This is a genomic window from Bradyrhizobium sp. S3.2.6, assembly GCF_040546885.1.
GTDB lineage: Bacteria > Pseudomonadota > Alphaproteobacteria > Rhizobiales > Xanthobacteraceae > Bradyrhizobium > Bradyrhizobium cytisi.
Window position 1 is genome coordinate 1 of the sequence record NZ_JBEPOS010000029.1, and the last position, 83,087, is coordinate 83,087.

Annotated in this window: 71 protein-coding genes and 3 pseudogenes; 22 read left to right on the top strand and 52 right to left on the bottom strand. The window is 60.6% G+C overall.

Going from position 1 to position 83,087, the window contains the following annotated elements:
* Positions 1–78 precede the first annotated feature (78 nt).
* From ABID58_RS32970 to ABID58_RS32990, 5 genes are all read right to left on the bottom strand, one after another.
* A complete protein-coding gene (locus ABID58_RS32970) occupies positions 79–1,461 on the bottom strand; it encodes a sensor histidine kinase (protein ID WP_354037052.1) in 1,383 nt (460 codons plus the stop codon).
* A 1-nt stretch (position 1,462) separates the two neighbouring features.
* Positions 1,463–2,137: a response regulator transcription factor gene (locus ABID58_RS32975; RefSeq protein WP_148753957.1), complete on the bottom strand. Its 675-nt coding sequence runs from the start codon at positions 2,135–2,137 to the stop codon at positions 1,463–1,465.
* Positions 2,138–2,445: 308 nt separating this feature from the next.
* On the bottom strand, positions 2,446–3,534 hold the full coding sequence (locus ABID58_RS32980) for a TRAP transporter substrate-binding protein (protein ID WP_354037053.1): 1,089 nt from the start codon (positions 3,532–3,534) through the stop codon (positions 2,446–2,448).
* A 617-nt stretch (positions 3,535–4,151) separates the two neighbouring features.
* On the bottom strand, positions 4,152–5,243 hold the full coding sequence (locus tag ABID58_RS32985) for a TRAP transporter substrate-binding protein (RefSeq protein WP_148753946.1): 1,092 nt from the start codon (positions 5,241–5,243) through the stop codon (positions 4,152–4,154).
* A 194-nt stretch (positions 5,244–5,437) separates the two neighbouring features.
* Positions 5,438–6,580, bottom strand: a complete 1,143-nt coding sequence (locus ABID58_RS32990; protein ID WP_354037054.1) for an Mrp/NBP35 family ATP-binding protein — start codon at positions 6,578–6,580, stop codon at positions 5,438–5,440.
* 280 nt (positions 6,581–6,860) lie between these two features.
* Between ABID58_RS32990 and ABID58_RS32995 the strand changes: the two are divergent.
* The 6 genes and pseudogenes from ABID58_RS32995 to ABID58_RS33020 all read left to right on the top strand — a co-directional run.
* Positions 6,861–7,757 (top strand): annotated as a pseudogene (locus ABID58_RS32995) (NAD(P)-dependent oxidoreductase); the annotation flags it as partial.
* 12 nt (positions 7,758–7,769) lie between these two features.
* Positions 7,770–9,047, top strand: coding sequence for a sodium:proton antiporter NhaD (nhaD, locus tag ABID58_RS33000; protein WP_148753949.1), 1,278 nt, complete (start codon positions 7,770–7,772; stop codon positions 9,045–9,047).
* A gap of 138 nt (positions 9,048–9,185) precedes the next feature.
* On the top strand, positions 9,186–10,781 hold the full coding sequence (locus ABID58_RS33005; RefSeq protein WP_148753950.1) for a sensor histidine kinase: 1,596 nt from the start codon (positions 9,186–9,188) through the stop codon (positions 10,779–10,781).
* Between the two features lie 44 nt (positions 10,782–10,825).
* The gene (locus tag ABID58_RS33010) at positions 10,826–11,029 is read left to right on the top strand and encodes a DUF1289 domain-containing protein (RefSeq protein WP_148753951.1); all 204 of its coding nucleotides are present in this window, start codon (positions 10,826–10,828) and stop codon (positions 11,027–11,029) included.
* Positions 11,030–11,057: 28 nt separating this feature from the next.
* Positions 11,058–11,612 (top strand): TIGR02281 family clan AA aspartic protease, encoded by a 555-nt coding sequence (locus tag ABID58_RS33015; RefSeq protein ID WP_148753952.1) that lies wholly within the window; start codon positions 11,058–11,060, stop codon positions 11,610–11,612.
* A 188-nt stretch (positions 11,613–11,800) separates the two neighbouring features.
* The gene (locus ABID58_RS33020; protein WP_187435169.1) at positions 11,801–12,463 is read left to right on the top strand and encodes an outer membrane protein; all 663 of its coding nucleotides are present in this window, start codon (positions 11,801–11,803) and stop codon (positions 12,461–12,463) included.
* Between the two features lie 70 nt (positions 12,464–12,533).
* Here ABID58_RS33020 and dusA read toward each other — a convergent pair whose 3' ends face one another.
* Positions 12,534–13,526: a tRNA dihydrouridine(20/20a) synthase DusA gene (gene dusA / locus ABID58_RS33025; protein ID WP_354037055.1), complete on the bottom strand. Its 993-nt coding sequence runs from the start codon at positions 13,524–13,526 to the stop codon at positions 12,534–12,536.
* A 134-nt stretch (positions 13,527–13,660) separates the two neighbouring features.
* On the opposite strand from dusA, the gene ABID58_RS33030 reads away from it, so the two are divergent.
* Positions 13,661–14,755, top strand: coding sequence for a site-specific integrase (locus ABID58_RS33030; protein WP_354037056.1), 1,095 nt, complete (start codon positions 13,661–13,663; stop codon positions 14,753–14,755).
* A 291-nt stretch (positions 14,756–15,046) separates the two neighbouring features.
* Here ABID58_RS33030 and ABID58_RS33035 read toward each other — a convergent pair whose 3' ends face one another.
* From ABID58_RS33035 to ABID58_RS33045, 3 genes are read right to left on the bottom strand one after another with little or no spacing between them, the layout of a single operon-like run.
* Positions 15,047–17,965, bottom strand: a complete 2,919-nt coding sequence (locus ABID58_RS33035) for a CHAT domain-containing tetratricopeptide repeat protein (protein WP_354037057.1) — start codon at positions 17,963–17,965, stop codon at positions 15,047–15,049.
* 33 nt (positions 17,966–17,998) lie between these two features.
* Positions 17,999–21,700: a hypothetical protein gene (locus tag ABID58_RS33040; protein ID WP_354037059.1), complete on the bottom strand. Its 3,702-nt coding sequence runs from the start codon at positions 21,698–21,700 to the stop codon at positions 17,999–18,001.
* Positions 21,697–23,739, bottom strand: coding sequence for a tetratricopeptide repeat protein (locus tag ABID58_RS33045; protein ID WP_354037060.1), 2,043 nt, complete (start codon positions 23,737–23,739; stop codon positions 21,697–21,699). Before ABID58_RS33045 ends, ABID58_RS33040 begins: the two co-directional genes overlap by 4 nt.
* A gap of 271 nt (positions 23,740–24,010) precedes the next feature.
* Between ABID58_RS33045 and ABID58_RS33050 the strand changes: the two genes are divergently transcribed.
* Entirely contained in the window at positions 24,011–27,487 is a 3,477-nt protein-coding gene (locus ABID58_RS33050; RefSeq protein ID WP_354037061.1) for a DUF7379 domain-containing protein, read from the top strand.
* A gap of 527 nt (positions 27,488–28,014) precedes the next feature.
* Here ABID58_RS33050 and ABID58_RS33055 read toward each other — a convergent pair.
* Positions 28,015–29,049 carry an aldo/keto reductase gene (locus ABID58_RS33055; RefSeq protein ID WP_354037062.1) on the bottom strand — a complete coding sequence of 345 codons (1,035 nt, stop codon included), beginning with the start codon at positions 29,047–29,049 and terminating at the stop codon, positions 28,015–28,017.
* A 910-nt stretch (positions 29,050–29,959) separates the two neighbouring features.
* Here ABID58_RS33055 and ABID58_RS33060 point away from each other — a divergent pair.
* The 6 genes from ABID58_RS33060 (at position 29,960) to ABID58_RS33085 (ending at position 36,690) form a co-directional block, all read left to right on the top strand.
* The gene (locus ABID58_RS33060; RefSeq protein WP_007608730.1) at positions 29,960–30,961 is read left to right on the top strand and encodes an autoinducer 2 ABC transporter substrate-binding protein; all 1,002 of its coding nucleotides are present in this window, start codon (positions 29,960–29,962) and stop codon (positions 30,959–30,961) included.
* A 111-nt stretch (positions 30,962–31,072) separates the two neighbouring features.
* Positions 31,073–32,557 carry a sugar ABC transporter ATP-binding protein gene (locus tag ABID58_RS33065; RefSeq protein ID WP_354037063.1) on the top strand — a complete coding sequence of 495 codons (1,485 nt, stop codon included), beginning with the start codon at positions 31,073–31,075 and terminating at the stop codon, positions 32,555–32,557.
* Positions 32,550–33,554: an ABC transporter permease gene (locus ABID58_RS33070; protein WP_354037064.1), complete on the top strand. Its 1,005-nt coding sequence runs from the start codon at positions 32,550–32,552 to the stop codon at positions 33,552–33,554. The genes ABID58_RS33065 and ABID58_RS33070 overlap by 8 nt, the downstream gene beginning before the upstream one ends.
* The gene (locus ABID58_RS33075; protein ID WP_354037065.1) at positions 33,551–34,558 is read left to right on the top strand and encodes an ABC transporter permease; all 1,008 of its coding nucleotides are present in this window, start codon (positions 33,551–33,553) and stop codon (positions 34,556–34,558) included. Before ABID58_RS33070 ends, ABID58_RS33075 begins: the two co-directional genes overlap by 4 nt.
* Positions 34,559–34,564: 6 nt before the next feature.
* Positions 34,565–35,980, top strand: coding sequence for a carbohydrate kinase (locus ABID58_RS33080; RefSeq protein ID WP_354037066.1), 1,416 nt, complete (start codon positions 34,565–34,567; stop codon positions 35,978–35,980).
* Complete coding sequence (locus tag ABID58_RS33085; protein WP_354037067.1) at positions 35,977–36,690, top strand: class II aldolase/adducin family protein; 714 nt, start codon at positions 35,977–35,979, stop codon at positions 36,688–36,690. Before ABID58_RS33080 ends, ABID58_RS33085 begins: the two co-directional genes overlap by 4 nt.
* Positions 36,691–37,493: 803 nt before the next feature.
* Here ABID58_RS33085 and ABID58_RS33090 read toward each other — a convergent pair.
* From ABID58_RS33090 to ABID58_RS33145, 12 genes are all read right to left on the bottom strand, one after another.
* Entirely contained in the window at positions 37,494–37,640 is a 147-nt protein-coding gene (locus tag ABID58_RS33090) for a cupin domain-containing protein (RefSeq protein WP_354037069.1), read from the bottom strand.
* 51 nt (positions 37,641–37,691) lie between these two features.
* A complete protein-coding gene (locus tag ABID58_RS33095; RefSeq protein ID WP_354037071.1) occupies positions 37,692–38,693 on the bottom strand; it encodes a proline racemase family protein in 1,002 nt (333 codons plus the stop codon).
* Positions 38,694–38,961: 268 nt separating this feature from the next.
* Entirely contained in the window at positions 38,962–40,344 is a 1,383-nt protein-coding gene (locus ABID58_RS33100; protein ID WP_354037073.1) for an aminotransferase, read from the bottom strand.
* A 275-nt stretch (positions 40,345–40,619) separates the two neighbouring features.
* A complete protein-coding gene (locus ABID58_RS33105; protein WP_354037075.1) occupies positions 40,620–41,429 on the bottom strand; it encodes an MBL fold metallo-hydrolase in 810 nt (269 codons plus the stop codon).
* A gap of 230 nt (positions 41,430–41,659) precedes the next feature.
* The gene (locus tag ABID58_RS33110) at positions 41,660–42,121 is read right to left on the bottom strand and encodes a RidA family protein (protein WP_354037076.1); all 462 of its coding nucleotides are present in this window, start codon (positions 42,119–42,121) and stop codon (positions 41,660–41,662) included.
* A gap of 112 nt (positions 42,122–42,233) precedes the next feature.
* Entirely contained in the window at positions 42,234–43,124 is an 891-nt protein-coding gene (locus ABID58_RS33115) for a transporter substrate-binding domain-containing protein (protein ID WP_354037078.1), read from the bottom strand.
* Positions 43,108–43,800: a glutamate/aspartate ABC transporter permease GltK gene (gene gltK, locus ABID58_RS33120; protein WP_354037080.1), complete on the bottom strand. Its 693-nt coding sequence runs from the start codon at positions 43,798–43,800 to the stop codon at positions 43,108–43,110. Before gltK ends, ABID58_RS33115 begins: the two co-directional genes overlap by 17 nt.
* Positions 43,800–44,546 (bottom strand): amino acid ABC transporter permease, encoded by a 747-nt coding sequence (locus ABID58_RS33125; protein WP_354037081.1) that lies wholly within the window; start codon positions 44,544–44,546, stop codon positions 43,800–43,802. Before ABID58_RS33125 ends, gltK begins: the two co-directional genes overlap by 1 nt.
* Positions 44,547–44,584: 38 nt before the next feature.
* Positions 44,585–45,319: an amino acid ABC transporter ATP-binding protein gene (locus ABID58_RS33130; RefSeq protein ID WP_354037083.1), complete on the bottom strand. Its 735-nt coding sequence runs from the start codon at positions 45,317–45,319 to the stop codon at positions 44,585–44,587.
* Positions 45,320–45,395: 76 nt separating this feature from the next.
* Positions 45,396–46,100 carry a ribonuclease activity regulator RraA gene (locus ABID58_RS33135; protein ID WP_354037085.1) on the bottom strand — a complete coding sequence of 235 codons (705 nt, stop codon included), beginning with the start codon at positions 46,098–46,100 and terminating at the stop codon, positions 45,396–45,398.
* Between the two features lie 477 nt (positions 46,101–46,577).
* Entirely contained in the window at positions 46,578–47,996 is a 1,419-nt protein-coding gene (locus ABID58_RS33140) for a M20 family metallopeptidase (protein WP_354037086.1), read from the bottom strand.
* A complete protein-coding gene (locus tag ABID58_RS33145) occupies positions 47,993–49,285 on the bottom strand; it encodes an MFS transporter (RefSeq protein WP_354037087.1) in 1,293 nt (430 codons plus the stop codon). Before ABID58_RS33145 ends, ABID58_RS33140 begins: the two co-directional genes overlap by 4 nt.
* A gap of 192 nt (positions 49,286–49,477) precedes the next feature.
* On the opposite strand from ABID58_RS33145, the gene ABID58_RS33150 reads away from it, so the two are divergent.
* Positions 49,478–50,413, top strand: a complete 936-nt coding sequence (locus ABID58_RS33150) for a LysR family transcriptional regulator (protein WP_354037088.1) — start codon at positions 49,478–49,480, stop codon at positions 50,411–50,413.
* 69 nt (positions 50,414–50,482) lie between these two features.
* Here ABID58_RS33150 and ABID58_RS33155 read toward each other — a convergent pair whose 3' ends face one another.
* The 21 genes and pseudogenes from ABID58_RS33155 to ABID58_RS33255 form a co-directional block, all read right to left on the bottom strand.
* Entirely contained in the window at positions 50,483–51,460 is a 978-nt protein-coding gene (locus ABID58_RS33155) for a dihydrodipicolinate synthase family protein (protein ID WP_354037089.1), read from the bottom strand.
* A 38-nt stretch (positions 51,461–51,498) separates the two neighbouring features.
* Positions 51,499–52,314: a PhzF family phenazine biosynthesis protein gene (locus ABID58_RS33160; protein ID WP_354037091.1), complete on the bottom strand. Its 816-nt coding sequence runs from the start codon at positions 52,312–52,314 to the stop codon at positions 51,499–51,501.
* Positions 52,315–52,361: 47 nt separating this feature from the next.
* A complete protein-coding gene (locus ABID58_RS33165; RefSeq protein ID WP_354037093.1) occupies positions 52,362–53,681 on the bottom strand; it encodes an MmgE/PrpD family protein in 1,320 nt (439 codons plus the stop codon).
* A 140-nt stretch (positions 53,682–53,821) separates the two neighbouring features.
* Positions 53,822–54,550: an amino acid ABC transporter ATP-binding protein gene (locus ABID58_RS33170; RefSeq protein ID WP_354037095.1), complete on the bottom strand. Its 729-nt coding sequence runs from the start codon at positions 54,548–54,550 to the stop codon at positions 53,822–53,824.
* Positions 54,547–55,284 carry an amino acid ABC transporter permease gene (locus ABID58_RS33175; RefSeq protein ID WP_354037097.1) on the bottom strand — a complete coding sequence of 246 codons (738 nt, stop codon included), beginning with the start codon at positions 55,282–55,284 and terminating at the stop codon, positions 54,547–54,549. The genes ABID58_RS33170 and ABID58_RS33175 overlap by 4 nt, the downstream gene beginning before the upstream one ends.
* Positions 55,285–55,294: 10 nt before the next feature.
* Positions 55,295–55,984, bottom strand: coding sequence for an amino acid ABC transporter permease (locus tag ABID58_RS33180; RefSeq protein WP_354037099.1), 690 nt, complete (start codon positions 55,982–55,984; stop codon positions 55,295–55,297).
* Between the two features lie 38 nt (positions 55,985–56,022).
* A complete protein-coding gene (locus tag ABID58_RS33185; RefSeq protein WP_354037101.1) occupies positions 56,023–56,832 on the bottom strand; it encodes a transporter substrate-binding domain-containing protein in 810 nt (269 codons plus the stop codon).
* Between the two features lie 231 nt (positions 56,833–57,063).
* Complete coding sequence (locus ABID58_RS33190; RefSeq protein ID WP_354037103.1) at positions 57,064–57,849, bottom strand: SDR family oxidoreductase; 786 nt, start codon at positions 57,847–57,849, stop codon at positions 57,064–57,066.
* 244 nt (positions 57,850–58,093) lie between these two features.
* The gene (locus tag ABID58_RS33195; protein ID WP_354037105.1) at positions 58,094–59,296 is read right to left on the bottom strand and encodes a pyridoxal phosphate-dependent aminotransferase; all 1,203 of its coding nucleotides are present in this window, start codon (positions 59,294–59,296) and stop codon (positions 58,094–58,096) included.
* Positions 59,297–59,459: 163 nt separating this feature from the next.
* Positions 59,460–60,380, bottom strand: coding sequence for a LysR family transcriptional regulator (locus ABID58_RS33200; RefSeq protein ID WP_354037107.1), 921 nt, complete (start codon positions 60,378–60,380; stop codon positions 59,460–59,462).
* A 120-nt stretch (positions 60,381–60,500) separates the two neighbouring features.
* Positions 60,501–60,992: a RidA family protein gene (locus ABID58_RS33205; RefSeq protein WP_354037108.1), complete on the bottom strand. Its 492-nt coding sequence runs from the start codon at positions 60,990–60,992 to the stop codon at positions 60,501–60,503.
* Positions 60,989–61,774 (bottom strand): transporter substrate-binding domain-containing protein, encoded by a 786-nt coding sequence (locus ABID58_RS33210; RefSeq protein WP_354037110.1) that lies wholly within the window; start codon positions 61,772–61,774, stop codon positions 60,989–60,991. The genes ABID58_RS33205 and ABID58_RS33210 overlap by 4 nt, the downstream gene beginning before the upstream one ends.
* A gap of 152 nt (positions 61,775–61,926) precedes the next feature.
* Positions 61,927–63,390, bottom strand: a complete 1,464-nt coding sequence (locus ABID58_RS33215; protein WP_354037111.1) for an aldehyde dehydrogenase family protein — start codon at positions 63,388–63,390, stop codon at positions 61,927–61,929.
* A gap of 30 nt (positions 63,391–63,420) precedes the next feature.
* Positions 63,421–64,140 (bottom strand): ABC transporter ATP-binding protein, encoded by a 720-nt coding sequence (locus ABID58_RS33220; protein WP_354037112.1) that lies wholly within the window; start codon positions 64,138–64,140, stop codon positions 63,421–63,423.
* Positions 64,137–64,892, bottom strand: a complete 756-nt coding sequence (locus tag ABID58_RS33225) for an ABC transporter ATP-binding protein (protein ID WP_354037114.1) — start codon at positions 64,890–64,892, stop codon at positions 64,137–64,139. The genes ABID58_RS33220 and ABID58_RS33225 overlap by 4 nt, the downstream gene beginning before the upstream one ends.
* The gene (locus ABID58_RS33230; RefSeq protein WP_354037116.1) at positions 64,889–65,827 is read right to left on the bottom strand and encodes a branched-chain amino acid ABC transporter permease; all 939 of its coding nucleotides are present in this window, start codon (positions 65,825–65,827) and stop codon (positions 64,889–64,891) included. Before ABID58_RS33230 ends, ABID58_RS33225 begins: the two co-directional genes overlap by 4 nt.
* A complete protein-coding gene (locus ABID58_RS33235) occupies positions 65,824–66,690 on the bottom strand; it encodes a branched-chain amino acid ABC transporter permease (RefSeq protein WP_354037118.1) in 867 nt (288 codons plus the stop codon). Before ABID58_RS33235 ends, ABID58_RS33230 begins: the two co-directional genes overlap by 4 nt.
* Positions 66,691–66,708: 18 nt before the next feature.
* On the bottom strand, positions 66,709–67,878 hold the full coding sequence (locus ABID58_RS33240) for an amino acid ABC transporter substrate-binding protein (protein WP_354037119.1): 1,170 nt from the start codon (positions 67,876–67,878) through the stop codon (positions 66,709–66,711).
* Positions 67,879–68,025: 147 nt separating this feature from the next.
* Entirely contained in the window at positions 68,026–68,928 is a 903-nt protein-coding gene (locus tag ABID58_RS33245; protein ID WP_354037120.1) for a LysR family transcriptional regulator, read from the bottom strand.
* A gap of 4 nt (positions 68,929–68,932) precedes the next feature.
* A pseudogene (locus tag ABID58_RS33250) lies at positions 68,933–69,772 on the bottom strand (fumarylacetoacetate hydrolase family protein).
* Positions 69,773–69,787: 15 nt separating this feature from the next.
* Positions 69,788–70,171: a RidA family protein gene (locus ABID58_RS33255; RefSeq protein WP_354037122.1), complete on the bottom strand. Its 384-nt coding sequence runs from the start codon at positions 70,169–70,171 to the stop codon at positions 69,788–69,790.
* A 114-nt stretch (positions 70,172–70,285) separates the two neighbouring features.
* Between ABID58_RS33255 and ABID58_RS33260 the strand changes: the two genes are divergently transcribed.
* The gene (locus tag ABID58_RS33260) at positions 70,286–71,116 is read left to right on the top strand and encodes a helix-turn-helix transcriptional regulator (RefSeq protein WP_354037123.1); all 831 of its coding nucleotides are present in this window, start codon (positions 70,286–70,288) and stop codon (positions 71,114–71,116) included.
* Between the two features lie 49 nt (positions 71,117–71,165).
* Positions 71,166–72,404 carry a pyridoxal phosphate-dependent aminotransferase gene (locus tag ABID58_RS33265; RefSeq protein WP_354037125.1) on the top strand — a complete coding sequence of 413 codons (1,239 nt, stop codon included), beginning with the start codon at positions 71,166–71,168 and terminating at the stop codon, positions 72,402–72,404.
* Between the two features lie 83 nt (positions 72,405–72,487).
* On the opposite strand, the gene ABID58_RS33270 is transcribed toward ABID58_RS33265, so the two are convergent.
* The 9 genes from ABID58_RS33270 to ABID58_RS33310 form a co-directional block, all read right to left on the bottom strand.
* Positions 72,488–73,360 carry a PhzF family phenazine biosynthesis protein gene (locus ABID58_RS33270; RefSeq protein WP_354037126.1) on the bottom strand — a complete coding sequence of 291 codons (873 nt, stop codon included), beginning with the start codon at positions 73,358–73,360 and terminating at the stop codon, positions 72,488–72,490.
* 273 nt (positions 73,361–73,633) lie between these two features.
* Positions 73,634–74,029: a RidA family protein gene (locus tag ABID58_RS33275; protein ID WP_354037127.1), complete on the bottom strand. Its 396-nt coding sequence runs from the start codon at positions 74,027–74,029 to the stop codon at positions 73,634–73,636.
* Positions 74,030–74,055: 26 nt separating this feature from the next.
* Positions 74,056–74,727 (bottom strand): amino acid ABC transporter permease, encoded by a 672-nt coding sequence (locus ABID58_RS33280; RefSeq protein WP_354037129.1) that lies wholly within the window; start codon positions 74,725–74,727, stop codon positions 74,056–74,058.
* 26 nt (positions 74,728–74,753) lie between these two features.
* Positions 74,754–75,557 (bottom strand): ABC transporter substrate-binding protein, encoded by an 804-nt coding sequence (locus ABID58_RS33285; protein ID WP_354037131.1) that lies wholly within the window; start codon positions 75,555–75,557, stop codon positions 74,754–74,756.
* A gap of 23 nt (positions 75,558–75,580) precedes the next feature.
* Complete coding sequence (locus tag ABID58_RS33290; protein ID WP_502916448.1) at positions 75,581–76,345, bottom strand: amino acid ABC transporter ATP-binding protein; 765 nt, start codon at positions 76,343–76,345, stop codon at positions 75,581–75,583.
* 138 nt (positions 76,346–76,483) lie between these two features.
* Positions 76,484–77,218, bottom strand: coding sequence for a maleate cis-trans isomerase family protein (locus ABID58_RS33295; RefSeq protein WP_354037132.1), 735 nt, complete (start codon positions 77,216–77,218; stop codon positions 76,484–76,486).
* A 59-nt stretch (positions 77,219–77,277) separates the two neighbouring features.
* Positions 77,278–78,591, bottom strand: coding sequence for an MFS transporter (locus ABID58_RS33300; protein ID WP_354037134.1), 1,314 nt, complete (start codon positions 78,589–78,591; stop codon positions 77,278–77,280).
* 48 nt (positions 78,592–78,639) lie between these two features.
* On the bottom strand, positions 78,640–79,377 hold the full coding sequence (locus tag ABID58_RS33305) for a maleate cis-trans isomerase family protein (RefSeq protein WP_354037136.1): 738 nt from the start codon (positions 79,375–79,377) through the stop codon (positions 78,640–78,642).
* Positions 79,378–79,381: 4 nt separating this feature from the next.
* Positions 79,382–80,050: an isochorismatase family protein gene (locus ABID58_RS33310; RefSeq protein ID WP_354037137.1), complete on the bottom strand. Its 669-nt coding sequence runs from the start codon at positions 80,048–80,050 to the stop codon at positions 79,382–79,384.
* Positions 80,051–80,165: 115 nt separating this feature from the next.
* Between ABID58_RS33310 and ABID58_RS33315 the strand changes: the two genes are divergently transcribed.
* The 5 genes and pseudogenes from ABID58_RS33315 to ABID58_RS33335 all read left to right on the top strand — a co-directional run bounded on the left by ABID58_RS33315 (position 80,166) and on the right by ABID58_RS33335 (position 82,928).
* The gene (locus tag ABID58_RS33315; RefSeq protein WP_354037139.1) at positions 80,166–81,092 is read left to right on the top strand and encodes a LysR family transcriptional regulator; all 927 of its coding nucleotides are present in this window, start codon (positions 80,166–80,168) and stop codon (positions 81,090–81,092) included.
* A gap of 188 nt (positions 81,093–81,280) precedes the next feature.
* Positions 81,281–81,493, top strand: a pseudogene (locus ABID58_RS33320) (SDR family NAD(P)-dependent oxidoreductase); the annotation flags it as partial.
* Positions 81,494–81,625: 132 nt separating this feature from the next.
* Positions 81,626–81,877, top strand: coding sequence for a hypothetical protein (locus ABID58_RS33325; protein WP_354037141.1), 252 nt, complete (start codon positions 81,626–81,628; stop codon positions 81,875–81,877).
* Positions 81,878–82,075: 198 nt separating this feature from the next.
* Entirely contained in the window at positions 82,076–82,258 is a 183-nt protein-coding gene (locus tag ABID58_RS33330) for a hypothetical protein (protein WP_354037142.1), read from the top strand.
* A gap of 382 nt (positions 82,259–82,640) precedes the next feature.
* The gene (locus ABID58_RS33335) at positions 82,641–82,928 is read left to right on the top strand and encodes a hypothetical protein (protein ID WP_354037143.1); all 288 of its coding nucleotides are present in this window, start codon (positions 82,641–82,643) and stop codon (positions 82,926–82,928) included.
* The last annotated feature ends 159 nt before the right edge of the window (positions 82,929–83,087 follow it).

An 83,087-nucleotide genomic window follows, 5' to 3' on the forward strand; every position in this document is an offset into this window, starting at 1 on the left:
CTCCCGCCAAGGCATCGGCTGATCCTCCCAGCCGACAGAGAACTGTCACCCATCCATCCGGTCTACTGTGTTACCTCTCTATCCGGTCTGGACAGACGAGCCACCCTCTCCCACAAGGGGAGAGGGAAAGGATCCCTCCTCCGCCAGCCTGAACCGCAGCGTGAACTCGGCGCCGCCGCCGGGGAGATTGTCCACCGCAACCGTTGCGGCGTGATCGTCGGCGACGCCGCGCACGATCGAAAGGCCGAGGCCCGCGCCGTCGCTGCGCTGGCGATCCCTGCGCCAGAAGCGCTGGAAGATCAGCTCGCGTTCGGCTTCCGTGATGCCCGGACCGCAATCGCGCACGCGCACCGAACCATCGTCGCCGACCTCGACGTCGACCGAGGTCTCCTTCGCGGTGAACTTGATGGCGTTTTCGGCGAGGTTGAAGACCGCGCGCTGGAGCATCTCGGAATTGCCGTGGATCATCACCGGCGCGTCGGCGCCCCGGAGCGCGATGTCCTTGTGCTGCGCGATCGCGAGCGGCGCGATTGCGCCGACCACCTCCGCACAGACAGCGCGCAAATCCGCGGTCTCGCCGGGATCGAGCACCAGCGTGTCGAGCTCGGCGATCTCCAGGAGCTGGGCGACGATCCGGCTCATGCCTTCGATGTCGTCATGCAGCGCCTGCCTCGCCGCACTGTTGCCGAGCGTCTCGATCCGCGTGCGCAGGATCGCAAGCGGCGTGCGCAGTTGATGCGCGGCGTCGGCCGTGAACTGGCGTTGCACGCGAAAGCCGTCCTCGAGACGATCCAGCGCCCGGTTGACGGCGGTGACGAGCGGCATGATCTCGCGCGGAATCTGCTCCGTCGGCAGGCGGATGTCGGTACGCGACGGGCCGATATTGCTGGCCTCCTCCGAGGCCATCCACAACGGCGCGATCGCGCGGCGGAAGATGATGATATCGATGGCGAGCAGGATCAGGAGAATGGGGATGGTGATCCAGCCGACCCGGCGGAAGAAGTTGGACACGATGTCGTCGGTGATGACGTCGCGATGCGACAGGTCTTCCGCGACCTGAATGCGAACAATGGTGTCGCCGATCGTCTGGGTCACGTCGGCGCCGGAGATCGACCCTGATTCCACGTCACCGGTCTTCTTGTGCGACGAGAACAGGACGCGGCCGTCGGCATCGCGGATGTCGTACTGGTAGCGGCCATAGGCTTCCGAATAGAGGCCGCGCAGGCTGTCGGGCAGATTGAATGTCACCCTGCCGTCGGGCTGGACCGCGATACGCTCGGCCAGCGTCTCGGCCTGGGCGCGCATCGCCGCGCGATGCAGCTGGTCGATCTCGGAGTTCAAGAGCCAGAACAGGACCAGCGGCAGGAAGATCGCGACCACCGCGACCGCGATGATGTGCAAGAACACGATGCGCGAGATCAGCGATTTGAACGACGGCCTGGCGAACAACCCGGCGGCCACGCTATTTCTCCTCGGCCATCATGTAGCCGACGCCGCGGATGGTGTGGATCACGACCTTGGCGCCATGCTCGGCAAGTTGCTTGCGCAGCCGGGAAACGTACACCTCGACCGCATTCGAGGCGACCTCGCCATCGAGCCCGAAGATGTGATCCTCGACGTTCTTCTTCGGCACCACCCGCCCCTGCCGGCGCAGCAGGATCTCCAGCACCGAGGTCTCGCGCGACGAGATGATGCGCGGCTTGTCGTCGATGAAGATCTGGCGGCTCTCGGTATCGTAGACGAGATTGGCAAGATGCAGCGAGCGGCCGAGCAGCTGGCCCGGACGACGCAGGATCGCCTCCAGCCGCGCCACCAGCTCCTCCATCGCGAACGGTTTTGCCAGGTAATCGTCGGCGCCGCTGCGCAGGCCGTTGACGCGATCCTGCACGCCGCCGCGCGCGGTCAGCACCAGCACCGGCAGCGGTTCCATCTGCCGTCGCAGTTCGCGCAACACCGACAGGCCGTCGCCGTCGGGCAGGCCGAGATCGAGGATCATCGCGGCATAGCTGACATTGTGCACCGCCTCGCGCGCCTCCGCGGTGCTGCCCACGATATCGCTCTCATAGCCGGCCGCCGAAAGCCCGCTGGCCACGAGCTTCGACAGCTCGACATTATCTTCGACGATCAGAAGACGCATCATATTCCCGGCGGATGTTCCGGTGTCGCCGCACGGCTCGCGCCGCACCCTCGCTCTCATCCACCATTCCGGGCGTCTCGGCCAGCGAAAAACAACCCGGCCGGCCGCTCGTCCATCTGTCAGGTTCATGTAAGCCCGAGCCGCGCGTATCGGCTGCGGAAGTCGCCCCATGCTTGATCGAACGTTGCCGCGTCCGAACGGACGGCGCCGGGCGTCAATTTCGGATTATTCGATTATCGTTTTCTGCAAGGCAAAGCCCCGGAGCTTTCGCTCCAGGGCCGTGCTCGTCAGCTGGGAACGCGCTTCGCTCAGCTCTGCGAATTGCGCGCCATGAAGTTGTCGTAGCCGACTTCGGCGACCTGGAACCACTGATAGCCGTTGTTCGAGAAGGCCGTCAACGACTCGTACACCTTCTTGAAGTCCGCGTTGGTGGACGAGACCTCGGCATGCAGCTCCTTGGCCGCCTTGAAGGAGGCCTGCATGATCTCCGGCGAGAACGGATGCAGCTTGGCGCCCGCGGCGAGCAAACGGCGCAACGCTTGCGGATTGGATTGATCGTACTTCGCCATCATCCAGTTGTTGGCAAAGTGCCCCGCCTGCTCGAGAATGCTCTGGTAGTATTTCGGCAGCGCATTCCACTTATCCTGATTAACGAAGGCGAGCAGGATCGGTCCGCCTTCCCACCAGCCGGGGAAGTAATAATGCGGCGCCACTTTGACGAAGCCGAGCTTCTCGTCGTCATACGGGCCGACCCATTCGGCAGCGTCGATGGTGCCCTTCTCCAGCGCCGGATAGATGTCGCCGCCAGCGATCTGCTGCGGCACCGCGCCGAGCTTCTGCAGGACCCGGCCGGCAAATCCGCCGATGCGGAATTTCAGGCCGTTGAAGTCCTGAGGCGTCTTCACCTCCTTGCGGAACCAGCCGCCCATCTGGCAGCCGGTATTGCCGGCGAGCAGCGAGACGACGTTGTACTTCTTGTAGAACTCGTTGAGGATTTCCTTGCCGCCGCCGAGCATGTACCAGGCCTGGTTGATGCGCATGTTTGGCCCGAACGGCACCGACGAACCGAAAGTGAAGGTCGGATCCTTGCCGAAATAGTAATAGGACGCCGTATGGCCGATCTCGCAGGTGCCGTTCTGCACGGCGTCGAGCACCTGGAGGCCGGGCACGATTTCGCCACCGGCGAAGGTCTGGATCTGGAATTTGTTGTCGGTGGCTTCGGCCACCATCTTGGCCATCATCTCGGCGCCGCCGTAGAGCGTGTCGAGCGATTTCGGCCAGCTCGTCGGCATGCGCCATTTGATTTCCGGCATCGACTGCGCGATCGCGGGCGCCGCGAGCGTGGCGGCGCCGGCCGCACCAAGTCCTGTGACCTTGATGAAGTCTCGTCTCTTCATGGTTTCCTGCCCTGATGGATGGTGATTGTGGGCCTTCTTGCCGAGGCTTGGCGGCCAGCATGGCGCAACGCTCTCGCAATTTCCATTGTGATCGCACTGCGGTAAAAGAAAAAGGGCCGGCCTTCTCCTGGGTCAGGCGGACACGGTCGCGATCATTTCGGATTAAGCGATGATCGCCTTTTGCCACTGTTTTGCCCGACGTGTCAAATGGCTTCGAAGCTCGGGCTGAGCCCAACTCCATCCACGCGTCATTGCGAGCGCAGCGAAGCAATCCAGAATCTTTCCGCGGGGGGACGCTGGATTGCTTCGCTGCGCTCGCAATGACGGCGTGGGAACAGACGCGCCAAACACCGATGTCGTTCCCGGGATTCGTCGTCAGGCAAATCGCAGCACTAACTTCGACTACGCGCCGATTACCCTTCCCTCCGATTTATCCCGCCCCGCCAAACCGTTGGCCGCCGCCACCGGGCAACATGCCATCACCCCGCCTCTACTGTGCATGGGGTTGTTTTGCGGATTTTTGTTCGGCATGCGCTGTCGCCACCGCGCCCGCGGCAATGAAAAGCCCGGCCTCGCGAACGAGGCCGGGCGATTCAGTCTGACAGCTTGAGCTTGGATCAGCCGCGGGTGCGCGAGCGGATCATGAAGCTGTCGTAGGTGTATTCGGCGACCTGCCACCACAGGTACTCGTCCGAGCGGTAGGCCTGCATGGCGTCGATCGACTTCTTGAAGTCGGGGTTCTTGGCCGAGATCTCGGCCCACAATTCGTTGGTGGCCTTGAGGCAGGCTTCGAGCACCTCGTTGGTGAAGGGACGAAGCTGGGTGCCGCCGGCGACCAGACGCTTCAGCGCGCCCGGGTTCACCATGTCGTAGCGCGCGGCCATCCAGGTGTTGGTGTTGACGGTCGCGTTGGTGAGGATCGCCTGATAGGCCTTCGGCAGCTCGTTCCACTTGTCGATATTGGCGAAGGCGTGAACGGTCGGACCGCCCTCCCAGAAGCCCGGATAGTAGTAGTACTTCGCGACCTTGGCGAAGCCGAGCTTCTCGTCATCGTAGGGGCCGACCCATTCGGCGGCGTCGATGGTGCCCTTCTCGAGCGACGGATAGATGTCGCCGCCGGCAAGCTGCTGCGGCACCACGCCGACCTTCTGGAGCACCTGACCGGCGATGCCGCCGATGCGGAATTTCAGGCCCGAGAGATCGGCAACCGTCTTGATCTCCTTGCGGAACCAGCCGCCCATCTGGGTGCCGGTGTTGCCGCAGGGGAAGCCGACCACGTTCGACTTCTTGAAGAACTCGTTGGCGAGCTCGTTGCCGCCGCCCTGGTACAGCCAGGAATTCTGCTGGCGCGCGTTGAGGCCGAAGGGCACCGACGCGAAGATCGCGAAGGTCGGATCCTTGCCGACGTAGTAGTACGACACGGTGTGGCACATCTCGACGGTGCCCTTCTGCGTCGCATCCAGCGCCTGAAGGCCGGGAACGATTTCACCGGCCTGGAAGACCTGGATCTGGAACTTGTTGTCGGTCATTTCGGCGACGTACTTCGCCATCTGCTCGGCACCGCCGTAGATGGTGTCGAGCGACTTCGGGAAGCTCGAAGTCAGGCGCCACTTGATCTCGGGCGAGGACTGCGCAATCGCCGGCGAGGCCACCGCGGCGGTTGCCGCCGCGCCTGCTGCCGACACTTTCAGAAAATCACGACGCTTCATCTTCAGGTCTCTCCTTGTTGGGGCGTTTCCCCTAACTTCCTCTTTGCTGCCGCTCATTCCGGCGACGCGATGTAGGCCGCGTCGAACCAGTGGGGCTTGACTGCCGTGGGCCTTTAACACGGAAGCCCCTGCCGCGGAACGCGACAATGGCATGACGGGGGGCGACGAAAGTCGCATGTCCCCGGACAATCGGCTCAGGCGGCTGCGATGACGCCCTTGAGCTGGTCCCGGACCTGTCCCGCGATGGCGCGATAGATCGCCGCATGGGGGCCGTCCGGCTCGCTGTCCACGACCGGATTGCCGGCGTCCGAGCTGGCGCGAATCGCCATGTGCAGCGGGATTTCGCCCAGGAACGGGACTGCGAGCTTCTCGGCCTCGTGGCGCGCCCCGCCATGGCCGAAGATATCGGATTTCGTGCCGCAATGCGGACACTGGAAGTAGCTCATGTTCTCGACGATGCCGAGCACGGGCACGTTGACCTTCTTGAACATGGCAAGCCCGCGCCGTGCATCGATCAGGGACAGGTCCTGCGGGGTCGAGACGATCACGGCGCCCTTCAGCGGCACGTTCTGCGCCAGCGTGAGCTGGGCATCGCCGGTGCCCGGCGGCATGTCGACGACGAGCACGTCGAGCGTGCCCCACGCGACGTCGCGCAGCATCTGCGTCACCGCCGACATCACCATCGGGCCGCGCCAGATCATCGCGGTCTCTTCCTCGACCAGGAAGCCGATCGACATGATGGCGAGGCCGAAGCGCCGGAGCGGAATCATCTTGCGCTCGGCGTCGAGCTCCGGCTTCTCGTGCAGGCCGGTCAGGCGCGGCATCGACGGGCCGTAGATGTCGGCATCGAGCAGCCCGACCTTGAGGCCGAGGTCGCGCAGACCCAATGCCAGGTTGAGCGCGGTGGTCGACTTGCCGACGCCGCCCTTGCCCGAGGCCACCGCGATCACGGCGGCCACGCCCGGAATTTCGGACTGCCGCGCCATCGGCGATTGGGCACCGCCCTGCGGCGGCGGCTTGTGGGCATGGACCGGCTGCACGCCGGGCGCGCCGCGGCTCGGGGTTGGCGGCGGTGGCGGTGCGGCGCCGGGCTTGCGCTCGGCAGTCAGCGCCACCATCGCGGTGGTGACGCCTGGAATGCTGCGTACGGCGGCCTCGGCTTCGGCACGGACGGATTCCCAGGCCCGCGCCTCCGCGGCATCGACATTGATCGAGAAGAACACCTTGCCGTCGGACGCGCTGATCGCGCTCAGCACATTGGCATTGGTGAGCGCGACCCCGCGGGGCGACTTGATCCTGGCGAGGCTATCGAGAACCTGTTGCTGCGTGACGCTCAATGCGCATCTCCTAAAGTTCAGGATGCCCCATTAGAGCGGAAACGGCCAAAAGGCTACTGCTTGCCGATATCGTCAGCCATCTCGGCGGGCCCGGGCACCTGGCACGAGCCGAATTTCATGCCCTTTGAAGCCAGCCGCTGCCTAAGGTCCGCCATCCTAGCACAGGAGGCCGCCAAACGAAGCCGTTGCCCTCCGGCCGCAAGGGTTTATGGTGCGCCCGGTCCGCCCAAGAGCGGAACCTCAGGACCCCGGCTGGCGTCCCTCGCCCGGCTGCAACCGTAAAACTCAAGCTACGGACACACACATGGCTAAAGTCGCTTTCCTCGGTCTCGGCGTGATGGGCTTCCCCATGGCCGGACACCTCGTGAAAAAAGGGGGCCATGAGGTCACCGTCTACAACCGCACCGCGGCCAAGGCGAAGGAATGGGCGGACAAGTTCGGCGGCAACACCGCGGCGACCCCGAAGGCCGCGGCCGAGGGCCAGGATTTCGTGATGTGCTGCGTCGGCAACGACAACGATTTGCGCGCGGTCGCGATCGGCGCAGACGGCGCCTTTGCCGGCATGAAGAAGGGCGCGACCTTCGTCGATCACACCACCGCTTCCGCCGAAGTCGCGCGCGAGCTCGATGCGGCTGCGACCAAGGCCGGCTTCAAGTTCATCGACGCTCCCGTCTCCGGCGGCCAGGCCGGTGCCGAGAACGGCGTGTTGACGGTGATGTGCGGCGGCACCGAGGGCGCCTATGCCGGTGCCGAGCCGATCATCACCGGCGCCTACGCCCGGATGTGCAAACTGCTCGGGCCCGCAGGCTCCGGCCAGCTGACCAAGATGGTCAACCAGATCTGCATCGCCGGCCTCGTGCAGGGCCTCTCCGAGGGTATCCATTTCGCCAAGAAGAGTGGCCTCGACGTCGCCGCAGTGATCGAGACCATCTCCAAGGGCGCCGCGCAATCGTGGCAGATGGAGAACCGCTACAAGACCATGAACGACGACAAGTACGATTTCGGCTTCGCGGTCGAATGGATGCGCAAGGACCTCTCGATCTCGCTGGCCGAAGCCCGCCGCAACGGCGCCAATCTGCCTGTCACCGCGCTGGTCGACCAGTTCTATGCTGAGGTCGAGAAGATGGGCGGCAAGCGCTGGGATACGTCGAGCCTGCTCGCGCGCCTCAATCGCTGACCTGACACTGCCTTGCTGACAGCCATCGCCGCCATCTTCATCCTGACCTATGTGGCGATCGCGTTCGAGCATCCCCTAGGGATCAGCAAGACTGCAACCGCGCTTCTCGGCGCGGGACTGCTGTGGACGATCTACGCGGTCAGGATCGGCGATCACGCGCTGGTCAGCCATCAGCTCGACGAATCGGTCGCCTCCACAGCGCAGATCGTGTTCTTCCTGATCGGCGCGATGACCATCGTCGAGGTGATCGACGCCCATGACGGCTTCGAGGTCATCACCTCCCGCATCAACACCACGAGCCAGGTCACACTCATGTGGCTGGTTGGCTTCGTGGCGTTCTTCCTGAGCGCGATCCTGGACAACCTGACCACGACCATCGTCATGGTTTCGCTGGTCCAGCGTCTCATCGCCAGACGCGAGGACCGCCTGCTGTTCGCCTCCCTCATCGTCATCGCGGCCAATGCCGGCGGCGCATGGACCGTGATCGGCGACGTCACCACGACCATGCTCTGGATCGGCGGACAGATCACGCCGTTGAACATCATGCGCGTAGTGTTCCTGCCCTCCCTGGTCAATCTGCTGGTGCCGCTGGCCTTCATCAGCCTGTCGCTCAGGGGCAAGACCGTCGCGGCACCGTCGAGGGACACCGGATTGCTCGCCGTCGACCGGTTCGAGCGCAATCTGATGTTCTATCTCGGGCTCGGCGTGCTGATCGCGGTGCCGGCCTTCAAGACGGTCACGCACCTGCCGCCCTTCATGGGCGTGCTGCTCGGCCTCGGCATCGTCTGGCTGGTCGGCGAGGTCGTTCATCGCGACAAGGACGAGCACGTGCGCGGTCCCCTCTCGCTCGCGCATGCGCTGACCCGGATTGACATGGGCTCGATCGTGTTCTTCCTCGGCATTCTGCTGGCGGTCGCCTGCCTCGAGCATGCCGGCCTCCTGACGATGCTGGCCCGATGGCTGGAGGCGACCATCGGCCGCCAGGACGTCATCGTCGTCGTGCTCGGCCTGCTCAGTGCGATCATCGACAACGTGCCGCTGGTCGCAGCGACCATGGGAATGTACGACCTCGGCCACTACCCGCCGGACACCTTCCTCTGGGAGTTCATCGCCTATTGCGCCGGCACCGGCGGCTCGATCCTGATCATCGGCTCTGCCGCGGGCGTTGCAGCCATGGGGCTCGAGCGGATCGAGTTCCTCTGGTACGCCCGCCGCATCGCCGTGCCCGCGCTTGCGGGCTATCTGGCCGGCGCCGTGGTCTACGTCGCGCAGCATGCCTGGCTGCATTGAGGGGCGACTGCCGGATCCAAATTAACGCCGGGTTAACGTAATTCTTTAGCTCCTTAAGTCACCTCTTAAGGATTTCTTGCCAGAGATAGACAATGCAGAAGGCCCGCGTCCGACGTGGGCAGGAATCGTTGTTGCTTGATGAGTAACCCCGCTGAAAAGCCTGAAGTTGTGCAGCTTCCGGCCGAGCCAATCAGCGCTCCGTCGGCGAGCAGCCGAAGGGCTGCGTCGCAGCGGGTGCGCGAGGCGCGCGATAAGTTAACGTCGACCAGCGGAACCCGGCCGGCCTTCGACGCCGAGCTGTTGCGCCAATATGCCCAGACGCGACTGTCCGCCTCCTATGTCGTGCTGCTGCTGGTGGTCGCCACCGGCGTGCTGTTCGGACTGTGGATGCAGCCGATCCCGGCCGCGGCCTGGACCGCCGGCATGATCTGCCTTCACGGGGCGATGATCCGCAGCTGCCGCCGCTTCCTGGCCGAGCCTGCCTCACCTGCGGCGACGCGTACTTGGCGGACACGCTTTGTCGTGCTCGATCTGCTCTACGGCCTGTGCTGGATGGCGATCCTGATTCATCCCGTGCTCGACATGGTCACGGAATCGCTGATGATGTTCCTGATGCTGCTGGTGATCGCAGTGTCGAGCATGTTGGCGGCCAATCTGCCGATCGCAGCCCTTGCCGCCACCGCGCCGGTTGCTGTCGCAATGGCGTTGAGCTTTGCGATGAGCGGTTCGCTCGACAACTATATCCTGGCCGGGCTCGCGCTCGCGGCCGAAGGCTATTTCGTGCTGCTGGCACATCGCCTGCACTCCTCGACCTTCGCTACGCTCGAGGCGCGCGCCGAGAAGGACGCGCTGATCGGCGAGCTTGAACAGGCCAAGGCGATCTCCGACGAGGCGCGCCACCGTGCCGAATCCGCCAACGTCGCCAAATCGCGCTTCCTCGCACAGATGAGCCATGAGCTGCGCACGCCGCTCAATGCCATTCTCGGCTTCTCCGAGGTGATGAAAAGCGAGATCTTTGGCGCGCATGCGGTTCCGGTCTACAAGGAATACTCCGCCGACATCCATAATTCCGGCGTGCACCTGCTCAACCTCATCAACGAGATCCTCGATCTGTCGCGGATCGAGGCCGGCCGCTACGAATTGAACGAGGAAGCGGTGTCGCTGGTCGGAATCGTCGCCGACTGCCATCATCTGATGAAGCTGCGCGCATCCAGCCGCGGCATCACCATCCACGAGGTGTTCGAGCACGCCATGCCGCGGCTTTGGGCCGACGAGCGCGCGATCCGCCAGGTCGTGCTCAACCTGCTCTCCAATTCGATCAAGTTCACCCCGCAAGGCGGCGAGATCTGGCTCAAGGCCGGCTGGACCGCTTCGGGCGGGCAATATCTGTCGGTGAAGGACTCCGGTCCCGGCATCCCCGAGGACGAGATCCCGGTCGTGCTCGCCTCGTTCGGCCAGGGCTCCAACTCGATCAAATCGGCCGAACAAGGCGCGGGCCTCGGTCTGCCCATCGCCAAGAACCTGATCGATCTGCATGGCGGCACGTTCACGCTGAAGTCGAAGCTGCGCATCGGCACCGAGGTGATCGTCACCTTCCCGCCGGAGCGCGTGATGAGCGCGCTCGCGCCGCTGTCGGAGGATGCGCCGCCGCTCCAGCCGGAGAGTGCCATGGTGCCCGACGAGAAGCGCCGGCCGCGCCACAAGCCGATCATGAGCGCGGGCACGGGCTCGTAAACACATGCTTGCAGACATGCCCGCCAATCCTTCACTATGCCCGGATGAGCAAAGAAACGCCGTGTGTCGCCGTCTGCATGATCGATCCCAGGACCAAGCTGTGCTTCGGCTGCGGCCGGACATTGCCGGAGATCGCGCGCTGGCACGCCATGGAGAGCGCGGAACGGCTCTCAGTGATGGCGCTGTTGCCAGCGCGCCTGGCCGATGCCGGCCTGCAGCCGATCGCGGCATCGTCGAAACGCACCTGACCGGTGAGCGTGCCATCGGAGGCGCGCGATGATCCGCTTCCTGCTCGTTCTCATCACGCTCGCCGCCACGGCCGGCGCCGTGGTCGCCTATGGCGATCCCGACCAGATCGCGCGCGCGAGCCACAAGGTCTCGCACATTTTTCGCGCGCAAACGCCAACGCCTGCCCCCGCCGTGCAAATCCCACGCGGCCAGGGCGGCGAGTTCGCGCTGCGCGCCAAGATCAACGGCGTGGCCGCACCCATGGTGATCGATACCGGCGCCACCTCCGTGGTGCTGACCTGGGAAACCGCGAAAGCGATCGGGCTGCCACTCGATATGCTCGAATATGACGTCGATCTCGAGACCGCCGGCGGCCGCACCAAGGCGGCGCGGCTCACGATCGACCGTCTCTCCGTCGGCCATCTCGTCGAGAAATCGGTGCCGGCCCTCGTCGTCCAGCGCGGGCAGATGAAGACTAATCTGCTCGGCATGAGCTTCCTCGACCGCCTGGAGAGCTGGGGCGTGCGGTCCGATACGCTAATGCTCACCGGCTACCCGGAGCTCCAGAGCAGCCACCGCCGCTCGCGGACGGCGGTCGATTAAGGGCGGCGCTCGCCGTCCGCGCACGATCACTTCGACAGACCCGTCAGCCATCCACCGAACGACCACGGCTGTGGCATTTACGCCATTTACAAACCGTCTAGTCGGTTTATAAGGGAACTGTTCCCGGATCGGGGTTGGACGTGCGCCGCTCTGCGTGACGGAGGCGGCCGAGTGGGAGATTGAAAATGATGACTACCAGAGCCGCCTTACGCCGCGCGATGCGCACCCTGCCCTTTGCCGCGGCATTCGCCGCAGGCAGCGCCAGCGCAGCCGATCTGTCGCCGCGTTACGCCGCGCCGGCCTACACGGCACCGCAGCCTGTCTATTCCTGGACCGGCCTCTATGCCGGTCTCAACGCCGGCTACGCCGAGAGCGGCGACAACGCCTTCAGCAATCTCGTCGGGGTGAGCGGCGGCAAGGTCAAGGGCGCGCTCGGTGGTGTGCAGATCGGCTACAACTACCAGCTCTCGCCGATGTTCGTGGTTGGCATCGAGAACGACTTCGAAGGCGGAGACATCAAGAACCACGACGCGATCAACAGCGCCGCGATCAGCCTGCCCTGGTACATGACCGGCCGCGCCCGCGCCGGCATCGCGACGATGGATTCACGGCTGCTGTTCATCGGGACCGCAGGTCTTGCCGCCGGCGAATTGAAGGACGGCCCGATCAACAAGATGAAGATGGGCTGGACCGCGGGCGGCGGCGTGGAATGGGCGTTCCTGCCGAAATGGTCGGCCAAGGCCGAGTATCTCTACACCGAGTTCAAGCACGACGACCTGCCGGATTGGAACGCTGCGAAATTCCACAGCTTCCGCGTCGGCGTGAACTACCATTTCGACCTGTTCCGCTGAGCATAATCGAGAGAGAGAGAGAGAGAGAGAGAGAGAGAGACGGATTCTGCGATCCGGCTCTTTCTCGTGGCTAGGCGGCCTCCGCCGGCGCGCGTGCACCAACACGCGCGATCGCATCACGCAAGACGTCGACGCCGGCGCCCGGCTTCACACCGTGCTCGGCGAGATGGCGGCGGAAGGCGCGCGCGCCGGGCACAGCGTGGAACGCACCGACGAAGTGGCGTGTGATGGCATGCAGTCGCGTGCCGCGCGCGAGCTGCGCCTCGATGTAGGGCATCATCGCCTCGAACGCGTCCTGTATGGTCGCATGTGGTGCCGCCTCGCCGAACAGCTCGGGATCGACCGAGAGCAGCCGCCACGGCTCCTGATAGGCGGCACGGCCGAGCATCACGCCGTCGACATGCGCAAGATGCGCTTTCGCCTCCTCGATACTCGGAACGCCGCCGTTGATGATGACGGGCACATCCGGCATCGCGCGCTTGAGCCGATAGACGCGGTCATAGTCGAGCGGCGGGATGTCGCGGTTCTCCTTCGGCGACAAACCGTTCAGCCAGGCCTTCCGGGCGTGCACGATCAGCGCGTCGCAGCCCGCAGCGACCACCGCGTGCGCCAACGTATCGAGCGCGACTTCCGGATCCTGGTCGTCGATGCCAATGCGGCATTTCACCGTGACGGGAATTGAGACTGCGCGCTTCATCGCCTCGACACATCGCGCGACGAGCTCCGGCTCCGCCATCAGACAGGCGCCGAAGCGTCCGTCCTTCACGCGATCGGACGGGCAGCCCACATTGAGATTGATCTCGTCGTAGCCAAAACCCTCGCCGATCCGCGCGGCTTCAGCGAGGTCGCGCGGATCCGAGCCGCCAAGCTGTAGCGCCACCGGATGCTCGGTCGCGTCGAAGCCGAGCAGCCGCTCCCGGTCGCCATGAATGATGGCGCCGGTGGTCAGCATCTCCGTATAGAGCAACCCCCGCCGTGTCAGGTGTCGGTGGAACACCCGGCAGTGCCGGTCTGTCCAATCCATCATCGGCGCCACAGAAAAGCGATAGTGTTGCGATTTCAATGATTTACCTTATGCTTCAACAGGATGAAACATGAACGTGTGCGCTCCAAACTAGCCGAAATTGCACACGTTTGTACCCGCTTTGACCTCTCAGTGCACACGTAGCGCACAGGATTTGGGGAGTGCACACGACCGTGGCCAGTTACACTCAGTTGCCATCCGGAAACTGGCGCGTCCAGGTCCGTCGCAAGAACCGCTACGTGGCAGAGACCTTCCGCCGGCGCAAGGATGGGGAGGAATGGGCGCTCGACATGGAGTGCACCATCGATCGTAGTGGATCACCCAAGCCACGCGCTGCAGTGAAAGCCAAAACGTTCGGCGACATTATCGATCTACACGTCGAAGACATGCTTGAGGTTGGTCGCCCTCCCCGTAGGTCTAAGGCCGCGGTCTTAGAGGCGTTGAAAGAGGATCTCGGATCCACGAAGCTTCCCCGGCTCAACCGAGAACGATTGATTGAATATGGCAGAAAGCGAGCAAAGGAAGGTGCGGGACCAGCGACTCTAGCAATCGATATGTCGTTCATCAGGACCGTCGCAACGCACGCGGCTGCCGTTCATGGCATTGAGGTCTCCGCAGAAGAGGTTCGCCTGGCGCGCGTGGCGCTGAAGTATTTGGGTCTTGTTGGAAAGTCCGATGAGCGAGACCGGCGACCAACTCAGGACGAGCTTGACGAGCTCATTGAATACTTCGAATCCAATTATCGGCAGGTCATCCCTATGGGCCGCATCGTCCGATACGCCGTCGCGACGACGATGAGACAAGAGGAGATTTGCCGGCCGGACTGGCCCGATGTCGACATGAAGAAGCGGATCCTCTTAATCCGAGACCGCAAAGATCCGAGGGAAAAGGAAGGCAACGACCAGCAAGTGCCGCTTCTTAACCTGACCGGTTACGACGCCTGGGAGCTGTTGCTACAGCAACGGATCATTACCAGAGGTCAGGGTCGGGTATTCCCATATAACCACAAGTCAGTAAGTACAGCTTTCACGCGCGCCTGCGACGAGCTGAAGATCGAGGATCTGCATTTTCACGATCTGCGGCACGAAGGCACAAGCCGTCTGTTCGAAGCCGGACTGACGATCGAAAAAGTCGCCCTGGTCACTGGTCACAAGGATTGGCGCACTCTCCGGCGCTACACGAAGCTGAAACCCGAAGAACTCCACACGCTACAAACCGTCGCGCAGCCATCTCTGGAAGAGTTCATGAGGACTTTAGCCGCTTCTTAGTCGACCAACACAATAGTCCGTTGCGGACGTTCGTCTATCGAAAGACAAGGAAGATCAAGCCCGACCTGACTGATAAGGTTTCGTATGAAAGTTTATCAGTACGCCGACCTACTGCACGAGTAATCGCGGAAACTCGCTGCGCTGGCTCACCGGTCGGAGCATCGGACTCATCGTCCGGTTCCGATCCGAAGCATGCTCAAGCACCGCGATGCTCGACAATGAGCCACTACGAGCTTACACGTCAAAGCCAGCGACCGTTCTTGGCGCGAGGAGGTCGAGCGCGCGCATGCTCTATCGTACGGCCTTTTGAAACTGCCGGCGTTCACATCTCAGGCGAGTCGTGTCGCCGTAAAGTACGAAACCGGCCCAGAATTCCGGAGAACTCGTGTCGATCAAAGCACTGCCTGCACGCCGGCTTCCAAGCTGATTTGTAATGCATGCAAGCTGCACTTCGCGCAAGGCCACGTCTCGGGGCATTCGCTCCAGTTCCGCATAGAACCTCTTTGTGAACGCTGCAGCAACATCATCGTCGGCCGCCCAGAGCGAGCCCAGCACGCCGCCAGCGCCGCTCCGCCAGAGCGTCTCTGGCAGACTGATGATCCACCGTCCAGGAACGATGAAATTGTCGGCGGACCAGCAGGATGACAGCGTGATGTGCTGACATTGCGAGAGAAGAATTCCGGCCAAGGCGCGCAACGTGAGTCTTTCGATTTGTCCATTCGCCGGTATGAGCTCAAGACCCGATTGGTCCGGCTTCTGCGGTTCAAACGTTCCGTGGCAGGCAATATGGACAACCGCCGCGTCACGAAGTCCGGCGATGACCGCGGAACAGGTCGCATCATCGTCGATGAGGGTCTGTACGGTGAGACCTCGTTCGGTCAGCCACGTCGCCACTGAGCGCGACTCGACAAGAACCTGCGGCAGTTCGACGAGCCGGCCACTGCCCCTTGAAACGCCGACGACCAGCGCAGGCATCCCGTCAACACGGCGGCTTCTCCGAGACGGCCTCGTCGTGAATGAAATTGACAACGCAAATCTCTCGACCAAATAGCCGCCGCGGTGTCGTAGCGCTGCAAACGGCACTCCATGCAGCACGTCATCCGGCATAATGGACAGGCTGCGCACCCGCTTTGGCAGGGCAGCGATGAACCGGTCGACTTGAAGCGCCTCACCGAGCCTCTCGATCAACTTGTCACCGGTTGGTCCATCCGTTTCGACAGACAGATCCTCCTCGACACCGATATCCCGACGCGACCCCGTCTGCGGATTGCGCATCAGTTCGTGCCAGCTCCGGACCCGTTCTCTCAGCTCAAGCCGGGTGACAGGGCTGACGGCAAAACCGATCGTCAGAAAGCCGGACCATACGACGAACACGCGATCCGGCAGCACCAGAAACGACACGTGAGCACGATCACGCTGCGTTCCCACCAGCCGACGCAAGAAGGAAACCGACCGCTTCCTCGGCGGCGCCTGCCGGGAGGACGCATCGTCGATGTCGAAGTGGCGGACCACGAGATCTGCCTTGTAAGCGTCGATGTGCTCCATGAGCCCGTGCAGACGACGCATGGTCCGGATCTGACCGAGCCAACGCCGAAAATACGAGGACCGTCCCAGGCGGCGCTGCTCGCGCAGCAGGGCATCAACCTGGGAACCGATATATTCCTCCTCAACCGTCGCCTTGTTCAGCAGAAAAACGGTTCTGTCATCACCCTCCAACGTTCCTGCAATGCCTGAAAGCAACTCTTCGGCGATTTCCACCAGTTGAGCTGCCTCGTCATCGAGTCCGAGCTGGCTCAGACAGCGGGCACGCAAATGCAAGACCTGCCAAAGCTCCGGCCGCAACGACATTTCCGTCAAGCGCCGCTCGGCCCGCTCAAAGTACGAGGCTGCGACGCGCAGGTCGCCGCAAGCGAGAGCGAGCAGCCCCTCGAGCACGACTAACCGAGCCGCGATCAACCTCGATTCGGTATCCGCAAACGTATCCCGGATTGCTTCGAGCCGGCAGCGGGCATCGTCAGAATCGGCCGCAAGAGCCCAGTGGAATTCGAGCGCCCGGTCCTCGAAGAAGGCGAGGAAGTTCTCGTTCTGGAGGACAGATGGCGGCGGTCTCGATATCGAAGGAGGCTGCGCTTCGTCGCCGCCCGGGCGACGACCGCGGATCATCTCCCTGACGGATAACGCAACTGCCACCGCTGTCGCAGGCGACCGACGCCGCGCGAGTGCCAGGCTGCCAATTGCCGCGGCACGAAGTGCCAGGCCGGGATCGCAAAGCTCTTCCGCATTGCGCCGCGCCTCGTCGGCGAGTGCCAGCGCGTCCCCGACGCGATTGAGCAGAACGAGAACGTGGCCCAAATTCAGCATTGCGCTGGCACGCGCACGCAGAAAGCCCCGACTGCCGCAGAATTCAATCACTGCCTCAAAACTGCGAACCGCCGGACCAAGGCGTCCCCGGAGCATGTCCAGCTTTCCGGAGAGCTCGAGCCGGCGTGTGTAGGCCGCCGGCGCCAGGTCATCCGGTGTCTGCTCGGCGTCACTGGACAGAGCGGCCCCGGCGGCATCGACATCGCCAAATTCCAGAAGCGCGGCCGCATGCGCCAGTTTGATCGCGCCGGCGGACCGACGCGCCAGGTCGGGAGCCGTTCGCTCCCGCGCGTGCGTCAGGCCGCGCCTCAAAACCTCGAGCGCCTCGATATACTTGCCGTTTGAAGCTAGGAGTTGGCCCATCACCAGATAAGCGCGCGTCAACAGGACGACGCGATCCTCCGCCGGGTACTGTTGCCAGCCAATGGTTCGCTCCCAGCGCTCCAGCCCGCCCGCCGAGAGATCCATGTCTTCGAGTTTTCCGAGCCGTGGCTCAAGCTCACGGAGGAGATCGTACGATTGGTGAATCCTCCCCCGCGCAAATGCCAGCTCGATCCGCTTCAACTGTGCGTAATCCGAGGCAAGCGTGTTGCCTGCCCGACGGCACAATACGACCATCGCATCCAGCAAATCTGCGGCCGAGGCGAACAGGCCAAACAGCGTTGCGAGTTCCGCTAGCCGCTCGAGGACAATCAGGTCGGCAACGCCAAATTCAACCGCGCCGCCGTCGGTCGCCAGCCGGCCCCTCAGGAGACCAGCGTACGATTCCAGCGCGGCGCGATAGCGCCCCCCGGCAAGCTCGTCCTCCGCGGCCTCGATCCCGGTGAACTGATCATGGGAAAGGGTCATGACTTCACCCACCGCGCCCGATTTGGGATCGGCCTAGTTGGCGGCCACGAGATAGACGTCTTGTTGTCTCTGATCCGAGTTGTTGTCGTTTGCACAGTTCCCCACTACGGGATTGCAAGCCTGATAGCCCGCTGGCGAGAAATGCGTCGCATGAGCCTGGGTTGCCTTGAAGGGTATCGCGTGGTCGGGAGACCAGATTATCGCCGGCCTGTATTGCGCAATGTCCTGCTGCAAGCGAGCGACTTTTCCGAGCTTGCCCGTGACGACTTGTCGAAGCGACTGATCGACCGAGTTGGTCCAATCAAGCCCATTGAGGCTCACACTGTCCTGACGATAGACGACGACCTTGCCAGGGCGTAGATCGCCGAGCTCGGCGAGCGCCAGGGGCCGGTCCGTCGGCATGGTCGCAAGCTGAAAGTGGAGGTCAAGGCGCTTTTCGACGACAGCCAGCTGAATCACACCGCCCCGCTTGCTCGCGGACGATCGAGCCAGCCCGTCCGTCCAGTCGACATATTCCGCAAATCGGTAGAGATCGGATTGCGCCTGCGGCGAGCCATCGGCAAATCGGGCATTCACTTCCTCAAAGAATCTCTGACGATCGTTCAGCGGGCGCGCGATCCTCGTCTGAACGCTATCGACGGCGGCCTCGATGTTGCCACGCTCGATTTGCACGAGCCCACGGCGCATCGTCAGCTCCGGTTGATCTCCGTACACCCTGATGAGGCGATCCAGGTCGCGGAGGGCCGCGTTTGGCCCCTGCTCCTCGAGGAGCTTTTGATTGACCTGGAGATCCCTCTTGATTTGAGCGTCAATGGCACGGCGGGCCGTCGCAGGATCGGCGGCCATCTCGGCTGCTGCCTTGCGAAAATCGCCGCTGCGCAGATTTGCCGCAAGCTCGGCCTCAACCCGATTCACATCCGACAAACGGACAACGGGGTTGTTCTCATTGGCCGCCGCTTTTCGAATGGCAGCGATGTCATCTGGTCCAAGCCGCCTGGCTATGCGAATTGCTTCGCCTGCACTCCCTTCCTTTGCGCTCAAATGCACGGCGTCCGATGGCGGCTTGATCCATGCGGAAATGCGTGTTCCGCCGCCAGCGTCGATGTCGATCATCCGGACATCGGTCGGGCTGGCGTCCGTCGCAACGCGCAACAAGGGCTTTCCATCGTTTGCGGCTTCGAGAACGAGATGGCCCCGAAGAGCATCGAAGAGCTGAGCTTCGTTGACGACAGATGCCTGCATGTTGCGAAGAGACTTATCCTCTGCCGCCGCCGCCCGCAATTGCCAGCCTTCTGCGATATCGACATTGAGCTGCTGCTCCGGCGCGAACTTCACCCACCGCGGTGAATCACTCAGCTTGACCGCATATGTTGCCTCGCCTGGAAACTTGACGACCATCTCGACCGTGGCGTCCCTCAGCAACAGCAGATCTGGCTCGCTCGACGCGCTCAAAGTGCGCGCTATCGCATGCGCCCGGTCGATCTCTCGCGCACGCCAGCCGACGGTGAACCCGTTCTTCGATGTCCCGATTTCGAGGTCGCCGATCGGGACGCCTACGTTGCGCGTCTCGACGCGAACGGCGTCGCCACGCAGAGCAACCACACGCTCCACATCGCCTCCGGCCAGCTGCGCGGTAGCCCCCCGGAATTTTGCACCGGGCTTGGCCCGCGCGACAGCCGAAGCGGTGTTCGAGTCGATATTCGTAAGCTTGAAGTTCGAGCCATCGAGCGTGGTCAGCGAATCCTTTCCCTTGGTTGCCGCATAGTCCAGATTTGAGCGGAGCACCGACTTCTCGATACCTGACGCCAGAGGAGCACGATGTACGACTTCCTTATTCGCAAGACTGACACCTCCGCGAGTGACTGGTCCGCTGAGTAGAGGTAGAGCTTCAGTCGTTGTGCCCTTATAGCCGGCCGGCAAGAAGCGAATGCGATCCCATAGTCGAAACTTCAATTCCGGGTGACGCGAAATCCAGTTTGGAAAAATGTTCGAACGATCGACGGCAACATTGGCCAGAAATCCAAGCTTATCTCCCTCATTCACCTCGTTCAGCCAGCCGATCACGATGCTCCACTTCATGAGCTGATTTAGGCGTTCATATTCCGGTTCGTAGCGTGCGACCTCCTGGTAATGGTCGTTCCACCAATCTATCGGCGCGGCGAGAAAGGCGGAGGCCTCGCCTTCGACGCCAGGCCTGAGCGCGTTCGAGCCAGCCGAATAGATGCGCGTCGCATTCCGCGCCAACAAGACCGCACTCTTTTGATCGCCAATCTGGAAGCCGAGATTGGAATGCCCGAACCAGAGGCGGGCATGTCCAAATTTCATTCTTTCGGCGGCATAGATTGTCGAGCTGGACACCGAAGGATGATCCACGAAGTCGGGGATCTTTTCTCGCCTAGGTGAGCTATCCGCATAGTCGATTGCCCAAAGCTTCGCCAGCAGATCCGTATAGAACAGGATCATCCCGGCCTCGGTACCTTGTAGCGCCCCGTCGTACCGAGCAGCTTGGTACGAGTTATCCCTCTCCATGCGGTCAAGCCGCTCGGCAACATCCTGCCCATCTTCGCGGAAGCGGAGCCTACGAAGCGGAACGATGTCCCCTTTTGAGAGCGCTACCGAGGCGGCCTGAGCGGCTTCTTCAAACTGTGCGCCCAGCGTCGCGAACCAGGGCATGGTTTCGTCGAAAGTCCGCTTCAAACCGGGAAAATCGATTTCAGGATCGAGCGAGAATCCGCTGCCTTTAACAATTTTCAGATCGTGGCGCTCTTGGATCAATTGCTCTTCGACTTGACGCCGATCTCCTTCCATTTGACTTTCGAGGAGCCGCAGCTCGTAATCACTATGAGCCTGCTTGTATCTCCAACGCGCCTTGAATTCGCTTTCAGCTTTTTTCTCACGCAAATCCCAATCAGCAAGTGCTTTTTGGATCGTCTGCTCTGCCTGCCAAATCGTCGCGACCTGCTCCACCTCGATCGATCTATACGGACGGCTGAGAATCTGACGTCCGCCAAGCAGCAAGCCGTCCGAGGTTCTACGTGCGTAGGTGAGATCGGGACCCTTCTTCATAAACCCTTCAAGGTCCGAGAGCTTGGCAACCTGCTGCTCAAGGTACCCGAACTCAGCTGAAAACAGCGTCGCATAATCGATATCGTTCCGTCTCGTCAGCGCAGCACGCGCATGCTGGCCGTCGAGTTCATATTCAACCACAACAAGCCGTTCAAACTTATCGCCGAGATTCTTCCGTTGCTCGTCGGCGATGGATGCCAGAAAATCCTTGCGCTCGGATGGACTTCTCGCCGCCGGTATCAGTGCCAGCACCCGGCCATCGCCGATGAAACGGGAACGCGTCTCGCCGAATTCAAAGCTTCCGACGGGCCGCATATAGCCCTGACGAGAGGTGGGAAGGTCGTAGAAGGTCCTGCTATACTCCTCGGCGGATGGCTTCAGTGCAGCGGCCGCCGAAAAAAGCAGCCAATCTAGATATTGGTCGTCGCGCTGCCGCGCGGTGAAATCGGCGAAGCTGACTTCGTCCGTAGCAAAATCCACAGATCGGCTTTGGTCTGGCGGAAGCTCCAGCCGCTGAGTGGGTTCGCGCTGCAGCGAAGCGCTTGGGGGCGCCGCCTCTGCGACGTTTGAACCCGCCAGACGAGAGTTCCGGCCGGCACACAGGTAGATCAGTTGCGCCGCGCAAATCGCGAATACCACGATGGAAAGAAAACCGAAGAGCCGTTTCATGGATTTTTTCCCCCGTTTGGCATCGCGCTCGCCAATTTCCGATAGCTTTGGATGCGCGCCAGCGCGGTCTCGCTAAGCGGCTCAGGCAGGTTGGAAAACCAGATGCTGAAGGCGCGTGCATAAGCGTCCAGCACTACTTCCCGGCGCGGGTCGGCGATTTGCAGCGGCGGCGCATCGAGGAAGCGCTCAGCCGCATCGATCGCGGCCGCATCGTCATTCCCCTGAACCGCCTGCCGCAACTGCTCGAATGCGGCGTCCCGGATGCGTCGATTTGGCAATTCCAGTGCGTCGCGCCGGAGAGCCTGCACTTGCGCGATGCGGAGGTCGTTCTGCTGAAGGGTCCAGGCGTCGAGAAAGCGTTGCGCCTCCGCGGCTATGATCTTTTCCCGATCAGGGCCGGCTGCGGTCGTGATTGCCGAATACGCCTGCGACTTGGCACGCGATCCCTGCCGGTCGGCGAGGGAGACGCCAAGCACGGCAATTGCTGCGACAGCAGCAGCCGCTGCCAACAGCCGGTAGCCAGGATCCTGCGTCCCAAACAACCAGAACCACAACGGCTCCGGCTTCTGCCGTACCCGCTTGTCAGGACCGGGAATCGAGAAGGCGGCCGCTGCTTCTGGAACAGGGTGGGCTGGCGCAGCTCCTCGCTCCGTCTCCGGTTGACTGGCGTTCTCACGCCGCCGCCGCATGATGAACGCGGCAATGGCTTCTGCTGAAATCGCGAGATCGGCAATGACTGGCTCAGAGCTCGCTTTGTCGCGAAATGCGGCGGCAATATCCGCGATGTCCGTTCGCTCCGATCCATAAAGCTCGCCAACAACCACAAACAGCTTCAGCAGCTCCTCGTCGGCAGGTTGCGGTTTGGTTTGAAGGCCGATGTCTTGCCATAGCGTTCGGGCATTGGCCCGCTGGCGTGCAGCTGCGATCTGCTCCGGGTGCTCCGACTTTATGTACTCATCCAGCGGCGCAAACCCCCGCCTCGCCTCGGCCTGGAGGCGCACTCCTTCCGCGTTCAAGGTCATGTTGCCGGCCGCACGCAGTTGGCTTTCAACCGCCTTCATTTGGGCCTGCAGGTTGTTCATGTTTTCGACCAGCTGCGACATCGTCTCAACCGCGACATCCAGCGTGGGAGCGAATACGTGCGCCTTGCGCGAGGCGACCAAAGCATCAGCCAGCCGTCCGCCGTTGGCGAGACGGATACTCTGCAATTGGTAGAGTTGTGCGAGCAGGCTGTAAATCATCGTCCAATCGGGATTCGCCGACCGCGTCCGCTCGAGAACCTCGATCTTTCGATCAAGCCATTTTGCATCGGAGATCTCGTCTCCTTTGCTGGGCGCTCGATCGAGGGCGTGACGGAAGTGAAGCAACGCCAGACGTTCCTGCGAGGCAACATCGTCCGGGCTCAAGGCGAGATATTGCCCGGCACGCGCGATCGCCTCGTCCCATCTCTTAGCCGTTTGGAGCACCTCCATTTCCGCTTCAATTGCTGGCCCGAGCAGGAGAGCGGCTTCGGCAGGTTGCACCTTCTGCACTTCCAGGAGTGTACGAAGGAAGGCCAGATGAACGAAGGCACGATCGTCGGGATCCAAGCGCACTTTCGCGAGCTGTCCGTTGGCGAACGCGATATGCGTGTCGATGAATAACTCGTTGACGATCAGGTCCCGCATGATCTCCGGGCTGGTCACTGATTTCTGCTCGAGCGCGGCGCACGCCGCCTCCCAGATATCGAGACGCGTGGAGGCGGCCCGCAGCTGACTGTTGCATTCGCGCCAGAAGAAGTCGGCGCGCTCGAACTCGCCAGCCAGCTCCGCTTCAAACGCGAGGCGATGAAGCAAGAGCAGCCGCGCAAGCTGCTGAATAGGAGATAGGCCACGGCCTGCGTGTCTCTGCTGCCAGGTCAGTTGCGGATAGGCCAAAGCGAGCAGCGCGCGTCCAGGACGAACCGGGGTCTCGCCTGATCCGTTCGGACTGTACAGATTTGGCTCGATAGCGGGAAGAAACCGCTGTCCATCCGATTTTCTAACAAGGAGATGCGGCATCACGTCCCCCAAGCTAGCTCAGCTCCCGCTAAGATAGTAGAATCAACGACATACACTACGAAACGGATATTTGGTGCGACGGTCGGCCGATGCGCGGACCCTGCCGACATTGATTCCATGGTTACTACGGGCCAAATATGAACTGCTTCACAATCGCCGAAATATCTGCTGGTCTACGATGTTTTTTGGATGATTGATTGGCGGGGCCGTGAGGCGCCGCTAAGAGATTTTTCGTGGCTCCATTCGACCCGGCTTTCGAGGTCTCAACGTCATGACACGAACCCTTTATGCGGCACTGGTCGGCATCGATGCCTATCAACCGCCCGTTCCACCCCTACGGGGCTGCGCAAACGATATTGATGCGATCGCCCTCCTGCTCGAGGCGTTCAGCAAGACCAGCGGCTTCACCCCTGAATTGAAGGTGTTGAAGGATGCCGACGCGACGCGCGCAAACGTCATTGACGCGTTCCGCGCACACCTTGTTCGGGCGGGCGCCGACGACATCGCTCTGTTCTACTACAGCGGTCATGGCTCGCAGGAGCGCGCGCCGCCCGAGTTCTGGCACATCGAGCCGGACCATCTTAACGAAACGCTGGTGTGCTACGACAGCCGCGATGAGAACAGCTGGGACCTCGCCGACAAGGAGCTCGCGGTTCTCATCGCCGAAGTTGCGGCGCGCAAACCGCATCTGGTCTGTGTTCTGGACTGTTGCCATTCCGGAAGCGGAACCCGCGCATCGCTGGAGGAAGGCGTTGCGATCCGCCGCGCCCCTACTGACCAAAGACCGAGACCGCTGGAGAGCTTCCTCGACGGCGCGTTGACAGTGAGCCCTCGCCAGGAAAAGGCCTCGTCCGACACCAATTGGCTCGTGATGCCGGCCGGCCGGCACGTGCTGCTCGCAGCGTGCCGCTCGAGCGAAACCGCCAAGGAAGTCAATGAGAACGGTCGACCACATGGCGCTTTCACCGCGGCACTGATCGCAACATTGCAGCAGAGTCGCGGTGCGATCAGCTACCGCGACTTGTTGAAGCGGGCCGAAGCGCAGGTCCGGCTGCGCGTAGCCCAGCAAGTGCCGCAGATCGAGGCCAGCGTCCATGCTGACCTGCTGCAGCCGTTCCTCGGCGGCGCTGTCGAACTGGCCCATGGGACATTCACTTTGAGCTTCGATCGTGGACTTGGCTGGATCATCGATGGTGGCGCCATCCATGGCATTGCCGGACCGCAAGGAACGGAAACCACCAGTTTTGCGGTCTTTCCGCTCGCAGCCCAACCAGCCGACTGGCAATCGCTCGATGCGGCGGTCGGGCTGGCCGAAGTTCGGGAGGTCCGGCCGGAGCTGAGCTGCGTCCGCGTCAAGCTTACCGCTGGCGATCTCGACAGCAATCTCACCTATCGCGCAATCGTGGCGGCAACACCTCTGCCGCCGAAGCAGGCCTACTTCGTCGGAGAGGCGACCGCACTGCAGTCACTCCGGCAGGTATTCGGCAACGCCACCGCGCCAAGCAACGCCTCGCTCGTGGTCCGCGAAACAGCTACGGAAGAGACCGCCGATTTCCGCATCATGGCCTCCCCAACCGGTTATCGCATCAGCCGGGCCTCGGCCGAGCGTCCGTTGATCGCCGAAATCGAAGGCACCGGCGAGCCGGCCGCACGGCTCGTGCTGTCACGCCTGGAACATGTTGCGCGATGGCAGGCGGTCGCAGCGTTACGCAATGACTGCACTCGCCTCGGCAATTCCCCTGTGGAGCTCACGATGTACCTGCCTATCGCTGCCGGTCGTGGTACGATGTGGGAGGAGGTCGATGCGCGCAGTGAGACCCGACTCTCCTATACCCGCGGGGCCGACGGGAAATGGACAAAACCACGGTTCCGCCTGGCGCTGACCAACAGCAGCGATGTCGATCTCTATTGTGCGCTGCTATGGCTTGGCGAGAGCTATTCAATAGCCTCGCTGTTTCCTGCAGGCGCGCTGTTGCTTCCGAAGCAGAGCGAGATTGTGGCAAACGACGGCAAGGCGTTCTACGCCGCAGTTCCCGACGAAATGTGGAACGCTGGCCGCACCGAACTCACCGATCACATCAAGCTCATCGTCAGCCGCGAGCAGTTCGACCCCACGCTTTTCAACCAGGGCCCGATCGATACTCACGCCCGTACTCGCGACGCCAAGGGTCTTGTTCGACCGCGCTCAGTGCTCGAACGATTAGCAAACCGCGTTCATACGCGCGACGTCAGCACCGAGCCTGACGATGGCGAGTTGCTGGGTGACTGGACCACAAGCGATCTGTCTTTGACCGTTGTCCGCCCGCGCGAAGCTGCACAGGCACCACCGGAAGGGGCGACGACCGAGCTCGGTGCCGGTGTTACTCTGATCGGACATCCCGCCTTCAAGGCGCAGGCGAGCCTCGTTTCCGTCACAGGTGTCGGCCGCGCGCTCGGCGCACTAGGCACGCCTGCGATCTTTCGCGACGACCCGGCATTGTCGCAGCCCTTTCTGTTCGAGACCGCGCGAGGTAGCGATCCAGGTCTCGGCGCACTGCAACTGACAGACATCCGGAATGCGGAGGCGGTCACGCCTGCAGCGCCGCTGCGCCTGAGAGTCGCCGCAAACCTTGAACCGGACGAGCACGTGATCCCCTATGCCTGGGATGGCGAATTCTATCTGCCGCTGGGAGGTGGACGCCTGGTCGGCGGAAACGTTGAGATCGAGCTGCGGCAAATCCCTGTTTTCAGTACGGCCGAGGACGTCGAGCGCGGAATCATCAGCTCCATACGGATTATGTTCCAGAAGATCGCCAGCCCATATCTGCCGATTGAGTTCGATTACCCACACCTGGCCGCGGTCGGGTTCGACGCCGAAGGAAATCCAACCTATGACAAGACCGTTGCGGTGGTGCGCGAGAAGGTCGCCAATGCAAGCAGAATCCTGCTGTATGTCCACGGCATCCTCGGCGACACCAGAGGCATGTCAGCGGCTGCGATCGCCGATATCGCGATCCCAGGTTCGCATGCCGCGTGCATCGCCGACCGCTACGATTTACTGCTCGCATTCGACTACGAGAATATCAATACGAGCATAAAGGCCACGGCCCGCGACCTGAAACAACGTCTAGCGACGGTCGGCCTCGGCGCCGATCATAGCAAGACCCTGCACGTCGTGGCACATTCGATGGGTGGATTGGTCTCGCGCTGGTTCATTGAGCAGGAGGGTGGAAACCAGGTCGTACAGCATTTGGTCACGCTGGGCACGCCTCACGCCGGCTCGCCTTGGCCGACCATCGAGAATTGGGCCACGGCGGCGCTCGCCATCGGTCTCAACGGCCTGAGCCAGGTGGGCTGGCCGCTGAAACTATTGGGCGACCTTGCCGGTGCGATCGAGAAGGTCGATGTCGCTCTCGACGAGATGGCGCCCGGCTCGCCGTTCCTGACGGATCTCGCGGAAAGCAGTGACCCCAAGATCCGCTACACATTGCTGGTCGGAAACACCTCGATCATCCCGGCTGCGATTGTCAATGGAAGATTAAACGCCCTACTTGCCAAGCTAGCACCGCAGCGCGTTCTGCATGACTTCACATCACTTGCTTTTCTCAATAAGCCGAACGATATCGCCGTAGCAGTAAGTAGCGCCCAGGCGGTTCCGCAGCAGCGGGCTCCGGCGCCGACGATATCCGAGGTCACCTGCGATCACATCACCTTTTTCACTACGGAAGCCGGCCGCAAGGCCCTTCTGGCCGCCCTGCAAGGAGCCTGAACATTCTGCCCATAGAAACGCCCCTCTGTCCGAAGCTTTAGATGCAAGAAGGCGCCCGCTCCGACTGATAAGCTTTGCGACCAAAGCTTATCAGTTAGCGGACTGACCCCATTTATCGGTTCTCCGGATCAGTCCGCCATCTGACTCCATTTGCGACCAAACTTTTTCGTCATCGATGATGCCGGGTCGCCGCCTTTGTCCTCTCGCTGGTCCTGCGCTGAAATGAATATTTCCTGGCCGCATTGCTCACCAGCACCGACGTGAAGACACTGCCGGCGATGGTCCGCGATTCAGGCGGGCGAAGGCATCAGCCGGTCGTCAGCGGCCGCGCCGTCGACGGCCGCGATCGCACCTCTCGTCATCGTCGGCATCTTCCTTGAACGACCCATGCTTAGCGGTTCACGAGGGGTACGGTGAAGTAGCGGCGAGCAATATTGTGAGATCAACTACGGCCGATCGATGCGGTGCACCTCTCCCGCGCAAAGAGAGGTAAGCCGAGTCTTCGGCTAGTACCGCTTCAAGCGTATTCATCCGGTCCACCTCGGAACAGGTGCTTCCGATTCCAGCAAGCGCGCGGCCTTGAGATCGCTCCAGAGCGCGGCAGGCACCGTGGCGCTCAGCGCTGCCACGTTGCGCTCGACCTCCTGCGCATTATGCGCCCCGAGCACTACGCTCGCGACCGCGGGATGACCGAGCGCGAAATGTAGTGCAGCCGTTGGCAGCGCGACGCCATGAGCTGCGCAGATACGCTCGATTTCGGCAACCTTCGATAGGATCTGCGGCGGCGCGTCCTGATAATTGTACTTGGCGCCTTTGATGGCGCCCGTCGCCAAGATCCCCGAATTGAAGACGCCTCCGAGCAACACCGCGATGCCCTGCTTCAGCGCAAGCGGCATGAACTCCTTGAGCGCCGGCTGCTCCAGCAGCGAATAGCGGCCGGCGAGCAGCATCACCTCGAAGGAACCGGCTTGCGCAAAGCGCACGCACATCTCGGCTTCATTGACGCCGATCCCGATGCCCTCGACGACGCCCTCCGCGCGAAGCTTGTCGAGCGCTACATAGGCCCCGGACATCGCTTCGCGAAACCGGTCCTCAATCGCGTCCTTGCCATGGGTCCACACATCGACGTCATGGATCAGCAGAAGGTCGATGCGGTCGGTGCCTAGCCGCAACAGCGACTGCTCGACCGAGCGCATTGTGCCGTCATAGGAATAGTCGACGACTGCCCGGTGCGGCTGTCCGCCGACAAATCCGGACCGAGTCTTCGGCTGATGAAATGGATCCATCCAGCGACCGGTCTTGGTGCAAAGCACCACGTCCTTGCGTGGCACGCGCCGGAGCGCCGTTCCACAGCGATGTTCCGACAGGCCATTGCCATAGTGCGGCGATGTATCGAGCAGATTGACGCCGAGCTCGAAGGCGCGGCTTGCAGCGGCGATCGCAGTCTGGTCGTCGAGCTCAAGAAAAAGATCGCCGAGCGGTGCGGTTCCGAACCCGAGGATGGAGACTTCGAGCCCGGTTCGGCCAAGTGTGCGTCGCGGCAACGCTGATTGCGAAACCATGGTGGATTGCTCTCCCTTTTCCGCGTCTCAATCGCGCGCTGGTCTCATTGGCAACGACGCGCAGGGTATGTCTTTGCCGTCACCTGTCAACGCGAAGAATGCGCGCCCCTTGCAAGGCTATTCCTATCACGACCATGGCTTGAAGCAGGCTGGGTCGGCGCCGGGGCCGGAGACAATCTTAGGACCTGCCAGAGCACTCATCGACGACAGCAGCAAGCCGACGCAAGCCAACCTCGCCAGACGAAGCGTCCACGTTTCTCCCAAGGAGTTTGCGTGCCACTCTAACGCGGCGCATAGCCATGCCGAGAATTGACCGTCCCGTGCGCGTGCCGGGCTAGGATGGCATGCGACCTGCGATACTGACAAGTTGAGGGCTGGCGCCGGGCGCGAAACATGATGAGAACGCACGGTCGGACGATGACATTTGCGGGAAGCGAAAACGTAACAATGACAGTCAGATGTTCGTGGCCAGCAGGGGATTGTGCAACAGCGAAGCTGGCCATAGCCGGCCTTTCATGGTCGCACCCACGCGTGTGACGAAAAAAATGACACTCAGGGAAAAGTGTGAATCGCCGTGCGAAGCCGAACGAGGCCCGCTTGCTGAATGTGGTTTCTGAAGCCAAGGCTACTTGCTTTCGTCCGGTGGCGTGGCGTTGCTTCGCTGACATGATCGCTCGCAGCTCCTCACTCAGCAGCTCAAAGGTGAGACCAGGTATCGCACTGCGATGGTGGTGGCGAACATGTCACTCGCTTGACACGTTCTGGAGCGCCGGTCTCTAATCTGCCTCGAGGTCCTGCGGTTGGGACAGGCAATACTTTCTGCCCCCAAGCAAGAACAGGGTCGACTGCCCCACCCAGCGGCTGTCAGGTCAAGGGTGCGGAATCCAAGATAGTTTCCTGGGAGGGAAAGATGGACAGACGCCAGACGCTCAAGCTGATCGGTGGTACGGCCGCGTTGGCCGGTGCCGGTTTTCCGGGCTTTGCCTTTGCGCAAGCCCAAAAGGAAATGGTCACGGTCGTGAAGATCGCGGGAATTCCGTGGTTCAACGCACTTGAAAAGGGAATCCAGAAGGGTGCGAAGGATTTCAGCATCAATGCCACTATGGTTGGTCCGGCGAACGTCGATCCGGCACAGCAAGTAAAGCTCCTAGAGGATTTGATTGCCAAGAAGGTCAACGTGATCGGCTTGGTGCCGCTTGATGTAAAAGTCTGCGAGCCCGTGCTGAAGCGCGCCCAGGCCGCCGGAATCAAGGTCATCACGCATGAGGGTCCGGAACAGGAAGGCCGCGACTGGAATGTGGAATTGATAGACTCCGTTCGCTTCGGCGAGGTGCAGATGGAACGTCTCGCCAAGGACATGGGCGGCGAAGGTGATTATGTAGTCTATGTCGGGACTCTTACGACGCCGCTTCACAACAAATGGGCCGATGCCGCGATTGCCTACCAGCAGAAGAATTTTCCGAAAATGAAGCTCGTCGCCGACCGCTTCCCCGGTGCCGACGAGATCGACACCAGCCAACGCACGACGCTCGACGTGATCAAGGCCTATCCGAACCTGCGTGGTATTCTCGGCTTCGGTTCGAACGGACCAATCGGGGCCGGAAATGCTGTGCGTCAGCAACGCCTCGGCAAGAAAATCGCCGTCGTCGGCACCGTGCTGCCGAGCCAGGCGAAGTCGCTTATCGCGGATGATACGATCCGCGAAGGTTTTCTGTGGAATCCCACCGATGCGGGTTACGCCATGGTCGCGGTGGCCAAACTCGTGCTCGATGGCAAGCCGATCACGGATGGCGTCGATGTTCCCGGCCTCGGCAAGGCCGCGGTCGATGTGGCCGGCAAGCAGATCAAGGTCGACAAGATCATGCGGATCAACAAAGAAACCATCGACGGACTGATCGCCGGAGGACTCTAGAACTACACCGGCCCAGCCGCCTCGTCGCGCCGCATTCCCGGCTTTCTGGCCGGGAATGCGATCCTCGTCGAGGCGATCGCTTGACAAGCGGTCCCATTACAGGACGAAGCCTTGACGACTTTCCTGGAGATGTCCGGCATATCAAAACGTTTCGGCGGCGTGCATGCGCTTCGCGACGTCGATTTGACGCTGGAGGTCGGAGAAGTGCATTGCCTTGTCGGCGAAAACGGATCCGGCAAGTCGACGCTGATCAAGATCATTTCCGGCGTCGAGGCGCCAGAACCAGGAGGCCGGATCGTCATTTCCGGCAAGGAGTACCCAAAACTAAGCCCGGTCTACTCCACCCATTGCGGCATTCAGGTCATCTATCAGGATCTATCGCTATTCTCCAACCTCACCGTCGTCGAGAACATCGCCATGGCGCACCATCTTGGCGGCGTCCACACGGTGAACTGGTCCTCTATGCGGGCCATCGCCATGGCCACAATGGCGAAGGTCGGTATTGAGGTCGATCCGGAAACAAAAGTCTCCGAACTGAGCATTGCCGGACGCCAGCTGGTCGCGATCTGCCGGGCCCTGGCGGCGGATGCCAAACTCCTCATCATGGATGAGCCGACAGCGTCGCTGACCCGCCACGAGGTCAACACCTTGATCAAGCTCGTCAGCGACCTGAAAAGAAGCGGTATCTGCGTCGTATTCGTGAGCCATCGCCTCGACGAGGTGCTTGAGATCGCCGAACGCGTGACGGTGTTGCGGGACGGCGCCAAGGTAGGCACTTTTGCCGCAGCGACCATCGACGGCAGCAAACTCAGTCACCTGATGACCGGGAAGGCTTTCGAGTATCAGAAACAGGTGCCCGACCTTGCCGTGGGTGCGGTTGTCCTCGAAGTCCAGGGCCTTGGCCGCGATGGTGACTACGACGATGTGAGCTTGCAATTGCGCGCCGGAGAAGTCGTGGGCCTTACCGGATTGCTCGGATCGGGCCGAACCGAGCTCGCACTGTCGCTGTTCGGCATGAACCCGCCCGATCGAGGCACCATGGCGCTTGACGGCCACCGCATCGCGCTGAACACGAATGCAGACGCGATCCGTCGAGGCATCGCCTACGTATCTGAGGACAGGCTTACACTCGGCCTCATCCTTGACCAGTCGATCACGTCGAACGTCACGCTGACTGTGTTGGATCGTCTCGCTGGTGCATTCGGCCTGATTGGCGCACGCGCGCGGCAAAGCCATGTTGCACGATGGGTCGCCGAACTCGGAATCAAGGTCTCTGATCCCGACAACCCGGTCAAGACGCTCTCCGGCGGCAATCAGCAGCGGATCGTGCTCGCCAAATGGATGGCGACCAACCCACGGGTGCTCATCCTTGATAGCCCAACGGTCGGTGTCGACATCGGCGCCAAGGATGGGATTTATGAGATCATCCGGCGGCTTGCCCGCGAGGGCGTCGCAGTGCTGATGATATCAGACGAAATCCCCGAGGTGCTTTATCACAGTCACCGCGTGCTGGTGATGCGCGAAGGGCGTTTGACTACTGACGTGATGGCCGCAGACACCTCCGAAGATGCGCTTCGGCAGGCAGTCAATGCCTGAATCGCGGTTTGCTTCATTTGGCAGGTTTCGGCGCAGCCACGAGTTCTGGCTGTTGATCGTGATCCTCGTGCTCTGCGCCAGCCTGGGCGCGGCGAACGGTCAGTTCCTGACCATGCAAAATCTGTTTGACCTGCTGACCTCCTACGCATTCGTAGGCATCCTCGCCCTTGGACTGCTCGTGGTGCTGATCGCCGGCGGAATCGACATCTCCTTCACGGCGACGGCATCGGTGGCGCAATATGTCACACTTACGGTGGCGAACGCATACGGCGCAAACTGGATCTGCGTTTTTGCGATCGCGATCGGCGTTGGCGGTACGCTCGGTGCCCTCAATGCGATCTTCATCCAGAAGCTTCGGATACCATCAATCATCGTGTCCGTGGCAACGTTGAACATTTTCTATGGGCTGCTAATTTTCTTCACGGGCGGTAAATACATCTATTCGTTGCCCGACTGGTTCGCGACCGGGATATTCTGGTTCGAGTTCGATTGGGGCAAGGATACGTCCTACGGCGTCAACCTGCAGATCCTTGCGCTCGGGTTCTCGTTTCTCTTCACCTGGATCCTGCTCAATCGTAGCAATATCGGTCGTCAAATCTACGCCATGGGGGGCAATACCGATGCCGCGCAGCGACTCGGCTTCCATGTCTTCGGCCTCAACATGCTGGTCTATTGCTACATGGGGGTCATGGCCGGTATCGCCTCGCTGGTCCAGGCGCAGCTTGCACAGTCCGTCGCTCCGACGGTGCTGGTGGGCAAGGAGCTCGATGTGGTTGCGGCCGTCGTGCTCGGCGGCGCCAGCCTGATGGGCGGCGTCGGCACTGTTTTCGGCACGTTTCTGGGGTTGGCACTGCTCGCCATCCTGCAGAATGGGATCATTCTGCTGGGCGTTTCGTCCTACTGGTCGCCATTTTTTGTCGGGTTGGTCATTCTGATCTCGGTCTCGGCCACAGCCTGGTCGCAGCGAGAACGGCGCCCCCGGAGCGCGCGGCCATGAGAAATGCGTCCACCCTCGCGCTTCGCGGACGCCTGATCCGTTTGGCCGGCAGCGGGACGATCGCAACCCTGATATTGTTGTTGGTCGCGCTCTGGTTGGTGTTCGCCATCACCATCGGCGATCGGTTTTTCTCCGTCAACACGCTGCAATCGATGGCCTTCCAGATGCCGGAGCTCGGCATCCTTTCGCTTGCGATGATGCTGGCCCTGCTATCTGGCGGCCTCAACCTTTCCATCATCGCCACCGCTAATCTCTCCGGACTGACCATTGCCTTCCTGCTGACGCACTACATTCCGGGCACTCAGGGCATTGCCTGGGCCGGCGTGCAGGTGCTGGCAATTGCGGCAGGGTTTGCCGTCGCCGCACTGGTCGGCCTCGTCAACGGATTTGTCATCGCCTATCTCGGCGTTTCGCCGATCCTCGCAACCCTCGGCACCATGACACTCTGCAAGGGACTCGCGATCGGCCTGACACGCGGCAATGTCATCTCCGGATTTCCAGAGCCCATTGTTTTCATCGGCAATGGAACGGTTTTCGGGGTGCCTTTTGCCCTGATCGTGCTGGCGCTCTGTGCGTTACCCGTCGCGCTCATGCTAAACGCAACGCCCTTCGGGGCAAGGGTTTACATGATCGGCTCGAACGAGAAGGCAACCCGCTACTCCGGCGTCGATACCCGCGCCGTCCTGCTCAAGCTATATGTCCTCTCGAGCCTGCTCGCCGGTGTCGCAGCGGTCGTCATGCTGGCACGTTTCAATTCAGCCAACGCGGCATATGGCGAGAGCTATCTGCTCGTCACCATTCTTGCAGCAGTGCTCGGTGGCGTCGATCCATTTGGCGGCTTTGGCAAAGTCGGCGGATTGTTGCTTGCGCTGATCATCCTTCAGGTGATCTCCTCGGCGTTCAACCTTCTCAATCTCAGCCAGTTTCTCACTCTGGCGATCTGGGGTGGCATCCTGATTGCCGTTGCCGCGGTTCCTCATCTGGGCGGCAAAGTGCTCCGGTAGACAACGATGACAAGATCGGAAGCCTCTCCCCGGATCGCGGTTCTCGACATTGGCAAGACAAACCTGAAACTGCTGGTGGCGAGCGAGGACGGCTGGCCGCTCGAAACACATTCGATCCCGAATATACCGAACACGGCAGGACCATATCTTGCCTATGATCTTGCTGGGCTGGAAGAGTGGTTCCTCGACACTTTGGCCGCGGTGACGCAACGCCACACCATCGGCGCGGTGATCGCGACCGCGCATGGATGTGGCGCCGTTCTTGTCGATGGTGACGATCCAGTGCTGCCGATGATGGACTATGATGCGGTCTCGCCGCCCGAGATCGACCAGGCCTATGCCCAGATTGCGCCTGCCTACGATGAAGTATTTTGCGGTATCAGCGGCGCGATGCGGCTCGGCAAACAATTGCTCTGGCAGGAAAGCGCATATCCGGCCGAATTCGTCCGCGCGAAAACCTATCTTACGACTGCGCAGTATTTCGCCGTGCGGTTCGGCGGGCGTGCTGCAAGTGAAATTTCGCAGCTCGCGGCTCAGGGCCATATCTGGGACCTTTTCCACCATCAGCCTTCCTCCCTGATGCGCAAGCGCGGATGGGATCGTCTTCTGCCGGAGCGGGCATCCGCCGGTGCGATGCTGGGGAGGGTTTCGGAGGCCGTAGCCAGGCGTACCGGCCTGGCGCGCTCGACCGAAATCCTCTGCGGCGTGCATGATTCCAACGCCAACCTGTTCCGCTACAAGGCCGCCGGCATGGCCGATACCTCGATCCTATCAACAGGTACCTGGATGATCGGCTTTCAGCGCGGCCTCGCGCTAGACAAGCTCGACGCCACACGCGGCATGGTGCTCAATATCGATGTCGACGGTGAGAACGTACCCTCCACGCTGATCGCGACAGGGCGCGAATATGACTTGATCAGCAGAGACCACGACGCTTCCGATGCAGCTGTCCTCGCCGCATTGCCGAGTCTACTGGCCCTCGGAACCCTGGCACTCCCCTCCTTCGTTGGGGATGACGGTCTGTTCCCCGGTGCAGCTCACCGCGGACGCATTATCGGACCTCGGCCCGAGACGCCAGCCGAATGGCAGGGGTTGGCCGTCCTCTACGCCGCATTCAGCGCAAACCGCTGTCTCGATGCGCTTGGCAGCTCGAAACACATCGTCATCGACGGTGGCTTCGCCGCCAACCAGCCCTTTGCGCGCACTCTGGCAGCGTTGCGGCCATCGCAGAGCGTCTCGGTGAGCCAATCTCGGGATGGAACGGCGCTCGGCGCGGCGCTGCTGTGGCGGAGATTTTCACGTGCGATTCCGGTTTCGAGCGTGGTGCTTGAAGCTGTCACGCCACTCGGCGAGGATGAGTGCAAACGCACCCTTTCCGCCGCCTATCAATCCTGGATTTCCTTTTCGGAGCACCCATCATGACAGACCGCAATCATGCCGATCTCCGCCGGGGCATCGTCGATACCTGCAAGGAGATGAACCGAAACGGTCTCAACCAAGGGACTTCCGGCAATCTCTCGCACCGGATTCCAAGCGGCATGCTGATCACGCCGACGAGCTTGCCCTACGAGCACATGCGGCCGGAGGACGTTGTTGCGATGGATTTTGCCGCGAATTACCAGGGCAGCCATCGCCCTTCTTCAGAATGGCGTTTTCATCGCGACATTCTGCGAGCGCGGGACGACGTAAGCGTCGTGCTTCACACGCATTCCACCTTCAGCACCATTCTCGCCGTGCACGAGCGTGGCATACCCTGCTTTCACTACATGGTCGCGGTAGCCGGTGGCAACGATATCCGTTGTTCGCCTTATGCCTGTTTCGGCACACAGGCGCTATCGGATTATGCCGTCAATGCACTCGAAGGACGTAATGCCTGCTTGCTCGGCCATCATGGCTTGATCGTAACGGCGCAGACATTTGAAAAAGCGCTTTGGCTTGCTGTGGAGGTGGAGACCTTGGCGAAGATGTATGTTCACGCGCTGGCGATCGGCGAACCTCCGTGCCTCAGCGAGACCGAAATGGCGCGAGTGCACGAACAGATGAAACGCATGGGCTACGGCCAGGCGCCCGATCTTGACGACGTCGGTGATGTTCCACGCGCCATGCCCCAGTCGAAACCGGCGCCACATTGACTCAGAGTGTCGTTGAACGCGGCTGGCGTTCTCTTCGCTAAGGAAACTTGCGGCCAACTTTAACAGCCGCTGGTGATCAAGCGAAAAATGTCACACAGCGAGCGAATATCCCTTGTGAATATCGAACTTCAAGGCGCCGTCGTCACGCATCTTCAACAAGGGCAATTGGCAATCGTCCTCATGAAACGTTATCAGTCGGTCAACTGACTCCGTTTTGCTCGAAACCTAATCAGTTCGCGAACTGACTCCATTTCTGCGAATCCCTATCAGTGAGCGGACTGACTCCGTTTCGTATGAAAACTCATCAGCTAGCGGACTGGCTCCGTTCGAGCGATTTGCCCCTCAGTGCGACCTGACGCCGTTTCGGATGTTTTCGGTCGCCGTAACTGGCGACGAAGCCCACCACCTCCGCGGCCGTTTGGCTTCTCACGCGACTGGCCGACCCGCCCAGCCAAACTGTGCTCGCTCGAGCGTTCAGCTGCTCTTGCAAGATTCACAATGAGATGCGGGCGGTGCCTTACAGGAGTTTACAGCATTCTCGCGGCTCGAATTCGCATCCAGAGAAGCAGAAAACTGATTGGATTCAGCTTGTTATATGGTGGGCGCACCAGGGCTCGAACCTGGGACCCGCTGATTAAGAGTCAGCTACGAGTTGAGTACTATCAATGACTTACTGGTCGCACCACTGGGCTTATCTGGCCGAAACTGGGCATTCGTCGCACGATAATGTCGTTGCATTACCGCACTGGTTTCACATTAGAAACGACGTCGTCGGAACAAGACGAACACGTTCGAGGCAGCAGCTAAATCCCGCGTACGACGAATGCCTTTCTCAAAGGAGACGTAACTTCCCACGTCCCCTGGAGGCCGGGTTCACACACGAAAGTGTCTCCACTTTTGAAGGACTTAAGCTGCGCCGGCATGAAGGGTAATCTTGCAGCTACTGGCATCCGCCAGTTACAAGTGGCCCAGAGACGTCTCCTTTTAGACCTCGATGCCGATCAATACTTCAATCCCCTTGGAAATGTATCCGACGGATCTAGCGTGAATTCAGCCCCACCGATGATCCAGGCGCGCCCCGTGATCTGTGGGACGACCGCGGGAATGCCGTCGACATCAGTGCGGCTGACCAACCGCCCTTCAAAGCGTGTACCGAACATCGACTCGCAGACGAGCGGTTGGTTCAGTCCAATTTCACCACGGGAGTGAGCCAAGGCCATTCGCACTGAGGTGCCCGTACCGCAAGGAGAGCGGTCAAAATAGCGCGGCTCCTTGACCATGAAGTTGCGCGCCGGTGCGCCTTGCTCCGGCTCTTCTGTAAAGAGCGACGAGCTAAGCCGCCCGAGATCAATTCCTGCCGGCTGCCTGTATCGAACTTGCTCGCGCGTTGCTTTGACGACTTCCAGTCCTAGGTCAACAAGCGTGTGAAGATCCTCCTGACGAACCCGCAACCCTAGTTGCTTGACATCAATCATCGCGTACACGTTCCCGCCGTACGCCACATCGACCACAATTTTGTCAAAACCGGGCACCTCGATACGAGCATTTGGCGCAAGAACGTAGGAGGGCACGTTCGTGAAAGTCACGTTGACAGCCTTTTGAGACTCCACCCGGACGCTTGTGACAATCAAGCCGGCAGCCGTATCTAGTCGAACTTCGGTAACCGGCTCTTTGACCCGAACCAGTCCACGCTCGACAAGCATCGTGACAAGGCCAATTGTTCCGTGCCCGCACATCGGCCAGAAGCCGCCCCCGCTCATGTAGATCACACCCCAATCGGAGTCAGGGAGCACGGGTGGCGTGAGGATAGCGAACATCATGGGCCCGTGGCCCCTGGGTTCGTTCACGAGTAGATCTCGTACCCACTCCAGATTCGTCCTGGCCCACGCCAGCCGTTCGTGCATCGAGTTGCCACGAATGGGCGGCAACCCCTCGACGATGACGCGCAGCGGCATCCCCTCCGCATGCGTGTCGACAGTCCGAATGAGCACCGGTGCATTCATTGCGACTTCTCCAGGGTCTATCGATTAAGCGTTCAGCGTGGGAGCGCATTGGTGGACATTAGAAACCACGCCGAAATTGCACAAGGGAACGCTTTTTGAGAGTGATTCAACCAAAAGGAATGAAAGAGAACCTGGCCAAGCTCGCGCGCCTTTGCCTTCGCTCTAGCGAAAGTGCCCTTTCCGCGCTCGGCCTGCCCCGTGGGATTCTCTCTTGTCCGAAGAGCCACATTATCGGCCCACCCCACCGATCCAGGTGGATACCGGAGATTTATCTAGCCAGTTCGTCGACGACTTGCATGGTCGCCGCATAAGCAATTTCCACGATCTCATCGATCTCAGATTCAGAAACGACCAGGGGCGGCGCGAACCCGAGAATATCGCCATGTGGCATTCCCCTCGCAATAAGACCGCGATCACGAGCAGCTTTAACGATCCTGGCGGCGACCTTAAGATTAGGATCAAATCGGCGTTTGGTTGTGCGATCGGCCACAAACTCAACTGCACCGAGCAGACCTACACCTCGCACATCGCCGACCACCTCCATTTGGGCAAAGCGCTCTTTGAGCCGCCTTTGAAAATGCGCACCCACGATGCGGGCTCTATCGCTAAGCCTTTCTTTTTCGAAGATATCGAGAACGGCGTTGGCTGCAGCAACCGAAATCGGATGACCGGAATAAGTATACCCATGCGAGAATACACCGACCCGATCTGCCGCCTCCTCCATGACATCGTAGATCTTCTTGTTAATGATGGCGCCTGAAAGAGGAGCATATCCGGATGTCAGCCCTTTCGCGATTGTAGTGAGATCAGGTTCTATATCGTACAGCAAGCTGCCGAAGTTTGCCCCGGTTCGTCCAAACCCGCAGATCACTTCGTCGGCGATCAGGAGGACATCATATCGCCGAAGAACGGCTTGCACTTCGCGCCAATATCCCCGAGGGGGCGGCACGATGCCTCCCGTTCCCAGTACCGGCTCAGCAATAAAGGCACCGACCGTTTCCGCTCCCTCTCTCACGATGAGCGCCTCGAGCTCGGCCGCGCGACGACGGGAAAATTCCTCCTCCGTCTCGCCTGGTTCGGACTCCCGGTAGAAGTGGGGCGCTCCGGTGTGCAGTACGCCCGGGACTGGAAGGTCCATGTTATCGTGGAAGAAAGATAGTCCCGTCATGGAGCTCGAGAATACCGAACAGCCGTGGTAGCCAAGCCTGCGAGAAATGATTTTTCTCTTTCGAGGCTGCCCACGAAGATGGTTGTAGTACCAAACGAGCTTTACTTGTGTCTCATTCGCATCTGATCCGGACAACCCGAAGAAGACCTTGCTAGGGGTACCTGGCGCCATTCGGATCACGCGATCAGACAGAATGGCCAGCTGTTCGGTCGTATGAGCTGCATAGTTGTGGTAGTATGCGAGATTGTAGGCTTGCCGCGCGATTGCTGCGGCAACGTCGGTTCGGCCATATCCGACGTTGACGCAGTAGAGGCCGGCAAATCCATCGATGTAACTACGACCTTCCGCATCCTCGATACGAATTCCCTTGCCGCCAGTAACGATCGTCGTTCCGACATTGCCGAGGGCGTATCCCTTAAGATCTGTCAAAGGGTGCAGCGTACTGGCACGGTCCAGCTTTGCGATGGCCTCTATATCGATCATCTCTGCTTCTCCAGGACTCTAAAGCTCTACCGTACACGCGACAGACACGGCATTTCGCACCCCGGCATTCGCTCTCCGCGTGTTCCCTTCCCCGGGCGAAAAATGGCGGGGTCTCTTAAGAGACCCCGCCAAGTCATGGGAGGAAACGCCCTAGAGAGGCGCATTGCCGTCTTTTGTCGCCTAACGGCGGCTCCGCAAACGGCTGCGGATCACCAGCAACTTTCGAATTCGAGCATGACCAGCGTCGCGGCCGGTCAGAATTGCTTTCGAACCTTTCACAGCGATCTGAAATGGAACGTGCCGCCACCGCCAGACACCATCCCAATGCCGGGAAAGTCCAGATGAGCGCCCGCGACAGCCACGTTTGCCTGTGCGGCGCGATGAAGCAATTTCTGCCGGGTGGCACGGGCCTCATTCTGATCCGCATCGAACTCCCAGCTCAGCTCAGGCCTGGCAAATTGGATCGAGGGTACGTGGACGATATCTCCCCAAACCAACAACGTTTCGCCGTTGCTCGAAACCTCGAACCCTGTGTGACCGACCTCGTGCCCATGAGCTTGCATGGACGTGATGCAGTCGCTCAGCTTGCACCCGTCATCCAATGGTAAACGGCGCGGCCGGAATCGAGCCAGCCTTTCGTTTCCGTCGAACATCGAGAGCTCCTCACGGGGGACAAATAGTCGACGAAGATTGGGAAATGCGTCGGCCCCGTCTGCGGCCACGAGCCCATTTGCATGATCGGAATGCGTATGCGTCAAAGCGACCGCGTCAATTGCCTCGCGCACCACGCCTGCCTCGTTCAGAGCACTCAACAGTAGACCCATCGTTGGCTCCCACGAGTTTGATGCTCCGGTGTCGATGAGCGTGTGCTGATCACCCTCGATGATGAGAAAGGCATTGACCGACAAACGAAGCCGACCTTCGACCAAGTCGACTTGCTGCGGAAGCTCGGCCCCAAATGGCCGCCCGTCCGTCTGACGCAATCTACTGGGCGGCATGTCAACGTAACCATCACGCAGAGCAACGACGCGGAGCTCGCCCATCGCGTACTCGACGTGATTGATCCCGAAACTAACCTTTTGCATGATGGCGCGCTCCAATCAGCAGCTTGCAAGTTGCAACGATATGACCTTGTCTTGGGCTGTGACCAGCTGGTCTCGAGGATGACGCTTTCTGACGCGCCTCAACTGCCTTCTCATCCGAACAATCCTCGTCGAGTATGGCAGCGGCTACTCCGACCCAATAGTATGCGTACGCGCTCACGGTGTTCTCTTAATCAGAACACCAGCTCCCTACGCTCCGGTGGCTCGTAACGTCATGTGGCGATGTGCACGATCGCCTCGATCTCGACGGTCATACCGTTTGGAAGCGAAGACACCCCAACTGCCGCACGAGCGTGACGACCTGGGTCGCCGAGGACCTCGACCAACAGATCCGAGCAACCGTCAATAATCTTTGGGTGCTGAGTGAACGTCGGTTCAGCGTTTACCATGCCGATCACTCTCGCGACCGCCACGATCCGGCTAAGCTCGCCAACCGCACTCTTCAAGGTCGCGAGCATGTTCAGACCAGTTAGCTGCGCATCGGCATAGGCCCGTGGAATATCCGCCTCCGAAGTGACCTTCCCAAGGCGATACGTGTTGTCTGCCAGTCGAGGTCCATGACCGGCCAAGAATAAGACGTCCCCAACTCGGCGATAAGAAACGTAGTTGCCTCGCGGCGGTAACGCCGCTGGCAACGTCAATCCCATCGCCACGATCTTCTCTTCTGGTGACATTGTTCGATCTCACTTGCTTAGCTGGACGGGCGCCCGCGCTTGGACGGCCCCTCAGCACGTGAGACCGTCAGCCATGACACGCTCTATGATACTACTCGGAACGCAGATCCCGCTACTGAAAGGCTTTGTCGTTCGGCTTCTCAAACGCCTCGCGAAGCTGATCGGACATCGGGAAATTCAAGTTGATCCCCTTGGGCGGAATCGGGGACATGAACCACTTCTTGTAGAGTTCGCTCGCCTTGCCAGATTGCATGAACGCAACGAGCGTTTCATCGACGAGCGCCTTGAAGTCCGGATCATCCTTACGCAGGACGAGCGCATAGGCTTCGAACGATTGGGGTTGTCCGACGATCTCGTAGTCCTTGGCATCCGACGATTTTGCCATCTGGCCGTAAAGGAGCGCGTCATCCATGAAGAGAGCGGCCGCGCGACCGGTTTGCAGCGTCAGGAACGATTCAGCATGATCTTTCGCACTGATGATGTTCATCTTCAGATTGTTCTTGTTGTTGACCTCACGAAGGATCTGTTCGGGCGTTGTGCCCGCTATGGTGACGACGTTCTTCCCGGCAACATCGGCGAACTCCTTGATACCCGCACTCTTCTTCACGAGCATCCGTGTACCGATGACGAATGTCGTATCGGAAAAGGCGACTTGCTTCTGCCGGGTCGTATTGTTGGTCGTTGAGCCGCACTCCAGGTCAATCGTGCCGTTGATGATGAGCGGGATCCGGCTCAAAGGCGTGGTGGTCACCTCTTTCACCGCAAGATCTGGCAGGTTCAGCTTCTGTTTGAGCACCGTGACGATAAGGCCGCAAAGTTCTCTGGAATAGCCGATCACCTGTTGGTCATTGTCGAGATAGGAGAATGGCACAGCAGAGTCCCGAACCCCCAAGGTGATGACGCCGTTTGCCTTGACCTTTGCCAAAGTGCCTCCCTCCTGACCAAGCGCAGGCGAGCCGACTAACAGGGCACCGAGCACCAGAGAATTAGCCCACTTTGACATATCGTCCTCCTCTTTGAAGAATTTGCACGCCGGCGGACGCAAGCAGCGAAATGACGAGATACACGCTGCCTGCAAACAGGATCATTTCGACCGTGTTGCCATCGCGATCGGCGATGTTCTTCGCAGACCGGAAGAAATCAGCGAGGCCGATGACGTAGACGAGGGACGTGTCCTGGAAGAGGACGATGCCCTGCGTCAGGAGGGCGGGAACCGTGGCGCGCAGCGCCTGAGGAAGCACGATCAGCCGCATCGCCATCAGATACGGCATACCCAATGCATTGGCCGCGCTCAGCTGGCCCCGCGACACGGCCTGAATCCCAGCGCGGATGATTTCGGAGTAGTAGGCAGCTTCGAACAGGGAAAATGCCACCATCGCCGAGACCAGACGAATGTCGGTGCGCGGTGACACGCCAAACAGATTCTGGATGACCTGCGGCACCATCAGGAAGAACCACAGGAGCACCATGATCAACGGAATAGATCGCAGGAGCATCACGTACCCCTGCGCGAACAACGCAAAGGGTCTGAAAGAAGACAGGCGCATGACGGCGAGAATCGCGCCCCAGACGATACCGAAGACAACCGCTATCGCGGTGATCTTGAGACTCGTGACCATGCCCGCCGCAAGAGCGGGGAGTGAGTTTGTGATATCGGACAACAAGTCGATAGCGGTCATCACTTGCCCCCGATATAGCCAGGCAAACGTACTGAGACTTCGACCTGACGCATGATCAAAACGACGATCACGTTGATCAAGATGTAGACTGCCGTGGCCACCGCGAAAGACTCGTAAGGGTGAGCCGTGTAATCAACAAGCTGCTGCGCTTGAGCCGAGAGCTCCAATAGACCGATCGTCGAGGCCACGGCCGAATTCTTGAACACGTTGATCATTTCGGAGGTCAACGGGGGAATTGCGACACGAAAGGCGACGGGAAGCAGCACGTACCGGTAGGCTTGAGGCAGCGTCAGGCCCAATGCGAGAGCCGCGGATCGTTGTCCCTTGGGGAGCGTCTCGATGCCGGAGCGGATCAACTCACCCACCCGAGCGCCCATATACAGGCCCAGGCACAACACTGCGGATGTCATCATCTGGGTTGCAGCGGGAAGCTGCTTGAACCATGTCCCAACGTTGTCCGGCAGCAGTTCGGGGAGCACGAAGTACCAGGCGAATAACTGAACGATCACCGGGACGTTTCGGAAGATGCCGACATAGGTCGTTCCCAATGCCGCAAGCCACCGGTTCGGGGTCGTGCGTAGCACCCCCATCACCACTCCGACCGCGAATGCGATCAGGCTTGCTGACAGCGCCAAAACGACCGTGTTGTACAATCCGGCAAGCAGCCACCCCAGATAGTTCGTGGGCTCTCCAGTCGACACGGGCTGTAGAAAGACGCCCCAGTCCCAGGAATAATTCTTGAACATACGTTGTCTGTCCCTTCGGTCCTGGCCAGCGACAACGTCTAATGTTGGAGAATTCGAGAAAGAAACTGCCTCGCACGGTCAGTTCGCCCCTCGATATTCCCGAAGAACTCGGCTTTCGAGGTGTCTTCGATGATCCGACCCGCGTCCATGAAGATCACGCGATCCGCCACCTTTCGCGCAAAACCCATTTCGTGGGTGACACACATCATCGTGGTGCCCTCTCGCGCGAGCTGGACCATGACATCCAAAACCTCGTTGACCATTTCCGGATCGAGAGCCGACGTCGGCTCGTCGAACAGCATGCAGATCGGATCCATGCAGAGTGCGCGGGCTATCGCCGCACGCTGCTGCTGTCCGCCCGAGAGTTGAGCTGGATACTTCGCCGCCTGATCCTTTAGACCGACACGGTCCAGATACGTCCGGCCCTTGTCCTCGGCCTCATTTCGCTTTCGGCCCAAGACCTTGATTTGTGCGATCGTCAGGTTCTCAATGATCGACAGGTGCGGGAAGAGTTCGAAATTCTGAAACACCATGCCAACCTTCGACCGCAGCTGGGAAAGATTGGTCTTCGGCGAGCACACGGATGTTCCGTTGACTCTGATGTCGCCTTTATTGATCGGCTCAAGGCCGTTGATCGTCTTGATCAGAGTTGACTTGCCCGATCCGGACGGTCCGCACACCACCACGACCTCTCCCTTGGCGACCTCGGTGCTGCAGTCTGTCAGAACCTGAAACGTTCCGTACTGCTTGGACACGTTGTTGATCTCGATCATGACAAAGCGCTTTCAAAAGGCTTGGTACGACCTGCCAAACAGGCTGCGCCTGGCAAATGATTGGGCCAGCCGGACATCAGTTGCGGCCCATTTCGCGCTGATATCTGGCTTCGTTCTCTGCGTTCAGAGGGTAGAGCCCGGTGAGCGGATGACCATTGCGCACCTCGCGAAGGATCCACGTCTCGAGATCCTCCTGCTCGGCAGCGATAGAAGCGACGTCCTCAGCCATCGCGACGGGGATGACGATTGCGCCATCGTCGTCCGCCACGATGATGTCTCCCGGGAAGACGGCCACTCCGCCACACGAGATCGGCTGCTCCCAGCCGGCGAAGGCCAGTTGCGCGACGGCGGGCGGGGCGGCAATTCCGTTGCACCAGGTCGGCAATTCGCTCGCGATGATGCCCGCACGATCGCGGACGACGCCATCGCTGACGAGACCGTTGACGCCGCGGGCGTGCATGCGCGCGCATAGGATATCTCCGAAGATCCCCGCGTCAGTCGTCCCCAATGCATCGGCGACCGCAACGCAGCCTGGCGGCATAGCCTCGACGGCGGCGCGGGTCGAAACAGGCGAAGACCACGCGGCCGGGGTGTTGATGTCCTCACGCCCTGCGATGAACCGCAGCGTGAACGCCGGACCCACGATCTTGGGTTGGCCATGCAATAGCGGCGCAGTCCCACGGATCCAGACGTTTCGTACGCCCTTTTTGAAGAGGACGGTCGTCAAGGTCGCAGTGGTCGCCCGCGCGAGGGTGGAAATTACCTGATTATTGGTCGTCATCTCGCCACGCCCTTTAAACGCCCATGCCCTTCAAACGCCGGGGATCACCGACGCCGAACAATCGAACCTGGGACATAGAAAGCCTGCGCGCTGGCCAGGAAAGCGACGACATCCGCAGGCGGATCTCAAAGTCTCGTCGGTTTCCTCTTTGCGCTAAATTTAGTGTAGCGACGGAATTAAATTCCTCAATGGAATTATTTTCGAAGGATTGAAGAGCAAATGGAATGTATTGAGGGCTGCTCGGCACCGCGATCAGACCCGTCAAGAATCCTCAACACGCCAAGGTCGAACTTTCGCATGAGGGTACGTGTCATCGTCCGTTCGACAGACTTACGCTATGAGAGTGAATCAATCTACATTCGCCTGCTTCTCACAGGCGCCGTTTGAGACGAGCCAAGAGACGTGACCGCTCGGCGTGATCGCCTCGGTGGTCCGGTCACAGCATCTCCCGAAGAACGGCAAACGAGGGATAGCTGTCTATGTCCGCGCCATATCGAGCGGAGGAGCGGTCTCAGATGGAATCGGGCACAGATATGGGTGGCGCGACGTGCGTGCGGCGTGATCCGCCTTGGCCGCGGCCAGCAGCGCAGGATCGGCCAACACCTTGCACGCCGTCGCCGCCATGACCTTGGCGACATGCACCATGCCCTTGTGTGCAGCCGGCATCTTGCCCTGCGTTACAAGCTGCCAGGAATGGAACGGCGTGCCGATGGCAACGACCGCGCCGGAGGCCTGGACGGTCGGCACGGCCCAACTGACATCGCCCACATCGGTCGAACCCATCAATGGTTCGCGCTTGGCGTCCAAGGGCACGACTTGCTCGCACAGCGCCGTGTCGCTGCGCGGCTGGCCGACGGAGCGATAAACGAAGTCGAAATCCTCTTCCGACAGCGTGGCCTGGATCTGCCGGGCGAAGCTGCGGTCGGCGTCCTCGAAAGGCGGTGGACCGAGCTGGTCAAAGACGTCGGACATTGCGCGTTCCAGCGGGTCGTTACCCAGCAGGTTCGAGACCGCGCTGATTACCTGCACCGCGACCGAGGTCTCCGTCATCAGCGCCGCGCCTTGGGCGATCTTGCGAACCCGTTCCAGCAGCTCTCGCATGCCGGCGAGATCGCGCGCACGCACCGCGTAACGAACCTTGGCGGTTACCTGCACCACGTTGGGAGCGATGCCGCCGGAGTCGAGCATCGCATAATGGATGCGCGCGTCGCTCGGCATGTGCTCGCGCATGTAGTTGACACCGACATTCATCAGCTCGACAGCATCGAGCGCACTGCGGCCAAGATGCGGCGCTACCGCCGCATGCGCGGCGCGGCCCGTAAACGTGAAGTCGATGCGGGTATTTGCGAGCGAGGTCGCCGGCATCACTTCGCAAAAGCTCGACGGGTGCCAGGAGATCGCCACGTCGACGTCTCCGAAGGCGCCGTCGCGCACCATGAAGGTTTTCGCCGCGCCGCCTTCCTCGGCCGGGCAGCCGTAATACCTGACACGTCCCGGCAAGCCTTGGCGAGCGAGCCAGCCCCTCACCGCAACGGCCGCCAGCATGGCGCCGGCACCCAACAGATTGTGGCCGCAGCCATGACCGTTGCCGCCGATCTCGATCGGGCGCGGCTCGGCGATGCCGGCTTGCTGGCTGAGGCCCGGCAGTGCGTCGTATTCGCCGAGGATCGCAATAACGGGACCGCCCTCGCCGGCCTCGCCGATCAGCGCTGTCGGAATCCCGGCGATGCCCTGCGTGACCTTGAAGCCATGACGCTCGAGTTCGGCCGCGTGCTCGGCGGCGGAGCGGGTTTCGGTGTAGCAGATTTCGGGTATGGCCCAGATCCGATCGCTGAGCGCGATGAAGGCCTGCTGCTGGTCGTCGACCAACTGCCAGATGTCGCTGCTGTCGTTCATGCGCCCGTCTCCTCGCGGCCGGTTCGATAATTGAGATTCAGGATGCCGACGAGCGAGGCCAAACCGATCGCAATCACGTAGAACGCCGGAGCGAGCTTGCTGCCGGTCACCTCGATCAACCAGGTCACGATCAACTGGCCGAAGCCGCCGCTGAGCATCACGCCGAGCGCGTAGACCGACGAGAAGCCGGTGACGCGAACGTTTTTCGGGAAATTCTCGGTGAGCGCGATGAAGAAGCCACTGCCGAGCCCCTGCACCGCACTCATCACGGCGATGATCAGCAGCAATCCCGTGGTGCTCGGTGCCGCCGTCAACAGCAGGAACGCGGGATAGGTGAGCACGATGACCAGCACGCGTGACAGCACCAGGAAGGTCTTGCGGCCGAAGCGATCGGTCAGCACGCCGCCGATCGGCGAGAACAGCAGCATGAAGGCGCCGCCGACCATGGCCGCAGCCGAAGTGCTGGCCGGGGACAGGCCGAGCTCGCGCACGTCGTAGGTCGGCATATAGAGGTTGAGGATGACGTAGGACGCGTTGGCACCGAGCATCCCGAGCAGCGCCCACAACACGCTCGACCAATGCAGCCGGACCACATCGCCGACTGGACTATGCGCTGCGGCCGCCTTCGCCGGCGCAGGCTCGAGCGTCTCTTCGACCGCGCGCCGCAGATAAAGGCCGACCGGCACGATTCCGATGCCGCACAGGAAAGGAAGACGCCAACCCCAACTCGCCATGATGTCGGGCGACAGGCTGACGCTGAGCAGCCACACCACGCCGGCGCCGAGCATGACGGCCAGCCCCTGGCTCGCGGATTGCCAGCTCGCGAAAAAGCCGCGTTCGTCGGCGGGAGCGGATTCGGCAAGCAGCGTCGTCGACGCTCCGGTCTCGCCGCCGGCCGAGAATCCCTGGAGCAACCGCCCCGCCAGCACGACGAACGGCGCCAGCAGTCCCGCCTGCTCGTATGTGGGCGTCAGCCCGATCAACGCGGTCCCGACCGCCATCAAGACCAGCGTCAGGTTGACCGCCGCCTTGCGGCCGCGGCGGTCCCCATACGCGCCGATGACAAGACCACCGAGCGGCCGCGCGCAATAGCCCGTGCCGTAGATTCCAAGTGAGAGGAGAATTTGCGTTCCCGGCGCCTGGGTCGGGAACACCAGCTTGCCGATGGTCACGGCAAAGAACGTAAACAGGGTGAGATCGAAATATTCCAGCGCGTTGCCGATCGACACGGCGGCGATGAGGCGGAATCTGGATGGGGTCTCGACCGACGCTGCGAGCGTCATCGACATGGTGCTCTCCGTCATCTCATGAGGGGGACGTCGTGGCCGCGCGCGCTGTGGCCATTTGTCAGCTTAATGAAGACCAATCGGGCCGAAACTGAAAAATCGACCTGGATGCATAACCATATGGTAATGTCATGATATAATACCCTTAACTCTCGGATCTTTTACCTGATCTACGCATAACCGTGAGGAAGCCGGATGACGCCACGATGGGCAGAGCGCATCAAACTTCGCCAGCTCCGCGTCGTCCTGGCGGTTGATGAACACGGCAGCATCACCCGCGCGGCCGAGCATTTGTTCATCACCCAGGCCGCGGTCTCCAAGGTGATCGCCGAAGTTGAAACCCTTGTTGGCACCGAGCTGTTCGAGCGGAAGGGACGCAGCATCACCCCGACCGACGCCGGCCATCATGTGATCCGCACCGCGCGCCGCATTGCGAACGAACTGAAGCTGCTTGGCGAAGAGGTGGTGCTGATCTCGGAAGGTTGCGCGGGTCTCCTGATCATCGGCTTGCAGGCGATCTCGATACTGCAGCTCGTCGCACGGGTGGTGGCGACGATGAAGGCGCGCCATCCACGCGTCACCATCCGTCTGGTCGAGGATACGCTACCGAACCTGCTGCGTGAGCTGCGCGCCGGCAGGGTCAATCTGGTGTTTGGACGGTTGATCCGCGGGCTGCTCACGCCGGATCTCGACGGTGCGCAAATCCTGTCCGAGCCCTATGTCGTTATCGCCAGCTGCGGCCACCCGCTGCTACAGCAGCCGACGCCGGACTGGGAGGAAGCGTGCGGCCATGTCTGGTGCCTGCCGCTTCCGGGGACTCCGATCCGTGAGCATTTCGCCGATTCGATGTCCGCGCTGCACATCCCTATGCCGGTGCGTGCGATCGAAACGACCTCCGCCGCCACGATAGCGACGCTGCTGCAGACCATGCCGCTGCTCGCTCTCGCGCCCGCCAATCTCGCCGAGGAATGGGTGCGCGGCGGCGTTTGCATGATCACATCGCTGCAATTGCCGGCCCGGCCCGAACCGATCGGGCTGATCTGGTCCGCCACAGCCTCCTTAAGCTCGAGCGCCCGCATTTTCCGCTCGGAGACCATGGCGATATTGCACGCGCCACCGGTTGACGGCTGAGACCTGAAGCAAGAGGTGATTTGCAGCCGGACATTAGTCCGCGGCGTTGACCTTTCGTGTCAGCCGTCCTCAGTTCGCCAAGCTGACGCGATAAGACTGAATCACGCTGCTTTCACCCGCTTCTTCCAGGCGACGATCGAGTCGTGCCAGGAGACGCGACAGCTCTGCGTGATCGTCTCGGTCGAGCGACGGTCCGGGCGCTCGCGTGGCAGCTGACGCGATCAGGCCGCGACGACGGAAGATTTCCTTCCGAATTGCGAGTCCAACTCCGACCTGCCACTCATGGCGGATGAGCGGAAGAAAGATGTCGTAGAGGTTCTCGGCTCCTTCCGCGTTTCCGGCGAAAAACCTGTTACATATCTCAACCAGAATCTCCGGAAAGGCCACGCCGGTGTTGGCCCCATCCGCGCCTCGTGCAAGCTCCTGGGGCAGATGCAAGCCGCTGTTACCGACGAGAATGGACACTCGGCGACGTCCGCCACGTTCCTCTTGCGTGCGCATTTTTGTAATCTTGCGGAGCGCCGAACCCTCTTCGTGCTTCAAGATCTGAATATTCGGTACGCGCTCTATGATGCGACCAAGCGTGTCCGCGGAGATGTATACCCCCGTGCTCTGCGGATAGTCCTGCAATGCGATCGGCACGTGTTCACCAATCCGAGCGGAAATCGCTTCGAAGAATGCAAGCACTTGGTCTTCGGACTTCAGCGAGGACGCCGGTGCCACCATGATGCCGGAGGCCCCTTCGCCCATCATCGCCTCGGTAAAGGAAGTAAACTCGTTAAACCCTGCTTGTGAGACGCCGGTGATCACTTGGGCGCGACCGTCGAGGCGACGAACCACGCGCCTGACCAGATCGATGGATTCTTCTTTCGACAGCTTGGTCGCTTCGCCCATGAGGCCCAGCAAGGTAATGCCGGGCACGCCGATCTCCAGGAAGAAGTCGACGAGTCGGTCCATGCTCGCAAAATCGATCGCGCCGTTGTCCAGAAATGGCGTCACCGAGATCGGGTAAAGCCCGCGCGCCGTGGTGCTGATGAGGTTCGTCATGTTCTCGTTCTCGCGTAAGGGTTCTTGAATGGCGGCAGCTAATGATTGGCGGGCCTGACGGGTACCGTTATCGAACCCCGAAGATAACATCTGCATGCACCGGAAAGGCGAACGCGATCGTGGTGGATTGAACACTCGATCTGCCCTTCTCGCGTTGAGAGCTGCCGGGCATGCAGCGTGGCCTTGCCGAGACGCTGGCCCCAGAATGGTGCCAGGGTGCAGTGTGAGGTTCCTGTGACGGGGTCCTCCGGAACGCCCTTGGCTGGCGCAAAATATCTGGACACGAAGTCGCAGGCGTCGCCGGGTGCGGTGACGATGAGCCCTGGCAGCCGCAGGTCCGAGACCGCAGGCATATCCGGCGCTACCGCGCGGACAGCGGCTTCGTCGTTCAGGACGCATACGTAGCGATCCACGCTCTCGTAGATTTCGTTGATGCGAGCCCTCAGCGCAGTCTCGAGCTCGCATTTTGATATGGATGTCGGCACAGTCGGTCTTGCCGGAAAGTCCAGAACGTAATCGCTTTCGCGTATGTGAACATAGAGCGGCCCACTTGCCGTCGCCAACTCCACGACGGATCCCGTCTGTGCAAGCCCGAGTGCCTGGTGCATGATGGCGACGGCGGCCAGGGTTGCATGGCCGCAAAGGGGAACTTCCTGGGCCGGAGTAAACCAGCGCAGAGGAACCGGATGCTCGCTGGGGCGCATGAATGCGGTTTCGGATAGATTGTTTTCGGCCGCGATGGCCTGAAGAATATCGTCCGGAAGCCAGGAGTCGGTAATGGCAACAACGGCGGCAGGATTGCCTCCGAAGACGACCGAAGAAAAGGCGTCGACCTGCCAGATCGGAAGAGTCATTTCACCACTCATGAACTTGCCGTTTGCCTCGTCCGTTTTGCGGATGTCTATTTACGCAGCGCGGCTTCGAACCGCCCTGCGCTCGGGATGCTGTCACTTAGCGCGGCAGCAATGGCAGCAAGTCGTTCCTCCGAAACTTTGCCGTGCCCCAGTGTTTTCAGCTTCTTCAACAACTGCGCGTCTGTGAAAGGCCGACCAGGATCCCCGTCGGCAGTGTCCCTCTGCTCTTCGTATCTCTTGCCGTTGCGCGTATCGATCTGAACCGTCGTCGGTGTGGTCGACGGATAAAGTGCATCAAGCATTGGATCATGCTCCAGGACCACCCGCTCTGCGAGAGCCGTCACGTCGGCGCTCTCAAGAGTCCGGGTCGACAGTGGAAGCAACGCGTCGGCGCCTTTGACGAGCGCCACCGCGATTGCAAACGGCAGGCTGAACTGGGCCGACTCGAACGAGGTCGGCTGCGCTTCATTCGGCAGCTCGATCGTCGTGCGGAACGTGCGTACCGTGATGCGGTCGATGTCCTCGACCGCCAGCCGCTCGCGTGCCGCGATCGCCGTTGCGGCGTCAATTGGCGCATGCGCCAGCCGGCAACACGTGTAGCGCTTGAAGTACGTTCTCTGGAACGCGAACGCATCCGGTGACTTGGGAGAAATCCGGCTAGTGTCGAAAATGCCGACACTCTCGACAGCATCCGGATCTCCTTGATAGCCCAGTTCGGCCAGGAGCGCCGAAGCGATGCCGGACAGGAGGCCGAAGGGGACGCCTTCTTTGATGTGGCCCGTCATTTTTTTCCGGACACCGGCCGCAGCGACCAACGGCGCGGCGTGGACCGAAAGAGAGATGGCATTGGCGAGCTTCTCCCTATCGAAGCCCAGACAAATGCCGGTGGCAACCGCGGCCCCAACTCCTGCCCAACGACCTGAGGCAAAGAACGGCGGCGCCTCTGCAGCCCCGAGCCGTCCGCCAATCTCACAACCGGCGAGGATCGCATGCGCGAAAGTATCCGCGGACACATCGTTAAGCGAGCCAAAAACGGATGCGGCCGGCACGACGGCGGCGCCGAGGTGGCCGCGAGCCGCGCGGTTGCCATCATCGATATCCAGCGATGACATCGCGGACGAGTTGACGAATGCGGCCCCGATCGGGGTCACATTGGCGGCACTAGAGAACCACGGAGCCACGTATCCCGAACCGAAACCTCGTACGGCACATTTCGTCGCAATGTTCGCGGCCGGGGAATCATATCCTGCGACGGCGGCGGCTGCGGCGTCGATGAGGCACTGCTTGAGCAGGGCGCGGTTGGCGGCGACTTCCGACTCCAGCTGCAATGCAAGAGCGGCGAGTTCGTAGGAAAGCTCGTTCTTCATTATACCAGCTCAATGGTCCGATCGAGGCGTCTGCTATCCAGGGACAATGCGGATGGCACGCGCAGGCGGGGTGGCATTGCCGTCCAAGCGCAGGCGCGATCCGGCTGCGTTCGTCCACTTCTCATCTGCCGAGGACAACGTCAGTGGGCGCGGATGTCCGCAACGAACTTTTGAGCCCGGGGATGACGGGGCGCGGCAAAAAACTCCGAAGGCGTGGTGCTCTCCAGAACTTCTCCATCCGCGATGAACCAGACGCGATGCGCCACGTCGCGCGCAAATCCCATCTCGTGCGTCACGCAGATCATGGTCATGCCGTCGCTTGCAAGCTGCTTCATTACTTGAAGAACCTCGCCAACCATCTCCGGATCGAGCGCGCTCGTCGGTTCGTCAAACAACATGACCGGAGGATTCATGGCCAAAGCGCGCGCAATCGCCACCCGCTGCTGTTGGCCACCCGAAAGCTGGCCGGGAAACGCGTCCGCCTTGCTCTTCAATCCGACTTTGTCGAGCAATTTCAGGGCCCGATCGTGAGCCTCGCTCTTCTTGAGGCCGAGGACAGTGATCGGCGCCAGGGCAACGTTATCCTTGGCACTGAGATGTGGGAAAAGGTTGAACTGCTGGAAGACAAACCCTATCCCGCTGCGGAGCCGGTTCACGGACGTCTTGCGATCATTGACGTCGGTTTCGCCAACGATGATCTGTCCCTTATTGATCGGTTCGAGCCGATTAATGGTGCGAATGAGCGTCGATTTCCCTGATCCCGACGGCCCGCAGATTACAACGACTTCGCCACGTTCAACGCGCCCATTAACGTCGTTGAGAACCCGATGTGATCCATACCACTTACTGACGTTGATGAACTCGATCATGACGGCACTCGCGCGAGGGAGGGATTCTCGGGGATTGGTTGACTTGTCAATCTCGACCGCTTCCGCAGCACGCGACTTTCGACAACGCGCGAAAGGCAGCTCAGCGAATAGCACAGGATGAAATAGATCGCGGCAAGAATGAAATAGACCTCGAAGGGACGCGTCAGCAGCTGAGCATTGATGCTGTTCGCGGAGAACGTGACTTCTTGAGCGCCAATGATATAGGCCAATGACGTGTTCTTCACGATCAGGACGAACTGGTTCATCATGCTTGGCAGGCAGTTGAACAGGGCTTGGGGCAGGATCACCTTGCGAAGCATCGCCGGGTAGCTCATCCCCAGGGAGCGTGACGCCTCCGTCTGCCCTTTTGGAAGTGCCTCGAGCGCCGCGCGAATTGCTTCGCCAAGATATGCGCCCTCGTAGATCACCAGCGCGCAGATCACCGTGACCTCCGGTGAACTCGTTACGCCGGTCACCAGCGGCAACACGAAGAAAGCCCAGAAGATGATGAGCAGGAGCGGAATCCCGCGAACCGCCGTGACGTAAACCGCCGCGGCCCGTCGAATTGCGTGGACGGGACTGGTGCGCGCAACAGCAACCCCCACGGCCACCGGGAACGCAAGCAAGAGCGCGGCGATCGACATCAACAGCGTTAGAGCCAGACCTCCCAGCGGGCCATCCGGATATTGGCCCACGAGCAGCAGCAGACCGTATTGTGAGAGTATTTCTGTCATGGACCCACAATCACCGTGTGAAGCGCGCCGACTGCTGTAGGCGACTTCCGATCGCCATCAGCGTCAGTGTGCACGCGAGATAGATGAGCGTTGGTGTGAGGTAGGCTGGGAATGTCGCGTATGTCTCGCCGTCGAGCTGCCGAGCGACGTACATGAGTTCCTTGACCCCGATGGCCAAGGCGAGACTCGTGGTCTTCAGCAACCCGAGTGCCTGGCTGACCAGCGCTGGAGCCGCCCCGCGTACGGCCTGGGACACCACCACCCAGCGCATCGCCTTCAGGTAGCTCATGCCAAGTGCGCGTGCGGCCTCCATCTGACCGGGCGGAACAGCACGAATTCCGCTTCGCATGTCTTCGGAAATGTATGCCGCAGCGTTCAGCGAAAGAGCGACGACGGCAAAGAAGAACGCGCTGAGATGGGCATTTGCGAAGGCATGCCACGATTGCGGAAGGATCTGTGGCACGCCGAAATACCAGACAAAGATCTGGACGATGCTCGGTACGTTTCGATGGTATTCCACAAACGCCCCGACGGCCGCAGACGGAAGCCAACCGGACATCCGTATCACGACCAGCAGGGCGCCAAGCGCGTAGGCGGCGATCGCTGAAGCAACGAACAGCTCGAGCGTTGTCAAGGTGCCGCGCAGGAACAAGAGCTGGACATCAGGATCAGCGAGCACCGCAAGCGAATGAAAGTTCATGATCGTCGGTCTCGTTGCTGCACGGTTGGAGTGTCGACCTATTCGAACTCTGAGGCCGGTGTGACCTTTTTCTCCCGTGCGAGCTGGTACTCGTTCGATTGGCCATACCAGCGATCCCAGATCGTTTGCAGGCGGCCGGAGCTCTCGAGCTTGTCGAGAGCGGTATTGACTGCCGCAAGGAGGGCGGGCTCACCCTTCTTTACGCCCACGCAGTCGTGCTCCCAGAAAAGCGCTTCATCGAGGAACACGGTTTGCCCGTTCGAGCGGTTATGAAATCCAACCGCTGCGCTCTTGACCATGGCCATGCCCTGCACCTTGTCTTGCGCAAGTGCCAGGTAGGATGACGGACCGTTGTCGAAGCTGACCACCTCGCTGTTTGTCAGCTTTTGCCGCGCAAACACTTCCGACGTCGACCCTCTATTGGCGCTAACCTTCTTTCCCGCCAAATCGGCAAAGCTCTTGATGCCGGAGTCTTTCTTTACAAGCACGGAAACCGGAACGTTCATATAGGCGGAGGAGAAGTCGATCTGCTTGGCCCGAACCGGAGTATAGGCCAGGGACGCCGTCATGACATCGATGCGCCCTGTCTCAAGAGAGGGAATGCGCGCATCGACGGAGACGGTCTTGAGATCCAGCTTCACACCGAGGTCTTCCGCGATGGCTGCGCAGACATCGACGTCAAGCCCGACGATACTGCGGGTCTTCGCATCCTGGTATCCGAGCGGAACCAGATCCCCGAAGACGCCGCACGTCAAAACGCCCCTCGATTTGATATCGGCGAGTTGATCGGACCAGGCTGCCGAAGAGCAAAATGCGAGTCCGAGAACTACCAGCGCTACTCTTTTCATACGTATGTCTTCCCCTGAACAACACGACAAAAGATGATTGCGAAAAACTTGGGTAACTCGCTTCGCTCAACCTCGCCTGCCCGCGTCAAGCATCGGTCCACATTGAACGACGCGCACGCTGCGCAACCGCCGGAACTACCTGCGGGAGCTCGTCAAACCGACCGCAGTGCCGCCGCGGCGTGTTCGGAAAACGTTCGGCGGCGCGCTCTGCTCGTCATCCCAACATGTCCTTCAAATACTGGGAATCAAGCCACCATCGACGCGAACAGTCGAACCCGTGACATAGGAGGCCTGCGCGCTGGCGAGGAAGGCGATGACATCCGCATATTCTTCCGGCCTGCCGTATCGGCCGAGCGGAATGCTTGCGGTACTCTCGGCGGCGACCTGGTCAACCGGCCTCCCCTCCCGCTTCGCCTTTTCAGCGTCCAGAAACTGAATGCGATCGGTGGCAATTCGTCCTGGAACAACAACGTTCACCGTTATCCCATCTCGCGCGACTTCGCGCGCGAGGGTTTTAGACCAGCCCACAAGCGCGCTGCGTAGCGTGTTCGACACACCGAGGTTGGGGATAGGTGCAATCACGCCGGACGAGGCGCTCGTGATCACGCGCCCCCATCGCTTGGCTCTCATTCCTTCGAGCACACGATCCGTGATCGCGATCACGGGTTGGACCATCTTCTGAAAGTTGGCCGCCCAAACGGTGGCGTCGATGCCCGACACTGGAGAGGGCGGCGGCCCGCCGGTGTTGTTGATCAGGATGTCTACCGGCCCGAGCTGCTTGGCGACCAACTCAAGGTTCGCCTGGATGATCGACAGGTCGGAGATATCCCAAACAATCGGCAGGGCTGACACGTCCTTGGTGCGAAGACGCTGAGCCACGGCGTCCAATCCATCGCCGTTGATATCCGCGATCGCCACCTGGCAGCCTTCGCGCCCCAGTGCCAGCGCAATGGAGGAGCCGAGACCACCGGCGCCGCCGAACATCAACGCTGTCTTTCCTTTGATCTGAAGATCCATCGGGCCGCCTCATTGCGCTTCGTTTACTGTAACCGTCGAATTAAATTCCTCAATGGAATTAATTTTTATATAAATATGAATATAAGGAATGTATCCGCGCAGACGGTCGAGGGCATCTGGCGGCTAATGGCCGGCCAACGCCGCGACACGTCCTGTCAAAGATTCAGGTCGTTGCGCATCTGGGATCGAAGTTGAAGACGACTGGAACGTCTTGCTGTTGGCGGATCACGCCATTACGCCGCAGCTAGCGAAGAGCAGCGCAAGCAGCCAATACGCGGCGACACGCCTCTTCGATGACATTCATCGAGGTCGCGAAGGAGATCCGAAACGACGGCGACAACCCATAGGCGGCGCCCTGCACTGTCGCGACTTTGTACTCGTTCAGAAGGTAAAGAACGAAGTCGGTGTCGGTTTCGATACGCTTGCCGCCCGGCGTTGTCTTTCCAATATGCGCTGCGCACGACGGATAGACGTAAAATGCGCCTGCGGGTTTCGCGCAGGATAGGCCTTCCCGACCATCCAACTGGCCGACGATATAGTCACGTCGACGTTGATACTCGTTACGCCATTCGCCAAAGAACTCCATCGAGCCTTTGAGTGCAGCCAAAGCTGCGGCTTGACTGACGGACGCGGGGTTTCCGCTCGTCTGCGACTGCAGCTTCTCCATGGCTTTGATCAAAGGTTGCGGACCCGCGCCATAGCCGAGCCGCCAGCCCGTCATCGAGAAAGACTTCGAGACCCCGTTGATCGTCAATGTTCGCTCAGAGAGACTGGGATTGACCGCCGCGAATGATGCATAGGGCAAATCGTCATAGATCAAATGTTCGTAGATCTCGTCAGTTAGTACGTAGAGATTGGGATGCCGGGCCACGACCTCGCCGATTTTCTGGAGCTCGGCACTTGAAAACGTCGCGCCACTCGGATTGTTCGGCGAATTCAGAACCAGCCATTTCGAACGGGGCGTGATCACCGATTGCAGCTGCTCGGCGGTCATCTTGAACTCTTGCGAAGCCGGGGCGACAACGAACACGGGCTTGCCGCCGTTGAATTGCACGATGTCGGGATAGGAAACCCAGTACGGAGCGGGGATGATAACCTCGTCCCCCTCGTCCACCGAGCAGGCGAATGCGTTGAAGATCACCTGCTTTGCGCCGGCACCCACGGAGATCTGGTCAGGCCTATACGCAAGTCCGTTCTCGCGGCGGAATTTTTCGCAGATCGCTTCCTTGAGCGCCCGCGTCCCATCGACGGCCGTATATTTCGTCTCGCCGGCCAAAAGCGCTTGATAGGCGGAATCAATGATCGGACGCGGTGTCGCGAAGTCCGGCTCGCCTGCGGCCATGTTGCAGATGTCCTGGCCGGCGGCGATCAGTTCCTTTGCGCGGCTCATCGCCATCACACTTGGTGAAGGCTGTATCAGGTCTACTCGCCTGGCCAGCAATTGCATTTCGGCACCCGATCCCGCTCACGATGGGAGTCGCGTTTTGCAAACGTTACGTCTCTCATCCTTGCCTACAGGTGCCGAGCGTTACGATTACGGTCAATGGAATAGTTTACGACTCAAGATGTCGCAAATTTCATGAGAAGCGGTGAATCAATTTCCGGCTTCGTCATCGTGCTGCGAAGTACCACGGAACAGACCGGGAGAACTCACAACAGTCCGAAGCGAGCGAGGCCAGGATCCGGAGAAACTCGTCGCTCTTCGACTTCTTGTAGATCATCACGTACGGAATACGTGGCAATGCCGGCCGCGTCCGCAAGATTCTCAGCTGGCCAGACGCAATCAGATAGTCGAACACCTTCCGCGGTAGATAGCTGATTCCCAAACCCGACAACGTCAGCGATGACAAAGCCGTCAGGCTACTACTGGACAGCGTGTTGTCGAAGGCGATGTGCTTGTCTGCCAGCCACTGCGATATGAGGTCGCCAAGGCCGGACGACGCCTGCTGCTGGACGATGATCGTGTGACTGGACAAGCTCGCGAGTGGCAGCTCGGCCGCATCGTCGAAATAAGCGGGACTACACATCCAGGCATATTCTACGGAATCGAGAGGCACGATTTCGAAGGACGGCTCTCGAAAGGCATCCGGGACGACGACGGCATCGAGCTCATCCGCTTTGAGTTTTTCGATGAGCTCCACGCTTGCGTCGACGACCGGTTCCAGCGCTAACGTCGGATAGCTTCCACGAAGGCGATGGATTAAATTCGGGAGCCATGTCATGGCCGTCAGCTCGGTCACGCCAAACCGAAGGCTGCGCGGCGATTGGTCCAGCGACGACCTGAAATCCATCATCCGATCGCGGAGCGCCAGCATGTCACGCGTCAGCACGATCAGCTTCTCGCCCTGCGGCGTGATCTGGACCCGTCGTTTAGACCGGTCGAACAATGCAATGTTCAAAATCGCCTCAAGCTCTTGCACGCGCTTGGAAATCGCCGACTGCGTCGCATTCAGCCTTTGTGCCGCTTCATCGAGCCCCCCAAGTTCCGCAACCCAGTAAAATCCCTCCAGTTGCTTCAGCGTAATCATCATTCGTCCTCTCAATTGAGACTCCGATGATAGATCGCTTTTGTTCTCGAATGCGAATAGTTTCAGTCGCTCAGGGAATGACGATACCCAACCGATTCGACATCCTCGGCCGGGTCCGTCACCTCATTCGAACTCCAGGATCGTTTCAATCTCGACGCAATTGCCGCGCGGCAAGGAGTGCATGCCGACCGCCGACCGCGCATGCAATGCAACGTCCTTGCCGAACACCTCGTCGAGAAGGTCCGACGCGCCGTTGATCACCTCGGGCTGCTGAACGAAATCGGCGACGCAGTTCACCATCCCCAGCAATTTGATGATGCGCTTGACCCGCTTCAGATCGCCGATATTCGCCTTGATCGTTCCAAGACTGTTGATCATCGCAACCCGCGCGGCGCGATAGCCGTCCTCAACGGACACCTCGCGACCGAGCTTGCCCATATATTGCGGGACCCCGGCTGAATCCGGAAGATGTCCAGCAAGGTACAGGACATTTCCCGTCGAACGCGCACGGGCATAGTTACCAGCCGGCGGAACGGACGCCGGGAGCTCGATCTTGAGCTTGGTAAGCACAAGCTCCGGATCAAACGTCCTGATATTGGTCGACAGCGCGCTCATTTGCACAACTCCTCACTTTTCGCGGTCAGCGCCGGCGCAATCTCTTCGTTTCCAAGTCCATATTTGGCGACGATGGCGCGATGGTCCTCCGAGCCCAGGAACCGCGCCAGCTCTGCGTTGAAACGAGCAATGAAGGCTCCGCTCGCCTGGTTGAACGAGAATGCGCCGAAGCCGGCCTTCGGGCGGCCGTTCTCCATGGGCGGCTCGAACGGCTGCGCGAGCGCCAGATCCGCATCCTTCAGTGAAGCAAGCAGCGCGCGGTGCCCAAGCGCCGTATTCGGATAGGCATCGACGCGCCCGGCCTTGATCGCAGCAATGATCTCCTCCTGGGCGCCGAACTCGACGATCCGCTCAGCCGGCACACCTGCCGCCTTCGCGCTTCCAACCTGCACGGTGCCTTTGACGACGCCAAGCCGCGCGTCAGACGCTGCCACCGACGCATAGCTGGAGATGCGCTTTGGATTGCCGGCGCGAACGATCATGCCGTCAACCAACGCCCAGATGGGATTCGAGTACGCAACCGTCTTGCAGCGATCAGGCGTTACAAACAGCGCCGTATTCATCGTCCAGCGGCCGGCAGCCACGCCTGGAAGGAGTTCGGCGAACTCCACCTTCTTCAACTCGATGTCCTTGACGCCCATTCTCGCCAGCACCGCCTTAGCGAGATCGACGTCCGAACCTGCTGGTTGACCGTTGATCGTCGCGGCGAACGGAGGTTCTTCGATGTACGCCAGGACGGTCTTGTCCTGCGCTTTTGATGGTTGTGCAAGGAGCAGCGCCATCGCAGCAGCGGCCGCAATCAGGTATGTCGTTTTCATTGTCTGTCCCTCCCTCGAGGACTCGGCGTCCCCGAGGCGACTATGATGGTGACCGCGGCATTGGGAATAGACAGCTCACGCGCTCGCGGCGTTCTGCATTTCAGAACACTCGCAGGTCATGCGTAGTTGATGACGAGATGCTTGATATCGGTCATGTCGTCCATCGCGAATACTGTTCCTTCGCGACCGATTCCGGATTCCTTCCAGCCGCCGAACGGCATGTTGTCCAGCCGGTAGATCGGCACGTCGTTGACCATCAGGCCGCCGACATCCCATTCCTCGATTGCCGAGAACGCGCGCTTGAGGTCGCGGGTGAACATCCCCCCTTGCAGGCCATAGCGGGTCGCGTTCGCGCGCCGGACCGCATCCTCGAACTCGATGAACGGATTTACGGTCAGGACGGGTCCGAAGACCTCTTCGTCCTCGATCTTCATCCCACTCTTCGTTCCTGCCATGACCGTCGGCTCCACGACCGCTCGCTCGCGCTTTCCACCGACGAGGATCTTGGCTCCGGCCGCACTCGCCTCGTCGATCCAGCTTGCGATGCGCTTAGCCGATCCTTCGTCGATGACCGGACCAACATCCACGCCTTCCTGCATGGGATCACCGACCTTGCAGGCCCGGACCTTGCTTGTCAGCTTCTCCACGAACTCGTCGTGGATCTTGCGTTCGACGAGAATGCGCTGGACGCCGATGCAATACTGGCCGCCGTAGACGACGCCGCCCCGGACGCATCTTGCTGCAGCGAGGTCCAGGTCTGCGTCCGCGCAGACGATGACGGCAGCGTTTCCACCGAGCTCAAGCGCGACCTTCTTCTTGCCGGCGATTGACTTGATGTGCCAGCCCACTTTGGCCGACCCCGTGAACGTGACCATCGCGAAGCGCTCATCCTTGACCATCTGCTCCGCAAGCGGAACGCTGCAATGAACGACAGACAGCGCCCCTTTCGGAAGGCCGGCCTCGGTCAGCACCTCGGCAAGCAGCAGCGACGTCAATGGAGTCTGCGGCGCCGGCTTCAGCACGACCGAATTACCAACCGCAAGCGCCGGCGCAACCTTGTGCAGAACGAGGTTGAGCGGAAAATTGAACGGTGCGATCGCGAGGATCGGCCCGATCGGAAAGCGCCGCGCGATACCGATGCGTCGCCGAATTGAGGCGAGTTGCTCGAAATCCGCGTTGGCCAGATCGAGCGGAGCGCCGTCGGCCGTCGTGGTCTGGTATTCGTAGACCCCGGCATCCATGTCGAGCGGGATTTCATGCCCGCCATACCGTCGCGCTTCGGCTGCCGCGTTGGTCAGGTTGAAAATCGAGCGGGCCACCTCTCCCCGGGCATCATAGAGAGGCTTGCCGGCTTCCGCCGCGATCGTGCTGACGAACTCGTTGCGTCTTGCCTTCATGATCTCGGCCGCCCGCGCGAGAATATCGGCGCGGGCAAAGCGAGGCAGCCTTCGCATGACCTGAAAGGCGCTCTCGGCCGCATTGATGGCAGCTTCTACCGCTGCCGCGTCCGATACGGGCATTTGACCGACCGGGGACCCGTCAAAAGGCGAGCGAATGATGTCGAATTGCATGGCGTTCATTTCATTGATCCCGGTTTTGGTGAGAGAAGCCTAATCGACGCCGAGATAGGCGGCACGAATTGCACGATCTTGGGCAATGTCACTGCTGGATCCGGCCTTCGAGACCCGACCGCGATCCATCACGATCACATGCCTGGCCAGGTCGAGCGCCACCGCGACGTCCTGTTCCACGACAACGATGCCGACCCCATCGCTGCTGATCGTCTTCAGCGCTTCCACGAGGAAATCGACGGCGACCGGCGACAGACCGAGTGACAGCTCGTCGATCATCAGGACGCGCGGCCGCGACATCAGCCCGCGCCCGATCGCGCACATCTGTTGCTCGCCGCCGGACATGGATACGGCGTCTTGACGTCGCCGTTCGGCGAGCTTCGGGAACATAGCGTAGATCCGATCGAGATCACGCCGAAGCTCCGCCGGTCGGGCAGCACGCGCAAACGCGCCCATCAGCAAATTGTCTTCGACGGTCATGCCGGCGAATAGGCGCCGGCCTTCCGGAACATGCGCGATGCCCGCATTGACAAAATCGAGAGCCTTAGAGCCGGAGAGTTCGGCATCGCCTATCCGAATGCTGCCTTGGCGCGGCGTCAGCAATCCCGATAGACTGCGCAGCAATGTTGTCTTCCCGGCACCATTTGAACCGATCACCGCCGTGATCATCCCGACCTCGGCCGACATGGAGACGTCAGTGAGCACGGAGACATCACCGTAGCCGGCGCTGAGGTGAGAAACGACGAGACCTGAGGTCATGGCTCTTCTCCGAGCATCGCAGCCGCGCCACGGGTTCCGAGATAAGCCTCGATGACCGACGGATTGCGAGCGACCTCGTCCGTCGGGCCACTTGCAAGCAATTGACCGCGATGCAGCACGATCAACTGCGGGCAAAGCCCTTTCACAACCTTCATCAGATGCTCGATGATCACGATCGCCACGCCTTCGGCAGCAATCTTCCTGATCATGCCGAGAACGCCTTCGATTTCACCGGTGTTCAAGCCCGCGTTGACCTCGTCGAGGAACAACAATTTTGGCTTGGCGACCCAGGCCCGCGCGAGTTCCAAACGCTTGCGTTCAGCCAACGTCATGCGGACCGGCAGGTGATCCCGACAATGACTGATACCGAGATTGCTCAACGCGGCATCCGCCTGCTCCCGGGCGCTGGACAGCGATCGCGCGCCCCCTGCGAACATCGCGGCGGCAGCGACATTGTCGAGCGCGGTCAGAGCGTTGAACGGCTGGACGATCTGAAACGTTCGCATCAGCCCTTTCGATGCGAGATCGTGGGGCTTCCGACCGGTGACCCTTTGGCCGCGAAACGAGATCTCGCCCTGGGAAGGCCTGAGATGACCCGTCACCAGATTGACGAGCGTGGTCTTGCCAGCACCGTTCGAGCCGATGAGGCCGACGATCTCGCCTTCGTTCAGTCGAAACGAAACGTCGTCAATCGCCTTGAGTCCGCCAAATCGACGGCTGACATTTCTGACGTCGAGCAATGCGACCGTCATGGGCGGGTCTTACTGGAGACAAGCGAGGGCAACACGCCGGCTGGCAGGACCAGGAGCAGCAGGACGATCAGGACGCCGAGTCCGCCTGCGCTGAAGCTCAGAACGTTGCGCCAGACGATTTCCTCGAGCGCCACGAAGATGGCGGCGCCGACGACCGGCCCGAGGATCGTGCCCACCCCTCCGAGCAGCACCGCGACGATCGGCTTCACGGACCAAATCACGTCATACACGTCCGTCGGATCGATGTAGCCGATCCATCCGGCATAGACCGCGCCGGCAACCGCCGACGGAACAGACGAGAGGATGAACGCGTAAGTCTTGAGCTTCTGGGCATCGACGCCGATGCCGGCCGCCGCAGTCTCGTTCATGCGGATGCAATCCAGCCCAAATCCGAGGCGACTCCATTTGATCGCGGCGCCCAACAGAACGGTGAGCACGGCCAACGCCAGCGAGATTCTCAGCGCGAAACTCGCCAGCACTTCCGGGTCGCCGCCAGCGCCGGTAATCGTCAGGCCCATGCCCCCGCCGGTCAGACCGGACCATCCGGTTGTCAGCTCCTTGAGGATTGTGCCCAGCATGAGGCTCGCGACCGCGAAATAGTGGCCGCGCAGCCTGAGAACGCCGTAGCCGACCGGCGCGGCGAGAACGCCGCCAGCGAGTCCCGCGGCGACCATGGCTAATCGCCAGTCCACTCCCTTTGCTTGCAGGATTGCGGCGACATAAGCGCCGAAGCCAAAAAAGGCGCCCGTTGCAAATGACGGGTAACCCGTGAAGCCGCCGACGATGTTCCAGGACGCAGCCAGCACCAGCAAAAGGCTGAACATCGTGACGAGGCGCATGAGATAGGGCTCGCCGGCGAGGATCAGCGGAAGCCCTGCGCAAGCAAGCCCGCCGATGACGGCAATTGCAATCGCGAGCCGACCACGAGAGGTCATTCGTACCCTGCCCGGCCCAGGAGGCCCTGTGGTCGCGTGAACAGCATCAGAAGGAGGACGACGGCGGCGACCGTGGTGCCGTACTCGGCTCCGACAAAAAGAGCGCCCAGGCTTTCAACGACGCCAAGCAACAGACCGCCGGCCACCGCCCCAAGGACGCTCCCGAGTCCGCCCAGAACGCAGGCGACGAACGCGATGTGTAGATAGTAGGCGCTGTTGAGTGGCGAGGTCGGAAAGATGGCAGCGAGCAGGCAACCCGCCACCCCCGCCATGGCCAATCCGAGTCCGAACGTCGTTGCATAGATGATCTCGACACGCACGCCCATCAACTCGGCGGTCTGCCGGTCCATCCTGACTGCGACGATCGCACGACCGAGACGAGACTTGTGGAGATAGACGTGCAGGGCGAACGCCACGCCGATACCCGCAGCCGCAGCAAGAAGACGATCGACAGGGAGCGTCAGCGCGCCAAAGTGAAGCGGCACGGTCGGAAAGACCCCATCGATCTTGCGATAGTCGGCCGTGAACAGACTGATCATCGTGTTGTTCAGGATCAGGTCCATCCCAAAGGTGAACACCAGAGTAATCAGCACGGGAGCAGCGATCACCCGCTGGATCAGAAATCGCTGAAGCACCCAACCCGCGCCGAACAGCAGAGGACCTGCAAGAGCAACAGCCAGCAGAGGATTGAGACCGGCATGTCTCCAGGCGAAATACGCAACATAGGAGCCGAGGACGACAGCAGACCCCTGCGCTATGTTGATGATGTTGAGCACGCCCCAGACCAGCGAGAAGCCTGCTGCCATCGCCGCATAGAGGCCACCGAGCAGAAGCCCATTCAGAATAACCTGCGCTAGTTGCACGGCTGCACCGCGGTTTGATCAGGTAATGCCAAGGCGAAAGTCGCCCTGCGCGATGGACGTAGGCGCCAGAACGATCGGCCTGCCCCCCTGGATCTGGAACACGGGCGGCACCAGCTTTTCGATCTGTCCGGTCGGACCGAACGAGATCGGACCGTAGAACGTCATGGCATCCAGGTTCGCCAACGCATCGCGCAGTGCCGGCCCTTCAAGCGATCCGGATTTGCGCGCTGCCAGTTGCAGAATCGCGCCCGCAGCCGCGGCGGAGGCTTCGATGTAGTCGGGCAGCGCCGAATATGTGGCGAGGAATTTCTGGACAAAGCTCTCCGTCTTCCCGAAAATGTCCACGCCCTCGTAGCGCACCGCAGGATGCCACCAGGCCGCACTCGAGATGTTCTCGGCCGCACGGTGCAGGGCCTGCGTGAATTCCTCGTAGGCGGGCCCGGCGATCATGGTGAGAACCTGCGGCTTCAAGCCGAGATCACGCATCTGCGTGCGAACCTGCACAAGATCGTTCACGTATCCGCCGACGAAGACCCACTCCGGATCGGCGCTGCGCATCTGGGTCAGCGCGGAGGCGAAGTCCAGGCTGCCGATGGCGAACTTTTCGTCGAACACGAGCTCAAGGCCACGTTTGGCGGCTGATTTCTTCATCTCGGCGCTCAGGGCCAGCGGCAGCAGATCGTTGCGCGAGAAGATCGCCACGCGCTTGATGGCCGGTGCCGCCGACAAGACCATATCCGCGAGGGGCTCAGTCAGCGTCTCGTTCGGCGTGAACGTTCCGAAGAGGTATTTGAAGCCCTGATCATAGACTTCGCGTGACGACGCCGTCGGAGCGATCATTGGCACCCGATAGCGTTCGGCGATCGAGCTGGATGCCTTTGCGGCGCCGGAACCGAATGGGCTGAACAGCGCGTGGACACGCTGTTGCGTCACAAGCTGATCGCAGGCCTGTACTGCCCGCGGCGTGGCGGATTGATAGTCGCTGTAGATGATCCGCACCGGGACGCGGCGGCCGCCAATCTCGAATCCGCCCGCGCCTTCGACCTCCTTGACCCAAAGATCGTAGCCGCGCTTCTGCTTTTGGCCCTCCGGAGCAAGCGGTCCCGTCAACGGCAGTGGGGCGCCAATCCTCAGCTCGTCGCTGCCCTGGGCCCGAACGATCGCGGGTGCCACGACGGCAGCCGCCATTCCCATCAAGACCGTCCTGCGCTGCATCAGATCCTCCCCAGAACCCACCTTGCTCTCGGAAGCACTGATCACAAATTGCAAGCCAGTGACGATATAGCCGACACGCGTAGGCGGCGTACTCGGATTTAGAACACCCTGCAGCCGGCCCTAGGCTTTGTGATCGGCAATACTCTGCCGAACGAAGCGGAGGAGAGTCTCAGCCGCCTTGGACAGCGGCTTGGTGCGCAGGGTCATCACGTCTATGGTCGCCTTGACCAGAAGAGGGTCGTCAATTCCACGCGTAACAAGAGAGCCTGCCGCCAATTCGCGAAACAGGGCCTCGGGCGGCAGAACCGTGAGAGCATTGGTCGAAATCGCAATCGTCTTCGCGACGTCCAGCGAGTTCGTCTCCAGGAACGGCCTCGTCACCGCGCCCGCCTTGTTGGCGGCACGTTCGATCAAAGAGCGAATGCCAAAGCTGCGATCGGGCAGGATATGCGGCCACTCCAGCACCTCCTTCAACCGCAGGCTGCCAGCGCGCTGTGTCAGTTCATGGCCGGGTTGCATGACCGCCTGAAGCGGCTGGGGCCAACGCATCCTCAACAGCAGTTCGTTCCGTAACGGGGGATCAAGGGCGATCCCGATGTCGGCCTCCTCCTTGAGAAGAGTTTCCGAGACCTGGTGCGTCCCCAGGATCCGAACCTCGAGATCCACCCCCGGAAATTTGGCCCGGAATGCCGAGATGCACTCCGGCAAAACGCGTCCTTGTGTCGCCTCGACCGTTGCGAGCACAACGCGGCCGCGGCGCAAGCCGCTGAGATCATCGATGGAAGACTTCAGCCGATCAAGATCGCGCTTGGCGCATTGCACATAGCGGGCAACGAGCTTTCCCTGCTCAGTGGCCTCGATGCCCGTCCGACTTCGCAGAAGAAGCGGCGCGCCAAACCGGTGCTCGAGCACTTGAATCTGACGGCTAATGGCGCTCGGTGCAATCTGCAGTCGATCCGCCGCCAAACGTATGGATCCGCAATCGACCACTTCCATGAAGTATCGGAGCGCTGGATCCAACATGCCGCTAATGCACGACTTGGGTGCGCTGTTCGCCCAACCCGTCAATCCCGCAGCGAAGCAGATCGCCCGGCCGAAGATAGTCCGGATCGAACTTGTTGTAGGCCACACCGCGCGGCGTGCCGGTCAGGATCACATCACCCGGCACGAGACGCATGAACTCGCTGAGATGGGCGATAATTCGCGGCACCGAGAAAATCATGCGAGACAGCAACGAGTCCTGCCGCACCACGCCGTTCTTCTGCAGCCAGATGCGCCGAGATCCCAGATCTCCCACCTCGTCGGGAGTGACCAGCCAGGGGCCGAGGGGGGCGAAGGTGTCAGCGCTCTTCGCCTTGCTCCATTGCCCGCCTCGTTCGAACTACCAGTTTCGTTCGGTGACGTCATTTGCAACTCCGAACCCTGCGACCGCGGCCATCGCTTCCTTCTCGCTGACGCCAGTCGTTGGCCGACCGATCACACAGGCAAGCTCGACTTCCCAATCGACAGCCTCCGCCGTCTTTGGAATGATGATCTGATCGGTTGGCCCGCAAATCGCGGTCGGGGACTTGAAGAAGACCAGCGGCTCGCTGGGTAGCTCGAAACCAGTCTCCTCTGCGTGATCGGCGTAGTTCAGCCCAACACAGACGACCTTGCCAGGCGTGGGCACCGGCGGCCCGAACCGCGCGCCCGCTGGAACAATTGGATAGGAAGCGATGTCCGTTGCAGAAAGCGTGGCGAGCGAGGCAGGATCAATTGCCGCGCCGGCCCACTCAGAGATGCGACCTGAAACGTCTCTAACGCGGCCTTGTTGATCGACAACACCCGGTCGTTCTTGTCCCGCGTTACCAAATCGCACGAGTTTCATGTTACGCTCGTCGCCTCAGGTCCGCCGCGCGACGAAGTCGATCTCGACACGCGCACCCAGCGCCAGCTTCGTAACTTCGACCGTTGTGCGCGCCGGGAACGGCGCGGCAAAAATGCCTCCGTAAATTGCGTTCATCGCCGCGAAATCGCTTATGTCCACAAGGAACACGTGTGTCTTGATAACATGCTCGAATCCGAGGCCAGCCGCAGCCAGGACGCGCCGAAGGTTCTCGAAGGCCTGCCGTGTTTCTGCCTCGATGCCGCCCGTGACCATCGCGCCGGTGACCGGATCTTGCCCAACCTGGCCCGACGCATAGAGCAGATCGCCTGCCCAGACGCCCTGCGCAAATGGTCCCACAGGCGGTGTGAGATCCGGGGCAGTCACTATCTTCCTGGTCATTCTGAGGTTCCTTAGTCCAATTGGGGACGGGCGCGATCCACGCCGGTCGTCGCGGCCGGTTTACAGAAAGCAGGAACCGATCTATCGTTCTTGTCGGATATTGACCTCAGGGCCATGGCTAATTTTCAATTCGAAAGTCCTCTCGACAGAGCGACCTTTCGTAGCTCGCCGATGTTCGGCGGCATCGATTTGATGTCAGCACGATTTGTACGGCATAGTTTCGCACCGCATTCGCACGACGAGCTGATGATCGGCGTCATGCACGCTGGAGTGAAGTCATTTCGATGCGGAAGCGCGCGCACATATGCAGCGCCGGGCGATCTGGTGGTGGTCAATCCCGGCGAAATGCATACCGGCGAACGCGAGCGTGGCCGGGAGTTGGCCTACGCTGCGCTTTACGTGCCAGTTCCTGCCCTTGCGTCGATGTTGGCGCGCTCGCGCGGCGATGGCTCCATCATCGAGAAGACTGTCATAGACGATCCGGATCTCTGGCATTGGTTTGACCAGGCACAAGGGCTTGCGATGGCTGGCCTCGACACGGCTGGTGCCGAAGAGGCGATGATTTGTGGCATTTCACTGCTGTTTGAGCGCTACGGATCCAGCGAACCGATCCAAACCGAAGCAAGCTGTCCGAAGGCGGTCGATCGTGCCGTTGAATTCCTGCACGCGCGTGCGTGCGACCACATCAATCTTGAGGATGCTTCCAGGGCGTCTGGCGTGGGCCTGTTTCACCTGATCAGGCTCTTCCAAAAACACCTCGGCTTGACGCCGTACTCTTACCTGACCCAGGTGCGAATTGCGAAGTCGCGGCAGCTGTTGAAGCTGGGCGAGCCGGTGGCGCAAGTGGCTTTGGACGTCGGCTTTGCCGATCAGGCACACTTCACAAAGCGTTTCAAACAATTCACCGGCACGACGCCCGCACTTTATGCAAGGTCGATGCAATAGGAGCGCGGGTCGCCGTCCGAGCTGTTGGACGCCCGGATCTCCCACCAGATTGCCGCAGCAACTTTCGACAAGACGTCTTGTGGTCGCGGCCTTCAATAGCCGCAGACCCAACGACCTTGAGGATGATGTGACACACAAGCCAGACTGGCCGGGGCGCTTTCCCCGGAACGAGATCATTTCGCTGTTGGATGTCAATCGGCGATACAATTTGGCCGAGAGCACGGCCCAGGATTTGACGTTCGGCGAGATCGTGAACCTGGCCGGTGGAATGGCCGCACTAGACAGCCTTAAGATGGGCTACGGTTCATCCGCGGGACTCCCGCGCCTCCGCGCCGCGATTGCGGCTCTGACGGGGGTTGAACCGACAGAGATCATGACCACGCAGGGAACAGCCCTCGGTCTATTCCTGCTGGCGTTCGAGCTCTGTCGCCCCGGCGATGAAGCAGTCATTGCGTCACCGTGCTTCCCGCCATCTCGCGACTCGCTGGTCGGCGCGGGCGTGACCTTGCGCGAATGCCGTCTGACCTTTGACCGCAGCTATCAGCTGACAGCGGGCGCGCTCGAACCGCTCCTCAATGAGCGTACAAAGCTCGTCAGCATCGCCAGCCCGCAGAACCCCAGCGGTGTCCGCACAAGCCTTGCTGAAATACGGGCGATCCTGGACCTGATGCGCGCAAAAGCGCCTGCTGCACGTCTGTTCGTCGACGAAACTTACCGCGACGCGACATACGGGGATGAGCTTCCTCCTCAAAGCGCTGCTGCGCTCGATGCAGCGATCATAACCGGGGGATCCGTCTCCAAGGCTCACGGCGCACCCGGGCTCCGCGTTGGATGGCTGACCGTCCGGGATCCCAAGCTTCGGGAGCGATTGACGACCGCGAAGATGAACCTCGTGATCTCGGGCTCTCCGCTCGACGAGACCCTGGCTGCGACCGTCCTCGATCACCGCGAGAATATCCTGCGCGAGCGTCGCAGCCTGCTTGCAACGGGGCTTTCGACGGTCGCGGCCTGGGTCGCCGACCAAGCTGGCCTTGTCGAGTGGGTGAAGCCGGACGGCGGCGCTCTCTGCTGCCTTCGATTGGACCCAGCGGCGTTTGATCAGGCCGGAATTGATCGCTTCTGGTCGGCACTTCCGAATGCGGATCTCCAGATCGGGGACGGCGCCTGGTTTGGTGAGTCGTCCGCAGTTCTGCGCCTTGGCTTTGGCTATCTTCCGATCGACGTTCTTCCAGTCGCACTGGCCGCGCTGTCGGCAACTATTCGGGCCACGGCTCGACCGCCTCGATAGTCAACGCGATCGAAGCGTACGGCAAACGGAAACATCGGGACGATACCGTTCGGAGAGTCGGTGCAATCGCGCCGGTGCTATTTCTATATAGCGATTGAGCCTTCCACACAGGTCCCGCATTCCCCCCCGATGCGTGCCTTTCCGTTCGCGTCCACTGTCACCTTCACGCGTCCGGCTCGACCAACGCACTGCCCCTGCGACGCGATGTAAGATTGTCCGCTCGGTGCCAGAAGTCCCCGCGCCCATTGGAACGCTGCGACGCTACCGTTGCCGCTTCCGCAGACCGGATCTTCCTCCACCCCACATGAAGGCGCGAAAGTGCGCACCTCAATCGCAAAGTCTCCTTCTTCGTAAGCGCCGAACACGGTCAGGCCTGTGACGCCAAGACGGCGCTCGAACTCTGCCAGCCGCGCCAAATCGGGACGTAACCCTAATACGGATGCAGCGTCGCCAATTTGCGCTACGACCCATACAGGACCCACATTTACAATGCCGGGCGCAGATTTCGCAGTCACTGCGCAGCCGAGAATGAGCTTCAGCTCCTCGATATCCGCATCGCCCAGAGGATCAAGCCTTGCCGACGGTAGCGCGAAGGTCAGTTGCTGGTTGCCACCATCCTCGAGCGTGACCTCGACGAGGCCGACTTTGCATTCTTGAATTAACCGCCCGTCCTGCCGGAGTCTCGCGCGTCCGCTCTCCAAGATTGCGTGAGCGCTACCCAGCGTCGGATGCCCGGCGAAAGGAAGCTCGCTGCGCGGTGTGAAAATCCCTAGGCTGTAGTCTGCATCGGCGGACGTAGCCGGAAGGACAAAGGTCGTTTCGGAAAGATTGGTCCAATTGGCAATAGCCTGCATCGCGTCTGTGTCGAGACCGTCGGAATCGAGTATCACCGCAACCGGATTGCCGAGGAGTGGTCGGGAGGTAAAGACGTCAACGACTTTGCAGGATCGCTTCATATTAGGTTCCATGGAATTGCAGGCGGCGATTTTTGTGCAACATAACAAGCTGCAGGCCCAGCTGAAAACGCGCAACCTTAAATCGCTCGCCTACCGGTCCACTTCGTGACGCCCTTGGCGATAGAACGAGTTTCGCCACGCTTATTCTCGACCTCGACACTGATAGCCCCAAGCCGCGGCATCTCGCCGATAATATTGCTTCAGGGTGATGGCGTCGCTGAAGAACACCGGCATTGCGAAAACGGATCAATCTCTCGGCCGTGGACGCCGGAGCTAATCCTTGCTCCGGCCCTCCCTGTAAGCGATCATCTCAATCTTCATATTCTCGTTCTTCGACGGCAGAGCCGGCACCCCCACGCAGCACCGAGCCGGCTTGTGGCCGCCCATCGCGTTCAGATAGACCTCGTTGACGGCGTCGTAATCGCCGACATTCACGAGATAGACGTTGACCTTGACGACATCCGCAAACGTCGCGTCACACTCTTTGAGAATATTGGCGAGGTTCTTCATGCATTGTGCCGTTTGCTCACGAATATCCAGCGGGAATTGACCCGTCTCCGGGTTATAGCCAGCTGTTCCCTTGGTGAAGATCCAGGGCCCCACAATCGATGCATGCGAGAATGGCCGATTGTGAGCGTGAGAATCCACCAAACGCACGTCACTTGACATGAAAGCCTCCATTTTGTTTTCGAGTGTCACTTTCTGAGCCGCATAGTCCTTCGCTCAAGCCACCTTATCGTCAGCGTCAGAGGCCAACATATGATGAAGTACACCACGGCTACCGCAGTGAATATCTCCAACGGCCTGAAGGTCGCGGACGACAATTCGGTCGCCCTGCGAGTGATCTCCGGCACCGACAAGACGGATGCGAGTGACGAGTACTTGATGAGCATGACGAAATTTGATGCCAACGGTGGGAGGCTGGCCCAAAACGCTTGAGGCAGCACGATCCGCGTGAACGTCTGCAGCTTGCTCAGTCCAAGCACCTTTGCCGCTTCAACATGCCCCTTCGGAACGCCTTGAATTCCCGCACGATACACCTCGCCTATAAAAGCTGATGAGTATATCGAGAGCCCCAGGATTGCGGCGAACATCGCCGGGATATCGATCCCAAACGATATCGGCAGCACATAGTAGTACCACAGCAACTGGATCAAGATCGGGGTGTTGCGAACCAACTCGCCGAACGTGATGCTGATAGATCTCACTAATCTCCATTTAGAGAGATCGAGAGACACCAGCACCAGGCCGCCCAACATCGCCAGAACCAGCGTGGCGGCGGATATGGCCAGCGTGCCCTTGAGGCCCGAAAGCAAGAAGGGCAGGTTGGACCACACAACGTCCCATCTGAACGTGTACGTGCTCATGTCTCGACTCGCCGCGCACTAGCAGATTATTTGGCGACCATCGGACTAAGATTATGCTTCTCAGCATACTTCTTGAGTCGACCATCATTGTGAATCGTTCGCACGAACAGGTTGATGTAGTTCAGCCAAACCTGATCACCTGGGGCTACGACATACGAATAGGGCGTAGCCGCAAGCGGCTCGGACGGTGCAATCAGCCTCGCCCAGTCGAATTCGCGCTTGATCCTGACGCTGGCCGGATAATCGCTGATGTAGACATCGGCCTTGTTGGCCGCGAGCTCACTTAGCATATCGGCCGGCGGCACCACGCTGCGCTGGGTCGCCTTTTTCAGATAGCCCTTCATGATGTCGTCCATGAAGCTTCCCAACCCGGTAACAACCCGCACGCCAGGCTGGTCAACGTCTTCCCACTTCTCAATCTTGCTGCCATCCTTCACGATGGCATACAGTCCGGACTCGAGATACGGATTGGAAAATTCGACCGCTTGAGCTCGCTTGAGGGTGGCGGCTACGGCAAACATTCCGATATCGCACTTGTCAGCCTGAAGATCAGCGATGAAGGTTGAGAACTGTGTCTCGACAATTTCGAGCTGGACATTGAGCTCTTTCGCAAGCTCCTTGGAGAGATCGACATCGATCCCTTCAAGCTCTCCGGTCTTCGGATTTCGAAACGAGATGGCGTAATAGTTGGGAACTTGGCAGACTCGAAGTTTTCCCTTCTGCGGAATCAAGGTTAACTTCGAGACCTTTTGCTGCGCATAGACCGTTGCCGATCCGAAGATCGCGCAGAGACCAATCATACCAGCAGCAAGGATAGACAGCTTTTTCATTTTGGCTCCCCCACGTTCGTCGGTCAGAACATCATTTCAAGAAATTGCTTGGCTCGCTCGGATTTAGGCGACCTAAAGAACTCCTCGGATCCACCTTCTTCGACCAGCTTTCCGCCGTCGAGAAATGCAACGCGCGTACTCACGCTTCTGGCGAACCCCATCTCGTGAGTAACCACGACCATGGTCTGGCCATCCTCAGCGAGTTTTTTGAGTACCGCCAACACTTCGTGGCGAAGCTCGGGGTCGAGGGCCGACGTCGGCTCGTCAAACAGAATGACTTTTGGATTCATTGCCAGGGCGCGCGATATGGCTACCCGCTGCTGTTGACCACCCGACAGTTGGGCCGGATATGCGTCGCGCTTGTCTGCAATACCGACCTTGGTCAAGATTTCGATGGCCGATGCGATCGCCGCGTCTCGCGAACTTCCTCGAACACGTATGGGCGCTTCGATAACGTTCTGGAGGACCGTCATGTGCGGCCACAGATTGAACTGCTGGAACACCATTCCGATGTCCCGCCTCATCAACTGAGCGGCCTGTTGCGAGTGCCGGGCGGACGCCGCTCCTGCGACAGTCGCTCCATTGACGCGGATCTCTCCAGATGAGATCTCCTCGAGCAGCGCCAGGCACCTCAGGAACGTCGTCTTACCCGAGCCCGAAGGACCAATAAGGCTGACGATTTCGCCTTCCGCGACGTTCAGCGAAACGTCGTTGAGCACCGAAAGGGCACCAAAGCTCTTCTTGATCCGGCGCGCTTCGAGAATGGTCTTCCTGGATGCCAACACTATGAAGTTCCGCGCCTTCTGCCGGTAGCCCTGATCCGCCAGATTAGAGTCGACCCCTGTCGGAGCGGAAAGCAGTAACTTGCGAGCGCGGTGTTGCCCGAATTAGATCACTACGCCGGCGGATCGGAGAGCGGAGCTTCCTTACTCGTCACAACCAATGATGGAGAACAATCGACCGAAGCCACCGGGATTCATGTCAATGCCGTTTGATCGCAACAGTTGCCACACCATGCATTGATTGCTGGTCAGCACCGGAATCCCGCCACGTTGCTCGAGCCGCGAAATAGCGGGCGCCGATCTGATGGCGGTGCAACTGATGAAGCATGCATCAGCGCGCGCGCTGATGTTGTCACCTGCCCACTCGGCTATTGCATCGGGGGTAATCCGGGCCATCTCGGAATTCGTGTTGATTCCGAGGTGGGCACTTCCTTCCACCGCAAAGCCGTTGGCCTCGAGGAACGATATTTCGCGCTCGTGAACCTCGCTGATGTAGGGACTTAGCAGCGTCACGCGCTTAGCACCGAGCCTCCTCAACGCTTTGATGATCGCGTCCGCGGTGGTGAAGCATTTTACATTCGATGCAGCCTCCACCCGCTCGCGAATTTCGCCTGCCAAGTCCGGCGCAAACGTCGAAACCGCCGTACAGTGAAATACGATCACGTCGACGCCGGCATCGGCAAGAAGACTGGATGCCGGCTCAAGTTGCTCGAGCATCCCCAGGAGCTCCGGCTTCGAGCTACCGCGCAGCGCCAGCCGGGTCACAAGCGGGGAGACGCCCGCCGGCAGCATGGCGCGGATCTCCGGTTCTGCGATCGGGTTGCCCGACGGCATTAAAAGGCCAACCCGAAGACGACTACCGTAGTCAATGTCAGCCATGCTCATCAAATCCTTGCATCCACTCGCCAAGCACGTGGCGACTGCCCTGACACACTCTTCTATGCTTCCGAGGCGGCGCGGGCCCCTTCGGCGGGGATTTCCGCATCATCCGACACGGAAATCGGCGCCCGGGCACCTAGTGTGATGACAATGGCGCCACCGAGGAGCAGAACGCCGGCAATCAAAAACGCACCGGAGAAGCCGCCAGTCGCAGCGACCACGTAACCCGTCGCGATCGGGGCGGCTGTTCCGAACAAATTGCCGCCCATGATGAGAAGGCTGGTGGCGACGCCGTTGTAGCGGCCGTCGGACATCAGATCGGCAGTCAGCGCAATGTTCATTGCCATTGCCGTAGCGACGCATGCGAGCGATATGCTGATGAGGGCCTCGATGAGCCAGATGGATTCGACGAATGGGGCTGCAAGGATGATCGAAGACAAAAGCAGCATCGTCGCGATCAACTTGCGCCGGTCGCTGTTGCTGGACTCGGCCCCTTTCAACAATCGATCGCTCAACCAGCCGAGGCCGAGGCCAAGCAATGCAGCCGTGCCGTAAGGGATCGCGGAGAACAGGCTGGACTTCAGGACATCCATGCCGCGCGATGCCACGAGATAGCTCGGCAACCAGGTCATGAACAGATAGAGTGTATAGCCGGCACACCCCTGAGTCAGGGCAAGCGACCACATTGTAGGACTGCGCAAGAGCCCCTTCAGCGCAGCGATCTGATCGAGCTTCGCGGTCGCGCCCGATGGGATCTCACCGCGGCTTTCGCGAATAAACTTGCGCTCCGCGGCGCCGAGCCAGGTCGCGTCTTCCGGCCGGCGATACAGCAGATACCACACCACGGCAATAACAAGTCCAGCCACGCCAGTGATATAGAAGGACTCGCGCCATCCGAATTCTACGATCAGCGAGCCCACCACGACGGAGCCGAAGCAAAGACCGGCATGTGCTCCGCAGTTGAGAAAGGCGGCGGCAATGCCACGCTCGCTTGCGGGCGCCCATTCGCGAATGATCTTGCCGCCGGAGGGATAGCTCGCGGACTCGCCTATGCCGAGAACGAGACGCGACGCAACGAGCGAGGAATAGGTTGCCGCCAGACCGGTCCAGATCCCGGCTAGCGACCAGATGCCGAGCGTCGTGTAGGTGACCGCACGTCCCCCGAACCGATCGGCGAGCATCCCCATGGGAATTAGGCAGAGCAGATAGGTCCACAGGAAGGCTGAAAAGATGTACCCCATGTCGATCGGCGACAGGCCGTAGCTTTCCGCCAGCGGCTTGGCGGCAACCGAAAGATTGACCCGGTCGAGGTAGTTGATGAACATCAACACGAAGAGACCGGTGTACACGAAGTATCGCTTCTTGATGCTCATCTTCCTACCCCCAATTATCGATCGCGAAAAATCTGGACGACTGGACCGTCAGTAATCAGTCAGCAGGGATCCGAAACCGGGGACCCGATCCTCGATGCCGCTCTGTCGCAGAGCGTGCCAATAGATTGCGGTGTTGATTGCAATGACGGGCTTGTCGAGCCAGAACTCGGCAATACCGGCCAGGCGAGCCATCGCGAGGTTGGTGCCGACCTGGATGATTGCCTCGATCGACGGATCATTGATCTCGTTGATAGTGTCGCGAAGCTGTTTCTCCGACACGTGGGCGTACTGCACCGGGGAGGCTCCCCTCAGGCCCTTCAGAGCGACGATCTCGAAGCCGCACTCCGTGAAGAAGCGGCGAACCTGCTCGTCGCCAGGCGGCATGTACGGCGTGATAACGCCGATCCTGCGGATGTTTCCGTACTTGGGGAGTGCGGCGCGAACGGCCTCCGCCCCCATGGTGACGGGAACGCCACCGGAGATCTCGTGCATGCGCGCAAGCAGCTTCTTGCTGCCGTCAAGCCCGTCCCAGAACGTTTCGGACGACATTCCGAGCACGAGACGATCGGGCTGACAGGTCATCACCACCCGCGCCGCCTCGTCCATCGTCGCGCGGATGTTGTCCATCACACGGTTGAAGTCGGCGTCGTTCCTGATTGTGTCGTTTGGGATATGGAGCCGACCGTGATGATTGGTCACGCCGTAAGGACGCATTGCGTCCATCTCAGGCTGAACAGCAGTGTTGGTGGATGGCGCAATGATGCCCAGCTTCAGGCGAAAACCCAAGGAATCAGTCATTTGCGCCTCCAGCGCTGTACTTCTCAAGGAACGATTTTCGGATATCCTGCGCGGTCAAGAGGTCCGCGTACTTCTGCTCCATGTCGAACAAGTTGGCGCGATGCGGGCCCTCAGCGCGGTCTCCGACGCAGTCAGCCGCAACGACGACGAGAAACCCGCTCCCCATTGCATCGACGACCGTGGCTCTGACGCATCCGGATGTCGTGGCTCCAGCCACAACCAGCGTGTCCACGTTGCGCTTTGACAGCCAGGCCGCGAAATCCGTACCGGCAAAGGCTGATGGCAATCGTTTCCGCAGAACCAACTCGCCTAACCGGGGCACCAACTCTTTCACGACCGCGGACTGCGGATTTTCTTCCGTGAGAGACAGAAGCGAAGGGACTTTGCGCGAGAACACATTGGCGTCGCTCGCATCGTCGGCGAACACGACCCTGGTGAAAGCGACCGGCCAACTCACCGACCTGGCGAACCCCAGGAGGCCTTGCGTTTCGGCGATCGCTTCGCGGATATTGCCGCCACCAAACGCCGCGGGATCGGCAAAGCCGTTGACGAAATCGACGATGACGAGTGCGGGACGATGACCTATGCCCGACCGATTCCCAAAGCCCTGACGTTGATAGATCTCTCCATCCTCGTGGATAGACGAGACTTCGTCAGCCATGCCGATTTCCTCCACTTGCGAGCGACGACGTTCGTCAAGGCGGTAGCATCGGCTGGAGGGCAATGAAAATTAAGAGTCCTTGCAACATGATAGGATCGCCCTATCATCCCGAGCCATGCGTTACACACTCGGCCAGGCGGAGGCGTTTTATTGGGTGGCGAAGCTTGGCAGCTTCAGGGCAGCTGCGGCGCAGCTCAATCTGACGCAACCGACGGTGAGCCTGCGCGTCCGAGAGCTCGAGCGAAATCTCGGTGCAGAACTTCTGGACCGCTCGCTGTATCGTCCGGTCATGACACCAGCCGGCGTCGCGATCTATGCCGATACCGAACGCATGCTGGCGATCGCCGAGCAGATCGAACGACGCTCGCGCAACAGTCCCTCGGACGAACGACTGTTCCGGATCGGCACGGCCGAGTCTTTCGCCGCGTTGATCCTGCCTGACCTCTTGGCGGCGCTGGAGGCACGGCACCCGTCCTGGCAAATCAATGTCGAGGTCGACGTCAGCACGCGACTCGAGGCCGCGTTGCTCGAACGCACCATCGACATCGCGTTTCTCGCTCAACCACGCGTTCACGACGGAATCTCGGTCGTTCCGCTTTGGTCTGTTGATAGCGTTTGGGTGATCGGGAAGGATTGTCCGTTGAAGGGATCGCTAGTGACGCCCGACGTGCTGGTCGATGTTCCCATCTATACGACGGCCCCTCCTTCCGGGCTCTTCACAAACATGATGGCCTGGTTCGGCGCGCGAGCAGTAAAGCCCGGCAGGGTCGTCACATGCGACACCATCGCCATTCTCGCGCGCCTTGCCAGTGCGCGCGGTGGAGCAGCGCTGGTGCCCCAGGCGATGGTCTCGGCCTTCGGCAACAATCTTGGGCTGCGCATTCCGGAAGCGGATCCACCGATCCTTCCGCTCAACATCTGCGCGATGTGGTGGGACGATGCCGGCGGAATCGAATGCGCTTATATGGCCAATTTGGCTCGGCAGCTGAGTGCAGCATTGTCCGGCGACAAGCTCGGAGCTCCGATCGCGGCCGAGGCTTGATGAGAGATCGCGCTCGGCCGAAAGGGCTACCCTGGAACTAAGCTTGCCGTCGACCGCAGCGCCAGATTAGGGGGAGGCATGTCCGCCCATGGCGCAGCCCACGATAAGTTTGAGGGCACGCGCTCCGTTCGCTGCCGTAGATGCTGATATGCCGAAGGGGGAGTGCAAGATCGCAGTCCTCGTCAACAAATGCCGGCATCCAGCACCTCTCTCCCATTGAGGAATTTCAACCCGAGAAGTGGGATGCGATCATCGCGATCAACCTGTCCGCCGCATTCCATGCCATCCGTGCAGCGGTACCGGGCATGAAGAAGCGCGGCTGGGGCCGCATCATCACCACGGCCTCGGCTCACTCGCTGGTCGCCTCCCCCTTCAAGTCAGCCTATGTCGCTGCCAAGCATACCATGCAGATGAGTCCCCACCGACATTGACGGCGACTTTGTTTACACCCCCGACCTGCAGTAGCTCGCGCGCCTTCCGAGCCACCAGTAATCGACAATTTGACTCCTTCTTATGCTGCGTTTCGATGGCGCATGACCAAGGCAGAGAACCGAGCGGCCGCGAAGGCGTATCACCAGGAGCGGATGCGCAAGATCGATGAAGGAGCGCGGGCTAAAGCGGTCGAGTCCGAGCTCGTCGAGCTGGATCGGCTTCGCCGGTATCTCATTCGAGAACGGACGCTCGGCTACGTCCGCCCGCTGATCAACGCGATCGACGACTATGTCGAGCAGATCACCGGGGACCGGACTAGGCTGCACGCCAAGAACCACAGCATCGGTCGATGAGGGCCGCCGGCGGCAACGCGCATTGCTACTTAAAGACGGCCCTGGCCGTGAGCTATTGGGGGGCATGGACCCGGGCCGCCGGAGGTGCCCGGCCCTTGCGTACGTCCGGCGCGCTCATCCTAGGAAGATTCGGTAATCAGCTCTGTTCGCTTCCGCACCTTCGCTATAAGGTTCCCTTCGGGGAACGGAGTAGCTGCAATGAAAGACATGCAGGCTCAGTTGGAGAAGCTCCGCACAGAAGCGGCCGAGTGTGCTCTCATCCGCGATCTGGCGACCAACCCGAAGAAACGAGAGCTTTTCACGAGGCTGGCCGACCACCTGACGGTTCTCGCCTCAGAAGTCGAACGCGCAATCGCAAACAGTATGAAGCACACCGGCTGAAGACAGCATATCGACCGCCAGACGCTTCCGGTTGCGATGGGCGCATGGCTGAGGACCTTTGGAGCACCCTCCGCGTTAAGACAACGAACCCCGGGGGCGAGGAGATTTCCGATGTCCGTCGTCCCTCTAGATCTTCAACGAAGGTTCGAACAGCGCTGGGCCGCCCGATTTCCCCCGTCGGGGGTAGCCGTGGCAAGTCGATGGGATCGGCCTCAAAAGCAGGATCAACAGCTTGCCATGTCCAGAAATGGCAAAAGAAGAAATCGCCAGGCGAACGTAGCTCGTTCAAGGTCAGCGCCAGCGGCGTGAGCGCGGGACCGAAGACCCACCACGCGCAGTAGCTCGCGACCCTCTCTCGCCGTCACCGCCCTTCGATGGCGGCATGCCTCGCTCTGTCCGACGCCACACGCGCACGCACGCCGACGGTCGACCGCTCAAGATCACGTTCGGCGAGATGCGCGAAATGGGCTTACGCGGCGTGCTGGTCTATTGCCATTGCGGCCATCACGTTGCGCTAAATGCCGATCTCTGGCCGGATGAGCTGCGGCTTTCTGATCTCGAGCCGCGGTTTGTCTGCCGAGGCTGCGGATATCGCGGCGCCGACGTTCGGCCAGACTTCGAGCGGGGCGATCAGCAGCTTGCAATCATGGGGTACAGAAACACGCAATGATCAAGGGCTGGGGGCGGCCTTTCGAGGAGCCGATTGATGTAACCGGCAAGCAGTTGGTGACGCTTGCGGCGCGGCAATCTGGATGGAAGTGCAGCGTCAATCAGGATGAGAGAGCTTCGCCGGGCTCGTGACGCAGGGAGGGCGTAGCCCGACCGGAGT

Excerpts from the sequence above, each read along its gene's own strand:
- ABID58_RS32975 (WP_148753957.1), bottom strand. The coding sequence starts at position 2,137 with ATGCGTCTTCTGATCGTCGAAGATAATGTCGAGCTGTCGAAGCTCGTG.
- ABID58_RS32980 (WP_354037053.1), bottom strand. The coding sequence starts at position 3,534 with ATGAAGAGACGAGACTTCATCAAGGTCACAGGACTTGGTGCGGCCGGC.
- ABID58_RS32985 (WP_148753946.1), bottom strand. The coding sequence starts at position 5,243 with ATGAAGCGTCGTGATTTTCTGAAAGTGTCGGCAGCAGGCGCGGCGGCA.
- ABID58_RS33005 (WP_148753950.1), top strand. The coding sequence starts at position 9,186 with ATGAGTAACCCCGCTGAAAAGCCTGAAGTTGTGCAGCTTCCGGCCGAG.
- ABID58_RS33010 (WP_148753951.1), top strand. The coding sequence starts at position 10,826 with ATGAGCAAAGAAACGCCGTGTGTCGCCGTCTGCATGATCGATCCCAGG.
- ABID58_RS33015 (WP_148753952.1), top strand. The coding sequence starts at position 11,058 with ATGATCCGCTTCCTGCTCGTTCTCATCACGCTCGCCGCCACGGCCGGC.
- ABID58_RS33020 (WP_187435169.1), top strand. The coding sequence starts at position 11,801 with ATGACTACCAGAGCCGCCTTACGCCGCGCGATGCGCACCCTGCCCTTT.
- ABID58_RS33035 (WP_354037057.1), bottom strand. The coding sequence starts at position 17,965 with ATGACCCTTTCCCATGATCAGTTCACCGGGATCGAGGCCGCGGAGGAC.
- ABID58_RS33040 (WP_354037059.1), bottom strand. The coding sequence starts at position 21,700 with ATGAAACGGCTCTTCGGTTTTCTTTCCATCGTGGTATTCGCGATTTGC.
- ABID58_RS33045 (WP_354037060.1), bottom strand. The coding sequence starts at position 23,739 with ATGCCGCATCTCCTTGTTAGAAAATCGGATGGACAGCGGTTTCTTCCC.
- ABID58_RS33050 (WP_354037061.1), top strand. The coding sequence starts at position 24,011 with ATGACACGAACCCTTTATGCGGCACTGGTCGGCATCGATGCCTATCAA.
- ABID58_RS33055 (WP_354037062.1), bottom strand. The coding sequence starts at position 29,049 with ATGGTTTCGCAATCAGCGTTGCCGCGACGCACACTTGGCCGAACCGGG.
- ABID58_RS33060 (WP_007608730.1), top strand. The coding sequence starts at position 29,960 with ATGGACAGACGCCAGACGCTCAAGCTGATCGGTGGTACGGCCGCGTTG.
- ABID58_RS33070 (WP_354037064.1), top strand. The coding sequence starts at position 32,550 with ATGCCTGAATCGCGGTTTGCTTCATTTGGCAGGTTTCGGCGCAGCCAC.
- ABID58_RS33075 (WP_354037065.1), top strand. The coding sequence starts at position 33,551 with ATGAGAAATGCGTCCACCCTCGCGCTTCGCGGACGCCTGATCCGTTTG.
- ABID58_RS33080 (WP_354037066.1), top strand. The coding sequence starts at position 34,565 with ATGACAAGATCGGAAGCCTCTCCCCGGATCGCGGTTCTCGACATTGGC.
- ABID58_RS33085 (WP_354037067.1), top strand. The coding sequence starts at position 35,977 with ATGACAGACCGCAATCATGCCGATCTCCGCCGGGGCATCGTCGATACC.
- ABID58_RS33090 (WP_354037069.1), bottom strand. The coding sequence starts at position 37,640 with ATGCCAGTAGCTGCAAGATTACCCTTCATGCCGGCGCAGCTTAAGTCC.
- ABID58_RS33095 (WP_354037071.1), bottom strand. The coding sequence starts at position 38,693 with ATGAATGCACCGGTGCTCATTCGGACTGTCGACACGCATGCGGAGGGG.
- ABID58_RS33100 (WP_354037073.1), bottom strand. The coding sequence starts at position 40,344 with ATGATCGATATAGAGGCCATCGCAAAGCTGGACCGTGCCAGTACGCTG.
- ABID58_RS33105 (WP_354037075.1), bottom strand. The coding sequence starts at position 41,429 with ATGCAAAAGGTTAGTTTCGGGATCAATCACGTCGAGTACGCGATGGGC.
- ABID58_RS33110 (WP_354037076.1), bottom strand. The coding sequence starts at position 42,121 with ATGTCACCAGAAGAGAAGATCGTGGCGATGGGATTGACGTTGCCAGCG.
- ABID58_RS33115 (WP_354037078.1), bottom strand. The coding sequence starts at position 43,124 with ATGTCAAAGTGGGCTAATTCTCTGGTGCTCGGTGCCCTGTTAGTCGGC.
- gltK (WP_354037080.1), bottom strand. The coding sequence starts at position 43,800 with ATGACCGCTATCGACTTGTTGTCCGATATCACAAACTCACTCCCCGCT.
- ABID58_RS33125 (WP_354037081.1), bottom strand. The coding sequence starts at position 44,546 with ATGTTCAAGAATTATTCCTGGGACTGGGGCGTCTTTCTACAGCCCGTG.
- ABID58_RS33130 (WP_354037083.1), bottom strand. The coding sequence starts at position 45,319 with ATGATCGAGATCAACAACGTGTCCAAGCAGTACGGAACGTTTCAGGTT.
- ABID58_RS33135 (WP_354037085.1), bottom strand. The coding sequence starts at position 46,100 with ATGACGACCAATAATCAGGTAATTTCCACCCTCGCGCGGGCGACCACT.
- ABID58_RS33140 (WP_354037086.1), bottom strand. The coding sequence starts at position 47,996 with ATGAACGACAGCAGCGACATCTGGCAGTTGGTCGACGACCAGCAGCAG.
- ABID58_RS33145 (WP_354037087.1), bottom strand. The coding sequence starts at position 49,285 with ATGTCGATGACGCTCGCAGCGTCGGTCGAGACCCCATCCAGATTCCGC.
- ABID58_RS33150 (WP_354037088.1), top strand. The coding sequence starts at position 49,478 with ATGACGCCACGATGGGCAGAGCGCATCAAACTTCGCCAGCTCCGCGTC.
- ABID58_RS33155 (WP_354037089.1), bottom strand. The coding sequence starts at position 51,460 with ATGACGAACCTCATCAGCACCACGGCGCGCGGGCTTTACCCGATCTCG.
- ABID58_RS33160 (WP_354037091.1), bottom strand. The coding sequence starts at position 52,314 with ATGACTCTTCCGATCTGGCAGGTCGACGCCTTTTCTTCGGTCGTCTTC.
- ABID58_RS33165 (WP_354037093.1), bottom strand. The coding sequence starts at position 53,681 with ATGAAGAACGAGCTTTCCTACGAACTCGCCGCTCTTGCATTGCAGCTG.
- ABID58_RS33170 (WP_354037095.1), bottom strand. The coding sequence starts at position 54,550 with ATGATCGAGTTCATCAACGTCAGTAAGTGGTATGGATCACATCGGGTT.
- ABID58_RS33175 (WP_354037097.1), bottom strand. The coding sequence starts at position 55,284 with ATGACAGAAATACTCTCACAATACGGTCTGCTGCTGCTCGTGGGCCAA.
- ABID58_RS33180 (WP_354037099.1), bottom strand. The coding sequence starts at position 55,984 with ATGAACTTTCATTCGCTTGCGGTGCTCGCTGATCCTGATGTCCAGCTC.
- ABID58_RS33185 (WP_354037101.1), bottom strand. The coding sequence starts at position 56,832 with ATGAAAAGAGTAGCGCTGGTAGTTCTCGGACTCGCATTTTGCTCTTCG.
- ABID58_RS33190 (WP_354037103.1), bottom strand. The coding sequence starts at position 57,849 with ATGGATCTTCAGATCAAAGGAAAGACAGCGTTGATGTTCGGCGGCGCC.
- ABID58_RS33195 (WP_354037105.1), bottom strand. The coding sequence starts at position 59,296 with ATGCAATTGCTGGCCAGGCGAGTAGACCTGATACAGCCTTCACCAAGT.
- ABID58_RS33200 (WP_354037107.1), bottom strand. The coding sequence starts at position 60,380 with ATGATGATTACGCTGAAGCAACTGGAGGGATTTTACTGGGTTGCGGAA.
- ABID58_RS33205 (WP_354037108.1), bottom strand. The coding sequence starts at position 60,992 with ATGAGCGCGCTGTCGACCAATATCAGGACGTTTGATCCGGAGCTTGTG.
- ABID58_RS33210 (WP_354037110.1), bottom strand. The coding sequence starts at position 61,774 with ATGGCGCTGCTCCTTGCACAACCATCAAAAGCGCAGGACAAGACCGTC.
- ABID58_RS33215 (WP_354037111.1), bottom strand. The coding sequence starts at position 63,390 with ATGAACGCCATGCAATTCGACATCATTCGCTCGCCTTTTGACGGGTCC.
- ABID58_RS33220 (WP_354037112.1), bottom strand. The coding sequence starts at position 64,140 with ATGACCTCAGGTCTCGTCGTTTCTCACCTCAGCGCCGGCTACGGTGAT.
- ABID58_RS33225 (WP_354037114.1), bottom strand. The coding sequence starts at position 64,892 with ATGACGGTCGCATTGCTCGACGTCAGAAATGTCAGCCGTCGATTTGGC.
- ABID58_RS33230 (WP_354037116.1), bottom strand. The coding sequence starts at position 65,827 with ATGACCTCTCGTGGTCGGCTCGCGATTGCAATTGCCGTCATCGGCGGG.
- ABID58_RS33240 (WP_354037119.1), bottom strand. The coding sequence starts at position 67,878 with ATGGCGGCTGCCGTCGTGGCACCCGCGATCGTTCGGGCCCAGGGCAGC.
- ABID58_RS33245 (WP_354037120.1), bottom strand. The coding sequence starts at position 68,928 with ATGTTGGATCCAGCGCTCCGATACTTCATGGAAGTGGTCGATTGCGGA.
- ABID58_RS33255 (WP_354037122.1), bottom strand. The coding sequence starts at position 70,171 with ATGACCAGGAAGATAGTGACTGCCCCGGATCTCACACCGCCTGTGGGA.
- ABID58_RS33260 (WP_354037123.1), top strand. The coding sequence starts at position 70,286 with ATGGCTAATTTTCAATTCGAAAGTCCTCTCGACAGAGCGACCTTTCGT.
- ABID58_RS33270 (WP_354037126.1), bottom strand. The coding sequence starts at position 73,360 with ATGAAGCGATCCTGCAAAGTCGTTGACGTCTTTACCTCCCGACCACTC.
- ABID58_RS33275 (WP_354037127.1), bottom strand. The coding sequence starts at position 74,029 with ATGTCAAGTGACGTGCGTTTGGTGGATTCTCACGCTCACAATCGGCCA.
- ABID58_RS33280 (WP_354037129.1), bottom strand. The coding sequence starts at position 74,727 with ATGAGCACGTACACGTTCAGATGGGACGTTGTGTGGTCCAACCTGCCC.
- ABID58_RS33285 (WP_354037131.1), bottom strand. The coding sequence starts at position 75,557 with ATGAAAAAGCTGTCTATCCTTGCTGCTGGTATGATTGGTCTCTGCGCG.
- ABID58_RS33295 (WP_354037132.1), bottom strand. The coding sequence starts at position 77,218 with ATGGCTGACATTGACTACGGTAGTCGTCTTCGGGTTGGCCTTTTAATG.
- ABID58_RS33300 (WP_354037134.1), bottom strand. The coding sequence starts at position 78,591 with ATGAGCATCAAGAAGCGATACTTCGTGTACACCGGTCTCTTCGTGTTG.
- ABID58_RS33310 (WP_354037137.1), bottom strand. The coding sequence starts at position 80,050 with ATGGCTGACGAAGTCTCGTCTATCCACGAGGATGGAGAGATCTATCAA.
- ABID58_RS33315 (WP_354037139.1), top strand. The coding sequence starts at position 80,166 with ATGCGTTACACACTCGGCCAGGCGGAGGCGTTTTATTGGGTGGCGAAG.
- ABID58_RS33325 (WP_354037141.1), top strand. The coding sequence starts at position 81,626 with ATGACCAAGGCAGAGAACCGAGCGGCCGCGAAGGCGTATCACCAGGAG.
- ABID58_RS33330 (WP_354037142.1), top strand. The coding sequence starts at position 82,076 with ATGAAAGACATGCAGGCTCAGTTGGAGAAGCTCCGCACAGAAGCGGCC.
- ABID58_RS33335 (WP_354037143.1), top strand. The coding sequence starts at position 82,641 with ATGCCTCGCTCTGTCCGACGCCACACGCGCACGCACGCCGACGGTCGA.